Origin of the sequence: Paenibacillus terrae, from assembly GCF_000943545.1 — a bacterium.
GTDB lineage: Bacteria > Bacillota > Bacilli > Paenibacillales > Paenibacillaceae > Paenibacillus > Paenibacillus terrae_A.
This window is the reverse complement of record NZ_JTHP01000019.1, coordinates 1-89,213: the sequence shown is the minus strand read 5'-3', so window position 1 is coordinate 89,213 and position 89,213 is coordinate 1. Positions and strand designations below refer to the sequence as shown.

Genomic DNA, 89,213 nt, shown 5'->3' with positions numbered 1-89,213 from the left:
AATAGAATGAGCCACAGTTTATTATCATTGATGTAAAACTTGAAAAGTATTACATATTCAACACCAATATTCGATAATAAAGGTAACAAGATAAAATGAGCAACTACCTCAACCGATGAGGATACTCACAGGAGAATTCATCATGTCAAAGAAAGTTTTATTGATTACTCTACTTTCTGTAGCTCTAACAGCTTGTGGAAGCAATATAAAAGAAGAAACAACAAAAGCAGGGTCTAATTCTTCAACTACATCCTTTACTACAGAACAAACAGCGAGCAATGAGAATACTGCTCAGCAAAGTTCTACAAATAATCAGGTCACAGATCAACAATATTTATTTGCCGAATTCATGAAAAATGGGACACCTGTTTTAACAGAAGATCAAGCTTCTATGGAGCGAGCATCTTACGACTTCATTGTTAAAAACAGTGACTTATTTCCTTCAACAGATAAAAGCAAAGTCATTAATCTAGTAGACAAATCTGTAACAACAAAACACTTAAATAAAAATCTGAATTTATACTTAAACAAATTTGTAAAAATAAGCGGCGATGTAATAGATATAGAAGAAGATAACATTGCTGCAGGGACAATGGCTATCGTTTATATTAGTGATGAAAATGATAATACAGTAATGGCTGTTTATCCAGGAGCAAGTGGGGACATTTTTGAGGGTGACGTTGCTACGGTTATTGGAGTTCCTATTGTTAATTTTTCATATGAAAATGTTTCAGGTGGTTATACGAATACTACACTGCTAGCAGCTTCCATTCTCACAAAAGAAAATCAATAATTTTAACAAAGTAAGCCCTTCGGGGGCTTTTTCTTTTAAAACACAGCAGAATTGGTGAAATTAAGTGCGTTCCGGTAAAGTTCCCGTAAGATGCTTAATTTTTCGAGAAATTGTATATTCACTATGAATCCTACCTTTGTTCATCAGTACAATTATTTAATAGATAGCTTACTCATACAAAAAGTAGTTATTTTACCAGGCCTGTTGAATAACCACAAAATGGTAGAAAAAAGATCATCTTTTCTGTAGAATCGTTGGTACCAGCCAAATGAATCCGAAAGAAGACGATCTCATGAAAAATTCCATCACGATTACATCTATCCTTCAATCCATGCTGACTCCTGAAGAAGTTCAAAGGGTTGTGAAGTTAATAGGTTATGAAGACAAAGCCCGCAAGTTTACGGTGTACCATTTACTCCAATACGGGTGCATGGCTGCGCTAGAACAATGGAGTAGCTATCGATCCAGCGTAGATTATGCGGCTCTCTGTGGCTTGCCTGTCGTCCATTATTCACGCTTTTCAACCAAAGCCGCTGAAGTCCCGTTTTCCGTATTTAAGGAACTTTTCCATCTACTTGTTCGCAAATGTAATCGGGAAGCACGTCGGAAACTGACTTTCCCAAAAGAATTATTACTCATCGATTCAACCACGATGACGGTGGGAAAAACGCGTTTGCCTTGGGCTCCTTATCACGGAGAGCGTGCGGGCATTAAACTTCATGTCGCTTTACGAGCAGAAAATGGGCAACCTCTTCAGGTGATAGAAACGCTGGGTTCAAGACATGATGGCCCCGTGAGTGATGCGTTGGCTCAACCGGACTACATTGTGGTGATGGACCGTGCTTATGGGAAACTGGAGCGTCTTTATAACTTCAAAACCCATGGACAATCGTTTGTCATTCGACTTCGCGACAACGTCCATTTGGAAAAGCCTCATGCGCTACGTCGCCTTACGAAGCCAGATTCATCCGTCATTCGAGATATCACTTGCCAGTTGGGGACACCTCAGTGTCGTTCCAGGCAACGTCATCGTGTGGTGATGTTTCGGGATTTTGAAGGTCGGGAAATTCGGGTTACCTGTTGAATGGCTGATTCAGATTCAGCGCGTTCTTCTTCAGTGTACCTCTTGTTTCATTAATTAAGTTACTTTTTTTGGTTATTCAACAGGCGTGCTGGAACATATATCTAGAAAAAAGGCTATAAACCTGAGAGGATGGCCCATGAATACATTACAATGTCCACACCTTCTTCTCGCTCCTTAATATCACCCATGTTCATATCCGGTAGATGCTATTTTGTGCCAACGTTCAAAAGTTAGGCTGTCTGAATTGATTGGCCTGCCCTCTCCGCAACGAATGTTCCTGTACAACACGGGCGGTTCGCTGAACTCCAATCATTGAGGCGGAAAAGGTAAATCCTCACGGGACCGCGATGAAGAAAACGCACTCCCGCTTTTGAGGAACGCCCATCGTGGCTGAGTTGAGAAAGAATAGCTGCGGCCTGTAGCCAATCTCTCGAAAGCGAGATAGCACCAAACTGACGAAGCCTAAGAAACATTGGGGATTCAATTACAGGGGAGTCCATGAACACCGAAGAACCCACTTTACTAGACTAAAGGGTAGAAAAATGGTAGAAGATTGTCCAAAATCACAAAAAAGCGCGGCCTCCAAAAAGCTTGGAAGCCGCGCTGTGCTTGAGTTTCATAGAGTGCTGGTGAAGGGAATTGAACCCCCGGCCTACGCATTACGAGTGCGTTTAATCTCCGTTATCGTCCCGAAACCTAGACGTAGCCTATGACGGACATTCAGACGATGACCTACGGATTGTACGAAGCCCTACGGTTTGGTATTTTAGTACATAACGATTATACCACGGGGATATTGTCGGAGCAACGCGTCCATAAACGAAGAAAAAGCGCCCGCCTCCGAAGAGACAAGCGCTAGTTTATTGTAACGTTAAATATGAGGCCGTATCGCAATAGTCCGTATAAGAACCACAGTATGATACCGCCAATTATGAAACCGGATATTAATCTCGCGTATAGCTTATCAACCGGACATGTCCCAAAAACTCGGGTCGCCGTCGTCCTCTTCTTCGGCCGCTTTCGCCGCTACTGCGGATTCCTGATCTTTCAAACCGAATCCCCTCCGTATCTCATGTTTACCTAAATAATACCATCGGACTAGGCCGTTGTTACTAAAAGAAAAACGGACCCACCTACGCACTATAGCGCAAATGGATCCGATTTTACTCGTCTTACTTCGTATCTTCCGCCTTCTCTTCCGCTTTCTTAAACGTCGAGTACACGCCAGTCCCGATCAACGCGTACGAAACGATGTCTACTCCGATTTGCCACGTTCCGAAGTCCGGGGCTACTCCGTACTTTCCGAGGACTTGGTACGCGAGGCCGACGACGGCTGCGATGAATAACGGGTTAGTTAGACGCTGTTTCATATTACGCTGCACCTCCTTTCATGCCGAATACGCCGGCGCGGTCGAGTACGGTAATCATCCGGTAGAAGTCGTACGATCCATCGTTTGCCGTATCGAGTGCCCCGGCTGCCTTTGCGTTAACACACGCCCGCTCCGCCCACGCTGGTACCTTCGCGAGTTTATTCGCAGACTCCAGCGCGATTACACGATCCTGCAACGCCTTGAAAGCGGCTTTCTCTTCCGTTGTCATTTCGTCATCCTCCGATTTATTCGTTTGAAGTGCGTCAATCTTCGTCATTGCTACGTTAAGCTGCGTCTGCTTCGGACGCTTGCCTGCGCGATAATCTGCGGTCGATAGTCCGAACGTCATCTCGAAATGCGGATAGTCTTTAAACGAGCGCCAATCACCGCCCCAATCCCATCCGATACGTTTTGCCGCCGCGACCACCTCGTCCCAGCCGCAATACCGTCACCGTCGCCATCCCGCCGCATATCCCACGATACGTTTTTCCCATCCGGTAGTAACAGCGCGAAATCAATCGCGACTCCGAAATTGTGGTACGAGTAGCCGCCACGAGCATTCGTAACGATCTGACCGGGCTTGGCACGGCCTTGCGCGTAAAGTCCGTTTTGCTCGTCAATCGTACGTAGCCCTTGCGTAATAACAATCGGAACTCCGCACGCGTAGGCAAAGTCGATAAGCAACTCGGCCGCTTTACGTTGGACGTCCGACAGACTTACGATCCGTTTCGCGGACTTAGCGCGGACTTGTTCTAGCGTTAACAATTGGTCATCCCTCCCGTTTAATTGCCGATTTGATATCGTTAACGTCGATCCCAAGCGTCTCGTACTGCTGCGCCAACGTTTCGAATTGATGCGTGATACCCTCCGCGAGTTTTAGCAAGCGGTCCTCTCGTTCGCGCGCTTCTGAATTGATGCGGTGTTCTCGCTCGGCCGCTTCGTCTTGGATGCGGGACTCACGGGCCTTGCCGTCGTCTTGAATGCGCCGAGACTCACGTAGTTGGTACAAAAAGAGCGCAACAAAAAGGACGGCGAAGATACCGTCCTTGAGTGCTGCGTTTATTAACGTTTGTTCCATGCATTAAGCCTCCGTAACGAAAAAACACGCCCCATGTAGAGACGTGCTTAACGTATAGATTATAAAGATTTATTGAAAAAATCCGTAGCAACTTGCGTAGAAAACTCATGTGTTACTCCGCGCGGTGAGAGTAGAGATACGTTCCCTCCTGCGTCGGATGCTTCGTAGTGATCTTTGATTTTAGCGTAAGAAACTTGAGCGTCTGCGATATGGAAGTGGTCCATTTCGCCGTTAACGTATAGGGCCTTGCGTGGTGCGATTAGATTGCCGACATCCCACATCTCCCCTACGTTAAGGATGCCGCTAATGTTGTTACAGATATCGTGAGTACCGTCTGTGAACGTTTTTGCGTAGGTGCCGAGGTAACCCTGTACGTACGCAGCGCTTACTCGATCATCTAACGCAGCAACTAACATACTCAGTGCTCCGCCGGTAGATACGCCAGCAGTTCCGATTCGTTGCTTATCTACGTATGGGATTTCGTTCACGGCTGCGCTCAGGTACAACGCGTCTGTAGTTATATCTCCGTACCATGAACCGCCGTGCAAGCGCGATACCGCGTCTAAGACTAGGTGATCGCCCATCTTCGCAAGCTTGCCCATTCCTCTGTTTTCCATGACGAAAACTAAATATCCGCTTTTAGCAAGTTCAACAGCCCCTGCATGTTGATATGATTCAGGTTTGCTGATTAACTCTTCCATCTCTCCGTGTCCCGAAAATACCAATATTGTCGGATACTTTTGAGTTTCCTTGAACCCCAATGGGTAAACTACTTCCCCTGGTATTTTCTGATCATTAAAGCTATTAAAAGTAAATTCAGCAACATCTAACCCCTGAGCCTTCCTTGTTTCACCGTACGTAAGATCCACCTTTGAAGTCAACGGCAGTTGGCCCTTATTTAAGTGCACACCGTAGGCGGAAATTAACTCGCTCTTGAACACTTGCTCTTTAGCATCTTTTTCATCCGCAAAAGAAATGCTGGTGCTGGTAGTGAAAATACAAACAATTACAAAAAACAATAGAGCAATTTTTTTATGCATGCATCTAACAACCTTCCCTAGTAATTGATGTTAATACCTTACAATTACTTGGGAAGTAAAGTCAATAAATTCGGGAGATTTATACTCCAATGCGCAGCATAAGATAGCCGTTTGAACGTATAACGCCAGCATGATTCGTAGGGTCTATCGCGAGATTACATCCGTTTGATCCTGTATTTATCGTGATAGTGTTCGTTACGCGTCCATTAGCGTCATTTCCCAGCACGGTTTTGCTCAAAGATATTCCTACAACTTTAGCGGTAGAGCCCTCAACCCAATAAGCTCCCCGCACCTCCTCCGTGTCTGTATTAAACGAGGTAGCCGACACGGGATTAAAAATAAAATCCCCTTTCATTACGTACGCTGTCGGAGTTATTCCGCTTTTACGTATAGGGGATACGAAAGTGTACGTCTTAGCCGCTTGCACTGTCAGCACTGAGCCTGTCGCCGGAAAACCGAGAGACTCGAAATTGACGTACTGCACGTTGTTCGTTCCGTCGAGGCTCGGGGTGGACTCGTGGTAATGGCCCTGTGTCGGGCTATCGTCGTAAACGTTATTTCCGGAAACCGTAGCTTGTAGGAAGTTTGAGACGTTAACACCACCGCGCTCCGAAATCCCCCAACGATAGCCCGTACCGAGCACCATATTGCCGATAACCTTAGCCTTACAATAAAGACTATTCGCTATTGCGGAATCCATCTCGATCTGAATACCGTAAAGCTGCGCGTCTTGCCGCGAGTTCGAGTCCGACATTATGACCTGGTTTGTACTAATTAGGATGTCTTTAAAAGAGTCCGCACGTATAATCTTAGCCTCCGCATAGTTCCCGCCCTGACACGAAAATCTAACCGTATTGTTTACGATTGACGCGCTCACGCCGTTACTAACGCGAATAGCAGAGATATAATGCGTACTGACTGAATCCCTGATATCCATATCAACTGTGTTGTTGGTTATCAGTACGTTCCTAAAGTTTGCAAAGCTACTTGGCATAGTTGAGCTGCCGACAAAGACAGCCGATCTCATCTTACCTGTGATGATATTACTAGCTATCGAGATATTCTCAAATTTATTAGTTGGATCACCGACCAGGTAAATGCCAGCGCTATTAATATTATTGAGTTCGATCTGGTTGTCCTCGACATCCGCGGTGGATATAGATGTATCGTCGTCGTTACCGATTGCGATCTGACCTTTATTCGCGTTCGCGCAGACGATTATATTACCCACTACGCTAATATCTTTTACGGTAGACGCGTCGTGTCCGAGCTGCAATACCATGTCAGACAGGGACGTAATCTTGTTGTCAGATAACGTTATCTCTTCGGGGTTTGTATCGTCCAACAGTAGTCCCCATATGCCTAAATTTTTAGCTCGGTCTATTTGGATTGTAGCTGTTCCATAGGTGTCTTGCAGATTGTTACAAACGCAGTCTCGTATAGTCACGTTACGCGATCCGCAGATATCAACGAAGTGTTGGTCGTGGTTGAGCGAACCGACGCGCTCGATTAGTACGTTGTCTGCGTGTCCCAGCGCGATTAAATCCCCGTAAGTCCTCGGTGTTGTAGTGACAACTCCGTCCGTAATCGTAAAATTTCGCAAAGTGATATTACCCGCGGCCGTGTATCCGCCTTTTGTATCGTAATCCTTGTTTACGAGTAATATGCCGTTTTGGCCGCGCTCGCTTTCTAACCGCTTGAGAATGGTAACGCCCATTCCGGAGCCTTCTATCGTTACACCTGCCGGGATTACAATACACGCCTTACTGTGCGTGCTTTTAGCGAGGCTCAGTAGAAACGTACCAGCACCGAGGATGAGTTTTCCACCGCCTACGCTTTCGAGATAATTTAGCGCGTTCTGAATAGCCTGCGTTTGGTCGGTCCCGTCCCCGTTAGCTCCGTACATATCTGACGTAACGACAAATCGTGTTACCTTGTCCAGCTTCCCTTGAGTTGTACCCGCAAAAGTATCTACAGCGCGCCAGTTTTCGTCCAGATACTTTTCCAAATCAAAATACGTTTCGTTGGCGTATCCGGAACTCCCGCAGTGCATGCGCTTCATCCCCGCCGAATGCTACTGGCTCAGAATGTTGCCGGCCGTCATATTCTATAAGGACAAACGATTCGTTTAAATAGACTGCGAAATCAAACGGCAGCGGTCGTTTAAATCGACAATCATCAAACTTGTACTGCTACGCATACGGATACGAACGTGTGTCGAGAAATTCACGCACTCTACGCTCACCTTTTGATCCAGCACAGCACGGGCATCTAACATCTTGGAGAAAGGAGTTTGCAACCAGTGCCCACTCATTTCCGCAAGTATTATGCCGCATAACAATTAAAGCATTTGAGTTAATATACTCACTTAAAACACTGTATTCATTCCCTACAAGAACTCTTACTTCTTGCTTAAATTGTTCTGTGGTTTTCTTTTCAAACCCGGAGCACGGACGGCATCTCTTTCCCTGAAGAAAGTCACTGGGGCGCTGCATCCATTCTCTTCCACAGGCATTGTGCTGCATTCTAATAGGCTTCTCCACACTAGTTAGATTACCTATTAGCGTGTACTCACCGTTCGTTTCTTTTGTAACGTATTTCGCAAATCTATCAGACGTCCAGCGTGTAAACCTCCTTGCTTTTGGATTCTTAGCCTCAGTTGCCTTACGCATATCTACTCGTGCACACGCTCTGCAACGTGACTGGTGCCCGTCTTTCGCTTTTTTACTCAGATGATAGTCATGTAGCGCCTTAACCTCGCCGCATTTCGTACACGCCTTTGCGTCAACCTCCGCACCGTCTACGACTATCTTAACGATCTCTACGCGCCTTCCTCTCGCCATATATTCGTCTCCTTCCCGCTTTGCTTCGTATACATAATATAGGGACACGAATCTTCGGATTTGGGACACGGAGGTAAAAAAAATAACGCCCACCTCCGAAGAGATGAGCGCTATTGTCCGTTCTATTGACGTCTTTTTCTTACGCGAGACATTCCGAGTCGTGAAAGTGGCGAATATTGCGCATGACTATCCCGCATAGCGCCTTCGTTTACCTTGACGTACCCCTGCGTGGTCTTAATATCAGCGTGCGCTACGATCCGTTGCAATGTGAAGAGGTCTCCACCGTTAAGTAGATAGTTTGTGCAGAAGTAATCGCGGAACCGGTGCGGAGACACTGGCGTTACTTTCCGATCAATACCTACTTTGTCCGCATACTGGCTTAGTCTCTTTCGGAATTGATCAGCTTTTAACGGATCACCGTAATTCGCCAGAAATATGAAGTCCGTATCAAAATAAGCGCGGTTTTCTTCCATGAGCTTAATCAACTCACGTAAAACACTCGCCGATACCGGAACGATTCGCGGTTTCCTGTTTTTGTTCATATGACCCGGCAGCCGTATGCAACGTGACGCGATGTCCAGGTGGACCGACTCTAACCGCAACGCCTCGTTAATTCGCAACCCCGTATCCGCAAGTAACAACATAAGCGTACGGTCGCGGAAGCCCGCAAATGTATCAACGTCGGCAACTTCGATTAAAGCCCGGAGTTGTTCGTCGACGATTACACTTTTCTCCTCGGTATCCTTGCGCGGTGACTTCAGCTTCTCCGCCGGGTCTTCGCTCATCAATCCTTCGGACGTCCAAAATTTACACATTGTTTTCAACGCGCGGAGTCTTGATGCTACCGTGACGGGTGAGAGATTACACCCTTCTACTCGCCGTTCTTCGACACCTTCATATTTTGTACGTTCGTAGGACATATAGTTCATATACTCGCGTAGAATGGCCGTATCAAGTTGCCCTACTCCACTTATCTCCGAATGACTCTCCGTAAGCCATTCCCGAAAATAACGCCAGTAGCTTTGATAGTCTTCGAGTGTTCGCGTCCGTAACTTCTCCGCTCGTTTAGCGTTGTAGAATAGATCGAATCCCAACTCAAGCCCAATGAAACCGGCTCCTTTTTCAGATCGCCCATTACGTCGTTTAGCGGTGACCGCCTTACCCTTACGCGGATCAATCGACATAGCAAAAAACCTCCTACAAAATACCGTAGGAGGCTCCGTATATACCGCATTTCAGCGCCGACGTTCGTCTGATTTATCGCTAGGAAAACGTTGGCCTAGCGTCTGCCTATCCGGAACATTCAACGAGTGACAAACGTTGATATGACGGGAAATTCTAACGAAGGATGCTGGTGAAGGGAATTGAACCCCCGGCCTACGCATTACGAGTGCGTTGCTCTACCCCTGAGCTACACCAGCAGGTCAGTGTAACTGACAACAAAAACTATTATACTCTTCCTTACATAAAAATCAATGACTTACATCCATTTTTTCAACTAGGATTTGGATTTAGTTCGGTAACGTTTCCTGTTGCGGTGCCAGATAGTTTATCTGCGACGGAACGGAGCTTTTGGCGACTGGAGGAAGGCTTGTCACGGCGATCATCAATTTTGACCGAGGTGGAAACGCGCTTGGCTCCTGACAGGAATGGCGCTTCGTGCAGCGCAGCAATAGCGGTGAACACATCGTCCAACGAACCTTCAATAATCGTACTCATGGAGGTAAGCTCATAGGTAATTCCTTTTTGCGTCTTCAACACTTTTTGCATCTGGGCAACGTAGTCGCTCAGGCTCGTACTTCCTGTTCCAATCGGGATCACTGTCACTTCTGCAATGGCCATCGCCAAGTTCCTCCTTTAATTTAAAATCTTCACTTCTTTAAAAATCTAAAACCTCTGTCCGATAAAGCAACCTTATTTCATAAAAACAGTCCATATGTATGCTGCTTGTTTCTGTAGGAAACATCTTTATCATTCATTGTACCGTTCACAAAGCCTCAATTCAAATGCAGCCCGCGACTTCTCTGCAAATTTTGAGTTTCCATTCCTTTTCCTTTACGTATGGCTTCAAATGTTGCTATAATACTCCTTGCGCTTATTTGAAATTTTAAGTTTCTCAACACAACATGTTGGGTTAAATATTTATAAGACGTCTAAATGTAGTGATGTAGCCGATAAATCGTACGGGAACCATCTTTTCCCCCTTCATTGGCAAGCGCATCGCTATTTCTATGTTGTTGGATTACATACAGCCCCAAAATGCTGTCTGAACCGAGCAAGCAACCCGGGAATTTTCACCCAAAACCCGGAACTGCACACCTGCAAACACACGGATGCTTCGCCTGTCTTCCAACCGTTGGACAAGCTGACCTCATCGCTTTATCATCATTTCTTTTCAGCGTCGTTTTTCATTTTCACTGTCATTTATTTTCAAGTTTATCTCCCAAGTCAGGAAAGCGAGGAATTAATCCCATGCCACAACTCGTAACGAAACCAAACAACCGCCAGTTGGCTTTTGATGAAATACGCATTTCCGTATATGCCGACCGTGTGCTCAGCGGATTGGACAAGCTGGATAAAGATCGCCTGATTCGCGGTGTAACCAGCAAGCTGCGCCGGGACGAAGTCACGGGCGACGAAATCAGCAACGCGTTTGCGATGGCTGCGCTTGAACTGGTCAGCAAGGAAGAACCAGACTGGAAATTCGCCGCTTCTCGTGCTTTACTCACCTCCTTATATAAAAAAGCGGCCACTCACCGCCGTTACAAATCCTATGCGGACGAGCCTTACGGCGCTTTTTATCCACTGATTACCGATTTGGTCCAAAAAGGAATTTACCGTCAAGAGCTGCTTGATTACTACACCAAGGAGCAAATTGACGAGCTGGGTGCATCCATTTTGCCGAAAAATGATCTGCTGTTCGATTACATCGGGCTGTTGACGCTGTCCGAGCGCTATTTGGCAAACGATTTTGACGGACGGGTGATGGAGCTGCCGCAGGAACGTTATATGATCATCGCGATGTACCTGATGCACAAAGAACCTGCCGACAAGCGTATGGAGCTGGTGAAGGAAGCTTACTGGGCGATGAGCAATATGTACATGACGGCGGCTACGCCAACCATGTCCAATGCCGGGAAAAAGGTCGCCGGACAGCTCTCCAGCTGCTTCATCGACACCGTAGACGACTCGCTGGAAGGCATTTTCGATTCCAACACCGATGTAGCCCGTCTTAGCAAAATGGGCGGCGGTATCGGCGTATACCTCGGTAAAGTACGGGCACGTGGCTCCGACATCCGTGGACATAAAAATACAAGCTCCGGCGTGATCCCGTGGATCCGCCAGCTGAACAATACAGCGGTCAGCGTAGACCAACTGGGTACACGTAAAGGCGCAATTGCCGTCTATCTGGACGTATTCCACAAAGATATTCTTGCGTTCCTCGATCTGAAGTTGAACAACGGTGACGAGCGCATGCGTGCACATGATGTTTTCCATGGCGTATGTCTGCCCGATCTGTTCATGGAGCGGGTGGAAGCACGTGGCGAATGGAACCTGTTCTGCCCGCATGAAGTGAAGAAGGTCATGGGCTGGAAGGATGACAACGGCCGTCCACTGGGGCTGGAGGATTTTTACGATGAAGGCTTTGGTACAGGTTCCTTCCGCGAGAAGTATGAGGAAGCGTCACAGCATCCAATTCTCTCCCGCATTACGGTGCCTGCTATCGACATCATGAAGCGCTTGATGAAATCGCAGCTGGAAACAGGTACGCCATACATGTTCTACCGCGATACAGTAAACCGTGCGAACCCAAACCGCGCCCACGGTATGGTATATTCCTCCAATCTGTGTACGGAAATTATGCAAAACCAATCGGCGACCGTGGTGGAAAAAGAGGAGTTAGTCACCAAGGATGGACAAACACGCATTGTCATTTCCAAAATTCCTGGCGATTTTGTCGTCTGCAACCTGAACTCCATCCATCTGGCTCGCGCAGTTCCGGCAGGTGTGCTGGATCGTCTCGTACCGATTCAGGTACGTATGCTGGATAACGTTATTGATATTAACAATATTGAGGTGCTGCAAGCACAATATACGAACAGTCAATATCGCGCAGTCGGTCTGGGTACGTTCGGACTCCATCATCTGCTCGCACTCGAAGGTATCCGTTGGGAATCCGATGAAGCGGTAACCTATAACGATCATTTGTACGAAAAAATTAACTATCTGGCTGTAAAATCAAGCATGGAGCTGGCGAAGGAAAAAGGCCGTTATGCCAAATTTGAAGGCTCTGACTGGTCTACCGGGCATTATTTCACATCCCGTGGCTATACTGACGGTACGCGTGAAGGCAAATTTGTCACCACGTCCGAGTGGAGTGAACTTGCGGAAGAAGTCAAACAAAACGGTGTTCGCAACGCATGGCTGTTCGCCATCGCGCCTAACGGTTCCACCTCCATCATCGCAGGTTCTACGGCCAGCATTGATCCATTGTATGAGCTGCTTTCCTATGAAGAGAAAACAACCTACAAGATCGCTAACCCTGCACCGGACTTAAACGAAAAAACGATCTGGTACTACAAAACAGCTTTCCTGCTGGATCAGCATGCTTCGATCAACATGGCTTCTGCCCGTCAGCGTCATATTGATCAGGGCCAAAGCTTTAACCTGTATGTGCGCCCGGATATCAAAGCTACTGAATTCCTGGAACTGCACATCCATGCCTGGAAATCAGGTATGAAATCAACCTATTATGTACGCAGTCGCGCACTGACGATTGAAGAATGCGATAGCTGTGCATCCTAAAATAAAGGAGAGAATCTCCCATGCAGTTACAAAAGATTTTTAACACGGAAGCGCCTAACCGCTCTACCCGCATTATTGAAGGCGAAAACTCCGGCATTCTGAATTGGAACGATATTCGGATGCCGCATATGTACAAGCTGTACAAGGTACTGCTGCTGAACCACTGGATTCCGGATGAAATCCCGATGTCCAAGGACGCATCCCAATTCCCAACACTGGATGCCGAAGAACAGCGCACGTTCAAAATCAACATCGGCCTGCTGGCCGTACTGGATTCCATGCAAACGATGTTTGTCGGGGATGTAAAACGCTACTTTACCGATTCTTCACTGGAAGCTGTGTCAGCCATTATCGGGCAGCAGGAAGTCGTGCATAACCAATCCTACTCCTACGTGCTGTCCTCTCTGGTATCGGATCAGGAGCAGAAGGAAATTTTTGAATACTGGAAGAATGATCCTGTACTGCTGGAGCGTAACACGTTCATCTCAGACATTTATCAGGAGTTCCGTGATGAACAGAATCCGCAAACCTTTTTCCAGGCGATGGTGGCGGACTTGATTTTAGAGGGCATTTTCTTCTATAGTACGTTCGCTTTCTTCTATAATTTGGCCCGTGACCAGAAGATGATGGCGACCAGCCAAATGATCTCCTATATCCAGCGGGATGAAAATCAGCATTGCTACTTTTTTGCCGAAGTGTTCAAGCAATTGTTGTCTGATTTCCCTGAGCTGGACACGAAAGAAAATATGGATTATGTCTACCGCATGATCGACCGTGCAGTCGAGCTGGAAACCAACTGGGCGCACTACACGCTCAAAGAGGTTCGCGGCATCGACTTGAACGAGCTGGGCGATTATATCAAGTACATGGCGAACATGCGCCTGAGACTGCTTGGTATGGATAAAGCCTACGAAGGCGTTGACATAAACTGTATGCCTTGGATCAAGCCGTTCTCGGATGAAGCTCTGAACGCGACAAAAACAGACTTTTTTGAAGCAAAATCGCGCAATTACGGCAAGGTCGGAGACGACAACAGATTTGACGATTTGTAAGAATAGCTGCAGATTATAAGTATAAAATACGGAAGTGTCTCACAAGCCATCTATGGTTAGAGACACTTCTTTTCTTTTTCAAACTAAACATGCATCTGTGCTGGTTGCCCATGATAGGCTATTTGCAGCTTCAGCTCATCCATGATGCATTCGGCCGCTTCCTCGCCAGCCTCGACACATTCAGGCCATTTTGTAAAATCAAACGCCGCAATATGTCCGACTTCAGGGCGAATGACGACGTCTGCTAGCCGGAGACTATTATGCTTTCGTTCAGCGGTCATCAAGCTGTAAGAGCGGTATACAACTTCCAACATATTGCGCGGCGGCTTCTTTTCATGTCCCCGTGCCACATCAACAGCAATCACTAAACAATCTGCTTCCCGACTCATCTCTTCTACAGGCAAATTGTTTAATACCCCTCCGTCGACTAGCACCTTGCCTTCATGCATCACAGGAGCGAATAAGCCGGGAAACGCCATCGTAGCCCGCAGTGCTGTCACCAAATCACCTTGTTCAAAAATGAATTGCTTGCCTTCCAGTAAATCGACAGAAACAGCTTTAAAACGGATAGGAAGATCCTCAATCTTCTGCGTATGCTGTCCATGCTGTTGCAGCAACTCATTCACCACCGTATTCATGCTGTTACCGGCAATTAAACCACGATGGCGTATGCCGATATCCAACAGGCGGTATTTAGGTGTCTTTTTAATACAATCCAATAGAGCATCCGCAGGAACACCCGCCGCATAAAGTCCGCCAACAATGCCGCCCATACTCGTACCGACGATACAATCGACCTGAATCCCATGTCTTTCGAACGCTCTCAGTACCCCCAAATGAGCAAGTCCTCTGACTGCTCCCCCACCCAAAACCAATCCTACCTTCGGCATATACGCAACCCCTTTACATGTATTTACTGCATCCGTCCAAACACACAAAAGACCCAAAAACCAAGCGTAAGGAGGCCAGCTTCCTCTCCTCACGAATGACTCATTCCTGTTATATTCAAAAATAAAAAGCCTCGCTTAGAAAATCGGAAAGCAACCCTTTTTCCTCGTCAGAAAGATCCGAAATGGATTGCAGAAAACGGGAAACCAGCTCCGTAATTTCAATGCCCAGTTCATCGTTCATCGTTTGTACGGCCATACCCAACACAGTGCCAACAAACATGGTCATGCCCATTTCCTTGCTTGGCGCTGTAAGGACAATCTGCTGAATCCAGGGACCTCTTTTATCTCCCAGCTTCTTCAAGTACATCAAAAGCAGCCCTATAATATAGGCGCAAAAATTGATCCTGACACTGGCTTCAGGAATTTCAGCCCAAATTTTTCGGACCGCATCATTGGGACTTGTGTTGTTCAAATCCTTGAGCAGTCCCGAGATGTTCTCGACGGTTTTTTTCCAATCCACCAGATCCACTAATTCATTCCGGGACTGGTTGAACAAATCCGAAGCTTTATCCGTAGGCACAAATACGACCTGAGATCGTCCGGTTACCTTGGCATTCACCTCGTAGCTGCGCGTAATAAAACCGAGCTTTTCAATTTCTTTCAGCATGTCATAAGCCGTCCATTTGCTAACGCCTAATGATTTAGCTAAGGCTTCGTAATGAATAGGTAAATTCGTCTTTTGATACAAATCCACTAATGTATGCAGAAATTGCAGACGACGTTTAGTAAGTGACACGGTAGCGTTGTATACCTCCCTGTGTATTCCCTGCGAATACGTTCTTGGGTTTTTTGTGTCTAAATCTTAGCACTGAATATCTATATAATCAAGCAGCAGGCTCACTCCAGATTCCTCCGTGCAGCAAGCTGCTCTTTGCATATTTTCTTTTTCATCCGCCTGTGTTATATTTTTATCCATACTGTTTTTTGGTTTTTTTGGTCTTTACGGTCTTTTGTGTGATTATTTCATTGGAGGGAAACATAAATGCAATCAGCACTCAACCTGAACGGGGTTACAATTACAGGTACCGGATTCTACGTTCCGACATCCCTGTTAACCAATTTGGAATTAGCCGCATCTCTGGACACATCCGATGAATGGATCAGCCAACGAACAGGCATCCGTCAGCGATATATTGCAGAAGCATCCACGGATACCTCTGACCTTGCCGTCGTTGCTGCAACCCAGGCTTTAAGCCGTGCCCAATTATCCCCGGAAGACGTGGATCTCATTGTTGTGGCGACTTCAACTCCTGATTATGCCTTCCCCTCCACAGCCATGCTGGTCAAGCAAAAGCTCGGAAGCCGCGCACCTGCATTCGACTTATCGGCAGCCTGCTCCGGTTTTGTGTACGCCCTTTCGGTCAGCAGCGACATGATGAAATCAGGCGCCTACCACAACGTTCTGGTGATTGGAGCGGACAAGTTCTCCAAAATCATAGATTGGCAGGACCGTAATACTGCTGTCCTGTTTGGAGATGGGGCAGGCGCTGTCGTCCTTCAATCTCGTCCTGGTGCTTTCCCGTGCTTCTCCTTGCTAGGCTCGGAAGAAGGTGGGGTAGAAGCGCTGACATCCCCGGTCACAGGCCCCATCACCATGCAAGGTCGAGAGGTTTTCAAGTTTGGGGTGCGTATTGTGGAATCTATGCTAACTAAAGCTCTGGAAACATTGAAATTAAGCATTGATGATATTGCTTTAATCATTCCACATCAAGCCAATATTCGAATCATCGAGAGTGCCGCTGGCAAGATGAATATTCCTCTGGATAAATTTTTTGTGAATATCGAAAATTACGGAAATACGTCAGCGGCTTCTATTCCCATTGCGCTTGCGGAAGCCATGGAACAACAGCGCGTTCATGCCGGTGATATTGTGATGCTGGTCGGATTCGGCGCGGGTTTGGCATGGGGCGTACAAGTCATTCAGATCGCATGAATTCTCTACTTAACAGAAAAGGCCTTGGTCCAGTTCTATGAACCAGCTTTGCCCTTTAGGGATGGGTTCAACAGAAACGGGCTAAGGCCTTTTTGCATAAAAAATCAATCAAATATATGATTATCTATTCATTCTTATATCATTCTGCTTATCCCTTTGATTGTCATCAGCGGCTTTATTTTATGGACCACCAAACATTCCAGCGAGAACGCATCCTTATCCACCTTGCAGCAAAATAACGAAGCTCTCGTGACCAACACCGCCAAGCTGATGAAAATAAGATAGTTGTCCGAAGTATCCCACAATCTGACGATCCTATCTGACAATTTTAAAATAGTCACATGCCCAGAACCTGAGAAGTTCACTTTCGTCCGATGTGGTGCATACATATACCCTAGAACCGTGTAATCCAATCCATAGCTCCACAGTGTATCAACGCTGCTCACGATGGAGGCATTAACGCTGTTTTTACTTGCTTTGTATAGGAAGGATAGCCGCCGGTATGCTGGAGCATTTCGATTTCACGCAAAATACGCGGCAAGTCAGCGACCGAGTTCATGACGATGTGGGCTCCTGCCCTTTTTAATCCGTATACGCTCTGTCTGCGCCGTTCCTCAGCCACTCTGTCGTCGGATTCACGGCTAGTTGCTTGCGACGTGGTCAGCGCACCTTCGCTATGATTCAGCACACCTATTGTCCACACACCGGCATTCCTGCCCTCTTGCATATCAGCTGCCGTATCTCCTACTTTGACAATATCGCTAAGCGGGAAAACCTGTAAGCGGTGTGCAATCTCATAGATCATCCATGGATAAGGGCGCCCTTGCGAAACTTCACAGGGAGCTACTGTGCAATCCAGTGCATATGGGGACTGTGCAGGCGTAAAAACGTTGCCCAGCATCTCCATCGGGCAAGATGCGGTAGCGCCTGACTGAATCCGACGATCCTGCAACTCATTCAGCGCTTTATCGATACCAAAAGTGGGCTCAGCTCCTTGGATCAAAGAACGGAGAACAGGCACAAGTTCAAGATAAATATGCTCAATATCCGTTCTCCCAGGATGCGTACCGAAGCAATCCAGCCATTTTTTCCGAACCTCTGAAAGTGCCAGCACATTCGCAATATGATCACGGATCGGTAATCCTCGCCCATGAGATGCTTGTTCTTCGGTTACCTGTACACCCTTCCATCTGAAAATATCACGTATTCCCTGGATTAAGCCTCGTCCTCCGGGGTCCAACAATGTACTTTCGAGATTAAAAATAACCGCTTGTATCATGCAATCCCCGCCTCTCCGTAACGCGGCTATCCGCTGTCATCATTTCTTAGGACCATGATACACAGCTAACGTAAAATGAAATGCCATAAAGCGTCAGCGGAGTGTAATTGAAAATAAATTCCTTGATTGGTTGCGGATTACTGATTGTAATGAAGTGTACTAAGGAGGAATCGCAACATGAGACATCCATGGAATGAATATAATCCCAAGATGCCTTGGCGGATGGAACTGGGTTGTTATGCGCTGAACAAACTGGCTTGCGGAGGGCTGGTGTTTGGTCTGATATGGGCCTATTGCTATATAGCAGAGGCGATGACGGGAATTCCTGTAGCCATAGCAGGCAATAGCGGTGAGCTGGCCGCGCAGCTGTGGGCATATGGTTTTGCCCTACCGGCAGCTCTTGCCGCCGATGCGCTGCACGACCTCTTACCCTGGCTGCGAAAGCCGGAGCGGCTCACCCTGTACCTTGCCGCAGGATTCAGTATCTTCCTCCTGCTTGGTTCTTTTATATCCCCTGAAGGAGCGGGCATCTCATGGAGCAACGGCATCGCGGGTACCGTGATTACATTACTGTATTATCAGGGAAGGCATTATGCGGGAAGACCCCGGCTGAGTCGTGGATTTGGGGTACAGATCATCCTGGCCTTCCTCCTGCCCTTGCTGTTATGGTCTATAGGGCTTCAATAATATCACCCGCAATGACCGAGGCGGCATGCTGGCGATGACGCGCGGCTGTTTCTCCAGCCGCGCCGTGCAAGTACACGCCAAAGGCTGCTGCCTGTGAAGCGTTCAAGCCCTGCGCCAGCAAGCCTGCGATGATCCCTGTCAGCACATCACCTGCGCCGCCTGTCGCCATCCCGGCGTGGCCTGTCGTGTTGACATAAACCGCTCCGTCCGGGCACGCAATGACGGTACGCGCTCCCTTGAGCACCAGCGTGACCCCGCGTGTCCGGGCGTACTGCCGGGCATGGGCGATGCGTTCACGCTGCACCTCGGCCGTCGATATGCCCAGCAGACGAGCCATCTCGCCCGGGTGTGGCGTCAGTACAACCGCCGCACCTCTCGGCTTCCAGGCCTCAAGCTCTGGCCCCGCCGCAGCGAGGATGTTCAGGGCGTCCGCATCAAGTACGAGCGGGCCGCTGTATTCTTCCCACAGGCGGCGCAGCCAGCCAGTGTCTCCCGCGAAGCGGCCGAGGCCGGGGCCAACGGCCAGCACATCGCGCGCCTGCGCGAGCTGAAGCAGCACATCCGCGGAGCCGGCGTTCCACTCGCCGTCTCCACCTGCGGCTGCGGCAGCGAGCATCAGCTCCGGCGCGGCTCCTATGAGGCGCGGCAGCAGCGCTTCGGGCACTGCCCACGTCACAAGGCCGCTGCCGATGCGCAGAGCGGCACGTGCGGCCAGCAGGCCCGCGCCGCTCATGCGCAGGCTTCCCGCCGCGACGAGAACGTGCCCGTAGGTGCCCTTGTGCCCGTCCGGCACGCGGCTGCGACTCACGTCCACGCCCAGCGCTTCGCGCAGCGTGTCGCGGGTCAGGAGCCGTAGCTGTACGCCGTGCTCACGGGCAAGCCCGGGCGGGATGCCGATGTAGCGTACCACTACATCGCCTGCGTTCCCGGCGCCCGGGTATTGGACGAGCCCACACTTCAAGTAGGCGAGGCATACGGTGACGCGTGCGCGAATGCACGGCTCGTACAGCGCACCTGTGTCGGCATCGAGGCCGCTAGGCACATCTACCGACACAAGCGGCACGCCGCTGGCATTGGCCTCGCGAACCAGCGAAGCGTAAGGTTCGCGCGGCGGGCCTTGTGTGCCCGTGCCCAGCAGGGCATCGACGATGCCGGAGGCGCCGCGCAGGTCGAGAGCATCCCGGCCGTAGACAAGGGCCGGGATGTGCAGAGCCGCGATGGTATCGCGTTGCACTGCCGCTTCGCCGCGCAGCGTGTCCGGCGACTCGGCGTACACGACGGTGACGCGCAGACCCGCATCCGTCAGATGACGGGCCGCCACCAGTCCGTCACCGCCGTTGTTGCCTTTGCCGACGAGAATATACCAATGCTCCCGTTCCCACATGGCATGTCGCCCGTGGCTCCAAGGCTCCGTCCGAATAACACCGCCATGTCCCGGCGTATCCCCAGGCCCTGAGTGGGCGACCTGTTCACCATAGGCTGGACCCTCATCATATCCTTGCTTGGCAGCATCTTGCCCCACTATATATCTGCGTTCCGTACCGTATGCTGAATCCACATGGCTTTCCGAGAAGCTCTTATGGCTCCATCCACTTTCCATAGCGCAGAGCTTCAATACCTCGTCAGCTACCGCACGCCCGGCATTTTCCATTAAGGTAAGGGCCGGGATGCCCAGCTTGTCAATCGTATACCGATCCAGTTGCCGCATTTCCTCGGCGGTCACAATATACATGCTTCTTCGCCTCCCGTAGTGTCATCCCTTTTTTAATATCCAACCGTAAAACGGGAATTTACAAATTCCCCTTCTACCAGTTCATCAATCAGGGCTACTGCATAATCCTCAACCGAGATGCGGCTGTGACCCAATTCATCAACAACTACATGGTCCAAGCCAATGCGAAACTGCCCTGTACGCCGTCCCGGCTCAATGATTGCGGCAGGACTGCAATATGTCCAGTCCACATCCGCAGCACGATACAGCTCCAGTGCATCGGCATGTGCGGCTGCCAGTGGCTTGACTTCCTCTGGAAACTCGGCGGTATCCATTAGACGTTCACCGTTTTCCGTTTTCAGGCTACCAGCTCCGCCAACCACCAGTATGCGCTCTGCGCCGGAACGCCGGGTTCCTTCCAGTAAAGAACGGGTTGCTTCGAGCAATTCTTCCTCAGCTCCAAACTTGGGACCATAAGCGCTGATCATGGCCTCGTGTCCTTTCGCAGCGGCTGTTACGGAATCGGGATTCAAAATATCCGCTTGAACGACCGTCAAATACTCACTTTGCTCCGTCACACGCTGCGGATCACGCACCGCCGCCGTCACCTGGTACTTGCGCTTGATGGCCTCCTTCACCAATGCTTGGCCAATGGTTCCTGTTGCTCCAAAAATAATGACTTTCATCTGTCCTTGCCTTCTTCCTGTCTATAATTTACTTACTATTGAGCATTTTGCATCAATCCCAAGAGCGATTTCAAATCAGCAATATATAGATCGAAACGGTTTAGTTCGTCTATATATTGTACTTTCGAGCGTTGGGAATCGAATGATGCAAAATGCTGACTATTACTTATCCGCTTCGGCCCTTGCTTAAACCCCGCCCGGCTGCCGCCAGTACATTCCTTCCGATCTCGGACTGACCAGTTGAAAGCCAAATTGCGCATACAAGCGGTCGGCTGGCTTGTCTGCGATCAGCGTCGCAAAGCTACCCGCCGGAACCTCACGTTTCAAATAGGACATAATCTCTTCCATAAGTATACGCCCGTAACCTTTTCCCTGATGGGAGGGCTTGACTGCAATATCCGTCACCAGAAAGAAAACACCACCGTCACCGCTCACCCGGCCCATGCCGATCAATTCCTGCCCGATCCGTAGCGTCACCGCAAACAGGCTGTTCGGCAGGCCCTTGGCTGCTGCTGCTTCAGTAATCTGCGTCAGACCCGCCTCCTTCCGCAACCCCCGATACTCCTCTACAGATGGAATGACGTACTCCACGCGAAGCTGCCCGTCCGGGTGATTCGACCTTCTATGATGTTCTGCCGTATTTTCGACATGCTCGTTCATACTGAATCTCCCCTCCCTGCGTATCATCTTGTCTATTTTACCAAAAAATACTTCATATATCTCTGTCAGACGTGACCAAGCCCTTGAAATGCCTGTGTGGTCTGTGCAATAGTGTAGAAAGAACAATGGAAGGAGGGATTGCGGGTGTCCCCGACGGACTTCGCGGCATTGGCCGCATATATCTCACCCGGGCTGATTGCCGTCCTGCTGGCATTGTCTTTGCTGGTGTGGCTGTATGTTCACAGTGCAGCCCAGCTTCGAAATTCACGTCAGCAGCGGTTGAATGAATTACAGGAATCGCTGCGTATCTACGGACGGTTGGCAGGCTATCTCCAAACCTCCACTCAGAACGGCATAAGCAGCAGTGAAACGCGCCAGCATCAGAGTGGACTGATTCATGCCCTTCAGGAAGCGAAGGCTGCTCCCTATTTAACCCCTCACCTTCAGGAACAGGTTCAGGCATCTCTAAGAGAATGTGACGCATTCCGCAGGGAGTTGCTTCTTAAATCACTGGAGCGCGAAATGAACAAACTGATCGACGAACGTCGGCTTGTTCTGCTGGAATCGCATGCTCCGGGCTGGGGTACGGCTTTATGGAAGCTGCTGCGTCCCGCAGCCGGGCCGTTGGCGCTGGCGGGTATAGTGTGGCTAATCTCACGGCTGATTGTGGAACTAATGTCGTATAGTACTATCTATCCTGGTCTGCCCGAAGCAGTGCCATCTGCATCCTGGCTCATAGGGTGTACATGGATGAGATTTGCTTCCGGCTTGATCGCCCTGCTGTACGTATATCGGTTGATGACCCTGCGCAGACAAAATGATCTGGATGTGACGGCATCCCATTTTCCAACAAGCCTGTTGTCCATGGTGATCGCCGCCGTTGCCCTGTTTCAATGGATCGGACCGGAAGCTTCTCCCTACATACTGGCTGTGCAGCTTGTCCTGTTTTTGATCGGCTTCCGGCTCACCCGGGGCCGCTCACGGAGTGATCGCCCTTATGTCGGTCATCCCGGCTTGATGAAGGCCGATCCTTCTCAACATCAGGAAATGCACACGACAGACAAAGACAGAACGTCCGACTCTTCTTTGGCGGAGGAACATAGCCGTTCCTAGACGGCAAGCGATGCAAGATCGTTTACAGCATGAACGTTAAAACCACATCCCATCACAGGACATCCCGACAGACACCGAATGGTTTTATGGGGTGTCCTGTTTTTTGAACAATTTTAGACTTTTTGAAGGGTTAAGCTTGTGCCAGCAATCAAGGAAAGGGTATATTGTTTATATAAATGTAAATCATATCGTTTTTTATGTATGAATATTGAAAAAAATCCATATATGTTAAACTATCATCAATTGTTGATGTGCGTTAGAATTGGAGGAACTATGCAACTGGACATTTCTGAAAAATCACTTCCCGTATATGAAGCACTGGCCAGTGAGGTTCGGCTGAACATGATTGTTCTGCTTGCGGAGAAGCCAATGAATATACGCGAGCTGGCGGAAGCGCTGGGACTAAGCAGTGCCATCATGACCATGCATGTTAAAAAGCTGGAGAGAGCGTCCATTATTTCGACCAAAATGCTGCCCGGACGCGGTGGCGTGCAGAAAGTATGCTCACTGGCTACGGACAAAATTGAAATAGCTATGCCCCGCTATCAGCAGGATGTACGGCAATTTCATCAGACGGAGATTTCCGTCGGGCACTTTACGGATTTTGAAATTCAGCCGACCTGCGGGCTGGCTACCGTCGAGAAAATTATCGGAGAATTCGATGAGCCTCGTTCGTTTCTGGACCCTGAGCGCTTCAATTCCAAAATTCTGTGGTTTAGTCAAGGTTATATGGATTATAAAGTACCAAATTTCCTCCTGTCCAGCCAAAAGGCCGAGGAGCTGGAAATTTCGATGGAACTATCGTCCGAGGCCCCTTTTACCAACGACAACTGGCCTTCGGACATTACCTTTTTCCTGAACGATGTGAATCTGGGGACTTGGACCAGCCCGGGAGATTTCGGCGATAACCGTGGGAAATACACACCTGCATGGTGGCCTGATTTTATCAACCAATACGGTCTGCTCAAAAGACTTCGCGTTACATCTAAGGGTACCTTTATGGACGGCAAGCAAATATCCGATGTGACCTTAAGCCAGCTGCTGATTGATCAGAAACAATGGAAATTCCGCATTGCCATTCTGGATGATGCCCAGCATGTTGGAGGAGTTACCCTGTTCGGTACTGGATTCGGTAACTACAATCAGGACATTCTGTTCCGCTTGTACTACAAGCCTGCGGAAAACCATACGAAAACAGCAACAGTAGAAGCTGGCGACAGCAGCAAATAAACATTCAGAGCCTGTTCTTCTCAGACCCTAAAACACGGCCCTTTGCCCCATGCGTTCATGGCAAGCAAAGCGCCGTGTTTTTATTTTTTTATCTTCTTCTAACGTGCCTTTTTGCCATACGCTATGACTGCCGCACAGGCTCAATACACACGGGTGAAGGAACTTCCAGCACATATCCTGTTCGAGTCAATCGTCCGTCTTCGCTATGAATAGCAAAGGATACGATGTTATTTCCGTCCTGATTCGCGACAACCAGATACCCGGACAGGATGTTGAAGTTACGCGGCGTGCTGCCAGAAGTCTCCACCCATTCAACCGTCTCCAGCTTACCGCTGTCCAGATCGACATGGTACAGCACGATGCTGTTATGCCCTCGGTTTGACACATACAGATAGCGTCCACAAGGCGTAATCCGAATGTCTGCGGATGTATTTTCCACATCTATGATGCCTTCCGGCAGCGTGGACAAGCTTTGCAGCAATTGAAGCTCCCCGTTGCGTTCGTTGTAGCTAAATACAGCGACAGTATTATTCAGCTCATTAGCCACAAAGGCATAGGGACGCGAAGGATGAAAGACCAGATGACGCGGACCGGAACCGGGCGGCAGGTCTGCCTCACGATGGGTCACCAGTTTCCCGTCTTCCGTCAAACGGTATACCACAATCTGATCCAGCCCCAAATCACATACCATTGCGTACTGCCCTGAAGGATCAGGAATAATCGAATGCGGATGTGCCGCATCCTGACGGTCCTGGCGAATACCTGAGCCGGTATGCTGGACCTGCCCCGACATTTCCCCCAACCCTCCAGCTTCCGTCACCGGGAATACCACGGCATTGCCGCCTGAATAATTGGAAGCCAGCACATACCGTCCATCCGCTGTCACTGAGACATAGCAAGTGTGCGCCCCTTCGGTCCCTTTTCGATCCAATGGGTGCAGCTCTCCCGTCTGTGCATGCACCTGATACGCATACAGCTCGCCTTCCTCTGTCTCACTGGCGGCATACAGCTTGGTCCCATCCGGGTGCAACGCCAGAAATGAAGGCCGCTCGATTCCTTCCACGCCTCCAATGATACGCAAATCTCCGTTTTCAACACGTAAAGCGCATACATAAATTCCTCTCTCATGGCGAGGCGCATAAGTTCCTGTATAAAATAGCTGTTCATTCCACTCTTTCATCGGCTCTCGTCTCCTTTGGGCTGTTGCCCAGATTTTTTCGAGCTATATCTCATTTCTGTGTCTTCCTTGTAAACTTACCATGCATTATTACCCACGAAGCAGTCGTTTCATTAACCATTTCTCTATGTATACCAAAAATAGTCTCCTTCGGCGCGACCTGTGGTTCACAAGAACGTCACAGATCGCACCAAAAGAGACTATGTTTACAGGAAAAATAACATTAAACCGCTGTCGTTTGTGTACCTTTGCTGTTCCATTTTACAGCCAGTCCCAAACTAAGGATGAGAATAACCGCCCCGAAAATGTACGGCAGATTGATATGCACCTCAAACAACGTACCCGCCAGCGCAGGTCCCAAAATGTTACCGATACTCATATAGGCATTATTCATCCCGGCTGCAACTCCCTGTTCATCCCCGGCCATTTTGGATAAAGCCGTATTAATGGCTGGTCGCAGCAGCGACGTTGCAGTAAAGAAGATGAGCGATACCCCGAGTACATAATAAAAGTTGCCAGAGAGCAGCATAAGCACAAGAGAAATCGCGGAAAACAGAAAGGAGCCGATAATAACACCTTTTTCGCCAAAACGATTCAACAACGGACTGATCACAACCGCCTGAATTATCGTTCCGACCAGTGCCCCTACCGTAATAATGATCGCAATATCGCGCTCATTGTAATGAAACTTGCCTGTCACGAAGAAAGGAAACATGGTTTCAAAATGCGTCAGCCCAAAGGTTAGGGTGAAAATCATAATCAACAGCATGAAGTACGGCTTGCGAAAAGAAAGTGCAAACTGCTTAATGACATTGTCGCGTTTGACTTTGACATCCCGGAATTTCAACTGTTTCTCCATCGACAAGGTTTCGGGCAGCAAAATCAACGAAACCAGGGCAGCCACACCCGATACTCCAGCCGAAACGTACAAAGGCGTGCGTATCGAAATATCTGCCAGCAAGCCGCCCACACCAGGGCCGATAACAAACCCGAGAGACATGGCCGCGCCCAACAAACCCATTCCCCGACCGCGATTGTGTACCGTCGTAATGTCGGCAATATAAGCCATCATCGGAGGAATCATAAAGGCAGCCCCTGCGCCTCCGAGCAAACGGGATATATACAGCATCGTCAACGAATGCCCTATGGCAAATAATACTGAAGAAATCGTCATGATCACCAAACCGATAATGATCATTTTTTTGCGTCCGTATTTATCGGACCATTCACCAGCCAACGGTGAAAACAGAAACTGGGTCAAGCCGAATACGGCAACCAGATAGCCTCCCGTTTCACCAGTGCCTCCGAGGGAACCCATGAATTTGGGGAGGATCGGAATGATGAGGCCAATTCCCAGCATGGCAATAAACATATTAATCATTAAAATGACCAACGGCCCCATTTTCAATTGTGATTCTGACATGTTGCGTGTTGTCCTCCTAAGGTTATTTATTTCGCATACGAAAATCTTATTTTGCAACTATTAGTTCAAAACTCTTCACTATATTAATAGACCCACGAGCAAATAACAATCATAAATCAAACTTAAATATTATCAATAATCTGAAATAGTCTTAGCAGCTTGCATTTGGCATCGTGGAGCACGTAGATAACTCTTCTGCATCAATTATATACAAACATGCGTTCTATATACAATGCACAAAAAAAGGAACTAACAGCATAATACTGGAAGAACCCTAATTTTAAATTTAATGCAAAGGCGCTTGATCCCAATCTGCTATATGCAATTCGTAAAAGTTACCTATCGTGCCACTCCACAGACGGATGGTGCTTCGCTTGCACAGCCCCATTCCGTCTATTAAGTTATCCATGTACATTTTTTAGTTCAGCTTACATATTTGACTATGACTACAGGCATTCCATTCTTTTTAGTTCCACTTGGTATTTCAATTCACAGACTCATGTAGAGTGCGACTCCTGTTGGGCGCTGATCGCCAAGGCTGACGACGATATTTCAATCCACGCACTCATATAGAGTGCGACAGCGAAAATGCAGTAATTCATACCTTAATGATATAAATTCCATACATTTTAGCAAAAAACGATGCCAAAAAGGCTTGAATCAACCATTGACTTCTACTGAAGTAAACTGATTTAATGTTTTTCGACAAATTTCGAGGTGCGAAGGATCCGGGGTTTTTATGTGAGCTTCACATTCGCACCTCATCAAAAGAGCAGTATACTCATTTTATTTCCCCTTATACATATACCATAAATGAGCATGATAACCAATAATAAGGTGCAAATCCGGTGAATATTTGGGCAAAAGACAAACTTCGATCTCATCTGCTTGGACCAACGTATAGGTCGCCTTCTTGTAGCTAAAGTCTAAGTTGTACGAGTACGGATAGCTCTCTTGAGGTTCACCCATTCCTTATTGGGGATCTTCGAATAGCTCCTGCATCATCTTTTCCTTGTTGTTCAGAAATTGTTTCATGATGATAAAATGATCGGTTTCCTCCAGCGTCCGGGTGTCTATTCCTTCATGTGTCAGGTGGTACAGGACGGAGTCGGGATAGGCCATCAAAATCGGGGAATGCGTAGAAATGATGAACTGCGAGCCCTGCTGTACCAGCTCGTGGATACGTGCAAGCATGGCCATCTGGCGCAGGGGCGATAACGCAGCCTCTGGCTCATCCAGAATATACAGCCCCTGACCTCCAAACCGATGCAAAAATGCGGCAAAAAAAGACTCGCCATGCGACTGCGCATGCAACGATTTTCCTCCATAGGAGTCTCGGATGGGCCGGCCCTCTCCTTCCCGATCCAGCTCGTCGATATGAGTCGCCAGATTATAATAGCTTTCTGCACGGAAAAAGAAACCGTCCCGCGGCTTGCGAACCCCTCTCACCAGCCGGACATACTCATGCAGCGAGGAATGCGTGGCCTGTGTAGAGAAATTAAAATTTTTGGTGCCGCCCTCCGGATTAAATCCCCACGCGACCGCTATCGCTTCCATAAGCGTTGATTTACCCACACCGTTTTCTCCAACAATATAGGTAACAGACGGGTGAAATTTCAGCTCATTCCATTGATGCATGGCTTTTAAGTTAAATGGATACCGGCTTTTGTCAGCATCCTGCGGCCACATCAGCTCCAATCGACGTACAAAAAGATCACGATCCCACATACTCATGTCCGTTCAGCTCCATTACCAAGTAAATGACTAGGCTTTTTATCATTATATTGGAATTATTTACGGCAATCAATCTGAAAATCCGGTTTTCGTAACCCTTCTGTTGTTATTCGTTCGTTTATTACAGGTATAATATATAGTAGCCTTTCATTGGGCATGATATTTCCGTGTATCATTCAGAATCTATTTCATTATTTTTCAGGCAGGTGAATCTATGAATTCAAATCACAAACCGATCCAATCCTTTAAAATCGTACAGTTCATGATGACCATCTACAGGCAGCGGCTGACACGTATTTTGCTTCCGCTGGCTGTATTGGCTTTTATTATATGGGAGGCCGGACGAGAGCTGAAAAGCTTCAATCTGGCACGTATGCTTCATGAGCTGCGGCGAATGGATGCTACCTTTCTCATCGAAATCGGCTTGTTCTCACTGATAGCCGTGGCCGCCATGAGCGCATACGATTACGTGATCAGGCATCATTTCAAGCTACAGGTCAAGCCCGCAGCGACATTCCGGTACGCCTGGATTTCGAACACCTTCAATAACGTCTTTGGCTTCGCTGGCTTTACAGGAGCGGGATTGCGCACGGTGCTGTACAAAAAAAGCGGCGTGCCGCTGGGGATCATCACCTCTGCGGTGGTGTTCCTTTCGCCTGTAGTCATTACCGGGCTTTCTTTGCTGGCCTGGGGCGGGATTGCCCATCTATATCCGGTACAGCCCGTGCTGGATGCTCATCCGTGGCTTCATTGGGCGTTATGGGGAATGGCGCTGTACCTGCCACTGTTCCTGATTATGCAGCGATCCAAACGGTACGCCACATGGTTCAACAAGGGAGCTGGCCAGCTTTCCTGGTCCACCATCTCCGCCTCCATCGGCGCTTCGCTGCTGGAATGGCTGCTGGCCGGCCTTACCTTTGCATGGATCGGCTCGCACTTGCTGCATGAGCTGCCGATGAATGCCGTGTTTGGCATTTATGTAATTGCCGCGATTGCCGGGCTGATCAGTCTCGCGCCCGGAGGAGTCGGCGCCTTCGATATTATTGCCCTGCTTGGGCTGCAAATGGCAGGCGCCAACTCGGATCGGGCATTGGCTGTGCTGCTGGTCTTTCGCGTCTTTTATTACATCATTCCGTGGTTGATCGGCCTCGTGTTGGCTGCGCTGGAAATGATTCCGCGCAGCGAACGCCTGAGCCAACTGGCAGAGACAAGTTGGGAAACCTCACTCAACGCTTGGCAAAAGGTATGGGGCTGGCCTGGTCAATTCCGCTTTCTGGCCGACCTGGGGGTATGGGCACTTGGCAAGCTGGTACTCATCTCCGGCGTAGTGCTCCTTCTGTCGGCTGCTACGCCGGGTCTGCTATATCGACTGCGTTTTGCCGAGCATCTGCTCAGTCTGCCCGTCATGCGCCTGTCGCATGAAATCTCCGTCATCATCGGAATTATGCTCGTGGTGCTGTCTCACGGAATATCCTTGCGCATTCGCAGAGCCCTGCGGCTGACGCTGGTACTGCTGCTTGCAGGGGCCATTTTCACCTTCATTAAAGGCCTGGATTTCGAGGAAGCTCTATTCCTGTTGTTCGTAGCGCTGATGCTGTGGATCTCGCGCTCGCGGTTTTATCGGGTTAGTGCGCCGCTGAATCGGCACAATATTTTAATCTGGGGCGGATTGTCTCTGCTCGTGACCGGCGCTTACTTTATGATTGGGGCAGGCTCCAATACTGCGTTTATGCGCAATCTGCACGCCAAGGTCCATCTGGACTTTTTTATGAACCGCAGCGATTACGGGGTTACAGCGGTGTTCAGTCTGATTTTGGCGTGGGTGTTCCTGACGGTGTATTTCTTCCTCCGTCCCCAGCGTGGAATTGGCAATCTGCCTGACTCGCAAGAGCTGGATAAGCTAAAAGCATTTTTGGAAAAGCAGGACGGCAATTTGGTTTCTCATATGCTCTTTCTCGGCGATAAGTATCTGTACTGGACCAAGAACGAGCAAGTGGTTATTCCCTATGCCCGCAGCCGGGACAAACTGATTGTGTTAGGTGACCCGCTCGGTCCGAAGGAACGTGTGAGCGAAGCGATTCAGGAATTTCAGCGCTTTGCAGACCGATATGCGTTAACGGCTGTATTTTATCAGGCATCACCAGAGTATTTGTCCATCTACCATGAGAACGGCTATCGGTTTTTCAAGCTGGGCGAGGAAGCGCTGGTGTCGCTGGAGTCCTTTACACTGACAGGTAAAAGCAATCAGGTGCTGCGCAGCGCCAAAAACCGCTTTGACCGCGAGGGGTACACGTTCGAGATGATCCAGCCGCCTTTGGATGGAGCATTAATGGAGGAGCTTCGTCACATTTCGAATATCTGGCTGGATGGACGGAAGGAGAAAGGCTATTCGCTCGGCTGGTTCAAAGAGCCTTATCTTCAGTTAGCCCCGATTGCGCTGTTAAAGGACACTGAAGGAAAGATCATCGCCTTCGCGACGATGGCCCCTGCCTATGACCGTGGACAGACGGTCTCCATAGACCTGATGCGTCATCTGCCCGATACGCCAAATGGCACGATGGACTACTTGTTCACACGAGTGATCGAGTGGGCCAAAGACAGCGGGTATACGACCTTCAATCTCGGCATGGCTCCGCTGTCCCAAGTAGGACAAAGCGAAAAAGCGTTGCGCGAGGAAAAGCTGGCTCGGCTCGTTTTCCAATACGGAGGACATTTTTACGGCTTTCAAGGGCTGCGCCGCTTCAAGGATAAGTTCAAGCCGCAATGGGAGCCACGCTATCTGGCCTATCCGGCTTCTGTCTTTTTGCCTATTCTGACGCTGGAGCTGGTATATCTGGTCTCCAAGCGTTCGGATTAGAGTAAAAGCATTCTCGCAATGCAAGGCAGGCATAACAAAAGGGTGTTCCCCCAACCACGACGGTTGCAGGAACACCCTTTTTATGTGAGGATTTTGCAAAAATCCAAAAAGCGACTTGTAATCGACAATATATAGATCGAAATGGTTTTATTCGTCTATATATTGCACTTTGGAGCGGTTGGAATCGAATTTTGCAAAATCCTGATGTTTAAAAATTCTTCTTAGAAGCTACCTTTTACAACAACTTCAGACAATGGGAAACGTCCTGATGGACGTGCTGGTATTTGTGCTTTACCTACCGTAATCAGCATCGTTGGCAAGTAACGTGCAGGAATGTTGAATTGCTCAATTAATTGCGCAGGAATGAAACCACCTATAGCGCAAGTGTCATAGCCAAGCGATTTAGCAGCCAGCATAATGTTTTGTGCCGCAAAAGCAGAGTTCAGGATCGCTGCATCGCGAGCTACTTGTGCGTTTTGGTAAGCACCGTTGATTTGACCTACCAATGCGTCACGGATCTCCGCAGGCATTGTACCAGCGTCTACCGCTTGATCATAAATCACAGCGTTACGGTTCGCTTCCAGATCACCCAAAACGGCAATGGTCACAGAGCTTTCCGCTACTTGCCCCTGATTGTAAGCGATAGGCAGCAACTTTTGCTTGTCAGCTTCGGTTTCAATCACGAGGAATTTCCAGTGTTGAAGGTTCCAGGCAGAAGGAGCTTCTATCGCAGCTATCAAAATAGCTTCCAGATCTTCCTCTGGCAATTTAAAATCCTTAACATAACTTTTTACCGCATGTCTTTCACTAATGACAGACAGAGTTTCGTTTTTTTGGATACTCGACATTCTGGACACACTCCTACATTTCTCATAGTATATATATCTGAATCTTGAATCTTGAATCCTTATTAACTTCCCAAACTATTGTAATTATAAAAACGATAGTGAATGATGTCAATATGTTTAAGTATGACCCTGCACTCAAAATACAGTACAATATGGATAAGACATCCATATCAGCAGATGTCTGCTGATCGGACAAGACTCGGTGAGTTCATTTTGTTCTCATTTGAATCCAAAAAGGAGCGTTACTATGATTGGATCGTTTAAAAAAACAGATATAGCTTTGTTTGCCGCCTGGGTTGTGGCTTGTGTGGCCACATTAGGCAGTCTGTATCTCAGCGAGATTTTGGGGTACGAGCCTTGCAAGCTGTGCTGGTTTCAACGCATTCTGATGTATCCCCTAACCCTTTTGCTCGGAATCGCTTATTTTCGGGGAGATACGGGAATACGTCGTTATGTCATGCCGTTGGCTATTATTGGAGGCGCCATTTCGGCCTATCACTTTACGATTCAGCGTATCCATGCAGCCGCCAAAGCGGCTACGCAGGCTTCAACGTCCTGTGGAAGAGTATCCTGTGAGCAGGATTACCTGAACTGGTTTGATTTTATTACCATTCCTTTTCTCGCACTCATCGCTTTTATCCTTATTATTGCAGCCATGGGGTATATCATGCGTCAGGAGAAAAAATCGGCGCAAGGAGAGGTACAAGCAGAGCATCTTGCATAAGTATGATAGAGACCCGAGATCGTTGGGCCAGTCACCACAATCAAGCGTATAATCCGCTTGCCGGAGGAAAGACTGTAACTAAATATATCCATTACATATGTGGTATAATAAAAAAGGTTTGCAGTCTGTCCAATAACGCTTACATTTCCTTATAGAGGGGGCCCAGTCCATGATTCATATCAGCACCCCAATTCTGCAATATGGCGCAACCTTCGGCATGATCTTGATCGCTGTTTCGGCTATTTTCATCCGTATGAAGACAGGCCATCGCCCGGTTAACGCCAAAAAGATTATCATCCCTCCGCTCGGTATGAGCACCGGCTTTATGATGTTTATCGTGCCAGAGGTACGGGTTCCCTGGCTTTGGGCAATGGGCGCTTTTCTGGTCGGCTGGTTTATATTCTCGTATCCGCTGATTCGCAGCACCAAGTTTGAGATGCAAGAAGGACAAGTTTTTGTACAACGCTCACGCACCTTCTTTTTTATCCTGATCAGTCTGCTGATCGTTCGCTTGCTGCTGCATGAGTTTATCCAGCGCTACATTACCATTCCACAGACGGCGGGGCTATTTTTCATCCTCGCCTTCGGGACATTGCTGCACTGGCGACTTCGTATGTATTTTCAATATCGTCACCTTAATCCGAATGAGGCAGAAGTCCGAATCTGACAAACAGATACTCGCGTGCAGCAAGCATGTTGTTGCATACACCCGAGCATTTTTGCATCAATCCCAAGAGCGATTTCAAATTAGCAATATATAGATCGAAACGCTTTAGTTCGTCTATCTATTGTACTTTCGAGCGTTGGGAATCGAATGTCGCAAAATGCTGAACCCAAAAGACACGATCTTCCAACAGGAAGTCGTGTCTTTTGGGCTTGTTGTAGAGCTGCATCACAACTGCCCGGAAAAAGCTACCCGATTGCGCCCTTCCGTCTTCGCAGTATACAGCATCCGATCCGCCTGCTCGATCAGCTCTTCGTGCTGACTCTGACGCTCGGGAAGTTACATATCAGCATCACTTACTTTGACTAGCACCTTGCCCAAATGATCTCCCTTAAACAAGGCGAGAAAAGGCGAATATACATAACAGCGAGGTGCCTATGCTAAAAGAGACTGTCCTCTGGACAGCCCCTTTTTCTGTAATACACCTACCTGGTTTATTGCTGTGTCAAAATAATCGGGCCGTCCGCTGTAATCGCCAGCGTATGCTCGTATTGCGCCGACAAACCGCCATCCAGTGTACGCGCCGTCCAACCATCCGCATCCACTTTGCTGCGGTAGGTGCCTGTATTCAGCATCGGCTCAATTGTAATGACCATGCCTTCCTTCAAGCGCGGTCCGCGATGTGGTGGCCCATAATGCGGCACCTGCGGTTGCTCATGCATATCTTCCCCGATGCCGTGACCAATAAATTCGCGAACAACCGAGAAGCCTTCCGCTTCCGCATAGGTTTGGATCGCATGGGAAATATCGCCGATCCGGTTACCGATTACAGCCTGCTCAATCCCTCTGTACAGGGATTCCTTGGTAACGTCCAGCAGCTTTTGCGCCTGCTCGGAAACATTACCCACTGCATACGACCAGGCGGAATCTGCCAGCCAGCCGTTCAGGTTTACGACCATGTCAATCGTCACAATGTCCCCGTCCTTCAACGGTGTCTTGTTCGGGAAACCGTGGCAAATGACATCGTTAGGCGATCCGCAAGTCGCAAACTGGTAGCCGTTGTAGCCCTTTTGTTCCGGCGTAGCGCCATGCTTTTTCATAAACGATTCCGCGAAGGCGTCAATTTCCAGCGTTGTAATTCCAGGCTTGATCATTTTGGCAATTTCCCGGTGGCAAGCAGCCAAAATTTCGCCAGCTTTCTTCATATTTTCAATTTGTTCTTTGGTTTTAATAATAATCATTAAACGATCTCCTTCTTTTCCGTGTTCGTTCCACTTTCACTGCTGCTTTTTTCTGCTTCTATTGTAACGCTAAAAGCACTGAAATGGAACCGATGTCCATTGACACCGTTTACAAGTATCTTTTGCGGGGTATATAATACTTCATAACTTGTATACAAGTATGCCCGAAAGAGGCAACCGAAATTTCCAGGATAGGAGTATGCACATGAAATATCCGTCAGTCTGGCTACAGGGTGCATCGCTTGGTGAAAGGATTGCTTGTGAGCTTCGACTTCAGATTATCCGTGGCATGCAGACACCCGGCACGGTATTATCTGAAAATCAGATTGCTGCCGATTTTGGCACCAGCCGTTCTCCTGTTCGTGAAGCGTTAAAAGTGCTTTCCAGTGAAGGATTGCTTCGCTTGGAACGCATGGGCGCGATTGTCATCGGCATGACGCCCGCTGATATGGAGGAGCTTTTCGATGTGCGAATGCTGATTGAGCATTTTGTTGTACAAAGATTTGTACATAGAGACAATGCAGGGTTGGTGACCGCTTTAAACCGGATGATTGATAAAATGGAAGTCGCTCTCAAGCACAGAGACGTCGTTGAATTTTCTCTTCAGGACTTCAATTTCCATGAGGCTCTGGTGCTGGAAGCAGGCCATACTCGTATTCTCCACACCTGGAACGGAATGAGGCAGTTGATCCTGACGGTCATGCTGGCTGCCACAGAACAACGCTTTACGTCCAAGATTGAAGAATCCCAAGTCACGATTCACAATCATCGTACCTTTGCAAACGCTTTAAACCAAGGGAGCGCTCAGGAGCTGTCCGAATTTATCAAGGATCATTACCGGGACACCCGCAACGCGGTAAACGACAGCGTTCTGTCCCCCTACCGCAAGAGTCTGTCCTAATTTGTAAAATGTATAAAAGGAGCCGCTGCACCGCGCTTTAGGTGCTCTAAGCTGGCGCAGTTCCTTTTTAGACTAAAGTTGTCGACAAGTATACATACTTGTCGTTGCCTTGCAGCGGTCGCTACGGGGGCGCATATGAATGTAATCGTGTTTGCTTCCCTGGTCGCCTTTGGTTTGATTATGCTGCTGAGTGTGTTAATTTAACGATAATGAGCTAATAACGGTAAGTGAAGGGGAGATTGAATATGGCAGACACCCAATATATGATCGGCGTTGATATCGGTACGACCAGTACCAAGGCGGTACTTTTCGAAGAAAACGGCAATATTGCTGCCCAGCATCATGTAGGCTATCCACTGCATACACCTGAGCCGGATGCGGCGGAGCAGGACCCGGAGGATATTTTCAAAGCCGTCGTGACAACGGTGCAGGAGGTCATGAAAAAAAGCGGAGTAGCAGCCGAGCATGTGTTGTTCGTCTCCTTCAGTTCGGCCATGCACAGCGTGCTGGCGGTGGACAAGAACGGCAAGCCGCTGACCGCCTCGATCACATGGGCAGATAACCGCAGCGCCAAATGGGCTGAAGCGCTCAAGCATAAATACCATGGACATGACATTTACTTACGAACCGGGACGCCCGTTCATCCCATGTCGCCGCTGACGAAGCTGATGTGGATTACACGGGATTTACCGGATATTGCGGCACAAACGTACAAATATATTTCTATCAAGGAATATGTGTTTGCCCGGTTATTCCAGCAATATGTCGTGGATCATTCGATTGCATCCGCTACCGGTCTCATGAATTTGGAGCAGTTGGATTGGGACGAAGAAGCGCTACGTATTGCCGGTGTCACAAAGGAGCAGTTGTCTGAGCTGGTGCCGACAACTCACGTCCTGAAGGGACTGGATGCGACCTGTGCGCATGACATGGGCTTGCTGGAGACGACTCCTTTTGTCATCGGAGCCAGTGACGGTGTCTTGTCCAACCTTGGTGTGAATGCCATCAAACCGGGAGTTGTCGCTGTCACGATCGGTACCAGCGGAGCCATCCGTACCGTGGTTGATAAGCCGTTGACCGATGACAAGGGACGCTTTTTCTGCTACGCATTGACCGAAAAGCTGTGGGTGATCGGCGGCCCGGTGAACAATGGCGGCATTGTGTTCCGCTGGATTCGCGATGAATTTGCAGCCTCCGAGGTGGAAACCGCCAAACGGTTAGGGCTTGATCCGTACCATGTGCTGACCCAAATCGCGGAACAGGTACGCCCCGGCTCGGACGGCCTGCTCTTTCTCCCGTATCTGTCGGGAGAACGTGCGCCTCTGTGGGACCCGAATGCCCGCGGCTCCTTCTTCGGCTTGTCCCTGCGTCACAAAAAAGAGCATATGATCCGCGCCGCTCTGGAGGGTGTGCTGTTCAACCTGTACACGGTTATGCTGGCCATGGAAGAGGTCATCGACAGACCTTCGGTCATTCACGCCACTGGCGGATTCGCACGCTCGGAGCTGTGGCGACAGCTCATGGCGGATATTTTCGATCAGGAGGTCATTATCCCGGAAAGTCTGGAAAGCTCCTGTCTTGGCGCAGCTATTTTAGGCTTGTACGCACTGGGACGGATTGATTCGCTGGACGCTGTATCCGGTATGATCGGTACCACTCACCAGCATAAGCCCGTGGCAGAGCATGTGGATATTTACCGTGATTTACTGCCGATCTATATCCGCATTTCACGTAAATTTGAAGAGGAATTCAAGGATATTGCCGAGTTTCAGGCCAAATCCTTAAAACCTTTAAATTAGTGGAACCCGTTCCAACACCGCTGCGTATTACCGTTTCATAAGAACCTGTCTATGTCAGAAAATGATCTAAAAAATCAGTCGGACAGGATAAGAAGGAGGATTAGACGATGCTCAAAAAATTACTGCACCGCCTGCTACATTCCACCTCTCATTCTCATAAGCGGAAATACAGTAGCTCGGACCGTTATTACGAACGTAAACGCCGCTCTTCATCCGATTTAGGATACAAGAACAGCCATAACGGGCACCAATATTACAAGGACAAACGCCGTCATTACTCCAGTTCGTAAGTAAAGGGCTGCGACAAATGAAACCAAGCATTGCAAGGAAGCCATTGGCTCCTTCAAACCCTATAAAGCGAAGACCCTTCTCATCAAGGGCCTTCGCTTTATTGTTGTACGCCCGGCGTAATGCAGGGCAACATCTGTGCATTTTACAGGAAACCGTCTATTAACAAAATTACAGAAACAGAGTTTTGGAGATAATTACCAGCAAAATAAACAGTACCAGAATCGCTCCTACAGAGGTCCAGGCTCCGCCGTACCCCATACCGCCCATTCCACACATATGACTCATTTACAACACTCCTTTCGCTCATTTACAGGATCATTGTATGTAGATATGGTCAGATGCGTAAGGGGGGCATTCCCCCATTTTTGCGGCGAATGCCCGTTATTTTTATGGACGATCTTTATGGACTAGCCCTCCTGCTGCACCAACGCCTTCTCCAGCTCCAGCATAAACTGACGACTATGTTCATACCTTGGGCCAATCTGAAAAAGCCGCTCCAGCAGATGGCGCACAGGTGGACTCAGCTTCAATTCTTCCTGCCAGCTTCCCGGCGGTTGATCCGGTTGAGGCTCGTAACTGCTGTACAGCATAAAAAGCATCAAATGCCCGACATCGTACAAATCGCTGTAGATAGCAACATCCTGTCGTTCGGGTGCACGCTTTTCCAGCATAGATTCGGTAAATACATCCTCCTGCTGCTCGCCCATCGCCAGTGCAAGGCCAAAGTCGATCAGGTACGGTTTCCCTTCGCGGTGGATCACATTGGGAATGCGGATATCCCGATGGATGTAGCCTCGTTCATGCACATGCAGAACCCGCTCCATTAGCTCCAGGGTGTAGACGATACATTCCTGTTCGGTAAAAGAACGCCCCTGTTCAAATATAAGCTCCTCCAGCGTCATGCCGGAGATATATTCCATGACCAGGTACATTCCATTCCGATGCTCCACACTTTCGAGCAGCCTCGGGATATGGGGATGTTCCATTTGTCGCATAATGTCAGCCTCACGCTGCAACAGTTGAACACCTTTCGCCCGCTTGCTCGGTCTGGGTAGCTTGACCGCCACCTCCTGCCCATTATGCTTGTCCAGACAGAGGTAGGTCAGACCATAGCTTCCCATACCCAGCAGCGAAAGAATATGATAACGTCCACCCAGCAGATCGCCGGGCTGTTTCGGGTAATCTATCCAAGATTCATAAACATTCCGTAACCAAGCAAACATTCTGATATCCCTTTCCTATACACGCTGCGGCATGTTATATATGCGACTTGCTCTTGTCTTCTTGTATACCCGCCCACTGTCCTATATCCATACACTCCAGTCTATTCCGCTATTATACCATCCACAATAAGACCATCAGAACCGGGTAGGTCTGATGGTCTTATCATTATCATGCCTATGCCTCTCTTCGTCTGCGTGGTGCCAAACCGAGCCAGGACAGCAGCGAACCGCGTGACTTACGCTGTCTGCCCTGATAGGTACGCAAATTGGTGATTAACTGCCGATCCCGTTCCTCTTCCACCCGTTCTTTCATCCAGCGCTTTTGGTCCTCCAACTGATTGGAAAGGCTGGTGTTCTTCTCCACCAACCGGCTATGCTCCACTTCCAGCTCTTCCAAACGAATCCTCATCTCCAGTAGAGCGCTCTGCACCATAATTTGCATCTCCGTCAGTGCTTGGGACTCTATAGGCTCCTGCGTTTGTATCTGTACGGGTGTTTGTTCCAGTTCTTCTTTTTCCCTCTCCCTTGTTTGCTCTAGCCTGTGCTCAATCGTTAGCGCCAAGGTATGCGTCTGTTGTTCCTGTACGCTCACTTCATCCTCTAATCCTGCCGATTCAAGAGTAGAGGCGGCTTGCGCCTGCATCACAGACTCATCTCTGCCCTCTGCCGCAGCCAATATTTCCTCCCAGGTTGCAGCCAGCGACTCACCATCCGATACGGATGGCAAGCGAATGCCTGCATCCTCGATTTGGAAGGGGGCGGTTACCCTCTCAAGCACCACCTGAACCGCCTGCTCCATCGTCAAATGCTCCTCACGCAATGCCCCTCGCATCACCTTTAAGCACTCTACATCCTCTGGACTGAACATTCTCGATTGGTTGGCGGAACGCGGGAACACATAGCCCTGCTCCTCCAGCGCTGCCGCATATTTACGAAGGGTACTGGCCCCGATTCCCAACTGCTTTGCTGCTTCCGTCGTCGATCTGCTTTCTTCCATTAATCATTACCTCCCTGGATGGTATGGAAAGAAATAAGCTTGTATATGTACAATTCGCGGAATCAAATGGAAACCCTTTGGCAAAAATGTTCTAATATTGCGGACTGCTAGGAACCTTTGTCATAAGCGAATATTTTATAAAAATGCAAGAAGCGACTTCAAATCAACCATATACAGTCGGATAAACCAGCCGACCATAAAATCTGACAAAATATATGGTACCTCGCCTAGTCCCCATTCAATAGGGCGTCTTTCTAGAAACGTCACATAAATGTCACACTTCACATGATCTTATGGCATTATTTCTGCCATCAATGCGTCGCGAAGTACAATCAATGCGGATGTCACCTCAAAAAGAAGCTACTCACACCCTGCAATCCTCACCTGCAAAAACACTGCGTATTCCACGTATTCTCTATATTTCAGCATATATATGTGCCTCTGGTCATAGTTGTTTTTATATTTTTCGGAATGAAGGCAAAACAATGGATATTTCCAAAAGCTCTGCAATATGTTATGTTATGTAACGTAAAATGGGTTTCAGACATAATTTATAGCATATTAACGTTCGCTGGAACGAGGAGGAAACATAAATGAAGGGGAAGGCAAGGAAAGTAGCTATTGTCGGCGCGGGTATGGTCGGTTCGAGCTGTGCCTACTCAATGGTCAATCAGTCCATTTGTGACGAAATTATGATGATTGACCGCACGTATGATCGGGCTTTGGCCCATGCGCTGGATCTGTCCCATTGTATGGATTTTACGTCCACACGTACCAAGGTACATGCAGGAACATATACAGATTGCACGGATATGGACGTTGTCATTATCACGGCCGGGGCTAACCCCAAACCAGGTCAAGATCGTCTGTCCGTACTGGATGATGCGGTGATCATTACGCGCGAAATTGTAACGGCGATTATGGAGAGCGGCTTTGACGGCATTTTCGTCATTGCGGCTAATCCTGTCGATATTGTGACCTATCTTGTACAAAGCATATCCGGTCTGCCACGCAACAAGGTGATCGGCACGGGCACCTCCATTGACTCGTCCCGGCTTAAGACGCTGCTTTCCGAGGTGTTTTCCATAGATCCGCGCAGTGTGCAGGGGTATGCTCTTGGCGAGCACGGCGATTCCCAATTCGTTGCATGGTCACACGTTACCATTGGCGGCAAGCCAATCCTGCACATCCTGCGTCAGCATCAGGAGCGGTTCAGCCACGTCGATCTGGATGATATTGCCCGCAAAACGAAGGATGCAGGCTGGGAGATTTTCACCCGCAAAGGGGCTACTTATTTCGGTATTGCCAATGCGCTGGCGTACATTACCCGTTCCATTTTAAATGATGACGGTAAAATTATAGCGGTTTCTGCCGTATTGGATGGCGAGTACGGGCACACGAATGTCTGCACAGGTGTTCCGGCGATCATCGGCAGCAAAGGAATTCAGGAGGTCATCGAGCTGGAGCTAAGCCCGGAAGAACAAGCCAAGTTCGACGCCTCCTGCCGCTTCATCAGCGATAATATCCGTGCCATGTCGGGCTTAGTTTAAATTGTGTCATACTCCGGATTGAGATGTATTATCGTATTTTATCAATCCGGCGCGATTTATACTTCAAAAAAATCCACTTATCAAATATTCATTCTAAAAACTGAAGAGAGACCATGATATTATGACCTATGCCACATTTATAATAACTTCCCGAGCTAGAAGTTGAATGATCTCTATGTACCAACGCTGAAATGTGACCCGGAAGAATGATAACTTTAAAACAAATGACCCATAAGAGGGTCATTTGTTTTAATAGAGCCCTTGAAAAAACAGATAGAGCTGAATCCTCATATTCCGTCTTATATTTCTTTACGACGGAATACCGTCAGGCCCGCAATCCCAAACACAGCAAAGCTGCCCAGGACAACCGTAATCAGCGTATCGGCTGGTACGATGAATGCCCCGAAGCTGTCTCTTCCGGCAGGCATCATCGCCAGCACAGGCTGTACCCACGGATAGTACGGACCGTAGGTCTGTGAGTTGGCGACCAGAATATTGGGCACTGTGAAAACAAAGTTCAAGGCGAGCGGCGCGGCAAAGCTGGACCACAGGAAAGACACCATCAGTTGTAACGCAGCTAGCGGCAGACAGGCTACCCAGCCTGCGAGCAGACTTTGGGCGATGACTGACCAAGGAATCGGCCCGTTCATGTCCTGGACAGCTCCGACACCCAGCAGCGCTCCCCCGAACAATAGCTGAGTCAGCCCCACCAAAGCCATAATCATCGTCAACTTGGCTGCGTAGAGACTGGTGCGGGATAATGGCAACGACAGCAGTTGCTTCCAGCCGCCGCCCCCATGCTCGAATCGGCAGACCATGGATGCAAATACGGCGGTCAGCATCGGCATGAACAGCAGCGCATGCACTGTGAGCATGCTAGAAAGTAGTGCTAGCCAATTTCCTCCGGGGTTCGACAGCAGTCCGATCAGGACGGCAATCGCCGGGCTGACGAGCGCGAGCAACCAGACGGGCGACTTGGCTATTTTCAAACGTTCGACAGATAGCAGTCGTACATATCCTCCGAACATTACGCCACATCCTTTCTGCTAAAATGAGCCGCCGTCAGCAGACTGAGAAGCGCACCCGTTCCGCAGCCGATGGACGCAAACATCCACGCTTGAGGCGCAACCCATGCGAATTGCGGCCAAGCCAGCGGAAACCATTCAGACAGTTGTGATGCAAACAAACTGCCAATGCCTAGCGTAATGCCCAGTGTTACAGGCAACGCCTGGTTATGAAACGTGACCGTTAGCCACAATAGCAGTACGAGCATGGGCAGTGTTCCTCCCAAGGGCCAAAACCCGAGCCGCAGCAATTCTGTTATTGGAGCAGGCTCTCCCCCGAAGCCAAGTATCATCCCCAGTCCCCATGTTCCAACGGTAAGGAGCAGGCAGGATACACACAGCATCCCGATAGCCAGCGTCAGCTTGGCCATATAGACACTGAATCTGGAGATAGGCAAGGCCAATAGCTGCTTCCATGAGTTGGACGAATGCTCCACATTCGCCAGCATGGAAGCGACCATCGTGGCCCCTAACACCAGCGCAATGGGGACAAAAACAGCGATGTTGTCCATCAAGGCTTCCCACAGATGACCCTTGCTGCGCGGAATCAGATAATCATAACGAAGCCCGAAATTCAGCGCCTGCATCGCCACCAGCCCAAGGGGTCCAAGGAACACCAGAAACCAGATCCCCTTCCTGCGCGCTTTGAGCAGATCCGCAGTCAGCGCTCGCAGCATCATAGGGAAGCCCCTCCTTTGCCGACGACCTGCATGAACATATCCTCCAGGGATTTGCGGCGTTCCTCTACACGGTATATAGCATGCGTATTTTCGACCAGTCTTCTGACCAATAGCGCCACAGCCGCATCATTCATGTTTTCAAAATCCAGAGCAGCCCCGTCCCTCACCGAATGATAACCCTGCTCACGTGCAATGAGCTGGGCTGTTTCCGGGTCGGACGTGACGATGCGAATGCCCCCTGCGGATTCCTGACGGAGATTGTGAATCGTATTCTGGAAAACCAGTTCTCCTTCGCGGATAATTCCCACCGTATTCGCCATATGCTCCACTTCGCTCAGCAGATGGCTGGATACCAGCACGGTGATTCCTCGTTCCTTGGGCATCGCCTGAATCAATGAACGCATTTCCTGAATGCCCTCCGGGTCCAAACCATTGGTAGGCTCGTCCAAAATAAGCAATTCCGGATTGCCTAGCAGCGCGGCGGCGATACCAAGCCGTTGCTTCATGCCCAGCGAGTAGCCCTTGACCGGGCGTTTGGCATGCTTGGTCAGTCGAACGACTTTCAGCACGTCCGTAATGTTCTCCTTGGGCACATTTAAAATGCGACGAATGGCCTCCAGATTTTCCACTGCGTTCAAATGACCGTAATATGAAGGGTATTCGACCAGCGAGCCGACTTTACGCAAAATATCCAGCTTATGTCTGCGAATATCCTTACCGAATATGCGGATCGTTCCTCTAGTCGGGCGAATGAGTCCAAGTAACATGCGAATGGTTGTCGTTTTCCCCGCTCCATTCGGGCCGAGAAAGCCGTAAATATCTTCCCGCCCTATTTTCAGATCCAGCTGGTTGACCGCAGGGCGTCCTTTGTATATTTTGCTGAGACCGTTCGTTTCAATAATGTATTCGTTCAAGTTCCTCACCTCGACACTTATCGTAACGTGCCAAGTTTAAAGCTAAGGGAACTCTTAGTTTAAGTTTTGTTTAAAAAACGGATTTGTGTCCCGGCGGATGAACTGACAATGTCCCTCTCCAGATTCATTTCACGGGCCAGCAATTCAGTAATCGCCAAGCCAATCCCGGCTCCTTGTCCACTGGATCGCTGCTCCATTCCCGGTCCTTTATCCACAATGACTAATGCCTCTTTCCCGTTAAGTTCCTCTACATGGATACCAATATATCGGCCTGAGGCAGCATGGCGAACTACATTTTGAAAGAGATTGTCCAGCAAACGGCGGAAGCCCTGCTCGTCGACCTTCCACACGATACTATGCTCAGGCAAGTCGATATCCACCTCCAAATCTTCCTTCTCCCAAACCGGATACCAGCTGGCCGCACATTCCCGCACCAGCCGCAGGATATCACGCGGTTCGTTATTCAATGTATATTTGCCGCTGGAAAGAAGATTATAGGCGAGCAGGTTGTCGATCAGGCTTCCGAGGTCTTTTAACTTGTTTTCCATCAGTGTAATAGACTGCCTTCCCCTGTTACTCAGGTTTTCGTCGTCCAATGAGTACAGATGGCTGCGCACGACGGTAAGCGGTGTCCGGATATCGTGTGACAGATCGGCGACCAGCCTTTTTCGCAGTTCTTCCTCTTGGCGCTCACGTCCCCGGCTCTCGGCCAGTTGCTCGACCATCTGATTGAACGCTTCCTCCAGCTTGCCGATTTCATCCGGTCGTCCGGTGCTGACGAAAATGGGCAATCCATCCTCTCCCCTCTGCGACATGGCTGCCTGAAGCCGCACCAGTCTGCGCCGAATGCCTCCAAAAAACAGGAGAGATACGAATATAAATGCTGCGAGTATTAGTAAAATAAAAAAGAGATAGTACAGTGCCAAGCTATTGTCCGTACGTGACTGATCAAAAAACGAACGAGGAACTTTCAATACCATATAGCCCTGATCGGCGTTCTTCTGGCCACCACCAATAAATGAAACTACAGTAAATAAGTCTGAATTCATGGCTTGCTTCATAAATACAACAGCCTGCGTCGCGTCCCATTGCTTTGGAACGTCAGGTTGTGCGGGGAGCTCTAGCCTTGTTTTCCCCGCTGCATCCACCCAAAATATCTGTGAGTCGGGAAACGTATTTCCCTGTATTTTTTTTAAACGGGTTGAGATTTGCTCCGGTGTGGCTCCTTTTAAGGCTACGGCTTCACGATGCCAGCTATCTTCGGTCCGGGAACTGGAGAGATAATGTGGATTTGCAGGCTTCATATCCGTAACCCAAGCAGACAAGACACTACTTACAATTAACGTAGCAGGTAACATAATCGGCAACAGCATCATGGCAACCACAATAATGATCAGATAGCGGAACAACAGTGAACTGCGAAACCGACCTCCCTGACCTGGCCTGGAGCTGCGACGCAACCTCGCCCAACTCTTGCGCGTCCTGCTCATTATGCCTTCACCCGATAGCCTACGCCACGGATCGTCTCAATGATGCGGGGAGTGGCAGGATCAACCTCCAGCTTTTCGCGCAGATGTCGAATATGGACCATTAAGGTTTTGTCCCCGTCGATATACGGATCTCCCCACACGGCTTCATACATTTGCTCCTTCGTCATAATCTGGCCCAAATGCCGCAGCAAATAAGCAAAAATATGATATTGCTTGCCTGTCAGCGCAATTTCTTCCCCGGTATCACGGTTCACAATACGGTTATCGGGAGGGTACACTGTCAGATGTCCCAACTGCAAGGATTCCTCGGGCACCGTACCTGAACGACGCAGCAAAACCTCCATACGTGCAATCAGCTCGTCCGGATGAAAGGGCTTCGTCACATAATCGTCGGCAAAATCCAGCCCTTGCAGCTTATCGTCAATGGAGGTTCGGGCGGACAGCATAAGAATCGGAAGCTCCGGCCGCTCCTTCTTGAGCCGTTTTCCAATTGTAAATCCATCCAGACCGGGCAGCATCACATCCAGAATCACAAGCTGGCATGTATGGGATGCTTCCACAGCTCCATCCCCGCTGCGCAGCCACACCACAGCGTAATTCCGCTCTTCCAAATACTGATGCATCCAAGCGCCGATATCCTGATCGTCCTCGATATATAACACATTTGTTTTCATTGACGCACACCTACTTATCGTTTTTCTTTTATAGTAATGGGCATTATAGCATTTGATGGTACATAACCCGCATAAAAAGGTTAATAACTACCTTATACGACATATGCTATATGATTTCAAATTCTACTGCTTGCAAAATAGGAGGAATACCATATGCTGCTGGAAGCGATATACCACCATCCGAAGCGCAATTGGGCTTTTGGTTATGATGATGCAACTCTATTTTTACGGCTTCGTGTGAAGAAAAATGACCTGACCGCTGTACACGCTCTAACCGGAGACAAATACGACTGGGATCGCACCCGACAGCTCATTCCGATGTCCAAATTCGCCACCGACGGCAGATTTGATTACTACCAATGTACCGTAAAGCCCACTCACCGCCGACTGAAATATGGATTTTTGCTGGAAGACGAAGAAGAACAACTATGGATGAACGAGAACGACTTTACCACCCAAGAACCTCAAAATGCAGACGGCCTGTTCCAATACCCGTTTTTGAATCCAATTGATATTCTCAAACCACCTGCATGGGTGAAGGATGCAGTTTTTTATCAGATTTTCCCGGAACGCTTCGCAAACGGTGACCCCTCTATTAGCCCGGAAGGTGCCGAGGCATGGGGAGACACGCCGCAAACCGACAATTTTTTTGGTGGCGATCTACAGGGGATCATAGATCATCTGGACCACCTGAACGAGCTGGGGATTAACGCCCTGTATATGACGCCTGTCTTCAAGGCGACGACCAATCATAAATACGATACCGAGGATTATATGGAGGTGGACCCGCATTTTGGGGACAAGGAGACGCTAAAAAGAATGGTGAACGCCTGCCACGACCGGGGAATCCGGGTACTGTTCGATGCAGTGTTCAATCATTCGGGACGTACCTTTAAGCCGTTCGTGGACGTGCTGGAAAAAGGCAAAGCCTCGTCTTACAAGGACTGGTTCCACGTACATAGCTTCCCGCTGGAAGTGTTGGATGATACACCGACCTACGATACCTTCGGGCTGGAGCCGATGATGCCCAAACTAAACACCGAGCATCCTGAGGTGAAGAAGTACCTGCTGGATGTGGCAAAATATTGGATCGAAGAGATCGGCATCGACGGGTGGCGGCTGGATGTGGCAGATGAGGTGGATCACGCCTTTTGGCGGGAGTTCCGCACCACGGTCAAGCAGGCCAACCCGGATGCGTACATTCTGGGTGAAATGTGGAATGAATCCTCTGAATGGCTACAGGGTGACCAGTTCGATGCGACGATGAATTATCCGTTCACTTATGCGGTGAATGATTTTTTCGTCAAAAAAGAGTCCGATGCCCAAAGCTTCGCTTTTGCTATCGGTCGGCAACTGGCCCGCTATCCGCAGCAGGCCTCTGAAGTGGCCTTCAATCTGCTGGATAGCCATGACACGCCGCGCCTCCTGACGCTGTGTGGCGACGACAAGCGGCTGATGCGGCTGGCCGCTCTGTTCCAGTTTACGTACATGGGCGCGCCCTGCATCTATTACGGTGATGAAATTGGTCTGGATGGAGATGCCGATCCAGGCTGTCGCAAGTGCATGGAGTGGGACCCTGACAAGCAGGACCGCGAGTTGTTCGACTTTTACCGCGAGCTGATTGCGCTGCGTAAGGAGCACCCGGCGCTGCGTGCCGCGGGAAGTCTCACTTTTCTGGAGGCAGAGCCGGAGGGCACATCCCTCGCCTACGAACGCCGCAGCGAGGAAGAGGTGCTGCTCGTGCTGCTTAACCGTTCCGGTAAGAGCCACGTGTTTGAGCTGGACATTCCCCAGCAGGATTGGGAATTGGCTTTTGGCGAAAGCCAGTGGTCCGCAGGAGCGAAAGGCTTCCACGCCGAGCTTCCACCCTACGGCTACGCCGTAATGAAGACAACGCCTGCGAAGCGGGTGGAATAGACGCTCTCCTTTTAATAAACGGAGTAGTCTCATCCCTTGAGGCTACTCCTATATACATACAAACATTCCCAATAAGATGATATAATATATTCAGATAATCGCTGATTTAGCATCCGGATTGTGAAAGGGGTGGTTCATTTGGAACATACAACCACGATACGCACAGAGCTGGAGCAATTCATGGCACGAGAAGACCTAAGCATTACGCAATTTTGCGAAATGGCGGATGTAGGAACGGAAACAGTCCATGCTATTCTGGGCAAAAAAATGCCATTCTCGGTAGAGCAACTGGATCGGGTTACATACGGTATGCGACTGAATCCAGGCCATTTTTATGGGCATTACATCGAGGAATATTTGGTCGAAGCTGTCCCCCATTGGCGCAATATTAAACCTTTTTTATACCGATGTGAAGAACTGAACAAGCTGGATTGCATTCAGCAAATCAGCTATTTAGAGTTGAATAGTGCGACTTACGCTCCTCTGTTGTTCGAAGTAGCTGAGGATTTTTTCATACATGACAAACACGCCGCCGCAGCCCTTCTTTACAAAAATATCGTCAAAAGGGAGGGCGGCCGACGTTCAAAACGACTGGCCTTGTGTCAGTATCGCTTGTTTATTCTTGGGCTGGGGCCCGATAAAGAACAAAACGTGGAGGCTGCTAACCGGGTTTTTACCCTTTTGGATCAGCTTGACGAGATAGACCGACTCGACGCATTAAGAGAACTGGCGAATGCATATATGCAAAGGAAATTATGGGATTTAGCCAAGGACTTGGCTCAAGATATGGACGATGAGGCTAATATTCAATACCTTCTTATGCACCAGCCCAATAAGGTTAATCAGGAAGCACTCAAAAAGCCACAAAGACCAATGTTCTTTTATATGGCCTATTCTAACTATCTTCGTGCGAACATTTGTGAGGCCCAGGGAAACTACAAGCAAGCACTACAATATACTTACGCGTATGCTGATCTAAGCTGGGTGAAGGAGACCGATGAGGAAACACAATACTGGCTGAACAAATGCAAAGAATGGGCACAGTCCAGTCTATTTTTATATAAAATGCTAACCGGAGATGTAAGCGCTATTTTGGATTATGTTAAATGCATTGAAGCTTCACCAACCGGGCTGATGCCGGGATTGTTTAAAATCGTTAGAGCCGCCAATCAACAGGATATCAAGGTAGATTATTTTCTTGAAAAGTTCGAAACAGACATTGCAGCCTTTATTGCGCGGGAAAAAGCTATTGTTACGTATACGCACAAGATCACGCCAGATTTATATATTCTTTTTCTGCATGAGCTGGCTCACTATTATTTAAGCAGAGGGGCATTTGACGTTGGTTTTCGGTATCTAATCGACGGTATGGAGAAAGCCTTTGAGGTCGATAATAAATCCTGTATCATTAAATATATTGGGCTTTATGAGCATTCTCGATTATTTGCGTCCCGTGAAACTGATGCAGAGTATAAGAGATTAATGGACGGAATGTATTTGAACGATGATGAATAACATGACCTCATTAAAATTTGCGATTATATAAGTGGGCCTAAAAGTTACCTATAGTGCCACTCCGCAGACGGATGGTGCTTCCCATCGCCACCGCCCCCGGATTTCTGGAATAAATTCTGATTAGGGTAGAAATCCGGGGATGTGATGCTTCCGAAGCGAGCTTTCCTACGGAAAGCTTTTAAAGCGACCGCTTCGCTTGTACAGCACCATTCCGCCTACTCCGTTTTCCATGTACATTTTTAATTCAACTTGCCTAAACTCAAACAACGCGCGTCGATACCCAATCGACGCGCGTTGGCTACATAACTTTGTTAACGGATTACTTATTTTGAATATCTGTTCTTACGACCCCGACATCAGAAGCATTGATAGAAATGGGGTTGCCACCTTGTCCTGACTGAGCTGAAGAAGATTGTCTGACGTCTACCGAAATTCTTTTATTTTTAAAGCCGCTTCGTTTCTTTCTTCCCAAAGCAATTACCTCCTTAAAATACGTGATTTTCCTTTAAATCTCTCATTTGCGAGTCCCCTGTTCAGACGGATATAAACCATCCTTGAGTCGATCTCAACTGCGAAGAGATATGTTATATGAATATGCTAGAGTAAGAGAAGTTGTATCGGCGAATAGCAGATCATAGTAGAAAAGAGGCTGTGGGTTGGAAAATACCTGGTGCTTGACCTTGTAGTATACTTCAACGTTTATGCTTGATCTAAAGGATGGAGGTATTACATCATGAGGACACTTGAGATCGCTGTGCTTCTGGTCAGCTTGGCCGCCGCAGGCGTTATTGTGTTTAGAAAAAGAGAAAGGCGGCTGGATACAGCCATATTATCTTCCCTCGTATTAGTCGTGCTGCTGCATGGAATGATGGATCATTTTCGCTTGCAAATGCTTCCGACCTATCTTGTTGCATGGATACTGATCCTCGGATTTATCCTTAGAATCATCAAGCCCCAAGCTAAAGTACGTCTCCAAACTCGAAAAAAAATATATATGAAAAAGGGGCTGCTAACTATGGTCGTTATGGCTTTAACTGCCGGATCAATGTACTTGACGCATGTATTGCCTGCTTTCTCGCTCCCTGAACCGACTGGGAAATATGCTATTGGCACCATTTCGCAGCATTTGACCGATCAAAGCCGTGACGAAACCCTCAGTGCGGTACCTGGCGACAAGCGGGAATTGATGGTCAATGTCTGGTACCCTGTCGACTCCGATGTGGCAAAACAAAAGCCCAAAGACCCTTACCCTGCTGAGCTGGGAGAAGCCATCAGTCTTGTATTCGGGATACCGAAGCAGCTATTCAGTTACCTCACAACGATTCCTACGCATGTCGTCCAAGGTGTGGAGGTATCCAACGCTGAGGCAAAATATCCGGTGCTGCTGTTCTCACCCGGTATCCGTTCTACCCGATTTCAGAGCATGACGGCTGTGGAGGTACTCGTGAGTCATGGCTATATTGTAGTGGGCATGGATCATCCCTACTCTTCAGCTAAAGTTTCCTTCCCTGATGGTCGGGTCATTCCCTACACGCCGGAGCCTGAATTCCCGACATCGGCTGAGCAATATGAAAATAATGTAAAGGGTGTCAGCATTCGCGCAGCCGATTCCCGATTCGTGCTGGACACGCTTACGACATGGAATACACAAGATCCTAACGGATTGTTCGAAGGCAAGATGGATCTGGAGCATGTGGGCATATTCGGACACTCCTACGGCGGGGCGACAACAGCTGAAACCTTGGCGCAGGACCAGCGTTTTAAAGCGGGTGTCAGCCTGGAGGGTGGATTCTGGGGAACCGTCGCCCATACTGGATTGCAGCAGCCCTTCATGTATATGATGACAGGAACCACGGCGGAGAGCTTAAAGCCATCGGTTACGAAAAAAGATAAGGTCTTTTATACGGAATTTGCTCCCGATCTGAAGTCGGTCATGACCAAAAGCCAAAATGATACCTATTATTTGACGGTTGATAAGCTCTTCCATCAGAGCTTTACGGATCTGGCCCTGATTTCACCCTCTCTTTTTGCTAAAAATATAGACCCTGTGCATAATATTGATATTACGAGATCGTATGTACGAGCCTTTTTCGACCAATATCTTAAAGGTGAACAGCAGCCGCTATTAAAAGGCGCTTCGCCTGAATATCCCGAGGTGTCGTTCGATCCAACGTATACTAAAAAGAGATCATAGCTATTTCTGATATAAAAAGTAGCGATTTTACTAGAAAATCGGAGGTTCAGGCATGGAGGGAATGACACGGGGCGAGCTGTCACAGCGTACCGGATTGAGCATGGCAACCATTCGTTATTACGAGAATAATGGTGTTTTGCCTGCTCCCAAGCGGGCTGCAAATGGATACCGCATATATACGGATGACTATCTGGTAAAGATCAAGTTTATTAAAGATGCCAAATCATTAGGGTATTCACTTAAGGAAATACAAGAAACGCTCCAACTGCTCAGTCAGGAGATGGACGAAGACACATTGAGGGAAATTGTTCAAAAAAAGATTGTTGAGATTGAAGCCCATATAGACACGCTGCACACCCTGCAATCGTTACTGTTGGGCTTGCTTAAAACCCCTCAGACCGATATCCAAAACTATTTGAAATCATTTCATATCCCTGAATAAAAAACACAGTATAAAGAAACTTATTTACAAATTGTTCGTCTATATCCATGGAATTATTTTCTATAAAATGGAACCCATGAAGGAGCATTGAAATGAAAAAAAAGGTAGCATTAGCTTTACTACTGTTATGTACTGCATTCACAACGACGGGCACAGGCTTCGCATCTAGCAACACGCCAAATCTTGAAGTTTCTCAAACACCTCTCGATTATAATATGGTTATACCTGAAAGTGACGGGAACTTTCATGATGGCTTGCTATTTGCGGAACAATCCAACGGCTCGCTCGTGTACTATAACGCGAAAGGGAAAGAGGCCTTTACCCTTCCCGACTATATTTCACCTGTCAGCGATTTTAACGAGCAACGTGCGCTGGTTAAAAACAATAAAACGAATCTTTACGGCTTCATTAACACGAAGGGACAACTGGCTATTCCTTGCCAATATACAGATGCAGGTAATTTCTCCGAAGGCTTGGCCCATGTAATAACAGCAGATAACAAAAGCGATTTCCTCATCGACCGAACAGGAAAGACCGTTACCCGTTTGACGCAAAAATATAGTTCAGATTATCATTTCACATATGGCTTGGCTCTGGTATACAATCCAAAAGGCGATAAAATCGGGTTTATCAATAAAAAAGGACAATTAGCTATTCCTTATCACTATGCCACTTCCCGTGGATTTTACGAAGGGCTGGCTCTGGTTAAAAGCAGTAAAGGAATGTATGGGTACATTGATACGACAGGGAAAGTTGTTATTCCTCTGCAATATAAATCCGGGGGCGATTTCTCTGAAGGGCTGGCTGCCGTGCAAAACACCAAAGGTCAGTGGGGCTTTATCAATAAGCAGGGAAAGGACGTTATTCCTTTTCGGTATACGGATGCGAGTTGTTTTAGCGAAGGTTTAGCCGCTATTTATAATCAAAACGGCAAAGTCGGTTTCATTGATCCCAAAGGAAAATTGGTCATTGGTTATCAGAAATATACCCGAGCCGAGTCTTTCAAGGAAGGCATTGCCCTCGTGGGTGTTGGAACGAATTCTGACGGTAAGTTCGGCTACATTGACCGCCAAGGCAAGCTGCTGACCAAACTTCAATATTTGAATATATCCTCCTCTTTTGCAAATGGCTACGCCGTGGCATCGAAAGAACAGGGTATTGCATTTCTCCTTACCAAGTACTTACCTTCAAAGTAAATCTTATAACCCAAAGGGACGGAAAGCATAAAGCCGCGCCTTTGAGTTGTTTAATGCTGCTTTCAGCCTAATTAATCGTGCGTATAAAATTTTACTCCTGGCAGGTCTGCCGCCTTCCACGACCAATTGATCGTTTTACTGTTAAAATTAGAAGTGCCTGCCTGTGCAACCTGTACTTCTTTCAATACTGTAATGGATGAGCCTTTAGGTCTGACCACCACCACGTGACCATGACCTGTCTCTTTTTTGATACCGATTGTTGGATAACCGAGGTTGGCCCTTTTTTGAGCGTCGCTGAATGTGACAGCATACCAACCGGGAGCTTTTTTATTACTCAATGCATCTGCCATTTCATTAGCTAAACCACCAGGCAGGGCGGCCGACATCTTCTTCATTACATCTTGTGCAAATTCGTTACAATGAGTAACACCCCCCTTAGGTAAATAATTGGATTCAACATTTAAAGAGTCAATTGCTGCTGTATAGGTTTTGGCGGTTCTTTCCATATTTGTTTCCCCCTAAAATGGTATTGAAGAGATGCGATGGAGTCGCTGTACATTGGAATGGCTCCACATTCATTGGATGTCAGCATCATTTCCCCCCACTAATATAAGTAACTACAGACCTTCCCTAACAACCGCAAGTCAAAATATAAGAACGATCTTTGCTTCTCTCCACGGTTTTGAGCCCCAGAGGACGAAGCTTCGGAGCAGTGCTGACCTTCCCGCCGAAGATGCTCATGATTTACGCAATGAAATCGCCAAGCCGGGCTTTGTCGTCCGCGACGAAAAAACCCGCCAATATTGGCGGGTTCACAACTAAAATCCATAAATTCATTATAAAAATCAACCCCTGCGCACTTTACGGGACAATAGGTTACCCAAGGACTGAACAACTTGTACAAATACAACAAGAATCACGACGGTAATGAGCGTAACGACCGTATCGAACCGCTGATAACCGTACGATATCGCCAGGTCGCCAATCCCGCCGCCTCCGACTGCGCCTGCCATGGCAGTGGCTCCAATCAAGCCGATTGCAGCTGTCGTTAACGACAGAATCAGGGAACTGAATGCTTCGGGGAGCAAGAAGTAACGAATGACCTGAAAAGGGGTCGCTCCCATCGCGTCCGCGGCCTCCAATATGCCCGGATTCACCTCCAGCAGCGAATTTTCGACCAGTCTGCCGATATATGGCGCAATATAGAAAATCAACGGAACAATCGCCGCGCTCGTCCCAATGGATGTATTTACAATCAGACGCGTCAACGGAATGATCGCTACCAGCAATATGATAAACGGTAAGGAACGAACAATATTAATAATGGGATTAAAAATACCGTAAAACCATTTGCTCTCCAAAATCCCGCCCGGACGGGTAATGACCAGCAAAATACCGATAGGTATACCGATTAATGCGCCAATGAACAGCGAGATGCTGACCATGAGCAAGGATTGATATAAAGCTTCCCACAGTTGATCCCAGGTTATAGAGGTTCCTGTAATCATCATATGGCCTTCACCTCCTGAATGTTGACCCCTTTACTCTTGATAAAATCAACAGCCTGCTGGACGGCATGCTCCTCGCCGCGCACCTGAATTGTCATATAGCCAATGGTCGTCTCTTGTATTTCCGTCATATTGGCAAACAAAATGTTCACATAGACCTCATGCTGCCGAATCAATTCATGAACCACTGGCTCGGAAGCAGCCTGTCCGATAAATTCCAGCTTGTAAATCCGCTGTGCTTCTTGCTGCTCGAACGTTTGCAGCACACTATCCGGCACCGTATCATGAATAACCGTGCGCACAAAGCTTTGCGTCGTCGGGTGCTGCGGCTGTCCGAATACCTCCAGCACATTGCCCTGCTCGATGATTTCACCCTTTTCCATCACAGCCACCTTGTTGCAAATCCGCTGAATGACTGACATCTCATGCGTGATGATCAGAATGGTAATCTTGTATTCCTTGTTGATTTTACGAAGCAAATCCAGAATCGACTGTGTGGTCTGCGGATCAAGCGCCGAAGTGGCCTCATCACAGAGCAGGATAGACGGGTTGCTCGCCAGCGCCCGCGCAATACCGACACGCTGCTTCTGACCACCAGAAAGCTCACTCGGATAGCTGTTCGCCTTGTCTGACAAGCCTGTGAACTCCAGCAACTCTTTTACCCGTTGCTCAATCTCCCGTTTGTTGCGCTTGAGCAGCACCAGCGGAATCGCAATATTGTCGAACACCGTTTTCGACTCCAACAGATTGAAATGCTGAAAAATCATACCGATCTTCTTTCTTACCTTCCGAAGCCCTGATGTCGAATAGGTATTCAACCGCTCTCCTTCGACAAGAACCTCTCCGCTGGTGACCTTCTCCAGACGGTTAACCAACCGGATCAGCGTACTTTTACCTGCGCCGCTGAATCCGATAAAACCGAAGATATCACCTTTATCCACTTGGATATTTATATTTTTTAGCGCTTCAATGCTTAAGCCTTTTCTCACATAGGTTTTGGATACATTTTTTAGTTCAATCATTACTTCTAGCTCCTTCCGATTCCTTTAAGAATGTAAGATGTCATTGAGCTGTTTGCATCCCTTTATCGTTAATCCACTAAATCCGAGTATTCTAGTAAGTTTTATAAAGTATACTACTTCGATTTAATATTCATGTCAATATGTGTTTTTTGAGGGCCAACGATTAAACTTTAGCCCTGAGGGCATCGTCATCTAACTACAGGGATTGTTAAAAGCCATGTTCGTCCTAAGTTGAGAGCATTTTTTGCATAAACAGGCGTGGTATTGCAGACGCTATGGAATATGCCGAAGCATACACACCTTGCCCAAATGGGACGGAAGCGGAGGAAGTTAAATGAAAAGAATATTTGCCTTGTGGCTATGCGTTGCGGTTATGGGGATGTTAGTTGTTACGGGTGAATCCGCGCTAGCTGCTCAAACTGTTGACGAACAGCCTTATCATTTTGGATTCAAAAAAAGCAAGGGGGGCGAGCTGCCTTCTATCGCACAGGAGGGCTTTATGCACCTGATTGAAAAACAGGGGGGCATCTTTCTCGGAGATACTGCCAAAAAAGAAATATTTCTCACGTTCGACAACGGCTATGAGAATGGATATACGCCCAAGGTGCTGGATGTATTAAAGGCCAAAAAGGTTCCGGCCGCCTTCTTTGTAACCGGACATTTTGTGAAGGATCAGCCAGCTTTGATGCGCCGCATGGCGAGTGAGGGCCATATTATTGGTAACCATTCATGGAGTCATCCTGATATGAGTACCATTTCTTCGACAGAGATCCGGTCTGAGCTGGATCGGGTACGAAATGCATCGGCAGAGCTCACCGGACAAAAGGAAATGAAATACGTCCGTCCGCCTCGTGGCATTTTTAGCGAAAAGGCATTGGCCTCCTGCCGAGAAGCCGGATATACGAGCGTATTTTGGTCTGTGGCTTACAAGGACTGGGACACGAATATCCAGCAGGGAGCAGACTATGCCTACCAACAAGTTATACGTCAGCTCCACCCTGGAGCAGTCATTCTGCTCCATTCCGTATCCAAGGACAATACCGAGGCGCTGGCTTCGATTATTGACGAAGCCCGCAAGCAAGGGTATGAGTTCAAAAGCCTGGACGACCTTAAGGTTAAGCATTACCAATAAAAATAACTGAATTGGACGAATGGCTAAATATAAAAAGCCCGATCCACACTGTGTACAGCAGACAGTGTCAATCGGGCTTTTTGCTTTACGATTAAGGAAGGTAGGGGATCATATACTTATTCTAAGGTTAGCTTATACACCCTTGCTTCATAAGGGCGCAGCTTCAAAGCATGCAGATTCTCCCCTTGCGATGGTTCGTAGTTGGACAGAAGCAGCTCCGCTTTGGCGGCAGGATAGCCCTCCTCCTCAGGCCAGTGGAACATCGGTTCACGATCAAAGAAATTCAAAATGACTAGCAGATGCTCCTTCCCCAACGTGCGGGTAAACACATACAACTCGGTATCCAGCGGCAGCAGCAGCTTATATTCACCATAAACGATCACCTCATGTTGTTTACGCAGGGCAATCAGCTTACGATAATAGTGAAAAATCGAATCCGGGTTATGTCTTTCCGCTTCAACGTGGATATGCGTGTAGTTATCGTTGATTTTCATCCACGGCTCTCCATCGGTAAACCCGGCCGCATGGCCTCCATTCCACTGCATGGGCGTCCGCGCATTATCCCGGCTTTTTCTCCAAATTGCCGCCATAATCTGCTCTTCCGGTTCGCCCAGCTTCCGTTGCTGTTCATAATAATTCAATGTCTCCACGTCCCGGTAATCATCAATTGACGAGTAAGCGATATTCGTCATGCCGATTTCCTCGCCTTGATAAATGTACGGCGTACCTTCGAGCATATGCGTGAAGGTTGCCAGCATTTTGCCCGACTCCACACGGTACTGTCCATCATTCCCGAATCGCGAGAGGGCGCGCGGCTGATCATGGTTGTTCAGATAATTCGCATTCCAGCCTTCCTGATGAAGCACCGTCTGCCATCGACTCATCATTTTTTTAAGCTCTACCAGTGTCCACGGCTTGGGTTTCCACTTTTCTGTTCCCTGTCCCTCGGCATCTATAAACATGTGTTCAAACTGGAAAACCATATTCAGTTCATGTCGCTGATCCCCCACATAATCGAGAGCCTGTTCAGGGCCTAAGCCTGATGTCTCACCGACGGTCATTAAGGGATACCGCTCCAGCACCCTTTCATTCAGCATGCGAAGAAGCACATGCACCTGTTCCAAATTGGAAAAAAGCTGATAGGCCCGTACCCATGTCCGTTTCTCGGGATTATTGGCGTCTGGCAGCCCTTCGGTTTTGACAATATGGGCAATGGCGTCAAATCGGAAGCCATCGACTCCCTTTTTCAGCCACCATTCCACCATGCGGTACAGTTCAGCGACCATTTCTTCATTGTTCCAGTTGAGGTCCGGCTGATGCTCGGAATACAGATGCATGTAATATTCACCTGTAAGCTTGTCATATTTCCACACAGAACCGGAAAAATACGATTCCCAATTGTTCGGATATCCGCCATTTTTGCCTGTTCGCCATATGTAGTAGTCTCGTTTCGGATTATCCTTGGACGAGCGTGATTCCGTAAACCATGGATGCTCATCCGAAGTATGGTTTAATACCAGATCCATCATAATTTTGATGCCTCGTTCATGCGCCTTGTGAAGGAGTTTATCAAAATCCTCCATCGTTCCGAATTCATCCATAATGGCATAATAGTCACTAATATCGTAGCCGTTATCATGATTGGGCGATTTGTACACCGGACAAATCCAGATGACATCAATGCCCAGTTCACTCAGATAGTCCAGCCTGGACAGAATACCCTGTAAATCTCCTTTTCCGTCTCCATCCGAATCCTGAAAGCTAATCGGATAAATCTGATACACAACGGCTTCCTTCCACCATATCTTTTTAGGCATGATTTCCTCCTGTAGTTTCTCTGTACATCCAATAGCATATGCTCTTAACATACACGCAATACCTGCGGGCGAATCGTTGGTGTGACGCGGAAAAGGAAGTTTGAAGCTTGCTTCGACGTAATCGCAGAGCCATGATGAGGCATTCGAATTTTTTTGAAATTTTTTTAAAAAAACAGGTTGTAAAAGTTACTCCGGCGTTACCTATATATATGAACGGCCCATATCCATGAACCAGAAGCGGTCCCATTCTCTAAATCAAAGGAGGAACTCACATGAACCATCGTCCCAAAGAGCCAAAGGATCTGATTGTGGAGTCGGCTGTGATCCCGCCAAATATCAATGTGGATGTGGAATCAGCCACCGAGGGGGGAAAGCGCCGCCTGATGCTTAGCGATAACCCGGAGACGCTCACCCCCGTGACTGTACCTGCCCGGCAAGCTACCCTGTGGCATGACGTGGTGCGCACGACAACCCGGACGGTCAAGCATCGCATTTTCGGCTGGCATTACAACAAAATCGGCGCCCCCGTCAAACTGGGCATCACCGTAGAGAACAAAAGCGATGCTGCGCTGGAAGTACGTCATATCGAGCGGGCTTTAGAGATTGCGCCTGAGGATGGTAACTGGATTATGGATGTCGGGCAGTCTATTGCCAAAAGCTGTTTGGCAGGTACGATGAAGCGCGTGAAGCCGGTAGACCGTCATAAATTCAGCAAAGGTACAGCGCTGCTGGAAGAATTCGAGCTGCCTGAAGGATCGCTGGCCGGATTCACCTATGATCTCACTGTGGAATATGCCGAAGGCCATGGTACGTTGGACTATGTAATCCGCACCGTGGTCAGTAAGGATATACAGACCGACCTGCGCGGGATTCATGCGGAGCCGCTACCACCCGTACCGCCGCCGCAGGCGCATCCGCGCGGTACATGGTCCTTTTCCGAAACAAACGCGCGGATGCCAGAGTACGTGGTCGGGCAAAGCGCCAACTACCGAGCATGTGCCACCAAAAAATTGAACGGTGAGACTCCCGCCGATCTACTGTTTACCGGGGCTCGCAGCGAGCTAGGCCCTGCGCTTGATAATCGTGGACAATTCGGTGTCATATATAACGCTACGATTCCCATCGTTAACGACAGTCACGAGGAACGTACGGTCCGCATCTACGCCAATCCGCGTGGGGGAGCGTTCGCTGGGTCTGTGCGTGTGGATGATCATGTATATGGTATCCCTCTGCTACGAGATAATACCAAGGTATGCCGATTGGCTGATATCAGCGTGCCCCCTGGCAAGTCCAGCTATTCTCTAAGTTTTATGATTGCAGGCAGCGCAACCACGCCGTTGGGCCTGTACGTCATTACACTATAACTGTGCTCACGATGACTGGATAAGCGAACGTAGGGCAAAAATTTTCACAGGATATGGTCTGCGCTATAGTAAATGGAGCTTTCCCAAAAGTCGGTTTTAACTTTATTGGACAGTGTACGCTTCGTCATTAGCGTAAAAAAAAAGCGCGAGTGCAAGGGTTATTTTCCCCCTGTAACTCGCGCTTTTTGGATCAGCAGAATAAATACTGCTCTATTTGAACCGCTGGACCTGCCTCGAAGGCATAATGGTCAACTCTGGAATATTGACATGCTCCGGCTGCTCCAGTGCATAAAGGGCAGCTTCTGCAACATCATCGGGATGCAGCGGCAAAACGCTCGAAGCAAACGCCCGAATTTCCTGCTCGGGATATCCGGCAACCTGCGAAAATTCCGTCGCCACCGCCCCGGGGTGAATCGCAGTTACACGAATTCCTTGCGTACTGGTCTCCAAACGCAATGCGGAGGCTATGGCGCTAACGCCGTACTTGGTAGCGCTGTATAGTCCTCCTCCGGCAACCACTTCCTTCGCTGCAATAGAGGAGACAATGACAACATCCCCCTTGGCCTGTTCCCTCATTGGCTGAAGCCCGTACTTCAGTGTCAGGACAAGACCGTGCACATTCGTCTTGTAAAGCTCCTCCCATCTTTCCAGATCCACTTCTGCCAGTGGGCTTCGATACCCGAAGCCGGCATTGGCAACGATAATGTCAAGCCGCCCCCAGCGTTCAAGAATGGCGTGGACCGCCTGCTGTACGTCTTCAGCTTTTTGGATATCGGCAGGTATTGCCATGACCTCGTACAATTCCTCTTGGTGCAAGTCGCGAACCCATTCGTCCAATCGCTCCTGACGGCGTGCCAATACAGCTACATACGCGCCTCGCTTTGCCAGTTTTTTTGCAATCGATGCCCCAATGCCACTGCTTGCGCCTGTTACCAAAGCTACTTTCCCGGCCAGGCTTTCCTTCGCTTTCCAGGATAATTTCAACTCATCCAATATCATGTTAAACCCTCCCAAGCTTATTTGGTTAAAAGCACGCGATGAACACCCTGGCTGCCTCCAGGAGCTGTACCTATATATAAATATCCGTCATGGTTTACAGCCGTGGTTACCCCATAAAGCGAGCCTTCAGGATCATGCCAGCTTCCGATGAGTTTACCCTGCGGATTAAGCTCCACAGCAAGCCCATGCTTCACAGGTGCGCTTGCACCGCTGAGCAGCGATTGAGGCAATTTGGCCATCATTCCAGCCAGCCACGGGCTTCCATGCATCTGATCTACAAAGGGAATACGTGTCGTGAAGAGACCGACCCAGAAATGGCCTTGATCATCACGCGTAATGTTATCCGGAAAACCGGCGAGATTATCCGCAAAAATATCCGAAGTCCCCTTCTTCGGCCCTTTGAGCCAGTATCGGGTCAATTGGTAGTGATACGACTCTGCCACAAGCACAAAATCTTCGTCCGCAGACAAGGCAACCCCGTTCGCAAAATAAAGGCCTTCCAACAGAACTGTCGTCTGCTTGGTCGCCGGATCATATTTCAGCAAACGTCCATGTGGCTTGTTCTCGGCGATTTCTTTGAAGACTACACTGCCATAATTGGAGGTGTCAGAAAAATAAATGGTACCATCTTTGGCAATATCCAGCTCGTTGGCCAAATAGATCGGTGTGCCGTCGACTTGATCGGCCAACACCGTCACGTTTCCGGAAGGATCTACCGACAGCAGCCCCTTCTTAACATCCGTAACGATCAGATTTCCACTTGCGTCAAACATAAGTCCATTGGGCGTTCCTTTGGTATCTGCATATAGCTGGGCCTTTTGCGGATTGCCCTTTGTATCAAAGGCAACCTTATAAATTTTCCCGTCGGAGTCTCCCGTATATAAATTTCCTTTCTTGTCAAAAGTGATAAATTCCGGAAACTTAGGAGCATCTGTAATAAGCTCTGCGGAGCTGAGTTTATTGTTTTGTTGCCATGGCCCCGCTTCTTCAAAAGAGGGGGCCGAAGGTGCAAGCCATTTTGCAGGTTGGACAGGGGAAGGGATGAGCATAAAAATAACCACTCCCAGAAGGATTACCGCCAGCAGCGATAATCCGGTTCTGCGTACCCATTTACGCGGTTTCTTATTCTTTCTTCCTTGAGCATCTTTGACAGACAAATCAGGTTTACTGGGCATTAGAGTGCCTCCTATGTGATGTGAATAATATTTATATTTGAACGACGATTTTACCGAAATACTGTTTTCCTTCAGCCAAAAGTGCGAAGGCTTCGCCGATTCGGCTGAGCGGGAATACCCGGTCGATGACAGGATGTAAACGATGGCGGGAAATGGCACGATTCATGTTTTCAAAATGTTCCCGGTTACCTACTTGGCTGCCGCGAATCGTCGCAGCCTTCTGCAAAATGCTGGTGACATCGAACTCAGGAATGGTCAAGCCCGATAAGAATCCGACCATGCTCACAGTCCCTCCGGTACGAAGTGCATTGATGGATTGCGCCATTGTTGCCGCTCCCCCTATATCCAGGACATGGTCGACTCCGCCGCCTGTCAGCTCCAGAGCCACCTTATCCCACTCTGGAACTTCCGAATAGTTGATTGTCTGCCATGCGCCGAGAGCTTTTGCCCGTTCCAGCTTGTCATTGCTGCTCGATGTGATAATTACCCGTGCTCCCGCCATCAGAGAGAATTGAAGCCCAAAGATGGAAACACCGCCTGTTCCTTGTAAGAGCACCGTATCCCCCGCTCGCAGCCCGCCGGATTCCATCAGCATGCTCCATGCGGTTAATCCCGCAATCGGCAAGGTGGAAGCCTCCTCCCAAGAAAGGTGATCCGGAATGGCGACGACCCCTTCTTCATGCAGAACGATATATTCAGCCGCCACTCCGCTGAGTGGGCCTCCCAGACTGTCCTTTAATACCTCCGCTCTCGTGCTCCCGCCAATGAATTTCTGTTGTAAATTTCCCGCTACCCTTTGTCCAATCTGAAATTTTGTCACTCCTTCGCCCACAGCCACAATTTCACCCGCTCCATCGGATAACGGAATGAAGGGAAATTGAATGCCGATCGGCATTACTCCATTGAGTATTACCAAATCTCGATAATTAAGAGACGCTGCCCTTATGCGGATCAAAACTTCCAGCCGTCCCGGCACCGGTATGTCGAGTTCCGTCAAGGCTAATTCTTCAAAGCCAAAACCGTTTTTCAGTTGCACTGCTTTCATTTTGGTTGGTCCTCCCTGCAATTTTTAACTTTTTACTCACCATGGATACAGTGTATTATAAAAGAAACATTGTTTCCTATACAATACACTGTATCCGTTTGTCTTCAAAACGTCAATCTTTACTTTAAAAATAAAATATGTCGTAACTGCTTCCGGGCTTTTAACGTTCCTTACCAAGTAAAATTGGAGACAGAGTGGCTTTCGCTTGCCCATAACTTGCTCAGGTGGACAAGCATGGACCAAAAAACGCGAGTTTCAGGGGTGAAAAAACCTCTGAAACTCGCGTTTTTTTACATTAGCATTTTGCATAATTCGATTCCCAACGCTTAAAAGTACAATATATAGACAAACTAGAACGTTTTGATCTATATATTGTTGATTTGAAATCACTCTTGGGATTTATGCAAAATTATCATATTAATGGTGATATAAGCACTGTCCAATACGGTTGAAATTTGCTTATGGGACAGACCCATTTAAGCTCCACTTTTTATAAACTACGTCTACTTAAATTTGTTCCTGACTATATTACGCTACTAAGCATAAAATTGGGGGGCGGACTCGGTTCCGGCTTGCCAAACAAATAACCCTGCGCCAGGGACACACCTGCTTCACGACAAAATTCAAAATCCTCCATCTGCTCAACGCCTTCAGCCAGTACCTGGCCGCCAAAACGAGAAGCCGATTCCACGATCCCTGTAATTTGTCGCTTCTGATCACTGTTGCGATAACAGCCATCAATTAAACTGCGATCAATTTTGACATAATCCGGCTGGAGACAGTTCATCAGCTCTGTCGTAGAATAACCTGCCCCCACATCGTCCAGTGCCACTGAAACTCCACGTTTGCGATATAGTTCAAAAATATGATGCAAAACATTCAGGTCATCAATTTCTTCCGTCTCTACGACCTCAAACACAAAATCCTCCGTATTCATGGACAACCGATCAATCGTCTCAAAGGTATGATTCAAGCAATAAGCCGGATTATAAATAGTGGAAGGAAGAAAATTAATAAAACGTTTGATTCCCGCAGGAAGGCATGTTGCACTTTTTTCAATCGCAGAAATACGGGCTGACCGATCCAGATGAGCATGCAAGCCAGCTTCACGGGCAATTTCAAACAGCCGAAAAGGCTGAAAAGGTCTCTGTGGATGTGACGGACGCAACAAAAATTCAAACCCGATAATGTCCAGCTTGTGGTCAATAATAGGCTGCATATGGCTGGAAAAGCTCTGATCCACAATAACATTCATGACATCTGGATGCTTGATTCGTGCTTGCAGTTGGCTGAATGGAAGCCAATCCTCATACCCTTCGACATGAAACGATCCGGTCACCACAACCTCCATATGTAACAACCATTCCTTCGGCAGACAAGCAAGTCTGTCCATCAATTGCTCCAGCTCCGCAGGACTGTCATAGCGAAACGCAATGCCGTCCTCGCGCCCTTGTTCCTGTTTCATTTGTTCCGACAGCATACCCAAGTTGCCCAGCACTTGAGTAAGCGACACCCTGGAATGCCTGATTTTCAGCAATCCCTGGTCCTTAATAGGTAATATGATGCTGCAATTGCTGCAAGTCATAATGGTCCTCCTCGGAACAATTTTCCGGTTTTTTCACCATTATATCACAAATAACTAGAACAAAAGAACTATATAATTACGTGTTTTTACAAAAAATAAGGTTATTTTTAACTACAACTTAGGACTTAAGTATATATTCGACAAAAAATAAAGCCTTTTGCACCATTTATAAATTCAAGTACCGTTATCCGTGGAACTAAAAAGCAGCAAGTCTCTCGGGCACGGAGACTTGCTGCTTCAATTTGAATTTTAATGGACCCAGAAACCCAGACTTATTTGGAAGCCTTCGGTTTAGTGGTTTTAGCTGGTTGAGCTACCGCAGGTTTGGTTGCTTTTACGGCTGGCTTCGCCGTTGCTTTCGCTGGAGCCACGGTTTCCTTTACAGTAGTCGTTGCTGCATTGGGCTTCGCGCCAGCTTTAAGACTATATTTAGCAAAGCCGTCAGCCGCACTGCCGAGGAATGAAATTTGCTGGTTTCCGGCAAGCACGTCTTTTGCATCAGGCGAGGATTCGAAGGTAACCTTAGCCTCACCGAAGGGAGCAATAGACCAGTTGCCATCCGCAGCCGGATTAATTGTTCCGTTCGTACGGATGTAATCAATAACGACCTGGCGGTTTTCGTCCGGTGCTGCCATCACAATGCGTTTGCCATCCGGATTTGCCAGTTTGGATGAGGAAGCACGATAGTTGTTGGTCGCTACGATAAATTTCTGTGCAGGATCAATTGCTTTCCCGTTGTATTGTAAATCCTTGATACGATGAGCAGAAGGATCAATAACGGTTCCCTTGGCATCATATCGTGCAGGCTGAGTCACATCAACCTGGTAATTCACGCCGTCAATGACATCAAAATTGTAGGTAGGGAAATCTTTGTTAATCAGCAATTGTTCCTCGGTTTTCTTTGGATCGATACGGTTGAACTGGCCCGCAGACCATTCCAGCCATTCCTGAATTTCAGCACCGGTAACTTCTACGGCCTGAACCGTGTTCGGGTACACGTACAGATCGGACACGTTTTTAATGGCTATTGTGCCTTCAGGAATGCTGGTATAATACTCGGCACCGTTTCGACCACCAGCCTTGAATGGGGCGCCAGCCGACAATACGGGAAGATTTTCGTATTCGGTCCCTTTTAGATGGTTCTGTACGTACCATTTTTGTGCATTCGTCACAATCTGAATGGATGGGTCATCCTGCACTAATGCAAAATAACTGTTAATCGGTGCGGTTGTGGTTCCTACCGGTTGACGAACATAATCCAATGTTCCTTTATGTTCGTCCTTGACCGCCTCTGTCAGTTTGAATTCGGGTTTGATCTGTTGCACCGCTGGATTGGTAGTATTCACAACCGGGCGCACTTCCGACTGAGAGTTAGTTACATTCCACACGCGGTTTTTCTTTTCAAGGCTCAGGTCAATAATGCCCAGCTCCTTGCCCCATGAGGAAGCTTCTACAGCCGGTACGCCATTAATGGTTCCTTTATCCAGGTCTACACCGCTCATTCCTTTAAAATCAGGGCCGGGGAAAGATTTATGCGCGTGTCCGAATAAAATAGCGTTAATTCCGTCTACCTTGCTCAAATATTTAACGGCATTCTCCATCAATGGAGTTTGCGGTACATCCTCATAACCTGTGTGTGCCAGCACAATAATAATTTCAGCACCCTCGGTTTTCATTTGTGGAATAAACTTTTTCGCCGTTTCCACAATGTCCTTGGTAACGACCTTGCCCTTCAAATTACTTTCATCCCACTGCGTAATTTGGGGCGTTACCAAGCCAATCACGCCCACTCTGAGTGGATGAACTTGACCCTTTTCATCCGTCACTTCTTTATCCAGAATGCGATAAGGGGTAAAATAATTTTTAGTGCCTTGGCCCCCATCATCGTAATACACGTTCGCATTTACGTAAGGGAAATCAGCTCCCTTGAGCGATCTTTCCAAAAAGTCGAGACCATAGTTAAATTCATGGTTCCCCACCGTAGCCGCATCATAGTCCATCAAGTTCATCATCTTGTAGACCGGATGGACACCGCCTTCTTTCTCGAAGGTTTTGCTTCTGGCCATATAATCGCCCAGTGGATTGCCCTGCAACAAGTCGCCGTTATCGAACAACAGGCTGTTTCTCGTTTCACTGCGCGCCTGCTGAATCAGTCCAGCTGTGCTAATCAAGCCATATTCGTTCGTTTCCTTGTCCGCATAGTAATCGTAATTCATCAAGGCCGCATGAATATCCGTTGTTTCCATGATCCGCAAATTCACTGTACCGCTATCCTTGGATTCGCTGGCAGCCCAAGACGGAGCGGCTGAAAACACCAGCATGTTACAGGCAACGACTGCTGCTGTAAGCCCTTTAAACCATTTTTTATGAAATAACAAAATATATCCCTCCTCATTAAGGTGTAGGCCTCGTACACATATTTTTGCACATATATGTAAGTTTAGAACCCACCATTTCTATTTTAATCCAACGCCGGACAAAAGAGTAGTCATTTACTCCATTTATTTATGAAAAAATAATTAATTTTTCGTAAACATAAAAACCAGCAAACCTCCCAAAAAACTCGGAGAATTGCTGGTTTTCTCATACTCTATCCGTTTCTATTTTCCCCACACCTGACGTCCGGTTTGCTTGCCCACATACTCAATTCGAGTCGGATTCACATCCAGAATGACATAATCGGGGTCATCCGGGCCGGAAAACCATTCCTTCAACGAATCATTCCACACTTGTTTTCGGAGTCCCTCGTCAGCTGTTACCCGGACAGTCGCCTCAACCTCCACGACTTCCTTCGTACCGCCAACCTCATAACCCAGCAGCAGATAAGCGTTTGGATTATCCTTCAGCTCTTCCACCTTATGCGTTTTGCGATCTGTCGCGAGATGAATGTTCAACCCTTCGTTAAAAAGAGCCATATAGCGCACCTTCGGCTTGCCGCCTTCTACTGTACCCAACGAGCAAAATTTGTTGTTATCCAAAGCCTTTACAATGGCTTGTTCCAGTTGGCTGCGATCCAATGTTTCCGTTTTACCCACGGTACAACAACTCCTTTTCGCAAATTAGAATTCCTTTGAAGGCCCATGCCATGCTCCAACACCAGCTCATCAAACCATACCTGCGTAGCTATTCTGAAAAACAACTTTAAGCGATTAAATCATGGTCATTTTCAGAACAAAGCTCACAGTAAAAGTGTACCCTAGCGTACGGCAAATGAACCGTCACTTCTTCCCCAATGCTGGACAGACCCGCCTTCTAGGCATATAATCGTCGTAGTAAACCCGAATTGAATAACCCATTCGACTATACAATGCCAGGGGTGCTGGAATCGGCCGGCTGAGAGTGTGTCCCAAGACACTGACCCTTACAACCTGATCTGGGTAATGCCAGCGTAGGAATGCTTAAGCAAGATGCGCCCCTTTTTTCTTATTACGGCGGGCCATCCCTTACTTTGGTATATACATGCGCAAGCGTCCCGGAACATCGGGGCGCTTTTTTTGTTGAAGATGATGTTGTTGGAACAGATAGCGTCCGGCAGAAGTTATTTTTGTAAAATGGGAAACATAAGCTGTCTGATCCGACGGATTACGGGTAATAAAAGGAGAGAACACAACGATGAAGCGCATGAAAATGTTAAGCCTTGGGCTGATCAGCCTGTGGCTAATGGCCCTGACCCTGACCGCCTGCGGCGGAAGCTCCCCCTCTGCACCACAAGGCGAGACTCCTGCCGCCAACACCCAAACATCCTCCCCGACAAAGGGACTCAAGGACGTTAAAGTCGTGCTCGACTGGACGCCAAATACGAATCATACGGGCCTCTATGTCGCCAAGGACAAAGGATTTTACGAAAAAGCAGGCTTGAATGTCCAGATCGTTCAACCCGGCTCAGGCGGAGCCGATCAAATGGTTGCTTCCAATGCTGTACCTTTTGGTATCAGCTATCAGGAGGGCGTCACACAAGCTCGTACGCAAGGGGTACCGCTCGTATCCATCGCTGCGGTCATCCAGCATAATACATCAGGCTTCGCAGCCCCGGTTGACCGCGGCATTAAGAGTCCTAAGGATTTTGAAGGTAAAAAATACGGCGGCTGGGGTTCGCCCGTAGAAGAAGCGGTCATGAAATCCATCATGGACGCAGACAAGGGCGATGTAAGCAAGGTGAAAATAATCAACATGGGTAATGCCGATTATTTTACAGCCGTGAAGCGTGATATCGACTTTGCCTGGATCTTCTACGCTTGGACCGGGATTGAAGCCCAACTACGCGGTGAACCACTGGATATGCTGTATGTAAAAGATTATTCCAAAAGTCTGGATTACTATACACCTGTCATCGTGAGCAACGAACAGACGATTAAAAATGATCCCGAACTGGTCAAGGCCTTCATGGACGCGACCGCCCAAGGCTATGAATATACCATCGCTCACCCGGAAGAAGCCGCAGATATCTTGACCAAAGCGGTTCCGGAACTGGATAAAAAACTGGTACTCGCCAGCCAAAAATGGCTAAGCCCGCGTTATCAGGACGATGCCGCCCAATGGGGCGTACAAAAAGCGGAGGTATGGAAAAACTACTCCGACTGGATGTACGAGCGCAAGCTGCTCAGCAAACCCTTGGAAGTCGATAAAGCCTTCACCAATGATTTCCTGCCCAAGCGTTGATCTTGTAAAAATGCCACACAAACCACTTTAAAAATAAGGTGCTTTTAAGGCGGTTGGCAGCGTAGCGTTTCATTTGAATCTGGAGAAGCGTAGCGTTCGCCTGAAAGCTTTCCATAGGAAAGCTAGCTTCAAAAGCATACACTCAGGGGGAATGTTACCTTTTAAATTTATTCAAAGAATCCCACGGCAACAGCGATCGTAAGATCAAATGAAACGCGGAGCGGTCTCACCCGCCTTAAACCACCATATTTCCCTAAAAACACTCCAAATAAAGGACAGGTGAATTCACATGGCTAACACACTGCTCAGTATTCAAGTGATTCCTAAAACCCCCAATAACGAGGACTCTTATGCATATGTAGATAAAGCGATTGAAGTTATTCAGCGCTCCGGTGTCAAACATCAGGTGAACCCATTGGATACGACCATGGAAGGCGAGCTGGACGAGCTGCTGAAGGTGGTTAAAGAAATGCACGAGGCACTGACGGAAGCAGGCAGTCCAAGCATCATTTCACAAATCAAAATCGCACATAACCCGCAGGGCATCAGCATGGATAAGCTGACCGAGAAATATCGCCCATGAATCCGAAAGGCAAAAGCGCATCCTGGTGGAAAAGCGTATGGCCGCCCCTTGTGGCGGTCCTCTTCTTTTTAGCCGCCTGGCAGGGGGCGGTTTCCTATTTACATGTTGAATCCTGGCTACTGCCAGCTCCGTCCCTGATCGTGCAGGAAGGAATGGCCCAGTCGGCGCTGCTTGGTGCCCATACTTGGGCTACCGTTCGCTTAACGCTGGCGGGATTTGCTATCGGCACAGCAACTGGACTATGGATCGCCATTGTTCTTCATACCATCCCTTTTCTCAAATCGGCTCTGTACCCGCTGCTCATTCTTAGTCAAAACATTCCGACTATCGCTCTCGGCCCGTTGCTGATGGTGTGGTTTGGTTTTGGCGTGTTGCCCAAGCTGATGGTTATTACACTGGTCTGCTTTTTTCCTGTGGCTGTAGCGGCCATGGACGGGCTGACACGGACGGACCGCACAATGATGAGCTATATGCGCATGTCGGGCGCAGGCCGCATGGCTATTTTCATGAAGCTGGAGCTGCCTCATTCCCTGCCACAAGTATTTTCGGGCATCAAGATTGCCGCCACCTACAGCGTGATGGGCGCAATCATTGCGGAATGGATCGGAGCCAGTGAAGGAATTGGATATTATATGAATTTGCAAAAATCAGCCTACCGCACGGATCTGATTTTTGCCGCCATTGGCATTATTGTTACACTTAGTTTGCTAATGTTCATAGCTATTCTACTGCTGGAAAAATGGCTGGTACGTTGGAAACCCGACCAGGAATAGCTTCCAAATGGAACCGAAGGATACCAAAGAAAGGACGTGGCGCGTATGAGTCTGCATCCTACTGACTTATCACCGCAAAATATGGCTGATGGACAACGAGCCGTGGAACCGCTGGAGCATTCTTCCACTCCTCCAGCCTTGGAACTGGACGGCATTAGCCTGGCCTTCCGGGAAAAGCGAAGCTCGCTGCCTGTATTGCAGGATGTATCCTTGAGCGTCCGACCTGGGGAATTCGTCTCCTTGATCGGTCCGTCCGGCAGCGGCAAAAGCACGCTGTTTCACATCATCGGTGGGCTGCTCAAGCCGCAGCTGGGGCACATCCGTATGAACGGACAGGACGTGACTGGGGAACGCGGGCATATCAGCTATATGCCTCAACAGCCCGCGCTTTTCCCGTGGCGTACCACGCTGGACAACGTGCTGCTCGGGCAGGAAAATGCGCCGCGGAAAGATACAGCAGCGCAGCCCCGGCACACCAGCGAACGCGAACGCCGTGAGGAAGCCCTGCAATGGCTGGAGCAGGTCGGGCTTGGCCCATTCGCTAAGGCGTATCCGCATACACTCTCTGGCGGCATGCAGCAGCGGGCGGCTTTCCTGCGCGCGCTACTCAGTCCGCAAGAGCTGATGCTGCTGGATGAGCCGTTCAGCGCACTGGATGCGCTGACGCGCGGAGACATGCAACAATGGCTCCTGCGGATGTGGGAGAAGAACCGCCGCTCCGTGCTGTTCATTACCCACAGCATTGAGGAAGCGTTGCTGCTCTCCGACCGTATCTATGTACTGTCGGCACGACCTGCTTCAGTAATACACGTCGTAGACGTTCCTTTCCCTCGCCCTCGCAGGGAAGAAATCACCCTCGACCCGCGCTTTATCGAATGGAAGCGAAAAATGACAGGCTGGATGCGCGAGGAAAAGCACAGACTGGATGGCGACACGGACATCACTGGAAGCGTCCGTGAGGATACCTCAGGTATTGGGGCGAAGCCGTTATGAATGACTCGAAGAATAAGAAACTGAACACGACAGCACCAACGACAACGACAGCACCCGCGCCTCTAATCGACGCGCACATTCATGTGGATAGCTATCCGTCTGAGCAGCAAGAGCTATTGCTCGCTTCGCTTGCAGATAGCAGCGTCGAAGCCGTCATAGCCGTGTCCATGCATCTCGCCTCCAGCCGGGCCAATTTGTGCTTGTCTGAGCGTTTTCCCGGGCTGGTACGACCCGCCTTTGGCTTTCATCCCGAACAGCCTCTTCCACCGCAAGCTGAGCTTGATCTGTTGTTCGACTGGATGGACAAGCATGCAGAGCATATGGTCGCCGTAGGTGAGGTTGGCTTGCCCTATTATAATCGGCTGGAAGCCTTGGAGAGAGGCGTTTCCTTTGACCTTGCTCCTTACATAGAACTGCTGGAGCGTTTTGTCCGGTTTGCGGGAAAACATAACAAACCGATTGTGCTGCATGCCGTCTATGAGGACGCGGATATTGCCTGCGATTTACTGGAACGCCACGGCGTCACGCAGGCGCATTTCCATTGGTTTAAAGGCTCTGCCGCCACGACCGAACGCATGGCCCGTAACGGCTATTATGTCTCCTTCACACCGGATCTCTTGTATGAGGATGAAATCCGAAGTTTGGCAACACAGTATCCTCTCGGTCAGGTGATGGCGGAAACGGACGGCCCTTGGCCCTTTGAAGGGCCTTTTTCCGAACAACAGACCCATCCATGCATGACCGCCGAAGTCATTCGGGCATATAGCAAGCTGACAGGTCAAAATGAAACTGTCGTTCGGCAATTATTTTATGACAATACGAGACGCTTTTACGCACTGTCTAATTTATAAAGTCATATCAGTTATTCCCTGAAAAGATATACAAGCCAGCTTACAACAAAAGCAAAGAACCTCCTATTACGCGGACTTCATCATGCGCAAAAAGGAGGTTCTTTGTATTTTTCAAACATACCTATGGCTTCATGCCATTTATATGTTGCTGCGTTATTTTTATCGCCTGTCCGACCTTTATTGCTTCAAAAATCCCTTTTGCTCCAAAAAAGACTTCATCTGCAAACGTGCAGGCTCGGTCAGTCTCGCTGCCATTTGCTCTGACCATGGGGTAGACCGCTGGCCACCTGTGCGTTCCTTCAAATATTCAGCCGATGTGTGATCATACAGATCCACAGCTTTCATCGTCTGATTTTTGTCGTAGCCGTTCATGTGCAAAACACCGGACAGCGGAAGACGTGGACGTAAGCTCCCTTCCTGATCCGGTACACCAATACACATGCCGAACACCGGATATACCAATTCAGGCAACCTCAACAGCTCGGATACCTCGGCTATTTTCGTACGGATGCCTCCGATGTAGACAATGCCCAAACCGAGTGATTCGGCGGCTACCGCTGCATTCTGTGCGGCTAACGCGGCATCAATGGTCGCAACCGTATAATTTTCGACGGAACCTTCATAGGAGGGCTGGCCCGGCTGATGGTGAACTGTGACCTGCTTCAAGCGGTACAAATCTGCACACCACACGAGGAACGCCGGGCATTGCTCAACGTAAGCCTGACCACCAGCCAACCCAGCCAGCTTTGTTTTCAAAGAAGGCTCTGTAACGGCAATGACGGTATAAGCCTGTACATTGCTGGACGAGGAAGCCATCTGGCCTGCTGCCACAATAGCTGCGAGTTGCTCGTCGGTAACGGCGTCTGACTTGAATCTTCGTACAGACCGATGATTCATCAACAAGGAAATCGTATCATTCATGACTGCTTCACTCCTAATCCATAATATAAGCTTTTTATCTGTGTCAAACTGTGCGTATACGAAGAGGTTTCTGCATGTTTGCATGGCACTACTACAAGTATTATGAAACTTTCGGGAATGATAAGCAACCTCACTCCACGGCAAAAAGCAAGCACGCTGGAAGTCAATCCCGTACGTACTTGCTTATTTTAAACCGTTTAACCTCGCTTGGAGACTGGTTGCATATTCGAAACAGGCCTGTTGGTCACTCTTGCACTCAAACGTGATTTGAGTACATGATACAGGTTTGCCAATAGCAGCCCTATAAACAAGTACATTAATCCTCCAAAAAGGTCATACACAGCCGCTCCTACAAACGCCACAAGAATTCCAAAAACGATTTGATCCTTCACCTTGGCAGGAGTCGTGGGCAAATCAGTGAGCATAAAAAAGCCAAAGAAAAGAGCAGCATTGATGAATGGAGGACGAAGTGCATCCGAAGCATCTCCCAGATGAAAGCGACCTATAAGGAACAATAATACAAAAAATGTCCCGAAAAATGAAAACACCTGCGGATATTTATTGACCCGATCCGTTATTACATATCCACCAATGAGCAGGAAGGCAATCATCCATGTGGGTAAATCCCCGAATGCCCCCCACCAGCTCTGCCCTGATCCAAATATGAGAATAGATAGCAGCAGTCCAAAAGCCGCCGGATTAAAAATCGGCTTCTTCCTATAGACCAACAGGTGCTTGGATACTATGGCAATCGCTGAAGTAGCCGCAACAACAGGCCAAGAGGTCATAGTGCTTAACACCAGGGCGATAAGTAGCCCGGTGATCAATGCACCATCCGGCAGCATTCGCTTCCTTTGTCTCATCAAGCCACAAATAATGTCAACAGCTACAGCAGCACCGACGGCCACGATTCCATTGATAATGCCTGCCATGTCATGCTCTGCGATAGAGGCTATAAGAAGATAAGCCGTGATAACCATTGCAACATAGCCTTTTGGTGATTTACTCCATTGTTTTATCGTCATTTATATCCCTCCTACTCGAACCAATTGTAAATCAGATGTAATGAGGATGCCTTGTAAACCCGCTTGTTCCATGAGCCGTTGCCCCTCTGCTGCACCCAACAGAAATGATGCCGTAGAAAAAGCATCCGCCATCATAGCGAAGGGGGCAATCACGCTGGAACTAACCCATTCCTTGGGCGAGCGCTTGGTTTTAGGATCAATCAAATGATGTACATCAGCCGATGCCACACTCTTGCGCTCGTAACCTCCCGAAGTACAGATAGCCTCATTGGAAAGCAGAACCGTCGATACCATTTCCTCTTTGCGTTCAGGATGCTGAATACCTATTTCCCATGCCTCTCCACCATCGTTCACCCCTCCTGCAAACAGATCGCCGCCCGCATTCACGACAAATCCTTCAAATTCTTTTAACTCATGAGCTGCCAAGTCAATGGCAAATCCTTTGGCTACAGCTCCTAAATCAATCACCAATGGCTTCCGCAAACACAATGTACGATCTTGTTCATTTAAAACGATATCCCGATAAGTTACCGTAGCGGCAGAAGGACTTTCAATGGATTGCCCGGTTAAATAATGTCGATTAAATCCATGATATTCCATTATTTTTCCTACCGTAGGATCAAATACCCCATCCGTCCATTTGGCTATTTCCAAAGCAAATTTGAGGGGTTCAAACAAAAACGGGCTCACGGTTACAGGTACTCCTACCTGTTGGCAGGCGCTCATCAATTCACTGTCAGGGCTAAAACGACTGCAAGCTTGCTCTACTTTTTGAAAAGCCTCAAATGCCTGATTCATTTTCTGTGTTACCGCTTCTTCGGATGTGGATTTTCCTGTAACAATCTGTATGCTTACGGCAGTATCCATATATAATTTAGTTCTTTTCATAGCTACACGTTTTGTGCGCTGGAGAGCGCATTTTGTACAGCGTCCTGAAATGCCCGGGTGCTATACGTTGCACCGGATACATTCATCACTTGTGCACTCTGGTTTTGCACAACCTCCGAAGGGAGCCCTGCTATATCACTTTCCGAATAATGCATGGCAAAATGGCTAACTTCAACGTCCGTTATTTTATCATTCTTGATCGTTACCCTGACTTCAATGGAACCACGCCGATTATTGCCCATCCCCGTATAGGTACCATCTTTATATAAACTTTTGGGTGGAATATTATGTTTATTCGTATAGGTTGACTTTACATTTGAAGGATTATTGTTTTTTGATATATCATTTGTTTGAATACTGGCTTGCGTGTGATGCGGCAATGACGGCATGGCTGCCTCGGTTTCCGTCGTAAAACATCCGGCTGCGTACACTGCTGTAATCGCTGTTGAGCATAAAACGACCCATTTTTTATTCATCTGTGCCATGAAAATCCCTCCATATATGATTATCCTTATACGCCTCTGCTGATAATGCTAGTATAGTAGTGGAATATTTAAATTTTCTTAAAAAACAAACAAAATGAGTTCGATCGCTGAAAGGTGGAACAGCGTGTGCGAGTGCTTGTCGTAGAAGATGATCCTTCTCTTCTCAAGATTGTCCGTGACCTCTTTGAAAGTGAATCTTTCCTGACAGATGGCGCAGAAACTGGCGACGAAGGGTATTATTTGGCCCAACAGAATATTTATGATTTGATTATTCTCGATATCATGTTGCCTGGAATGAGCGGTGTTGAAATCGTCAAAAAGCTAAGGGCACACGCTATGCTCGTCCCAATCATTCTTTTGACAGCTAAAGATGCAGTAGAGGATCGTGTCGCTGGACTGGATATCGGAGCAGATGACTACATCACGAAACCGTTCGCCGTATCGGAATTATTGGCACGAACAAGAGCTGTTTTGAGGAGAAAGGGCACCATAGGACAGGAAGGCGAATTGATCTATGGACCTATCCGATTAGTCCCTGCAGCGAGAGACGCATTTAGCGGAGAACAGGGCTTGAACTTAACGGCGACAGAATATAAATTACTGGAGTATTTTCTATGTAATAAAGAGCAAATATTAACCCGTGAGCAGATATTCGACCGGGTTTGGGGGTTTGATTCGGGGGCGGCCACGACCGCAGTCGACGTATATATGCACCTTTTGCGTAAAAAGCTCGCAGCCCGTAACGCAGACAATCTTCTCCGAACCGTACGTGGAATCGGTTATATGTTAACGGGTGACCCTCATGTTCACTAACATTCGCAGACGGCTGGTCATCCTGAATACTATTGTTTTTCTTCTCGTTTTTTCCATATTGGGCATCTGGCTGTACGTTCATATGCAATACCAGCTATATCACGATACGGATGAAATCATGGTACAGGCCCAAAAGCGTGCTCAAGCCTCTCGCATTCCATCGGAACTACTCCAATCCAATGATTTGGACCCCGAACATGATGAGAAGATAACATACCTGTTCTGGTCTGATCAAAACGAGTTCCTTGGGCAAACGCCCCAGCAGTCATTTCCCCTGGAGATGGCTAGTCTGTTCAAAGATCAATCAAACACACAGACCATTCGGACGGTGAGCATCGGTGATCGCAGTTATCGGGCCCTTCAATTTGTGTATATGCCCAAGCATTCCAACACGCAGATCATAGTTTGCCTCGTCAAGAGCTTGCAGGATGTGCAGCGGACGCTCCATTCCTTGATGTGGGATATTACTGCGGGAATTGTCATCGGAGGGATTATTTTTGTTTTTGCGGGTATATTTCTGGCGGGACATGCGCTTGTGCCTATACGAAACTCCTGGGAAAAGCAGCAACGCTTTGTTGCAGATGCCTCACATGAGATGCGAACACCGACGGCAATCATCCATGCCCAAACAGAGATGCTCCTGAGGCATCCCACACACTCTATAGAACAGGAAAGCCCTCATATCGCTGTAATTTTAAAAGAAAGCAAGTGGATGGGCAGGCTGCTGGAGGATCTGCTGACACTGGCCCGATCCGATTCCAATCAGCTACAGATTGAACCCTCGTTCATCACACTGGATTCATTATTACGGGAGTTAGCAGAGCAATTCAAACTATTGGCAGATACCAAAGGGGTCAATATCCTTACGGAATTACAGGAGCCTCTGCTCCTATGGGGAGATGACGGGAGAATACACCAGCTTTTCACCATCCTGCTGGATAATGCTTTGAAATATACCCCATCCACCGGGCAGATAAAAGTAATTGGACGTTATCAAGGAAATTCTGTGTATATCAGCGTATCAGATAACGGCTCCGGAATCGCAGAAGATGAATTGCCTTATGTCTTTGACCGATTTTATCGCGGTGACAAGGTCAGATCCCGTACTGAGGGGGGAACAGGACTTGGACTATCCATCGCTCAGTGGATTGTAGAGGTACATGGCGGAAGCATCCGAATCCATTCAGAAACAAATAAAGGAACTCAGGTGGAGTTATTTTTTCCCCGAAAAAAACAGCAAGCAGACTAAAAAGAGACAGGACGGAAGATTAAAAAACGGCAATGGCACAAACGTCCAGGACGTAAATGTCATTGCCGTTGCTATTTTTGCACAGATTATAGCTTCACCCGTTGGAGACGCAGCGCATTCAGCACAACCGAGACGGAGCTAAATGCCATGGCCGCTCCCGCCAGCCACGGGGCCAGAAAACCCAAAGCTGCAATCGGGATGCCAATCACGTTATAACCTAACGCCCAAAACAGATTTTGCCGTATATTCGTCATCGTACGGCGGCTCATTTCGATCGCATCGGGAATGCTGTTCAGGTTGCCGCGCATAAGCGTGATATCCGCAGCTTCCATCGCCACATCCGTACCCGTGCCCATGGCCATCCCGATATCAGCGGTAGCCAGCGCGGGCGCGTCATTAATGCCATCTCCGACCATAGCTACGATCAGGCCCTGCTCCTGAAGCCGTTTCACTTCTTCCGCCTTGCCCTCTGGCAGCACCTCAGCCAGCACCCGATCAATTCCAGCCTCGGCAGCAACAGCCCGCGCGGTCCGTTCATTGTCACCCGTAATCATGATAACCTCAATGTTCATCGCCCGCAGACGGGCAACCGCCTCCCGTGACGTTTCCTTGATCGTATCCGCCACGGCTACCAGTCCAGCATAGGAACCGTCCACCGCAATCAGCATTGCTGTTTTGCCCGCATTCTCCAGCTCATGCATATGCTGCTCGGCAGAGTCAGCTATCGCGATGCCTTCCCTGCTCATCAATCGACGTGTACCTGCAAGTACCTGCTTTCCTTCCACATGAGCCTTCACGCCATAGCCCGGAATATTTTCAAAATCCGTTGGCTCTACTAGCTCAATGCCGCGATCCGCAATCCCCCTTACAATGGCTTCCGCCAGCGGATGCTCCGAGCTTTTTTCCGCCGCAGCCAACAACCGCAGCAAATCCGTTTCACTCAAGCTTCCTTCTCCGACCATAACATCCGTCAGCACCGGCTTGCCGTTCGTAACCGTACCCGTCTTATCCAGTACCACCGCGTTGATGGAGCGGGTCATTTCCAGATGCTCGCCGCCCTTGAACAGAATGCCATACTCTGCGGCACGTCCCGAACCCGCCATAATAGACGTTGGCGTAGCCAATCCGAGCGCACAAGGACAAGCAATGACGAGAACTGCAATCATCTTCTCCAGTGAACCTGCAAAATCAGCCGGTGTCACAAGGAAAAACCAGACGAAAAAGGTCACCACGGCAACAGCAACAACAATGGGTACAAAAATACCCGAGATTTGATCCGCGATCCGCTGAATAGGAGCCTTGGAGTTCTGCGCATCCTCCACGACCTTAATAATACGGGCCAATGCCGTATCGCCACCGACACGCTCGGCCTGGATACGAAGTACACCGTTTTTATTGAGCGTAGCTCCTGTGACCACAGAACCCGCTTCTTTTTCCAGCGGAAGACTTTCGCCACTCAGCATGGATTCATCCACCGCCGAGCGTCCGTCCACGACCACACCATCGACAGGAATTTTCTCGCCGGGACGTACAATAAAGATATCTTTCACACGAACCTGCTCAATCGGTATATCATGCTCTTGCCCATCACGTACCACACGCGCTGTTGTCGCCTGAAGACTCATGAGACTCTTGATCGCCTCGGACGAACGGCCCTTGGCTACTGCCTCGAACCATTTGCCGACGAGAATGAGCGTAATCAGCACCGCGCTTGTCTCATAGTACAGTTCAGGCATTTTTATAACAGCCATACCGCCCATGCCATCCATCACGGTCGACGGACGCAAGGTGAGATACAAGCTGTAAAAATAAGCCGAAGACGTGCCCAGAGCAACCAGTACATCCATATTGGAGCCGCCGTTGCGCAACGCCTTGTATGCTCCTACGTAGAACTGCCAACCGATCACAAACTGTATTGGCGTAGCGAGTGCGAACTGGAACCAAGGGTTTAAAAACAAGCTCGGTACATACATCCATGAGGTAAATGAAAAATGAGTGACCATCGCCCATAACAGCGGAAGTGACAGTACAGCAGATACGATCCACTTCCATTTTTTACGATTCAAATCCTTGCTGCGCACGTCTGCGATGTTATCCTCGGCACTCTGCGGGATGGCTCCATAGCCAAGCTGCTCAATCTTGCTCACCAGATCACTGACCGCAATACTTCCCGCCGCATATTCCACATGCGCTGTTTCCATCGCCAAATTCACCGTAGCGCCCGTCACACCCGGCATCCGGTTCAGACCCTTTTCAATCCGGGTCGCGCAGGCTGCGCATGTCATGCCCGTCACATTCAGATTGGCTTCCTCACTCACGGTTCCAAAGCCAAGCGAAGCAATTTTATCACGAAAATCCGGAATATCGGCCTGCTTCGGATCATACGAAATCGACGCCTGTTCCAAAGCCAGATTCACATTAGCCTGCGCCACGCCGTCTATTCGATTTAAACCTTTTTCAATACGGCTGGCGCAGGCAGCACAGGACATCCCCGTAATATGAAGCGTTGTCTGCTTGTCACCGTCGGTCACACGGTTTTCCATGGTTACTCTCCTCCTACATACCCCCACGGGGTATATTCATGTTCAAAAGAAAAAGCCTCTTCATGGAAGCTTTTCCTTTAAAACAAATTTTTTTACGCGTTACATATCCTTAACTTAAACGACGTCGTAGCCTTGGTCCTCGATTGCGGTTTTCAGAGCTTCAACGTTCAGATTGGACTCATCGTATTCTACAGCCACTTGTTTCGCTTCAAGACTGACCTTGCCGGAAGCGCCGACTTTCTCCAAAGCTCCTTCTACTGCTTTCACGCAATGATTGCAGCTCATGCCCTCTACGTTCAACGTTACTTGTGCCATTTCTGTTTCCTCCTCCGAGGTACTTTATGTACCTGATTTATGTGTATGGGTATTGTTCTTAACGGATCAGCTTCTTGACCGTAACCAGCAGCTCGTCGATCACTTCCGGCTCTCCGGCCTGCATGCGCTCAATGACACAGCTTTTCATATGCCCTTCCAGCAGCAGCTTGCCGACACCATTCAGGGCGGACTGGACAGCCGCAATCTGGTTCAGCACATCGTCACAATAGGTATCCTTCTCGATCAAGCCCTTGATTCCCCGAACCTGACCTTCAATACGGTTCAATCGGGATGTAAGACTGTTCTTGAATTCTGCCGAGTGATGGCTTTTTCTGATGGTCTTTTCCCCTTCTGCTCCGCAATGAGCCTCATGGACTTCAGCGTTGGAAACAGGTTGCTCTTCAGCCATACATCAGCCTCCTGTGTTGTGTTATGCATTCATGCATTGTTAATATACTCCTAGCATAATATACCCCCGTGGGGTATGTCAACCTTCCGGAAAAATGTCACCTGTTCGCCTTATTTCAAGCTTTCGTGCGCGCTTCCTTGGCAAGTACCATAAAGCTTAACAGCGCACCAACTTCCGCTATAGCGATGACGATAGCCATTGGTATAGGCGTTGTTCCACTGCCCAGACCCACCAGCGGCGAAGCGATAGAGCCAAGCAACAGAGGCAGCAAGCCGAGCATGGCGGACGCACTGCCTGCGGAGCGCTGCTGGCTTTGCATCGCGAGTGAGGTGGTGGTTGTACTCACGATCCCGACACAGGATACAACAAAGAACAGCGGAACTAGAACAGCAAATAGTTGACCACCGGTAAAGGCCACCGTAAGCAGGCTAATTCCCGCTACAGCCGCAATCAACAACCCCGATAAGAGCAACTGCCGTTCGCTGAAACGGCCGACAAGCCTCCCGGTCAATTGGGAAAACAGTACAATCCCCAAACCATTCACCGCGAAAATAATACTGTATGTCTGAGGTGAAACCCCGAAAATATCCTGAAGCACGAACGGCGAGCCAGCGATGTACGCAAACATGGCTCCTGTAATGAGCGCCTGCGAGAAGGCGTATCCCATAAAGCGCCGATCCGTAAAAAGATGACCGAGTGTACGAAGCGTCTGCTTCAAACCACCCGATGAACGGCGGCTGACAGGCAGTGTTTCCGGTAGCCCCAACACGACGGCAATTAACATAGCCACCCCGACTACGCAAAGCACCATGAACACACCACGCCAGGATACAAAATTCAACAGAACACCGCCCAGCACAGGAGCAGCAATCGGAGCCACACCGTTCACCAGCATGAGCAGTGAAAAGAAGCGCGTCAGCTCTCTGCCCGAATATAGATCACGCGCAACGGCTCTGGAGATAACGATCCCCGCAGACCCAGTAAGACCCTGAATAAAGCGTAGCCCGATAAGCACGCCGATATTCGGCGCAAACACGCATAACAGCGAAGCAGCGGCGTACAGGACAAGCGATACGACCAGCGGCCCTCTACGTCCTCTTACATCACTCAGCGGCCCCGCAACGATCTGCCCGACTGCCAGACCCAACAGACAGGCGGTCAGACTGAGTTGCGCCAGCGAAGTCGTCGTATGCAAATTGTCGGCTAATGTAGGCAATGACGGCAAATACATATCTATGGACAAGGGTCCGAAAGCGCTCAATGCTCCCAGAACAAAGGCAATCCATAAAATCCGGGATTTGGTCATATCTGCGGCAACCATTACCGTGTTGGAAAACCGATTCATAATAACAATCATCCTTTTCTGAAAATATGAAATATCACTTCAATATATTATGATAACATTCATTTTACGCTGCTTCGATCATTTACACGCTAATCCGCAATTTTTTTTCGAAACTGCTACATATCAGGCAGGAATTTACCAATTTAAGGTCGAATTATACCTTAACCAAAACAAAAAATTTGCGAAAGCTGGAGAATAACTATGGTCTATGATGGAGTGCTGCTTGGTCTCATTGTAGGTCTGTTCAGAGGGGGCTGGCGGCAGGGGTTAATCCGCTTTAGCCAAATTCGCCTCATAGCTGGCTGGATGTTCCCTGTGCTGCTGCTGGTGCAGTTCATTATTTTTTATGCTCAGGAAAAATGGGCCTGGCTTGCGTCCATCAACGGGTATCTGTTTATGGGCATCTATGCGGTTGGATTGATTTTTCTCTGGCTGAACAGGCACCACAAGGGATTCAAGCTTATTTTAATCGGAGTCCTATTGAATTTTGTCGTCATGGCGGTAAATGGCGGCAGGATGCCTGTCTCGTTGAGCGCTTCTGAGGTGCTAGGCCCTTATTATACAGAAATGCTTAAATCTGGAAGCGTTATCTCGAAGCATTACATGATGGATGTGGGTACGCGTTTATCTTTTTTGGGTGATATTATTCCACTCTCCAAGCCCTATCCCCGTACGCAGGTGATCAGTATTGGAGACGTCATCATGAACTTTGGGATGTTCCTGTTTATTCAAAGCGTCATGGTCGTGAACAAAAAGAAGACCACTCAGCAAGAAACCCATCCCCGCCACGCCTAGTGTGCGCCTTATTCCAAGGAAGGGAGTGAACCCTATGAAAAATTTGAAATATTCCCGTGTGATTATCAACGCTATTATCGTCGCTTCTGTCGTAATCGCTTTGACTTCCGGTTACAAAATCGGAGGCTAATTACCGATAAGGAAAAGGGAAGCACAGGCTCAACAAAACAGGCTGGATTCCGGCCTGTTTTTTCATGTGAAATTTTCGATTACAAAATTGTAAATTATCCCATTTACCCCCTGGTAGCTTTGACATCAAGATAAGACAAGGCAGGAGAATGAAATGATGAGTATAATAAAAAAGCTGCAAGAACGGGTTAGCGCGACGGGATTATACGTTTTTCTCATATGTATGGCAGGCTTAGGCATCCTCTTGTATACGAATCATTGGTCCTTTATGCACTATTCGCCTACAGAGTGGGTCACGATTTACTCCCTGCTGGGAGCAGTTCTGATTTTGGAGCATTTTACCTTCCAGCTGCCACCAGCCAGTAACAAGCAGTCGATGGATTCCTCCGTGTATCTCGCTTGTATTTTTGTACATGGCACTGAAATCGCTATTCTCATTTTATTGTTCAATGTACTCATTGCCGCAATCCGGTATAGAGAACTGTCCTGGTGGAAGCATGCCGCCAATTTTTCCATCTATGCGCTCTCCATTTTCCTGTCGTCTGCCGTCTTTGAGCTTAGCGGCGGAACACAGGGAGGCTTGAACGATGAGCATTTTACTGCCTACCTGCTGGCACTGTTCTGCTACTTTGCGGTGAATACCGTTACACTGGGTCTCTACTTTTATATTGCTTACAAAGGCTCTCTCAATGAGCTAAAAAAGGCTTTTCTCGCTGAATCCCTGCTTGTTTACTTATGCACACTCATCCTGTCTCTCGTACTGACCACACTGATTTATCATAACGGTATTTTGGGGCTTCTGTTGTTCCTTGCGCTAAGTATGCTTCTATCCCACGCGTTCAAGCAGTTGTTTACGATGTATCGGGAAATTGAAGAAAAAGCCAACATGGACCGCAGAACAGGGCTGTACAATCACAGTTATTTTGAAAATGCACTCGAAACCGAGCTGAATATAGCCAAAACCCAGAATACCCCCCTCAGCCTTGCCCTGATTGATATTGATGATTTCAAAAAATACAACGATCACTTCGGCCACCTGAAAGGCGATCAACTGTTGGGATTTCTCGGAGAGATTCTCAAAAAGGAAACTTCCGGCACCAATATTATCGTCTCCCGCTATGGTGGAGAAGAATTTACGCTGCTTATGCCTGACCATACCGCCGAGCAAGCCTACGAAACGGTCAATGCCATCCGAAAAAGGCTGAATGATTCCCGCTACGAGGGCGTGGAAATTTTCCCACACGGCTGCTTGTCCTTCTCCGCAGGCATTGCACAAAGCCGCATCGACATCTACGACAAATCACAGCTGGTCGATCTGGCAGATAAAGCACTGTACTACGCCAAGAAGCAGGGAAAAAATATCGTTCACACACATGGCAGTTTAAATGAATTGGAACGTGAAGTCGATCTGGGACAGGATATTCGTGATATTGAGCAGCAGCTTAATCTGTTTTTGTACAAGGATATTAATACCTTCAAGCATTCCAAACGGGTATTCAGATATGCAGCAGATATGAGTGAGGTGCTTCAGCTCGGCCCGGAGGATAAACGGCGGTTTATATTGGGTGCTCTCATTCATGACATTGGCAAGCTGGAAATTCCGTGGAATATTCTCAATAAAAAAGAAAAGCTGTCCTGTGAGGAATGGACGATGGTGCAAGCACATGTCATGTGGGGCAAACGAATTATCGAGGCCAACGAACGATTCGTAGATCTGGTTCCTTTTGTGGAGCTACATCATGAACGCTATGACGGGGGAGGCTATCCATTCGGCTTCAAGGGCGAGCAAATTCCACGGCTGTGCCGGATGCTGACGATTATTGACTCCTTCGATGCCATGACCACTGAGCGTCCCTACCAACCCACCAAAACGTTTGATGAAGCGATTGAGGAACTGCGTGCCTGCTCTGGCAGCCAATTCGATCCGGAGCTAACGGCTATTTTTATCCACCATGTCCAGCATAAGCAGCCTGCTTTCATGGATTCTATAGAAGCAGACCACTAATTCCACATAAGGTTGCCCATCACCCCTACCGTTGTTAAAATCGTCCAGATTTCAACAACGGTAGGGGTGTTCATATTATTTCAAATTTCATATAAATGTCATAATTCGCTCCATCTATTTCCGCCACATGCACTATGATTAAGATATGAATTTAGGCTTGACCGAATGAGATGTCGTACTTTAGGACATCCTCGCTTCAAGTAATCGAGAGAAGGTGAATCCACGGGCATGTTGCACCTGTCCAGACCAGCCCGCGCGGCTTGTCTTCTGCTGCTGTGTCTACCGTTACTTTTATTGTTTCCTCACTTATCATGGGCCCATGCATTTATCGTTGAATCCAGTCCGACTGAAAATCAGGTTTTGGACAAGCCGCCTTCACAGGTAAAAATCACCTTCAATGAGAATTTGCAATCTGCTTTTATGTCGATGAAAGTGACCGATGAAACAGGAAAACGGGTCGATACAGGAAAAGCGCAGCTCAATCCGGAACATGAAAACACGATGGAAATCAAGCTGACTCCGGGGATGAAAAATGGAATTTATACCGTCAATTGGAGAGCCTTATCGGCGGACGGACATCCGGTCAACGGAGTGATTCCATTCCAAGTCGGCAACGGTTCCAATGCGTATACGGACCCCGCTGCCGCCACATCCGAAGGCTCGGGAGCATCACGGCTTGACCTAATTGCTACCCGCTGGTTGCTGTATATAGGACTGTCGTTGCTTTTGGGAGCGCTCTGTTTTCGGCTGCTCATCCTGCCAGGAATGGATCAAAGCAAGGACACAAGTGAGCGGCAGAAACATGATCAACAGACCGGCATCACGTTACCACGCTGGTCCGCACTGCTATGGAGCGGCTACGGCATCACGTCTGTCGCCATCCTGATTAGTCTGCCGCTTCAGGCATCCTGGGATGCTGGGGTTTCTATCGGACAGGGCTTTTCGTTCCCGATTCTTGGAGAAGCCCTCCAGTTCACGGGGGCGGGACAAATCTGGTTTATCCAGATGATTCTCGTGCTGGTACTGAGCGTAGCGCTGATTTACACGCTGGATCACAGCATTTCCAACCGCCAGCGCCGTCTCTGGGGCTACGGCTCCGTCGTCCTGATACTAGGCCTCATGCTGTCCAAGGCCTTTATAGGCCATCCGGCGGCGGCTACCCATCCGGCTCCAGCCATCGCAGCGGACTTCGTCCATCTGGCCGCGGCAGCCTTCTGGATCGGCTCACTTGCCGTCATGGCGTTGTGCCTGCCTGCTGCCGTTCCAGAACTGCCCGTGTCCGAGCGGGCAGCTTTGCGGCAAGCGGCCTTGCGCCGCTTTGCCGGCTGGGGCATTGCCACGGTGGCGGCGCTGCTCGCCACCGGCATTTATGGAGCCGTGCTGTACGTCCCGGCTCCATCCCTGCTGCTGAACACGTCCTACGGACTCGTTCTGCTTGGAAAAACAGCGCTGCTGCTGGTCATGCTGGCCTTCGCGGCCAGCCAATTTCGCAGCGCACGGCAAGCGGCGGCAGCCAAGCGTGCCGCCGGGGGCTTGCGCATCGAGCTGTCCATCGGCCTGCTCGTGCTACTGTTGGCGGCGGTGCTCACCCACCTTTCGCCTGGTCAGGCACCTGCGGTACCGTTTGAGGAAACTCGCACCGCTGGCAAATATAACGTCACGCTGGCGGTTAGCCCGAATATCGTGGGCAGCAATGAATTTAAGGTAACCGTGCGGGATGCCAAAGGAGCCACCGTACAGGGAATCCAGCAGGTCACACTGACACTCGTTCCGGACGCCCCTGACAAATCCCGACAGGAATTTGTTCTCCCTGCGCGGCAGCAGCAGCCATTCCTTACTCAAGAGCTGCTGACCGCTGAAGGAACATGGGCTGTACAGGTACATGCTCTGACCGCATCATTGGATGCAGTTGACGCCGAATTTACTCTGCATGTCAGCCCAGTAAAATAACCTAGGACACGTAATTACAAATCTTTCAAACTAAAGGAGCTTTTTTATATGAATACAAGGATTCAAATGGTAAAATCCAGATTTTCCAGGCTTGCGACCTCCATGGGTCTGATTGCAGCAGGTGCTTTACTTTTTGCGGGTATGGCCAGTGCCCACGTGACGGTCAAGCCTTCCGTTTCACAGCCTAACGCTTGGGAGACGTACACGTTGAAAGTGCCTGTAGAGAAAAACATTCCAACAACCAAAGTGGCTTTAAAAATCCCGAAAGAGGTCGTTTTCAAACAGTACGAGCCTGTACCAGATTGGAAGGTAGTAACCGAGAAAGACAGCTCCGGCAAAGTAACCACCGTTACCTGGACGACCGACGAAGATGGCATTCAAGCGGGTCAATACATGCGTTTCAGCTTCGTAGCACAAAATGCAGACCGGAATACTGAAGCCGCATGGAACGCTTTCCAATATTACAGTGACGGAAGTATCGTGGAATGGACAGGCGATGAAGGAAGCAACAATCCGCATTCCATTACAAAAATCACGGCAGATGCCACCTCCGAAGCTTCGGCACCTTCCGCAGATCATGGGCATGATTCGGCTGGTGCAGCCGCAGGCCATGCAAGCACAGACACGGCTAAGGATAGCAGCAGCCCGGCACCCGCTTCGAACAATGCTACCGAAGCCGCACCTGCCGCTGCTGCCCCTGCCAGCTCTGCCTTACAAACGACAGCACTCGTTCTGTCGATCATTGCAGTCGTACTTGGTGCAGCAGCCGTCGGTATTGCGCTCAAACGTCGTAAATAATCTTTAATTACGAATATATATAGAAGTTAGTTATATGAATGTATGAATTATATGAGTGGTAAAAAATAAAAAGCAGGCACCTGTATTAAGGGTACCTGCTTTTGTTCTATTCCTTATTAAGCTTGCAATATTTATGCAGCAATTAACCATCGTCCCTAGAATCTTTTTTTATTACTCATCTTCCTCATCAAAGAATTTTAATTCAAA

General features: G+C 48.5%; 82 protein-coding genes, 1 tRNA gene and 1 riboswitch. Of the genes, 34 read left to right on the top strand and 49 right to left on the bottom strand.

Going from position 1 to position 89,213, the window contains the following annotated elements:
* Positions 1 to 142 precede the first annotated feature (142 nt).
* Positions 143 to 793: a hypothetical protein gene (locus QD47_RS11775; RefSeq protein ID WP_044646304.1), complete on the top strand. Its 651-nt coding sequence runs from the start codon at positions 143 to 145 to the stop codon at positions 791 to 793.
* Between the two features lie 292 nt (positions 794 to 1,085).
* Positions 1,086 to 1,877 (top strand): IS4 family transposase, encoded by a 792-nt coding sequence (locus tag QD47_RS11770; RefSeq protein WP_235332250.1) that lies wholly within the window; start codon positions 1,086 to 1,088, stop codon positions 1,875 to 1,877.
* Positions 1,878 to 2,211: 334 nt separating this feature from the next.
* On the opposite strand, the gene QD47_RS33145 is transcribed toward QD47_RS11770, so the two are convergent.
* The 11 genes from QD47_RS33145 to QD47_RS11725 form a co-directional block, all read right to left on the bottom strand.
* Positions 2,212 to 2,325, bottom strand: coding sequence for a DNA cytosine methyltransferase (locus QD47_RS33145; RefSeq protein ID WP_235332251.1), 114 nt, complete (start codon positions 2,323 to 2,325; stop codon positions 2,212 to 2,214).
* 724 nt (positions 2,326 to 3,049) lie between these two features.
* A complete protein-coding gene (locus QD47_RS11765) occupies positions 3,050 to 3,247 on the bottom strand; it encodes a hypothetical protein (protein ID WP_044646303.1) in 198 nt (65 codons plus the stop codon).
* Position 3,248: 1 nt separating this feature from the next.
* A complete protein-coding gene (locus QD47_RS34150) occupies positions 3,249 to 3,674 on the bottom strand; it encodes a M15 family metallopeptidase (RefSeq protein ID WP_412177973.1) in 426 nt (141 codons plus the stop codon).
* Positions 3,593 to 4,012 carry a M15 family metallopeptidase gene (locus QD47_RS34145; RefSeq protein WP_412177972.1) on the bottom strand — a complete coding sequence of 140 codons (420 nt, stop codon included), beginning with the start codon at positions 4,010 to 4,012 and terminating at the stop codon, positions 3,593 to 3,595. Before QD47_RS34145 ends, QD47_RS34150 begins: the two co-directional genes overlap by 82 nt.
* A 4-nt stretch (positions 4,013 to 4,016) precedes the next feature.
* Entirely contained in the window at positions 4,017 to 4,325 is a 309-nt protein-coding gene (locus QD47_RS11755) for a BhlA/UviB family holin-like peptide (protein ID WP_044646302.1), read from the bottom strand.
* Positions 4,326 to 4,384: 59 nt separating this feature from the next.
* Positions 4,385 to 5,365 (bottom strand): acetylxylan esterase, encoded by a 981-nt coding sequence (locus QD47_RS11750; RefSeq protein ID WP_044646301.1) that lies wholly within the window; start codon positions 5,363 to 5,365, stop codon positions 4,385 to 4,387.
* Positions 5,366 to 5,444: 79 nt separating this feature from the next.
* Positions 5,445 to 7,418, bottom strand: coding sequence for a glycoside hydrolase family protein (locus QD47_RS33140; RefSeq protein WP_235332249.1), 1,974 nt, complete (start codon positions 7,416 to 7,418; stop codon positions 5,445 to 5,447).
* Between the two features lie 139 nt (positions 7,419 to 7,557).
* Positions 7,558 to 8,208, bottom strand: coding sequence for a hypothetical protein (locus tag QD47_RS11740; protein WP_052646764.1), 651 nt, complete (start codon positions 8,206 to 8,208; stop codon positions 7,558 to 7,560).
* Between the two features lie 122 nt (positions 8,209 to 8,330).
* Positions 8,331 to 9,302 carry a tyrosine-type recombinase/integrase gene (locus tag QD47_RS11735; RefSeq protein ID WP_161797174.1) on the bottom strand — a complete coding sequence of 324 codons (972 nt, stop codon included), beginning with the start codon at positions 9,300 to 9,302 and terminating at the stop codon, positions 8,331 to 8,333.
* Between the two features lie 255 nt (positions 9,303 to 9,557).
* A tRNA-Thr gene (locus QD47_RS11730) sits at positions 9,558 to 9,629 on the bottom strand.
* Positions 9,630 to 9,702: 73 nt separating this feature from the next.
* Positions 9,703 to 10,050 (bottom strand): MTH1187 family thiamine-binding protein, encoded by a 348-nt coding sequence (locus tag QD47_RS11725; protein ID WP_025682770.1) that lies wholly within the window; start codon positions 10,048 to 10,050, stop codon positions 9,703 to 9,705.
* Between the two features lie 630 nt (positions 10,051 to 10,680).
* Here QD47_RS11725 and QD47_RS11720 point away from each other — a divergent pair.
* On the top strand, positions 10,681 to 13,014 hold the full coding sequence (locus QD47_RS11720) for a ribonucleoside-diphosphate reductase subunit alpha (RefSeq protein ID WP_044646299.1): 2,334 nt from the start codon (positions 10,681 to 10,683) through the stop codon (positions 13,012 to 13,014).
* A 20-nt stretch (positions 13,015 to 13,034) separates the two neighbouring features.
* The gene (locus QD47_RS11715) at positions 13,035 to 14,066 is read left to right on the top strand and encodes a ribonucleotide-diphosphate reductase subunit beta (protein WP_044646298.1); all 1,032 of its coding nucleotides are present in this window, start codon (positions 13,035 to 13,037) and stop codon (positions 14,064 to 14,066) included.
* Between the two features lie 83 nt (positions 14,067 to 14,149).
* Here the strand turns inward: QD47_RS11715 and QD47_RS11710 are convergent, their stop codons facing one another.
* On the bottom strand, positions 14,150 to 14,956 hold the full coding sequence (locus QD47_RS11710) for a patatin-like phospholipase family protein (protein WP_044646297.1): 807 nt from the start codon (positions 14,954 to 14,956) through the stop codon (positions 14,150 to 14,152).
* A gap of 115 nt (positions 14,957 to 15,071) precedes the next feature.
* Positions 15,072 to 15,752 carry a MarR family transcriptional regulator gene (locus QD47_RS11705; RefSeq protein ID WP_044646296.1) on the bottom strand — a complete coding sequence of 227 codons (681 nt, stop codon included), beginning with the start codon at positions 15,750 to 15,752 and terminating at the stop codon, positions 15,072 to 15,074.
* Between the two features lie 246 nt (positions 15,753 to 15,998).
* Between QD47_RS11705 and QD47_RS11700 the strand changes: the two genes are divergently transcribed.
* Positions 15,999 to 16,949, top strand: coding sequence for a beta-ketoacyl-ACP synthase III (locus tag QD47_RS11700; protein WP_044646295.1), 951 nt, complete (start codon positions 15,999 to 16,001; stop codon positions 16,947 to 16,949).
* A 442-nt stretch (positions 16,950 to 17,391) separates the two neighbouring features.
* Here the strand turns inward: QD47_RS11700 and QD47_RS11695 are convergent, their stop codons facing one another.
* Positions 17,392 to 18,228, bottom strand: a complete 837-nt coding sequence (locus QD47_RS11695) for an HAD hydrolase-like protein (protein WP_044646294.1) — start codon at positions 18,226 to 18,228, stop codon at positions 17,392 to 17,394.
* A gap of 177 nt (positions 18,229 to 18,405) precedes the next feature.
* On the opposite strand from QD47_RS11695, the gene QD47_RS11690 reads away from it, so the two are divergent.
* Positions 18,406 to 18,915, top strand: coding sequence for a hypothetical protein (locus QD47_RS11690; protein ID WP_044646293.1), 510 nt, complete (start codon positions 18,406 to 18,408; stop codon positions 18,913 to 18,915).
* Here QD47_RS11690 and QD47_RS11685 read toward each other — a convergent pair.
* The 3 genes from QD47_RS11685 to QD47_RS11675 all read right to left on the bottom strand — a co-directional run bounded on the left by QD47_RS11685 (position 18,899) and on the right by QD47_RS11675 (position 21,972).
* Positions 18,899 to 20,647: a bifunctional ADP-dependent NAD(P)H-hydrate dehydratase/NAD(P)H-hydrate epimerase gene (locus tag QD47_RS11685; RefSeq protein WP_044646292.1), complete on the bottom strand. Its 1,749-nt coding sequence runs from the start codon at positions 20,645 to 20,647 to the stop codon at positions 18,899 to 18,901. The genes QD47_RS11690 and QD47_RS11685 overlap by 17 nt on opposite strands.
* A gap of 32 nt (positions 20,648 to 20,679) precedes the next feature.
* Entirely contained in the window at positions 20,680 to 21,312 is a 633-nt protein-coding gene (locus QD47_RS11680; protein WP_044646291.1) for an NAD(P)-dependent oxidoreductase, read from the bottom strand.
* Between the two features lie 186 nt (positions 21,313 to 21,498).
* Entirely contained in the window at positions 21,499 to 21,972 is a 474-nt protein-coding gene (locus tag QD47_RS11675) for a GNAT family N-acetyltransferase (protein ID WP_082067167.1), read from the bottom strand.
* A 144-nt stretch (positions 21,973 to 22,116) separates the two neighbouring features.
* On the opposite strand from QD47_RS11675, the gene QD47_RS11670 reads away from it, so the two are divergent.
* Together QD47_RS11670 and QD47_RS11665 are read left to right on the top strand one after the other, a co-directional pair.
* Entirely contained in the window at positions 22,117 to 23,085 is a 969-nt protein-coding gene (locus QD47_RS11670; protein ID WP_044646290.1) for a flagellar export protein FliJ, read from the top strand.
* 273 nt (positions 23,086 to 23,358) lie between these two features.
* On the top strand, positions 23,359 to 24,315 hold the full coding sequence (locus QD47_RS11665; protein WP_014279496.1) for an ArsR/SmtB family transcription factor: 957 nt from the start codon (positions 23,359 to 23,361) through the stop codon (positions 24,313 to 24,315).
* Between the two features lie 121 nt (positions 24,316 to 24,436).
* On the opposite strand, the gene QD47_RS11660 is transcribed toward QD47_RS11665, so the two are convergent.
* The 3 genes from QD47_RS11660 to QD47_RS11650 form a co-directional block, all read right to left on the bottom strand.
* The gene (locus QD47_RS11660; RefSeq protein WP_044646289.1) at positions 24,437 to 25,495 is read right to left on the bottom strand and encodes a lactonase family protein; all 1,059 of its coding nucleotides are present in this window, start codon (positions 25,493 to 25,495) and stop codon (positions 24,437 to 24,439) included.
* A 220-nt stretch (positions 25,496 to 25,715) separates the two neighbouring features.
* Positions 25,716 to 26,915 carry an MFS transporter gene (locus QD47_RS11655; RefSeq protein WP_044646288.1) on the bottom strand — a complete coding sequence of 400 codons (1,200 nt, stop codon included), beginning with the start codon at positions 26,913 to 26,915 and terminating at the stop codon, positions 25,716 to 25,718.
* A gap of 972 nt (positions 26,916 to 27,887) precedes the next feature.
* On the bottom strand, positions 27,888 to 28,649 hold the full coding sequence (locus QD47_RS11650) for an AAA family ATPase (protein WP_044646287.1): 762 nt from the start codon (positions 28,647 to 28,649) through the stop codon (positions 27,888 to 27,890).
* A gap of 214 nt (positions 28,650 to 28,863) precedes the next feature.
* Here QD47_RS11650 and mprF point away from each other — a divergent pair, with 214 nt between their 5' ends.
* Positions 28,864 to 31,506 carry a bifunctional lysylphosphatidylglycerol flippase/synthetase MprF gene (gene mprF, locus QD47_RS11645; RefSeq protein WP_044646286.1) on the top strand — a complete coding sequence of 881 codons (2,643 nt, stop codon included), beginning with the start codon at positions 28,864 to 28,866 and terminating at the stop codon, positions 31,504 to 31,506.
* 221 nt (positions 31,507 to 31,727) lie between these two features.
* Here mprF and QD47_RS11640 read toward each other — a convergent pair whose 3' ends face one another.
* Positions 31,728 to 32,354, bottom strand: a complete 627-nt coding sequence (locus tag QD47_RS11640) for a nitroreductase family protein (RefSeq protein WP_044646285.1) — start codon at positions 32,352 to 32,354, stop codon at positions 31,728 to 31,730.
* Positions 32,355 to 32,601: 247 nt separating this feature from the next.
* Between QD47_RS11640 and QD47_RS11635 the strand changes: the two genes are divergently transcribed.
* Together QD47_RS11635 and QD47_RS11630 are read left to right on the top strand one after the other, a co-directional pair.
* Positions 32,602 to 33,078, top strand: a complete 477-nt coding sequence (locus QD47_RS11635; RefSeq protein ID WP_044646284.1) for a disulfide oxidoreductase — start codon at positions 32,602 to 32,604, stop codon at positions 33,076 to 33,078.
* Between the two features lie 169 nt (positions 33,079 to 33,247).
* The gene (locus tag QD47_RS11630) at positions 33,248 to 33,745 is read left to right on the top strand and encodes a CcdC family protein (protein WP_044646283.1); all 498 of its coding nucleotides are present in this window, start codon (positions 33,248 to 33,250) and stop codon (positions 33,743 to 33,745) included.
* A 491-nt stretch (positions 33,746 to 34,236) separates the two neighbouring features.
* Here the strand turns inward: QD47_RS11630 and map are convergent, their stop codons facing one another.
* Positions 34,237 to 34,983, bottom strand: a complete 747-nt coding sequence (gene map, locus QD47_RS11625; protein ID WP_044646282.1) for a type I methionyl aminopeptidase — start codon at positions 34,981 to 34,983, stop codon at positions 34,237 to 34,239.
* Positions 34,984 to 35,188: 205 nt separating this feature from the next.
* Here map and QD47_RS11620 point away from each other — a divergent pair, with 205 nt between their 5' ends.
* From QD47_RS11620 to QD47_RS11610, 3 genes are all read left to right on the top strand, one after another.
* Complete coding sequence (locus QD47_RS11620) at positions 35,189 to 35,884, top strand: GntR family transcriptional regulator (RefSeq protein WP_044646281.1); 696 nt, start codon at positions 35,189 to 35,191, stop codon at positions 35,882 to 35,884.
* 245 nt (positions 35,885 to 36,129) lie between these two features.
* On the top strand, positions 36,130 to 37,683 hold the full coding sequence (gntK, locus tag QD47_RS11615) for a gluconokinase (protein WP_044646280.1): 1,554 nt from the start codon (positions 36,130 to 36,132) through the stop codon (positions 37,681 to 37,683).
* Between the two features lie 107 nt (positions 37,684 to 37,790).
* Positions 37,791 to 37,973 carry a hypothetical protein gene (locus QD47_RS11610; protein ID WP_044646279.1) on the top strand — a complete coding sequence of 61 codons (183 nt, stop codon included), beginning with the start codon at positions 37,791 to 37,793 and terminating at the stop codon, positions 37,971 to 37,973.
* Between the two features lie 169 nt (positions 37,974 to 38,142).
* Here QD47_RS11610 and QD47_RS33135 read toward each other — a convergent pair whose 3' ends face one another.
* The 3 genes from QD47_RS33135 to QD47_RS11600 all read right to left on the bottom strand — a co-directional run bounded on the left by QD47_RS33135 (position 38,143) and on the right by QD47_RS11600 (position 40,194).
* Positions 38,143 to 38,241, bottom strand: a complete 99-nt coding sequence (locus QD47_RS33135) for a YjcZ family sporulation protein (protein WP_412177974.1) — start codon at positions 38,239 to 38,241, stop codon at positions 38,143 to 38,145.
* 140 nt (positions 38,242 to 38,381) lie between these two features.
* The gene (locus tag QD47_RS11605; RefSeq protein ID WP_044646278.1) at positions 38,382 to 39,197 is read right to left on the bottom strand and encodes a serine/threonine protein kinase; all 816 of its coding nucleotides are present in this window, start codon (positions 39,195 to 39,197) and stop codon (positions 38,382 to 38,384) included.
* A gap of 175 nt (positions 39,198 to 39,372) precedes the next feature.
* On the bottom strand, positions 39,373 to 40,194 hold the full coding sequence (locus QD47_RS11600; protein ID WP_044646277.1) for a MerR family transcriptional regulator: 822 nt from the start codon (positions 40,192 to 40,194) through the stop codon (positions 39,373 to 39,375).
* Positions 40,195 to 40,787: 593 nt separating this feature from the next.
* Between QD47_RS11600 and QD47_RS11595 the strand changes: the two genes are divergently transcribed.
* On the top strand, positions 40,788 to 41,744 hold the full coding sequence (locus tag QD47_RS11595; protein ID WP_044646276.1) for an L-lactate dehydrogenase: 957 nt from the start codon (positions 40,788 to 40,790) through the stop codon (positions 41,742 to 41,744).
* A 299-nt stretch (positions 41,745 to 42,043) separates the two neighbouring features.
* Here QD47_RS11595 and QD47_RS11590 read toward each other — a convergent pair whose 3' ends face one another.
* From QD47_RS11590 to QD47_RS11570, 5 genes are read right to left on the bottom strand one after another with little or no spacing between them, the layout of a single operon-like run.
* Positions 42,044 to 42,772, bottom strand: a complete 729-nt coding sequence (locus QD47_RS11590; RefSeq protein WP_044646275.1) for an ABC transporter permease — start codon at positions 42,770 to 42,772, stop codon at positions 42,044 to 42,046.
* On the bottom strand, positions 42,772 to 43,488 hold the full coding sequence (locus tag QD47_RS11585) for an ABC transporter permease (RefSeq protein ID WP_044646274.1): 717 nt from the start codon (positions 43,486 to 43,488) through the stop codon (positions 42,772 to 42,774). Before QD47_RS11585 ends, QD47_RS11590 begins: the two co-directional genes overlap by 1 nt.
* Positions 43,485 to 44,402: an ABC transporter ATP-binding protein gene (locus QD47_RS11580; protein ID WP_044646273.1), complete on the bottom strand. Its 918-nt coding sequence runs from the start codon at positions 44,400 to 44,402 to the stop codon at positions 43,485 to 43,487. Before QD47_RS11580 ends, QD47_RS11585 begins: the two co-directional genes overlap by 4 nt.
* Positions 44,403 to 44,461: 59 nt before the next feature.
* Positions 44,462 to 45,892: a sensor histidine kinase gene (locus QD47_RS11575; protein WP_044646272.1), complete on the bottom strand. Its 1,431-nt coding sequence runs from the start codon at positions 45,890 to 45,892 to the stop codon at positions 44,462 to 44,464.
* Positions 45,892 to 46,566 (bottom strand): response regulator transcription factor, encoded by a 675-nt coding sequence (locus QD47_RS11570; RefSeq protein ID WP_044646271.1) that lies wholly within the window; start codon positions 46,564 to 46,566, stop codon positions 45,892 to 45,894. Before QD47_RS11570 ends, QD47_RS11575 begins: the two co-directional genes overlap by 1 nt.
* 153 nt (positions 46,567 to 46,719) lie before the next feature.
* Here QD47_RS11570 and QD47_RS11565 point away from each other — a divergent pair, with 153 nt between their 5' ends.
* Together QD47_RS11565 and QD47_RS11560 are read left to right on the top strand one after the other, a co-directional pair.
* A complete protein-coding gene (locus QD47_RS11565; RefSeq protein ID WP_044646270.1) occupies positions 46,720 to 48,483 on the top strand; it encodes an alpha-glycosidase in 1,764 nt (587 codons plus the stop codon).
* Positions 48,484 to 48,621: 138 nt separating this feature from the next.
* Positions 48,622 to 49,998, top strand: a complete 1,377-nt coding sequence (locus QD47_RS11560) for a tetratricopeptide repeat protein (protein WP_044646269.1) — start codon at positions 48,622 to 48,624, stop codon at positions 49,996 to 49,998.
* 319 nt (positions 49,999 to 50,317) lie between these two features.
* Here QD47_RS11560 and QD47_RS32520 read toward each other — a convergent pair whose 3' ends face one another.
* Positions 50,318 to 50,470, bottom strand: a complete 153-nt coding sequence (locus tag QD47_RS32520; RefSeq protein ID WP_200893422.1) for a hypothetical protein — start codon at positions 50,468 to 50,470, stop codon at positions 50,318 to 50,320.
* Between the two features lie 261 nt (positions 50,471 to 50,731).
* Here QD47_RS32520 and QD47_RS11555 point away from each other — a divergent pair, with 261 nt between their 5' ends.
* From QD47_RS11555 to QD47_RS11545, 3 genes are all read left to right on the top strand, one after another.
* On the top strand, positions 50,732 to 52,192 hold the full coding sequence (locus QD47_RS11555; protein WP_044646268.1) for an alpha/beta hydrolase family protein: 1,461 nt from the start codon (positions 50,732 to 50,734) through the stop codon (positions 52,190 to 52,192).
* A 52-nt stretch (positions 52,193 to 52,244) separates the two neighbouring features.
* The gene (locus QD47_RS11550; protein ID WP_044646267.1) at positions 52,245 to 52,634 is read left to right on the top strand and encodes a MerR family transcriptional regulator; all 390 of its coding nucleotides are present in this window, start codon (positions 52,245 to 52,247) and stop codon (positions 52,632 to 52,634) included.
* A 92-nt stretch (positions 52,635 to 52,726) separates the two neighbouring features.
* Complete coding sequence (locus QD47_RS11545) at positions 52,727 to 53,830, top strand: WG repeat-containing protein (RefSeq protein WP_044646266.1); 1,104 nt, start codon at positions 52,727 to 52,729, stop codon at positions 53,828 to 53,830.
* Between the two features lie 71 nt (positions 53,831 to 53,901).
* On the opposite strand, the gene QD47_RS11540 is transcribed toward QD47_RS11545, so the two are convergent.
* Positions 53,902 to 54,336, bottom strand: coding sequence for a hypothetical protein (locus QD47_RS11540; protein ID WP_044646265.1), 435 nt, complete (start codon positions 54,334 to 54,336; stop codon positions 53,902 to 53,904).
* A 31-nt stretch (positions 54,337 to 54,367) separates the two neighbouring features.
* On the opposite strand from QD47_RS11540, the gene QD47_RS34380 reads away from it, so the two are divergent.
* Positions 54,368 to 54,652: a CysS/YqeB C-terminal domain-containing protein gene (locus QD47_RS34380; RefSeq protein ID WP_459542282.1), complete on the top strand. Its 285-nt coding sequence runs from the start codon at positions 54,368 to 54,370 to the stop codon at positions 54,650 to 54,652.
* A 23-nt stretch (positions 54,653 to 54,675) separates the two neighbouring features.
* On the opposite strand, the gene QD47_RS11535 is transcribed toward QD47_RS34380, so the two are convergent.
* On the bottom strand, positions 54,676 to 55,341 hold the full coding sequence (locus QD47_RS11535; RefSeq protein ID WP_044646264.1) for a methionine ABC transporter permease: 666 nt from the start codon (positions 55,339 to 55,341) through the stop codon (positions 54,676 to 54,678).
* Complete coding sequence (locus tag QD47_RS11530) at positions 55,338 to 56,360, bottom strand: methionine ABC transporter ATP-binding protein (RefSeq protein WP_044646263.1); 1,023 nt, start codon at positions 56,358 to 56,360, stop codon at positions 55,338 to 55,340. Before QD47_RS11530 ends, QD47_RS11535 begins: the two co-directional genes overlap by 4 nt.
* A gap of 334 nt (positions 56,361 to 56,694) precedes the next feature.
* Here QD47_RS11530 and pdaA point away from each other — a divergent pair, with 334 nt between their 5' ends.
* On the top strand, positions 56,695 to 57,492 hold the full coding sequence (gene pdaA, locus QD47_RS11525; protein ID WP_044646262.1) for a delta-lactam-biosynthetic de-N-acetylase: 798 nt from the start codon (positions 56,695 to 56,697) through the stop codon (positions 57,490 to 57,492).
* 116 nt (positions 57,493 to 57,608) lie between these two features.
* Here pdaA and QD47_RS11520 read toward each other — a convergent pair whose 3' ends face one another.
* On the bottom strand, positions 57,609 to 59,309 hold the full coding sequence (locus QD47_RS11520) for a glycoside hydrolase family 13 protein (RefSeq protein WP_044646261.1): 1,701 nt from the start codon (positions 59,307 to 59,309) through the stop codon (positions 57,609 to 57,611).
* A gap of 272 nt (positions 59,310 to 59,581) precedes the next feature.
* Here QD47_RS11520 and QD47_RS11515 point away from each other — a divergent pair, with 272 nt between their 5' ends.
* A complete protein-coding gene (locus QD47_RS11515) occupies positions 59,582 to 60,673 on the top strand; it encodes a hypothetical protein (protein ID WP_044646260.1) in 1,092 nt (363 codons plus the stop codon).
* A gap of 210 nt (positions 60,674 to 60,883) precedes the next feature.
* Here the strand turns inward: QD47_RS11515 and QD47_RS11510 are convergent, their stop codons facing one another.
* The 6 genes from QD47_RS11510 to QD47_RS11485 all read right to left on the bottom strand — a co-directional run bounded on the left by QD47_RS11510 (position 60,884) and on the right by QD47_RS11485 (position 68,512).
* A complete protein-coding gene (locus QD47_RS11510) occupies positions 60,884 to 61,672 on the bottom strand; it encodes an SDR family oxidoreductase (RefSeq protein WP_044646259.1) in 789 nt (262 codons plus the stop codon).
* A 17-nt stretch (positions 61,673 to 61,689) separates the two neighbouring features.
* Entirely contained in the window at positions 61,690 to 62,847 is a 1,158-nt protein-coding gene (locus QD47_RS11505) for an SMP-30/gluconolactonase/LRE family protein (RefSeq protein WP_044646258.1), read from the bottom strand.
* A gap of 31 nt (positions 62,848 to 62,878) precedes the next feature.
* On the bottom strand, positions 62,879 to 63,892 hold the full coding sequence (locus QD47_RS11500) for a zinc-dependent alcohol dehydrogenase family protein (RefSeq protein ID WP_044646257.1): 1,014 nt from the start codon (positions 63,890 to 63,892) through the stop codon (positions 62,879 to 62,881).
* Positions 63,893 to 64,415: 523 nt separating this feature from the next.
* A complete protein-coding gene (locus QD47_RS11495) occupies positions 64,416 to 65,477 on the bottom strand; it encodes an EAL domain-containing protein (protein ID WP_044646256.1) in 1,062 nt (353 codons plus the stop codon).
* Positions 65,478 to 65,749: 272 nt separating this feature from the next.
* Positions 65,750 to 67,855, bottom strand: coding sequence for a bifunctional 2',3'-cyclic-nucleotide 2'-phosphodiesterase/3'-nucleotidase (locus QD47_RS11490; protein ID WP_044646255.1), 2,106 nt, complete (start codon positions 67,853 to 67,855; stop codon positions 65,750 to 65,752).
* A 222-nt stretch (positions 67,856 to 68,077) separates the two neighbouring features.
* Positions 68,078 to 68,512, bottom strand: coding sequence for a pyridoxamine 5'-phosphate oxidase family protein (locus QD47_RS11485; protein ID WP_044646254.1), 435 nt, complete (start codon positions 68,510 to 68,512; stop codon positions 68,078 to 68,080).
* Positions 68,513 to 68,779: 267 nt separating this feature from the next.
* Positions 68,780 to 68,889: riboswitch (TPP riboswitch) on the top strand.
* Positions 68,890 to 69,089: 200 nt separating this feature from the next.
* Here QD47_RS11485 and QD47_RS11480 point away from each other — a divergent pair.
* The 5 genes from QD47_RS11480 (at position 69,090) to QD47_RS11460 (ending at position 73,336) form a co-directional block, all read left to right on the top strand.
* Positions 69,090 to 70,136, top strand: a complete 1,047-nt coding sequence (locus tag QD47_RS11480) for an ABC transporter substrate-binding protein (RefSeq protein WP_044646253.1) — start codon at positions 69,090 to 69,092, stop codon at positions 70,134 to 70,136.
* Positions 70,137 to 70,425: 289 nt separating this feature from the next.
* Positions 70,426 to 70,719, top strand: a complete 294-nt coding sequence (locus QD47_RS11475) for an MTH1187 family thiamine-binding protein (RefSeq protein ID WP_014279449.1) — start codon at positions 70,426 to 70,428, stop codon at positions 70,717 to 70,719.
* Positions 70,716 to 71,492, top strand: coding sequence for an ABC transporter permease (locus tag QD47_RS11470; RefSeq protein ID WP_044646252.1), 777 nt, complete (start codon positions 70,716 to 70,718; stop codon positions 71,490 to 71,492). Before QD47_RS11475 ends, QD47_RS11470 begins: the two co-directional genes overlap by 4 nt.
* Positions 71,493 to 71,537: 45 nt before the next feature.
* Entirely contained in the window at positions 71,538 to 72,485 is a 948-nt protein-coding gene (locus QD47_RS11465) for an ABC transporter ATP-binding protein (protein ID WP_052646763.1), read from the top strand.
* Positions 72,482 to 73,336 (top strand): TatD family hydrolase, encoded by an 855-nt coding sequence (locus QD47_RS11460; RefSeq protein WP_044646251.1) that lies wholly within the window; start codon positions 72,482 to 72,484, stop codon positions 73,334 to 73,336. Before QD47_RS11465 ends, QD47_RS11460 begins: the two co-directional genes overlap by 4 nt.
* 177 nt (positions 73,337 to 73,513) lie before the next feature.
* Here QD47_RS11460 and nfsA read toward each other — a convergent pair whose 3' ends face one another.
* The 4 genes from nfsA to QD47_RS11440 all read right to left on the bottom strand — a co-directional run bounded on the left by nfsA (position 73,514) and on the right by QD47_RS11440 (position 76,655).
* On the bottom strand, positions 73,514 to 74,257 hold the full coding sequence (gene nfsA / locus QD47_RS11455) for an oxygen-insensitive NADPH nitroreductase (RefSeq protein WP_044646250.1): 744 nt from the start codon (positions 74,255 to 74,257) through the stop codon (positions 73,514 to 73,516).
* 197 nt (positions 74,258 to 74,454) lie between these two features.
* Positions 74,455 to 75,282, bottom strand: a complete 828-nt coding sequence (locus QD47_RS11450) for an RnfABCDGE type electron transport complex subunit D (protein ID WP_044646249.1) — start codon at positions 75,280 to 75,282, stop codon at positions 74,455 to 74,457.
* The gene (locus QD47_RS11445; protein ID WP_044646248.1) at positions 75,283 to 76,170 is read right to left on the bottom strand and encodes an FAD:protein FMN transferase; all 888 of its coding nucleotides are present in this window, start codon (positions 76,168 to 76,170) and stop codon (positions 75,283 to 75,285) included.
* A gap of 2 nt (positions 76,171 to 76,172) precedes the next feature.
* A complete protein-coding gene (locus QD47_RS11440; protein ID WP_044646247.1) occupies positions 76,173 to 76,655 on the bottom strand; it encodes an FMN-binding protein in 483 nt (160 codons plus the stop codon).
* A 126-nt stretch (positions 76,656 to 76,781) separates the two neighbouring features.
* Between QD47_RS11440 and QD47_RS11435 the strand changes: the two genes are divergently transcribed.
* Together QD47_RS11435 and QD47_RS11430 are read left to right on the top strand one after the other, a co-directional pair.
* A complete protein-coding gene (locus QD47_RS11435; RefSeq protein ID WP_044646246.1) occupies positions 76,782 to 77,468 on the top strand; it encodes a response regulator transcription factor in 687 nt (228 codons plus the stop codon).
* Positions 77,458 to 78,717, top strand: coding sequence for a sensor histidine kinase (locus QD47_RS11430; protein ID WP_044646245.1), 1,260 nt, complete (start codon positions 77,458 to 77,460; stop codon positions 78,715 to 78,717). Before QD47_RS11435 ends, QD47_RS11430 begins: the two co-directional genes overlap by 11 nt.
* A gap of 86 nt (positions 78,718 to 78,803) precedes the next feature.
* Here QD47_RS11430 and QD47_RS11425 read toward each other — a convergent pair whose 3' ends face one another.
* The 4 genes from QD47_RS11425 to QD47_RS11410 all read right to left on the bottom strand — a co-directional run bounded on the left by QD47_RS11425 (position 78,804) and on the right by QD47_RS11410 (position 83,329).
* Positions 78,804 to 81,260: a heavy metal translocating P-type ATPase gene (locus QD47_RS11425; RefSeq protein ID WP_044646244.1), complete on the bottom strand. Its 2,457-nt coding sequence runs from the start codon at positions 81,258 to 81,260 to the stop codon at positions 78,804 to 78,806.
* A 114-nt stretch (positions 81,261 to 81,374) separates the two neighbouring features.
* A complete protein-coding gene (locus QD47_RS11420; protein ID WP_044646243.1) occupies positions 81,375 to 81,575 on the bottom strand; it encodes a copper ion binding protein in 201 nt (66 codons plus the stop codon).
* Positions 81,576 to 81,633: 58 nt separating this feature from the next.
* Complete coding sequence (locus tag QD47_RS11415; protein WP_044646242.1) at positions 81,634 to 81,984, bottom strand: metal-sensitive transcriptional regulator; 351 nt, start codon at positions 81,982 to 81,984, stop codon at positions 81,634 to 81,636.
* Between the two features lie 115 nt (positions 81,985 to 82,099).
* The gene (locus QD47_RS11410) at positions 82,100 to 83,329 is read right to left on the bottom strand and encodes a multidrug effflux MFS transporter (RefSeq protein ID WP_044646241.1); all 1,230 of its coding nucleotides are present in this window, start codon (positions 83,327 to 83,329) and stop codon (positions 82,100 to 82,102) included.
* Positions 83,330 to 83,530: 201 nt separating this feature from the next.
* Between QD47_RS11410 and QD47_RS11405 the strand changes: the two genes are divergently transcribed.
* From QD47_RS11405 to QD47_RS11390, 4 genes are all read left to right on the top strand, one after another.
* Positions 83,531 to 84,124, top strand: coding sequence for a DUF5317 domain-containing protein (locus tag QD47_RS11405; RefSeq protein WP_044646240.1), 594 nt, complete (start codon positions 83,531 to 83,533; stop codon positions 84,122 to 84,124).
* A 283-nt stretch (positions 84,125 to 84,407) separates the two neighbouring features.
* On the top strand, positions 84,408 to 86,258 hold the full coding sequence (locus tag QD47_RS11400; RefSeq protein ID WP_082067165.1) for a bifunctional diguanylate cyclase/phosphohydrolase: 1,851 nt from the start codon (positions 84,408 to 84,410) through the stop codon (positions 86,256 to 86,258).
* Between the two features lie 228 nt (positions 86,259 to 86,486).
* The gene (locus QD47_RS11395) at positions 86,487 to 88,208 is read left to right on the top strand and encodes a copper resistance CopC/CopD family protein (RefSeq protein ID WP_044646238.1); all 1,722 of its coding nucleotides are present in this window, start codon (positions 86,487 to 86,489) and stop codon (positions 88,206 to 88,208) included.
* A gap of 48 nt (positions 88,209 to 88,256) precedes the next feature.
* Entirely contained in the window at positions 88,257 to 89,006 is a 750-nt protein-coding gene (locus QD47_RS11390; protein WP_044646237.1) for a YcnI family copper-binding membrane protein, read from the top strand.
* Positions 89,007 to 89,213 lie beyond the last annotated feature (207 nt).

Bases quoted from the DNA above. Each gene is read 5' to 3' on its own strand.
- QD47_RS11775 (WP_044646304.1), top strand. From the start codon at position 143: ATGTCAAAGAAAGTTTTATTGATTACTCTACTTTCTGTAGCTCTAACA.
- QD47_RS11770 (WP_235332250.1), top strand. From the start codon at position 1,086: ATGAAAAATTCCATCACGATTACATCTATCCTTCAATCCATGCTGACT.
- QD47_RS11765 (WP_044646303.1), bottom strand. From the start codon at position 3,247: ATGAAACAGCGTCTAACTAACCCGTTATTCATCGCAGCCGTCGTCGGC.
- QD47_RS11755 (WP_044646302.1), bottom strand. From the start codon at position 4,325: ATGGAACAAACGTTAATAAACGCAGCACTCAAGGACGGTATCTTCGCC.
- QD47_RS11750 (WP_044646301.1), bottom strand. From the start codon at position 5,365: ATGCATAAAAAAATTGCTCTATTGTTTTTTGTAATTGTTTGTATTTTC.
- QD47_RS33140 (WP_235332249.1), bottom strand. From the start codon at position 7,418: ATGCACTGCGGGAGTTCCGGATACGCCAACGAAACGTATTTTGATTTG.
- QD47_RS11740 (WP_052646764.1), bottom strand. From the start codon at position 8,208: ATGGCGAGAGGAAGGCGCGTAGAGATCGTTAAGATAGTCGTAGACGGT.
- QD47_RS11725 (WP_025682770.1), bottom strand. From the start codon at position 10,050: ATGGCCATTGCAGAAGTGACAGTGATCCCGATTGGAACAGGAAGTACG.
- QD47_RS11720 (WP_044646299.1), top strand. From the start codon at position 10,681: ATGCCACAACTCGTAACGAAACCAAACAACCGCCAGTTGGCTTTTGAT.
- QD47_RS11715 (WP_044646298.1), top strand. From the start codon at position 13,035: ATGCAGTTACAAAAGATTTTTAACACGGAAGCGCCTAACCGCTCTACC.
- QD47_RS11710 (WP_044646297.1), bottom strand. From the start codon at position 14,956: ATGCCGAAGGTAGGATTGGTTTTGGGTGGGGGAGCAGTCAGAGGACTT.
- QD47_RS11700 (WP_044646295.1), top strand. From the start codon at position 15,999: ATGCAATCAGCACTCAACCTGAACGGGGTTACAATTACAGGTACCGGA.
- QD47_RS11695 (WP_044646294.1), bottom strand. From the start codon at position 18,228: ATGATACAAGCGGTTATTTTTAATCTCGAAAGTACATTGTTGGACCCC.
- QD47_RS11690 (WP_044646293.1), top strand. From the start codon at position 18,406: ATGAGACATCCATGGAATGAATATAATCCCAAGATGCCTTGGCGGATG.
- QD47_RS11685 (WP_044646292.1), bottom strand. From the start codon at position 20,647: ATGTATATTGTGACCGCCGAGGAAATGCGGCAACTGGATCGGTATACG.
- QD47_RS11680 (WP_044646291.1), bottom strand. From the start codon at position 21,312: ATGAAAGTCATTATTTTTGGAGCAACAGGAACCATTGGCCAAGCATTG.
- QD47_RS11675 (WP_082067167.1), bottom strand. From the start codon at position 21,972: ATGAACGAGCATGTCGAAAATACGGCAGAACATCATAGAAGGTCGAAT.
- QD47_RS11665 (WP_014279496.1), top strand. From the start codon at position 23,359: ATGCAACTGGACATTTCTGAAAAATCACTTCCCGTATATGAAGCACTG.
- QD47_RS11660 (WP_044646289.1), bottom strand. From the start codon at position 25,495: ATGAAAGAGTGGAATGAACAGCTATTTTATACAGGAACTTATGCGCCT.
- QD47_RS11655 (WP_044646288.1), bottom strand. From the start codon at position 26,915: ATGTCAGAATCACAATTGAAAATGGGGCCGTTGGTCATTTTAATGATT.
- QD47_RS11650 (WP_044646287.1), bottom strand. From the start codon at position 28,649: ATGAGTATGTGGGATCGTGATCTTTTTGTACGTCGATTGGAGCTGATG.
- mprF (WP_044646286.1), top strand. From the start codon at position 28,864: ATGAATTCAAATCACAAACCGATCCAATCCTTTAAAATCGTACAGTTC.
- QD47_RS11640 (WP_044646285.1), bottom strand. From the start codon at position 32,354: ATGTCGAGTATCCAAAAAAACGAAACTCTGTCTGTCATTAGTGAAAGA.
- QD47_RS11635 (WP_044646284.1), top strand. From the start codon at position 32,602: ATGATTGGATCGTTTAAAAAAACAGATATAGCTTTGTTTGCCGCCTGG.
- QD47_RS11630 (WP_044646283.1), top strand. From the start codon at position 33,248: ATGATTCATATCAGCACCCCAATTCTGCAATATGGCGCAACCTTCGGC.
- map (WP_044646282.1), bottom strand. From the start codon at position 34,983: ATGATTATTATTAAAACCAAAGAACAAATTGAAAATATGAAGAAAGCT.
- QD47_RS11620 (WP_044646281.1), top strand. From the start codon at position 35,189: ATGAAATATCCGTCAGTCTGGCTACAGGGTGCATCGCTTGGTGAAAGG.
- gntK (WP_044646280.1), top strand. From the start codon at position 36,130: ATGGCAGACACCCAATATATGATCGGCGTTGATATCGGTACGACCAGT.
- QD47_RS11610 (WP_044646279.1), top strand. From the start codon at position 37,791: ATGCTCAAAAAATTACTGCACCGCCTGCTACATTCCACCTCTCATTCT.
- QD47_RS33135 (WP_412177974.1), bottom strand. From the start codon at position 38,241: ATGGGCGGTATGGGGTACGGCGGAGCCTGGACCTCTGTAGGAGCGATT.
- QD47_RS11605 (WP_044646278.1), bottom strand. From the start codon at position 39,197: ATGTTTGCTTGGTTACGGAATGTTTATGAATCTTGGATAGATTACCCG.
- QD47_RS11600 (WP_044646277.1), bottom strand. From the start codon at position 40,194: ATGGAAGAAAGCAGATCGACGACGGAAGCAGCAAAGCAGTTGGGAATC.
- QD47_RS11595 (WP_044646276.1), top strand. From the start codon at position 40,788: ATGAAGGGGAAGGCAAGGAAAGTAGCTATTGTCGGCGCGGGTATGGTC.
- QD47_RS11590 (WP_044646275.1), bottom strand. From the start codon at position 42,772: ATGTTCGGAGGATATGTACGACTGCTATCTGTCGAACGTTTGAAAATA.
- QD47_RS11585 (WP_044646274.1), bottom strand. From the start codon at position 43,488: ATGATGCTGCGAGCGCTGACTGCGGATCTGCTCAAAGCGCGCAGGAAG.
- QD47_RS11575 (WP_044646272.1), bottom strand. From the start codon at position 45,892: ATGAGCAGGACGCGCAAGAGTTGGGCGAGGTTGCGTCGCAGCTCCAGG.
- QD47_RS11570 (WP_044646271.1), bottom strand. From the start codon at position 46,566: ATGAAAACAAATGTGTTATATATCGAGGACGATCAGGATATCGGCGCT.
- QD47_RS11565 (WP_044646270.1), top strand. From the start codon at position 46,720: ATGCTGCTGGAAGCGATATACCACCATCCGAAGCGCAATTGGGCTTTT.
- QD47_RS11555 (WP_044646268.1), top strand. From the start codon at position 50,732: ATGAGGACACTTGAGATCGCTGTGCTTCTGGTCAGCTTGGCCGCCGCA.
- QD47_RS11550 (WP_044646267.1), top strand. From the start codon at position 52,245: ATGGAGGGAATGACACGGGGCGAGCTGTCACAGCGTACCGGATTGAGC.
- QD47_RS11545 (WP_044646266.1), top strand. From the start codon at position 52,727: ATGAAAAAAAAGGTAGCATTAGCTTTACTACTGTTATGTACTGCATTC.
- QD47_RS11540 (WP_044646265.1), bottom strand. From the start codon at position 54,336: ATGGAAAGAACCGCCAAAACCTATACAGCAGCAATTGACTCTTTAAAT.
- QD47_RS34380 (WP_459542282.1), top strand. From the start codon at position 54,368: ATGCGATGGAGTCGCTGTACATTGGAATGGCTCCACATTCATTGGATG.
- QD47_RS11535 (WP_044646264.1), bottom strand. From the start codon at position 55,341: ATGATGATTACAGGAACCTCTATAACCTGGGATCAACTGTGGGAAGCT.
- QD47_RS11530 (WP_044646263.1), bottom strand. From the start codon at position 56,360: ATGATTGAACTAAAAAATGTATCCAAAACCTATGTGAGAAAAGGCTTA.
- pdaA (WP_044646262.1), top strand. From the start codon at position 56,695: ATGAAAAGAATATTTGCCTTGTGGCTATGCGTTGCGGTTATGGGGATG.
- QD47_RS11520 (WP_044646261.1), bottom strand. From the start codon at position 59,309: ATGCCTAAAAAGATATGGTGGAAGGAAGCCGTTGTGTATCAGATTTAT.
- QD47_RS11515 (WP_044646260.1), top strand. From the start codon at position 59,582: ATGAACCATCGTCCCAAAGAGCCAAAGGATCTGATTGTGGAGTCGGCT.
- QD47_RS11510 (WP_044646259.1), bottom strand. From the start codon at position 61,672: ATGATATTGGATGAGTTGAAATTATCCTGGAAAGCGAAGGAAAGCCTG.
- QD47_RS11505 (WP_044646258.1), bottom strand. From the start codon at position 62,847: ATGCCCAGTAAACCTGATTTGTCTGTCAAAGATGCTCAAGGAAGAAAG.
- QD47_RS11500 (WP_044646257.1), bottom strand. From the start codon at position 63,892: ATGAAAGCAGTGCAACTGAAAAACGGTTTTGGCTTTGAAGAATTAGCC.
- QD47_RS11495 (WP_044646256.1), bottom strand. From the start codon at position 65,477: ATGACTTGCAGCAATTGCAGCATCATATTACCTATTAAGGACCAGGGA.
- QD47_RS11480 (WP_044646253.1), top strand. From the start codon at position 69,090: ATGAAGCGCATGAAAATGTTAAGCCTTGGGCTGATCAGCCTGTGGCTA.
- QD47_RS11475 (WP_014279449.1), top strand. From the start codon at position 70,426: ATGGCTAACACACTGCTCAGTATTCAAGTGATTCCTAAAACCCCCAAT.
- QD47_RS11470 (WP_044646252.1), top strand. From the start codon at position 70,716: ATGAATCCGAAAGGCAAAAGCGCATCCTGGTGGAAAAGCGTATGGCCG.
- QD47_RS11465 (WP_052646763.1), top strand. From the start codon at position 71,538: ATGAGTCTGCATCCTACTGACTTATCACCGCAAAATATGGCTGATGGA.
- QD47_RS11460 (WP_044646251.1), top strand. From the start codon at position 72,482: ATGAATGACTCGAAGAATAAGAAACTGAACACGACAGCACCAACGACA.
- nfsA (WP_044646250.1), bottom strand. From the start codon at position 74,257: ATGAATGATACGATTTCCTTGTTGATGAATCATCGGTCTGTACGAAGA.
- QD47_RS11450 (WP_044646249.1), bottom strand. From the start codon at position 75,282: ATGACGATAAAACAATGGAGTAAATCACCAAAAGGCTATGTTGCAATG.
- QD47_RS11445 (WP_044646248.1), bottom strand. From the start codon at position 76,170: ATGAAAAGAACTAAATTATATATGGATACTGCCGTAAGCATACAGATT.
- QD47_RS11440 (WP_044646247.1), bottom strand. From the start codon at position 76,655: ATGGCACAGATGAATAAAAAATGGGTCGTTTTATGCTCAACAGCGATT.
- QD47_RS11430 (WP_044646245.1), top strand. From the start codon at position 77,458: ATGTTCACTAACATTCGCAGACGGCTGGTCATCCTGAATACTATTGTT.
- QD47_RS11425 (WP_044646244.1), bottom strand. From the start codon at position 81,260: ATGGAAAACCGTGTGACCGACGGTGACAAGCAGACAACGCTTCATATT.
- QD47_RS11420 (WP_044646243.1), bottom strand. From the start codon at position 81,575: ATGGCACAAGTAACGTTGAACGTAGAGGGCATGAGCTGCAATCATTGC.
- QD47_RS11415 (WP_044646242.1), bottom strand. From the start codon at position 81,984: ATGGCTGAAGAGCAACCTGTTTCCAACGCTGAAGTCCATGAGGCTCAT.
- QD47_RS11410 (WP_044646241.1), bottom strand. From the start codon at position 83,329: ATGAATCGGTTTTCCAACACGGTAATGGTTGCCGCAGATATGACCAAA.
- QD47_RS11405 (WP_044646240.1), top strand. From the start codon at position 83,531: ATGGTCTATGATGGAGTGCTGCTTGGTCTCATTGTAGGTCTGTTCAGA.
- QD47_RS11400 (WP_082067165.1), top strand. From the start codon at position 84,408: ATGATGAGTATAATAAAAAAGCTGCAAGAACGGGTTAGCGCGACGGGA.
- QD47_RS11395 (WP_044646238.1), top strand. From the start codon at position 86,487: ATGTTGCACCTGTCCAGACCAGCCCGCGCGGCTTGTCTTCTGCTGCTG.
- QD47_RS11390 (WP_044646237.1), top strand. From the start codon at position 88,257: ATGAATACAAGGATTCAAATGGTAAAATCCAGATTTTCCAGGCTTGCG.